Source organism: Nitrospira sp. SG-bin1 (assembly GCA_002083365.1).
Lineage (GTDB): Bacteria > Nitrospirota > Nitrospiria > Nitrospirales > Nitrospiraceae > Nitrospira_D.
In genome coordinates, this window is sequence record LVWS01000022.1 from 57,672 (window position 1) to 171,198 (window position 113,527).

General features: G+C 55.3%; 111 protein-coding genes and 2 tRNA genes (1 of these 113 running past the window's edge). 55 read left to right on the forward strand and 58 right to left on the reverse strand.

Annotated features, from left to right (window positions below; genetic code table 11):
• Window positions 1-745 carry the 5' portion of a Xaa-Pro aminopeptidase gene (locus A4E19_17495; GenBank protein OQW34714.1) on the reverse strand. The gene continues 404 nt to the left of window position 1, outside the view, so 745 of the gene's 1,149 nt are visible here — the first part of the coding sequence; the start codon lies at window positions 743-745; its stop codon lies off the left edge, out of view.
• 123 nt (window positions 746-868) lie between these two features.
• A complete protein-coding gene (locus A4E19_17500) occupies window positions 869-4,228 on the reverse strand; it encodes a hypothetical protein (GenBank protein ID OQW34715.1) in 3,360 nt (1,119 codons plus the stop codon).
• 258 nt (window positions 4,229-4,486) lie between these two features.
• On the opposite strand from A4E19_17500, the gene A4E19_17505 reads away from it, so the two are divergent.
• On the forward strand, window positions 4,487-6,142 hold the full coding sequence (locus A4E19_17505) for a phosphoglucomutase, alpha-D-glucose phosphate-specific (GenBank protein OQW34716.1): 1,656 nt from the start codon (window positions 4,487-4,489) through the stop codon (window positions 6,140-6,142).
• A gap of 761 nt (window positions 6,143-6,903) precedes the next feature.
• Here the strand turns inward: A4E19_17505 and A4E19_17510 are convergent.
• The 5 genes from A4E19_17510 to A4E19_17530 are packed head-to-tail and all read right to left on the reverse strand — an operon-like array spanning window position 6,904 to window position 9,858.
• Window positions 6,904-7,872 carry a lipoyl synthase gene (locus tag A4E19_17510; GenBank protein ID OQW34717.1) on the reverse strand — a complete coding sequence of 323 codons (969 nt, stop codon included), beginning with the start codon at window positions 7,870-7,872 and terminating at the stop codon, window positions 6,904-6,906.
• 6 nt (window positions 7,873-7,878) lie between these two features.
• Window positions 7,879-8,238: a hypothetical protein gene (locus A4E19_17515; protein ID OQW34718.1), complete on the reverse strand. Its 360-nt coding sequence runs from the start codon at window positions 8,236-8,238 to the stop codon at window positions 7,879-7,881.
• 3 nt (window positions 8,239-8,241) lie between these two features.
• Window positions 8,242-8,607: a hypothetical protein gene (locus A4E19_17520; protein OQW34719.1), complete on the reverse strand. Its 366-nt coding sequence runs from the start codon at window positions 8,605-8,607 to the stop codon at window positions 8,242-8,244.
• A gap of 45 nt (window positions 8,608-8,652) precedes the next feature.
• A complete protein-coding gene (locus tag A4E19_17525; protein OQW34720.1) occupies window positions 8,653-8,958 on the reverse strand; it encodes a non-heme iron oxygenase ferredoxin subunit in 306 nt (101 codons plus the stop codon).
• 24 nt (window positions 8,959-8,982) lie between these two features.
• Entirely contained in the window at window positions 8,983-9,858 is an 876-nt protein-coding gene (locus tag A4E19_17530; protein OQW34721.1) for a hypothetical protein, read from the reverse strand.
• Between the two features lie 199 nt (window positions 9,859-10,057).
• On the opposite strand from A4E19_17530, the gene A4E19_17535 reads away from it, so the two are divergent.
• Window positions 10,058-13,009, forward strand: a complete 2,952-nt coding sequence (locus A4E19_17535) for a hypothetical protein (protein ID OQW34722.1) — start codon at window positions 10,058-10,060, stop codon at window positions 13,007-13,009.
• Here the strand turns inward: A4E19_17535 and A4E19_17540 are convergent.
• Complete coding sequence (locus tag A4E19_17540; protein ID OQW34723.1) at window positions 12,902-13,780, reverse strand: hypothetical protein; 879 nt, start codon at window positions 13,778-13,780, stop codon at window positions 12,902-12,904. The two genes, A4E19_17535 and A4E19_17540, sit on opposite strands and share 108 nt — an antisense overlap.
• Window positions 13,781-13,926: 146 nt before the next feature.
• On the opposite strand from A4E19_17540, the gene A4E19_17545 reads away from it, so the two are divergent.
• Complete coding sequence (locus A4E19_17545) at window positions 13,927-14,700, forward strand: hypothetical protein (protein OQW34724.1); 774 nt, start codon at window positions 13,927-13,929, stop codon at window positions 14,698-14,700.
• 43 nt (window positions 14,701-14,743) lie between these two features.
• Window positions 14,744-15,481 (forward strand): hypothetical protein, encoded by a 738-nt coding sequence (locus A4E19_17550; GenBank protein ID OQW34725.1) that lies wholly within the window; start codon window positions 14,744-14,746, stop codon window positions 15,479-15,481.
• Here the strand turns inward: A4E19_17550 and A4E19_17555 are convergent.
• The 3 genes from A4E19_17555 to A4E19_17565 all read right to left on the reverse strand — a co-directional run bounded on the left by A4E19_17555 (window position 15,432) and on the right by A4E19_17565 (window position 17,800).
• Window positions 15,432-16,046 carry a thiamine phosphate synthase gene (locus A4E19_17555; GenBank protein ID OQW34825.1) on the reverse strand — a complete coding sequence of 205 codons (615 nt, stop codon included), beginning with the start codon at window positions 16,044-16,046 and terminating at the stop codon, window positions 15,432-15,434. The two genes, A4E19_17550 and A4E19_17555, sit on opposite strands and share 50 nt — an antisense overlap.
• Window positions 16,047-16,107: 61 nt before the next feature.
• A complete protein-coding gene (locus tag A4E19_17560; protein ID OQW34726.1) occupies window positions 16,108-16,704 on the reverse strand; it encodes a hypothetical protein in 597 nt (198 codons plus the stop codon).
• A complete protein-coding gene (locus A4E19_17565) occupies window positions 16,688-17,800 on the reverse strand; it encodes a hypothetical protein (GenBank protein ID OQW34727.1) in 1,113 nt (370 codons plus the stop codon). The genes A4E19_17560 and A4E19_17565 overlap by 17 nt, the downstream gene beginning before the upstream one ends.
• Before the next feature lie 34 nt (window positions 17,801-17,834).
• Here A4E19_17565 and A4E19_17570 point away from each other — a divergent pair, with 34 nt between their 5' ends.
• From A4E19_17570 to A4E19_17610, 9 genes are all read left to right on the forward strand, one after another.
• Window positions 17,835-18,269, forward strand: coding sequence for a hypothetical protein (locus A4E19_17570; protein OQW34728.1), 435 nt, complete (start codon window positions 17,835-17,837; stop codon window positions 18,267-18,269).
• Window positions 18,270-18,284: 15 nt separating this feature from the next.
• Window positions 18,285-19,292 carry a hypothetical protein gene (locus tag A4E19_17575; protein ID OQW34729.1) on the forward strand — a complete coding sequence of 336 codons (1,008 nt, stop codon included), beginning with the start codon at window positions 18,285-18,287 and terminating at the stop codon, window positions 19,290-19,292.
• A gap of 609 nt (window positions 19,293-19,901) precedes the next feature.
• The gene (locus tag A4E19_17580) at window positions 19,902-20,849 is read left to right on the forward strand and encodes a nitrite reductase (GenBank protein OQW34730.1); all 948 of its coding nucleotides are present in this window, start codon (window positions 19,902-19,904) and stop codon (window positions 20,847-20,849) included.
• A gap of 63 nt (window positions 20,850-20,912) precedes the next feature.
• Window positions 20,913-21,356: a hemin transporter gene (locus A4E19_17585; GenBank protein ID OQW34731.1), complete on the forward strand. Its 444-nt coding sequence runs from the start codon at window positions 20,913-20,915 to the stop codon at window positions 21,354-21,356.
• A gap of 287 nt (window positions 21,357-21,643) precedes the next feature.
• Window positions 21,644-22,075: a hypothetical protein gene (locus A4E19_17590; protein OQW34732.1), complete on the forward strand. Its 432-nt coding sequence runs from the start codon at window positions 21,644-21,646 to the stop codon at window positions 22,073-22,075.
• 271 nt (window positions 22,076-22,346) lie between these two features.
• Entirely contained in the window at window positions 22,347-23,723 is a 1,377-nt protein-coding gene (locus A4E19_17595; protein ID OQW34733.1) for a hypothetical protein, read from the forward strand.
• Window positions 23,724-23,843: 120 nt separating this feature from the next.
• Window positions 23,844-24,248: a hypothetical protein gene (locus tag A4E19_17600; GenBank protein ID OQW34734.1), complete on the forward strand. Its 405-nt coding sequence runs from the start codon at window positions 23,844-23,846 to the stop codon at window positions 24,246-24,248.
• A gap of 255 nt (window positions 24,249-24,503) precedes the next feature.
• On the forward strand, window positions 24,504-25,721 hold the full coding sequence (locus A4E19_17605) for a hypothetical protein (protein ID OQW34735.1): 1,218 nt from the start codon (window positions 24,504-24,506) through the stop codon (window positions 25,719-25,721).
• A 128-nt stretch (window positions 25,722-25,849) separates the two neighbouring features.
• Complete coding sequence (locus A4E19_17610) at window positions 25,850-27,070, forward strand: hypothetical protein (protein OQW34736.1); 1,221 nt, start codon at window positions 25,850-25,852, stop codon at window positions 27,068-27,070.
• A gap of 321 nt (window positions 27,071-27,391) precedes the next feature.
• On the opposite strand, the gene A4E19_17615 is transcribed toward A4E19_17610, so the two are convergent.
• From A4E19_17615 to A4E19_17640, 6 genes are all read right to left on the reverse strand, one after another.
• Entirely contained in the window at window positions 27,392-28,276 is an 885-nt protein-coding gene (locus A4E19_17615) for a hypothetical protein (GenBank protein ID OQW34737.1), read from the reverse strand.
• A gap of 11 nt (window positions 28,277-28,287) precedes the next feature.
• Entirely contained in the window at window positions 28,288-28,755 is a 468-nt protein-coding gene (locus A4E19_17620; protein ID OQW34738.1) for an alkyl hydroperoxide reductase, read from the reverse strand.
• Window positions 28,756-28,796: 41 nt separating this feature from the next.
• Complete coding sequence (locus tag A4E19_17625; GenBank protein OQW34739.1) at window positions 28,797-29,252, reverse strand: hypothetical protein; 456 nt, start codon at window positions 29,250-29,252, stop codon at window positions 28,797-28,799.
• Window positions 29,253-29,273: 21 nt separating this feature from the next.
• On the reverse strand, window positions 29,274-29,549 hold the full coding sequence (locus tag A4E19_17630; protein ID OQW34740.1) for a hypothetical protein: 276 nt from the start codon (window positions 29,547-29,549) through the stop codon (window positions 29,274-29,276).
• A 73-nt stretch (window positions 29,550-29,622) separates the two neighbouring features.
• A complete protein-coding gene (locus A4E19_17635; protein OQW34741.1) occupies window positions 29,623-29,913 on the reverse strand; it encodes a hypothetical protein in 291 nt (96 codons plus the stop codon).
• On the reverse strand, window positions 29,910-30,293 hold the full coding sequence (locus tag A4E19_17640) for a hypothetical protein (protein ID OQW34742.1): 384 nt from the start codon (window positions 30,291-30,293) through the stop codon (window positions 29,910-29,912). The genes A4E19_17635 and A4E19_17640 overlap by 4 nt, the downstream gene beginning before the upstream one ends.
• A gap of 99 nt (window positions 30,294-30,392) precedes the next feature.
• Between A4E19_17640 and A4E19_17645 the strand changes: the two genes are divergently transcribed.
• The 7 genes from A4E19_17645 (at window position 30,393) to A4E19_17675 (ending at window position 41,316) form a co-directional block, all read left to right on the forward strand.
• On the forward strand, window positions 30,393-31,184 hold the full coding sequence (locus A4E19_17645; protein OQW34743.1) for a hypothetical protein: 792 nt from the start codon (window positions 30,393-30,395) through the stop codon (window positions 31,182-31,184).
• Window positions 31,181-31,936, forward strand: a complete 756-nt coding sequence (locus tag A4E19_17650; protein OQW34744.1) for a hypothetical protein — start codon at window positions 31,181-31,183, stop codon at window positions 31,934-31,936. The genes A4E19_17645 and A4E19_17650 overlap by 4 nt, the downstream gene beginning before the upstream one ends.
• An 81-nt stretch (window positions 31,937-32,017) precedes the next feature.
• Window positions 32,018-32,902, forward strand: a complete 885-nt coding sequence (locus tag A4E19_17655; GenBank protein ID OQW34745.1) for a hypothetical protein — start codon at window positions 32,018-32,020, stop codon at window positions 32,900-32,902.
• Window positions 32,903-32,982: 80 nt separating this feature from the next.
• On the forward strand, window positions 32,983-33,987 hold the full coding sequence (locus tag A4E19_17660) for a hypothetical protein (GenBank protein OQW34746.1): 1,005 nt from the start codon (window positions 32,983-32,985) through the stop codon (window positions 33,985-33,987).
• Between the two features lie 305 nt (window positions 33,988-34,292).
• Window positions 34,293-38,492: a hypothetical protein gene (locus A4E19_17665; GenBank protein OQW34747.1), complete on the forward strand. Its 4,200-nt coding sequence runs from the start codon at window positions 34,293-34,295 to the stop codon at window positions 38,490-38,492.
• Between the two features lie 99 nt (window positions 38,493-38,591).
• The gene (locus A4E19_17670) at window positions 38,592-39,869 is read left to right on the forward strand and encodes a hypothetical protein (GenBank protein OQW34748.1); all 1,278 of its coding nucleotides are present in this window, start codon (window positions 38,592-38,594) and stop codon (window positions 39,867-39,869) included.
• Between the two features lie 88 nt (window positions 39,870-39,957).
• Window positions 39,958-41,316, forward strand: a complete 1,359-nt coding sequence (locus A4E19_17675; protein ID OQW34826.1) for a Fis family transcriptional regulator — start codon at window positions 39,958-39,960, stop codon at window positions 41,314-41,316.
• Between the two features lie 30 nt (window positions 41,317-41,346).
• On the opposite strand, the gene A4E19_17680 is transcribed toward A4E19_17675, so the two are convergent.
• Window positions 41,347-41,826: a hypothetical protein gene (locus A4E19_17680; protein OQW34749.1), complete on the reverse strand. Its 480-nt coding sequence runs from the start codon at window positions 41,824-41,826 to the stop codon at window positions 41,347-41,349.
• Between A4E19_17680 and A4E19_17685 the strand changes: the two genes are divergently transcribed.
• Window positions 41,809-42,645 (forward strand): hypothetical protein, encoded by an 837-nt coding sequence (locus A4E19_17685; protein ID OQW34750.1) that lies wholly within the window; start codon window positions 41,809-41,811, stop codon window positions 42,643-42,645. The two genes, A4E19_17680 and A4E19_17685, sit on opposite strands and share 18 nt — an antisense overlap.
• Window position 42,646: 1 nt before the next feature.
• Here the strand turns inward: A4E19_17685 and A4E19_17690 are convergent, their stop codons facing one another.
• The 10 genes from A4E19_17690 to A4E19_17735 all read right to left on the reverse strand — a co-directional run bounded on the left by A4E19_17690 (window position 42,647) and on the right by A4E19_17735 (window position 53,112).
• Window positions 42,647-44,326, reverse strand: coding sequence for a hypothetical protein (locus A4E19_17690; protein ID OQW34751.1), 1,680 nt, complete (start codon window positions 44,324-44,326; stop codon window positions 42,647-42,649).
• A gap of 208 nt (window positions 44,327-44,534) precedes the next feature.
• Window positions 44,535-44,831, reverse strand: a complete 297-nt coding sequence (locus tag A4E19_17695; protein OQW34827.1) for a thiol reductase thioredoxin — start codon at window positions 44,829-44,831, stop codon at window positions 44,535-44,537.
• 137 nt (window positions 44,832-44,968) lie between these two features.
• On the reverse strand, window positions 44,969-47,443 hold the full coding sequence (locus tag A4E19_17700) for a hypothetical protein (GenBank protein OQW34752.1): 2,475 nt from the start codon (window positions 47,441-47,443) through the stop codon (window positions 44,969-44,971).
• Window position 47,444: 1 nt separating this feature from the next.
• Window positions 47,445-48,743, reverse strand: a complete 1,299-nt coding sequence (locus tag A4E19_17705) for a hypothetical protein (GenBank protein ID OQW34753.1) — start codon at window positions 48,741-48,743, stop codon at window positions 47,445-47,447.
• 24 nt (window positions 48,744-48,767) lie between these two features.
• A complete protein-coding gene (locus tag A4E19_17710) occupies window positions 48,768-49,604 on the reverse strand; it encodes an acetyl-CoA carboxylase subunit beta (GenBank protein OQW34754.1) in 837 nt (278 codons plus the stop codon).
• Window positions 49,605-49,722: 118 nt separating this feature from the next.
• A complete protein-coding gene (locus A4E19_17715) occupies window positions 49,723-50,430 on the reverse strand; it encodes a hypothetical protein (GenBank protein ID OQW34755.1) in 708 nt (235 codons plus the stop codon).
• 110 nt (window positions 50,431-50,540) lie between these two features.
• Window positions 50,541-51,578 carry a cyclic pyranopterin phosphate synthase MoaA gene (locus A4E19_17720; protein ID OQW34756.1) on the reverse strand — a complete coding sequence of 346 codons (1,038 nt, stop codon included), beginning with the start codon at window positions 51,576-51,578 and terminating at the stop codon, window positions 50,541-50,543.
• 113 nt (window positions 51,579-51,691) lie between these two features.
• Window positions 51,692-52,159 (reverse strand): molybdopterin biosynthesis protein MoeE, encoded by a 468-nt coding sequence (locus tag A4E19_17725; protein OQW34828.1) that lies wholly within the window; start codon window positions 52,157-52,159, stop codon window positions 51,692-51,694.
• A gap of 252 nt (window positions 52,160-52,411) precedes the next feature.
• On the reverse strand, window positions 52,412-52,906 hold the full coding sequence (moaC, locus tag A4E19_17730) for a cyclic pyranopterin monophosphate synthase accessory protein (GenBank protein ID OQW34757.1): 495 nt from the start codon (window positions 52,904-52,906) through the stop codon (window positions 52,412-52,414).
• A 20-nt stretch (window positions 52,907-52,926) separates the two neighbouring features.
• On the reverse strand, window positions 52,927-53,112 hold the full coding sequence (locus tag A4E19_17735; GenBank protein OQW34758.1) for a hypothetical protein: 186 nt from the start codon (window positions 53,110-53,112) through the stop codon (window positions 52,927-52,929).
• Here A4E19_17735 and A4E19_17740 point away from each other — a divergent pair.
• The 4 genes from A4E19_17740 (at window position 53,102) to A4E19_17755 (ending at window position 56,620) form a co-directional block, all read left to right on the forward strand.
• Entirely contained in the window at window positions 53,102-54,502 is a 1,401-nt protein-coding gene (locus A4E19_17740) for a hypothetical protein (GenBank protein ID OQW34759.1), read from the forward strand. The two genes, A4E19_17735 and A4E19_17740, sit on opposite strands and share 11 nt — an antisense overlap.
• Before the next feature lie 177 nt (window positions 54,503-54,679).
• On the forward strand, window positions 54,680-55,414 hold the full coding sequence (locus A4E19_17745; protein OQW34760.1) for a hypothetical protein: 735 nt from the start codon (window positions 54,680-54,682) through the stop codon (window positions 55,412-55,414).
• 172 nt (window positions 55,415-55,586) lie between these two features.
• Window positions 55,587-55,997, forward strand: coding sequence for a hypothetical protein (locus A4E19_17750; protein OQW34761.1), 411 nt, complete (start codon window positions 55,587-55,589; stop codon window positions 55,995-55,997).
• Between the two features lie 83 nt (window positions 55,998-56,080).
• On the forward strand, window positions 56,081-56,620 hold the full coding sequence (locus A4E19_17755; GenBank protein ID OQW34762.1) for a hypothetical protein: 540 nt from the start codon (window positions 56,081-56,083) through the stop codon (window positions 56,618-56,620).
• A gap of 21 nt (window positions 56,621-56,641) precedes the next feature.
• Here the strand turns inward: A4E19_17755 and A4E19_17760 are convergent, their stop codons facing one another.
• Both A4E19_17760 and A4E19_17765 read right to left on the reverse strand, forming a co-directional pair.
• Complete coding sequence (locus A4E19_17760; GenBank protein OQW34763.1) at window positions 56,642-57,010, reverse strand: sulfurtransferase; 369 nt, start codon at window positions 57,008-57,010, stop codon at window positions 56,642-56,644.
• Window positions 57,011-57,025: 15 nt separating this feature from the next.
• The gene (locus A4E19_17765) at window positions 57,026-58,039 is read right to left on the reverse strand and encodes a radical SAM protein (protein OQW34764.1); all 1,014 of its coding nucleotides are present in this window, start codon (window positions 58,037-58,039) and stop codon (window positions 57,026-57,028) included.
• Window positions 58,040-58,170: 131 nt separating this feature from the next.
• On the opposite strand from A4E19_17765, the gene A4E19_17770 reads away from it, so the two are divergent.
• Window positions 58,171-59,457 carry a serine--tRNA ligase gene (locus A4E19_17770; protein ID OQW34765.1) on the forward strand — a complete coding sequence of 429 codons (1,287 nt, stop codon included), beginning with the start codon at window positions 58,171-58,173 and terminating at the stop codon, window positions 59,455-59,457.
• A 746-nt stretch (window positions 59,458-60,203) separates the two neighbouring features.
• Here A4E19_17770 and A4E19_17775 read toward each other — a convergent pair.
• On the reverse strand, window positions 60,204-60,605 hold the full coding sequence (locus A4E19_17775; GenBank protein ID OQW34766.1) for a hypothetical protein: 402 nt from the start codon (window positions 60,603-60,605) through the stop codon (window positions 60,204-60,206).
• A 783-nt stretch (window positions 60,606-61,388) separates the two neighbouring features.
• Here A4E19_17775 and A4E19_17780 point away from each other — a divergent pair.
• The 3 genes from A4E19_17780 to A4E19_17790 all read left to right on the forward strand — a co-directional run bounded on the left by A4E19_17780 (window position 61,389) and on the right by A4E19_17790 (window position 63,542).
• Window positions 61,389-61,709: a hypothetical protein gene (locus A4E19_17780; protein OQW34767.1), complete on the forward strand. Its 321-nt coding sequence runs from the start codon at window positions 61,389-61,391 to the stop codon at window positions 61,707-61,709.
• A gap of 483 nt (window positions 61,710-62,192) precedes the next feature.
• Window positions 62,193-62,393, forward strand: a complete 201-nt coding sequence (locus A4E19_17785; protein ID OQW34768.1) for a hypothetical protein — start codon at window positions 62,193-62,195, stop codon at window positions 62,391-62,393.
• Window positions 62,394-63,128: 735 nt separating this feature from the next.
• Window positions 63,129-63,542, forward strand: a complete 414-nt coding sequence (locus tag A4E19_17790) for a hypothetical protein (GenBank protein OQW34769.1) — start codon at window positions 63,129-63,131, stop codon at window positions 63,540-63,542.
• Between the two features lie 145 nt (window positions 63,543-63,687).
• Here A4E19_17790 and A4E19_17795 read toward each other — a convergent pair whose 3' ends face one another.
• Window positions 63,688-64,494 carry a hypothetical protein gene (locus A4E19_17795; GenBank protein ID OQW34770.1) on the reverse strand — a complete coding sequence of 269 codons (807 nt, stop codon included), beginning with the start codon at window positions 64,492-64,494 and terminating at the stop codon, window positions 63,688-63,690.
• A gap of 243 nt (window positions 64,495-64,737) precedes the next feature.
• Here A4E19_17795 and A4E19_17800 point away from each other — a divergent pair, with 243 nt between their 5' ends.
• Together A4E19_17800 and A4E19_17805 are read left to right on the forward strand one after the other, a co-directional pair.
• Window positions 64,738-65,013 carry a hypothetical protein gene (locus A4E19_17800; protein OQW34771.1) on the forward strand — a complete coding sequence of 92 codons (276 nt, stop codon included), beginning with the start codon at window positions 64,738-64,740 and terminating at the stop codon, window positions 65,011-65,013.
• Window positions 65,010-65,276, forward strand: a complete 267-nt coding sequence (locus A4E19_17805; protein OQW34772.1) for a hypothetical protein — start codon at window positions 65,010-65,012, stop codon at window positions 65,274-65,276. Before A4E19_17800 ends, A4E19_17805 begins: the two co-directional genes overlap by 4 nt.
• Before the next feature lie 176 nt (window positions 65,277-65,452).
• On the opposite strand, the gene A4E19_17810 is transcribed toward A4E19_17805, so the two are convergent.
• A complete protein-coding gene (locus A4E19_17810) occupies window positions 65,453-65,635 on the reverse strand; it encodes a hypothetical protein (GenBank protein OQW34773.1) in 183 nt (60 codons plus the stop codon).
• Between the two features lie 139 nt (window positions 65,636-65,774).
• A complete protein-coding gene (locus A4E19_17815) occupies window positions 65,775-66,137 on the reverse strand; it encodes a hypothetical protein (GenBank protein OQW34774.1) in 363 nt (120 codons plus the stop codon).
• A gap of 474 nt (window positions 66,138-66,611) precedes the next feature.
• Between A4E19_17815 and A4E19_17820 the strand changes: the two genes are divergently transcribed.
• The 4 genes from A4E19_17820 (at window position 66,612) to A4E19_17835 (ending at window position 71,193) form a co-directional block, all read left to right on the forward strand.
• The gene (locus A4E19_17820) at window positions 66,612-66,806 is read left to right on the forward strand and encodes a hypothetical protein (protein OQW34775.1); all 195 of its coding nucleotides are present in this window, start codon (window positions 66,612-66,614) and stop codon (window positions 66,804-66,806) included.
• A 1,008-nt stretch (window positions 66,807-67,814) separates the two neighbouring features.
• Window positions 67,815-69,254, forward strand: a complete 1,440-nt coding sequence (locus tag A4E19_17825; protein OQW34776.1) for a hypothetical protein — start codon at window positions 67,815-67,817, stop codon at window positions 69,252-69,254.
• Between the two features lie 1,111 nt (window positions 69,255-70,365).
• Complete coding sequence (locus A4E19_17830) at window positions 70,366-70,740, forward strand: hypothetical protein (GenBank protein OQW34777.1); 375 nt, start codon at window positions 70,366-70,368, stop codon at window positions 70,738-70,740.
• A gap of 363 nt (window positions 70,741-71,103) precedes the next feature.
• Window positions 71,104-71,193, forward strand: a tRNA-Ser gene (locus tag A4E19_17835).
• A 4-nt stretch (window positions 71,194-71,197) separates the two neighbouring features.
• Here A4E19_17835 and A4E19_17840 read toward each other — a convergent pair.
• Both A4E19_17840 and A4E19_17845 read right to left on the reverse strand, forming a co-directional pair.
• On the reverse strand, window positions 71,198-71,413 hold the full coding sequence (locus tag A4E19_17840; protein ID OQW34778.1) for a hypothetical protein: 216 nt from the start codon (window positions 71,411-71,413) through the stop codon (window positions 71,198-71,200).
• 94 nt (window positions 71,414-71,507) lie between these two features.
• A complete protein-coding gene (locus A4E19_17845; protein ID OQW34779.1) occupies window positions 71,508-71,792 on the reverse strand; it encodes a hypothetical protein in 285 nt (94 codons plus the stop codon).
• A gap of 412 nt (window positions 71,793-72,204) precedes the next feature.
• Here A4E19_17845 and A4E19_17850 point away from each other — a divergent pair, with 412 nt between their 5' ends.
• The 6 genes from A4E19_17850 (at window position 72,205) to A4E19_17875 (ending at window position 77,029) form a co-directional block, all read left to right on the forward strand.
• Window positions 72,205-73,932, forward strand: coding sequence for a DNA polymerase/3'-5' exonuclease PolX (locus tag A4E19_17850; GenBank protein OQW34780.1), 1,728 nt, complete (start codon window positions 72,205-72,207; stop codon window positions 73,930-73,932).
• Window positions 73,933-74,216: 284 nt separating this feature from the next.
• Window positions 74,217-74,453 carry a hypothetical protein gene (locus A4E19_17855; protein OQW34781.1) on the forward strand — a complete coding sequence of 79 codons (237 nt, stop codon included), beginning with the start codon at window positions 74,217-74,219 and terminating at the stop codon, window positions 74,451-74,453.
• 42 nt (window positions 74,454-74,495) lie between these two features.
• Complete coding sequence (locus tag A4E19_17860; protein OQW34782.1) at window positions 74,496-74,864, forward strand: hypothetical protein; 369 nt, start codon at window positions 74,496-74,498, stop codon at window positions 74,862-74,864.
• Between the two features lie 25 nt (window positions 74,865-74,889).
• Window positions 74,890-75,198, forward strand: coding sequence for a hypothetical protein (locus tag A4E19_17865; GenBank protein OQW34783.1), 309 nt, complete (start codon window positions 74,890-74,892; stop codon window positions 75,196-75,198).
• A 256-nt stretch (window positions 75,199-75,454) separates the two neighbouring features.
• Window positions 75,455-75,670 (forward strand): hypothetical protein, encoded by a 216-nt coding sequence (locus A4E19_17870; protein ID OQW34784.1) that lies wholly within the window; start codon window positions 75,455-75,457, stop codon window positions 75,668-75,670.
• 543 nt (window positions 75,671-76,213) lie between these two features.
• Window positions 76,214-77,029, forward strand: a complete 816-nt coding sequence (locus A4E19_17875) for a hypothetical protein (protein OQW34785.1) — start codon at window positions 76,214-76,216, stop codon at window positions 77,027-77,029.
• Window positions 77,030-77,159: 130 nt separating this feature from the next.
• Here A4E19_17875 and A4E19_17880 read toward each other — a convergent pair whose 3' ends face one another.
• Window positions 77,160-77,393: a hypothetical protein gene (locus tag A4E19_17880; GenBank protein OQW34786.1), complete on the reverse strand. Its 234-nt coding sequence runs from the start codon at window positions 77,391-77,393 to the stop codon at window positions 77,160-77,162.
• A gap of 436 nt (window positions 77,394-77,829) precedes the next feature.
• Here A4E19_17880 and A4E19_17885 point away from each other — a divergent pair, with 436 nt between their 5' ends.
• The 6 genes from A4E19_17885 (at window position 77,830) to A4E19_17910 (ending at window position 82,656) form a co-directional block, all read left to right on the forward strand.
• Entirely contained in the window at window positions 77,830-78,249 is a 420-nt protein-coding gene (locus A4E19_17885) for a hypothetical protein (protein OQW34787.1), read from the forward strand.
• A gap of 111 nt (window positions 78,250-78,360) precedes the next feature.
• Window positions 78,361-78,918, forward strand: a complete 558-nt coding sequence (locus A4E19_17890) for a hypothetical protein (GenBank protein OQW34788.1) — start codon at window positions 78,361-78,363, stop codon at window positions 78,916-78,918.
• Window positions 78,919-79,020: 102 nt separating this feature from the next.
• Window positions 79,021-79,569, forward strand: a complete 549-nt coding sequence (locus A4E19_17895; protein OQW34789.1) for a hypothetical protein — start codon at window positions 79,021-79,023, stop codon at window positions 79,567-79,569.
• 189 nt (window positions 79,570-79,758) lie between these two features.
• Window positions 79,759-80,178 (forward strand): peptide-methionine (R)-S-oxide reductase, encoded by a 420-nt coding sequence (locus tag A4E19_17900; GenBank protein OQW34790.1) that lies wholly within the window; start codon window positions 79,759-79,761, stop codon window positions 80,176-80,178.
• 122 nt (window positions 80,179-80,300) lie between these two features.
• Window positions 80,301-81,590, forward strand: a complete 1,290-nt coding sequence (locus A4E19_17905; GenBank protein ID OQW34791.1) for a hypothetical protein — start codon at window positions 80,301-80,303, stop codon at window positions 81,588-81,590.
• 199 nt (window positions 81,591-81,789) lie between these two features.
• Entirely contained in the window at window positions 81,790-82,656 is an 867-nt protein-coding gene (locus A4E19_17910; protein ID OQW34829.1) for a 2-hydroxy-3-oxopropionate reductase, read from the forward strand.
• 639 nt (window positions 82,657-83,295) lie between these two features.
• On the opposite strand, the gene A4E19_17915 is transcribed toward A4E19_17910, so the two are convergent.
• The gene (locus A4E19_17915; GenBank protein ID OQW34792.1) at window positions 83,296-83,868 is read right to left on the reverse strand and encodes a hypothetical protein; all 573 of its coding nucleotides are present in this window, start codon (window positions 83,866-83,868) and stop codon (window positions 83,296-83,298) included.
• 79 nt (window positions 83,869-83,947) lie between these two features.
• Complete coding sequence (locus tag A4E19_17920) at window positions 83,948-85,885, reverse strand: hypothetical protein (GenBank protein ID OQW34793.1); 1,938 nt, start codon at window positions 85,883-85,885, stop codon at window positions 83,948-83,950.
• A 211-nt stretch (window positions 85,886-86,096) separates the two neighbouring features.
• Between A4E19_17920 and A4E19_17925 the strand changes: the two genes are divergently transcribed.
• Entirely contained in the window at window positions 86,097-86,450 is a 354-nt protein-coding gene (locus tag A4E19_17925) for a hypothetical protein (protein ID OQW34794.1), read from the forward strand.
• 175 nt (window positions 86,451-86,625) lie between these two features.
• Window positions 86,626-88,800 carry a radical SAM protein gene (locus A4E19_17930; GenBank protein OQW34795.1) on the forward strand — a complete coding sequence of 725 codons (2,175 nt, stop codon included), beginning with the start codon at window positions 86,626-86,628 and terminating at the stop codon, window positions 88,798-88,800.
• Window positions 88,801-88,937: 137 nt separating this feature from the next.
• Here the strand turns inward: A4E19_17930 and A4E19_17935 are convergent, their stop codons facing one another.
• Together A4E19_17935 and A4E19_17940 are read right to left on the reverse strand one after the other, a co-directional pair.
• Entirely contained in the window at window positions 88,938-90,206 is a 1,269-nt protein-coding gene (locus A4E19_17935) for a hypothetical protein (protein ID OQW34796.1), read from the reverse strand.
• Between the two features lie 443 nt (window positions 90,207-90,649).
• Window positions 90,650-91,285: a peroxidase gene (locus A4E19_17940; GenBank protein OQW34797.1), complete on the reverse strand. Its 636-nt coding sequence runs from the start codon at window positions 91,283-91,285 to the stop codon at window positions 90,650-90,652.
• A gap of 203 nt (window positions 91,286-91,488) precedes the next feature.
• On the opposite strand from A4E19_17940, the gene A4E19_17945 reads away from it, so the two are divergent.
• Window positions 91,489-91,860 carry a hypothetical protein gene (locus A4E19_17945; protein ID OQW34798.1) on the forward strand — a complete coding sequence of 124 codons (372 nt, stop codon included), beginning with the start codon at window positions 91,489-91,491 and terminating at the stop codon, window positions 91,858-91,860.
• Between the two features lie 52 nt (window positions 91,861-91,912).
• On the opposite strand, the gene A4E19_17950 is transcribed toward A4E19_17945, so the two are convergent.
• From A4E19_17950 to A4E19_18030, 17 genes are all read right to left on the reverse strand, one after another.
• Window positions 91,913-94,876, reverse strand: a complete 2,964-nt coding sequence (locus A4E19_17950; GenBank protein OQW34799.1) for a hypothetical protein — start codon at window positions 94,874-94,876, stop codon at window positions 91,913-91,915.
• Window positions 94,877-95,400: 524 nt separating this feature from the next.
• Window positions 95,401-95,477: transfer RNA gene (locus tag A4E19_17955), tRNA-Arg, on the reverse strand.
• A 6-nt stretch (window positions 95,478-95,483) separates the two neighbouring features.
• Window positions 95,484-96,614 carry a hypothetical protein gene (locus A4E19_17960; protein ID OQW34800.1) on the reverse strand — a complete coding sequence of 377 codons (1,131 nt, stop codon included), beginning with the start codon at window positions 96,612-96,614 and terminating at the stop codon, window positions 95,484-95,486.
• On the reverse strand, window positions 96,595-96,795 hold the full coding sequence (locus A4E19_17965) for a hypothetical protein (protein ID OQW34801.1): 201 nt from the start codon (window positions 96,793-96,795) through the stop codon (window positions 96,595-96,597). The genes A4E19_17960 and A4E19_17965 overlap by 20 nt, the downstream gene beginning before the upstream one ends.
• 107 nt (window positions 96,796-96,902) lie before the next feature.
• Window positions 96,903-97,223, reverse strand: coding sequence for a hypothetical protein (locus A4E19_17970; GenBank protein ID OQW34802.1), 321 nt, complete (start codon window positions 97,221-97,223; stop codon window positions 96,903-96,905).
• 653 nt (window positions 97,224-97,876) lie between these two features.
• Window positions 97,877-99,793 (reverse strand): hypothetical protein, encoded by a 1,917-nt coding sequence (locus tag A4E19_17975; protein ID OQW34803.1) that lies wholly within the window; start codon window positions 99,791-99,793, stop codon window positions 97,877-97,879.
• 269 nt (window positions 99,794-100,062) lie between these two features.
• Window positions 100,063-100,440 carry a hypothetical protein gene (locus A4E19_17980; GenBank protein OQW34804.1) on the reverse strand — a complete coding sequence of 126 codons (378 nt, stop codon included), beginning with the start codon at window positions 100,438-100,440 and terminating at the stop codon, window positions 100,063-100,065.
• Window positions 100,437-100,997 (reverse strand): hypothetical protein, encoded by a 561-nt coding sequence (locus A4E19_17985; protein ID OQW34805.1) that lies wholly within the window; start codon window positions 100,995-100,997, stop codon window positions 100,437-100,439. Before A4E19_17985 ends, A4E19_17980 begins: the two co-directional genes overlap by 4 nt.
• A gap of 39 nt (window positions 100,998-101,036) precedes the next feature.
• Window positions 101,037-101,519, reverse strand: a complete 483-nt coding sequence (locus A4E19_17990; GenBank protein ID OQW34806.1) for a hypothetical protein — start codon at window positions 101,517-101,519, stop codon at window positions 101,037-101,039.
• The gene (locus A4E19_17995; GenBank protein OQW34807.1) at window positions 101,516-101,698 is read right to left on the reverse strand and encodes a hypothetical protein; all 183 of its coding nucleotides are present in this window, start codon (window positions 101,696-101,698) and stop codon (window positions 101,516-101,518) included. The genes A4E19_17990 and A4E19_17995 overlap by 4 nt, the downstream gene beginning before the upstream one ends.
• Before the next feature lie 73 nt (window positions 101,699-101,771).
• Window positions 101,772-103,991 (reverse strand): hypothetical protein, encoded by a 2,220-nt coding sequence (locus tag A4E19_18000; GenBank protein OQW34808.1) that lies wholly within the window; start codon window positions 103,989-103,991, stop codon window positions 101,772-101,774.
• A 75-nt stretch (window positions 103,992-104,066) separates the two neighbouring features.
• Window positions 104,067-104,573, reverse strand: coding sequence for a hypothetical protein (locus A4E19_18005; protein ID OQW34809.1), 507 nt, complete (start codon window positions 104,571-104,573; stop codon window positions 104,067-104,069).
• A gap of 116 nt (window positions 104,574-104,689) precedes the next feature.
• On the reverse strand, window positions 104,690-105,034 hold the full coding sequence (locus A4E19_18010; GenBank protein OQW34810.1) for a hypothetical protein: 345 nt from the start codon (window positions 105,032-105,034) through the stop codon (window positions 104,690-104,692).
• 482 nt (window positions 105,035-105,516) lie between these two features.
• Complete coding sequence (locus A4E19_18015; GenBank protein OQW34811.1) at window positions 105,517-105,780, reverse strand: hypothetical protein; 264 nt, start codon at window positions 105,778-105,780, stop codon at window positions 105,517-105,519.
• A gap of 96 nt (window positions 105,781-105,876) precedes the next feature.
• The gene (locus A4E19_18020; protein OQW34812.1) at window positions 105,877-106,494 is read right to left on the reverse strand and encodes a resolvase; all 618 of its coding nucleotides are present in this window, start codon (window positions 106,492-106,494) and stop codon (window positions 105,877-105,879) included.
• A gap of 141 nt (window positions 106,495-106,635) precedes the next feature.
• Entirely contained in the window at window positions 106,636-106,914 is a 279-nt protein-coding gene (locus A4E19_18025; GenBank protein OQW34813.1) for a hypothetical protein, read from the reverse strand.
• A gap of 219 nt (window positions 106,915-107,133) precedes the next feature.
• The gene (locus tag A4E19_18030; protein OQW34814.1) at window positions 107,134-107,664 is read right to left on the reverse strand and encodes a hypothetical protein; all 531 of its coding nucleotides are present in this window, start codon (window positions 107,662-107,664) and stop codon (window positions 107,134-107,136) included.
• 45 nt (window positions 107,665-107,709) lie between these two features.
• Here A4E19_18030 and A4E19_18035 point away from each other — a divergent pair, with 45 nt between their 5' ends.
• From A4E19_18035 to A4E19_18055, 5 genes are all read left to right on the forward strand, one after another.
• The gene (locus A4E19_18035; GenBank protein ID OQW34815.1) at window positions 107,710-108,360 is read left to right on the forward strand and encodes a hypothetical protein; all 651 of its coding nucleotides are present in this window, start codon (window positions 107,710-107,712) and stop codon (window positions 108,358-108,360) included.
• A gap of 74 nt (window positions 108,361-108,434) precedes the next feature.
• A complete protein-coding gene (locus A4E19_18040; GenBank protein OQW34816.1) occupies window positions 108,435-109,355 on the forward strand; it encodes a hypothetical protein in 921 nt (306 codons plus the stop codon).
• A 1,011-nt stretch (window positions 109,356-110,366) separates the two neighbouring features.
• Entirely contained in the window at window positions 110,367-110,618 is a 252-nt protein-coding gene (locus tag A4E19_18045; protein OQW34817.1) for a hypothetical protein, read from the forward strand.
• Window positions 110,593-111,000, forward strand: coding sequence for a hypothetical protein (locus A4E19_18050; protein OQW34818.1), 408 nt, complete (start codon window positions 110,593-110,595; stop codon window positions 110,998-111,000). Before A4E19_18045 ends, A4E19_18050 begins: the two co-directional genes overlap by 26 nt.
• Before the next feature lie 933 nt (window positions 111,001-111,933).
• Window positions 111,934-113,508 (forward strand): hypothetical protein, encoded by a 1,575-nt coding sequence (locus A4E19_18055; GenBank protein OQW34819.1) that lies wholly within the window; start codon window positions 111,934-111,936, stop codon window positions 113,506-113,508.
• The last annotated feature ends 19 nt before the right edge of the window (window positions 113,509-113,527 follow it).

Sequence of the window (113,527 nt, forward strand, 5' to 3'; positions counted from 1 at the left end):
TCCGCGACATGTCGGCAAAATAGCGGCTCGTCGCGGAGCGAGGGAAGACATCAAAGATGATGCTGCGATGAGCCGGCAACGGCCCACTGCCTTCATTATGGGGATCGCAGGCCTGCTCCCCCCCCGCCACGATCGTATGCTGGGCCACACAGTTCCGCTCCATGAGTTTGACGTTGACCAACTGCTTGACTCGCTCGGATGTCAACACCCCTCCGTCACACCAAAGCTCTCCGTCTTGGATCGACGCTCGACGCAGGAGATCATGAGCCGAGGCTACCGCTTCTTCAGTGGCTCGCTGGGATAGTTCGATCTCTCGAACCTCGTCCGCGGTTTTTACAACACGTTGCTCATAAAAAGGATCGCGCTTCGGTTTAAGGCTGTATCCCAACTCTTGTAATCGCGTCGCATAGATGAAGGGGAAATTGGCGGGGACCAGCAGCCGTCTGACTTTGGATTCTTTCAAGATGATATGCACGATATCGACCGTCGTCGGGTTTTTCATCCCCTGTTTCTTGGCTTTCTGTTCGATTTCCGAGTAGGAGAGCACTCGATCGACCGACGATTGAGCCCTGGCGCGATCCATTTCCAGATCACTCATGACCATCAGCCGCTCACCCTTGATTTCGAGATAGATAAACGGATCCGGTGCCATGAAACGTGTGGCATAGTACAGATTCGAGTCCTGTTCGCTGGCGGCGATGAACAGTGTGGCCGCCTCCGGTTGGGGTATCGTAGTGCGTTTCATGAATGTGCTAGAAGGGCGGCAGAGTTGAATGAAATCCTCGAGATCTCAAGAACATGTAAGAAAGATGCTAGCATGGGGCCTGGGGTCGGTCAAGAATGGTGATTAGTCGAGGACCCAAGATCGCTACGGCACCGCAGGAACCGGAGAGTGAGTCATATCCTTCGGTCGCACGCCGGATTCTTCATCCGGTGTCACCAAATCTATCGGGAGCGTGAGCGTATTGGTCAAGACATCGACCGCGAGTTGGGCCAATCCCGATAGGCCCGATGCAAAGGACTTTACCGGCAGATAGGTCACTTCCGGATCTTCCATCGCGCCTTTCATGGTGAACATCGCCGTGGCAATCCCCTTGCGATCGCCGGCAATAATTCGCCCAAAGAGTGGAATCGTCTTGAGGAATTGCGAGTAAGACCCGAAGGGGCTCACGGCGACGGCAAGATCCAGCTGGTCCGTCGGCAAATCGTAATTTCCGGCCGCGGTAATTTTGAGAATGGGGCTGTCGATGATCAAATTTTCCGTCTGGAACATTCCATCTTGAATGACGACGGTGGCGGAAATCCTGTTGTATGGCAGGCCCTCCTTTTCAAGATCGACCTTCCCTTGCAACACAGCCGGAAGGTTCAACAAACTGATGATCTTCCATACTGCCCGCTCATTTGATTTCAGAATACGACCGTTTTCCAACAACAACTCGACTTTTCCGTTCAGGGAAGGATAGACCCCATGGGGATTGCGCCCATGCCCGCGAAGCACGCCGCTCAATCGAACTTCACCCGATACCCCATGGACTTGCGTCTTGGTCAGTCGCAGCAGATCTTCACATTCGACTCCGGTCGCCCGAAAGGAAAGATCCAGATCCGCCGGCGCCTTTGGAGGAAGGTGCACCACCAGCCGTCCGGCCACTTGCCCATGGGTTGACTCGCCGGAAAGACGATCGACATCCAGGATCCCGTCCTGAATATTGATTCGCGCGGATAGCGAGCTGAACTTCAGATGTTTGTAACGACCACGCGCAACAGCCGCGGCCAGGGTGACGTGGCTGGTCGCGGCCATGGTTTCGAGAAACTCCCGGATAGGAGTCCGTTCTCCTTTGGGAATCACGAGACTCAAATCCAATTGGTTGGATTCGATCTTGCCCGTGATGAGCGGCTTCGTCATCCAATTTCGAACCGTGGCCTCCAAGGCCAGGTCACTGCCTTGAGTCCTGAACGACAACCGTTTGACTTCGACCTCGTTGCGGGACAATTTTACCCGAGCGTAAAGGTCCTGTAGGTGTCCCTCGATCCCTTTCGCCTGCATCAGTCCATTCGTCAACCCCATCCATCCGGTCATTCGCCACGTCCGCCAGTCCCTCTCTCTCCCTTTGACATCGAGCGAGACCTCAAGATTGCCTGCATCGAGTCCGCCTTTCGATATCCAGTCCGGTAGACTGGATACCGACAATGTTCCCGTCGCCACCGCCATATCGATCATGAAGCCATTCCCGAACTGCAGGGCGCCCTTCGCTGGAATGTTCAGTGACGGCAGAACCAGTTCCACTCGCTGTAGCTTGACGTTGGTGGACTCAGGTATCACCCCCTCGAACTCCACAGTGGCACGAGGACCCACGGGTTTTGCAATCGGTCCGAGCGTGACTTTTGCTTCATCCAATACCACAGCGCCCCGTATATGAGGTCTGGCCGCCGACCCAGAAAACGAGACCGTCGAGCTAAGGGTGCCCTCCAACGCATTGTGTTCGAATGCAGAAAAATGAAACAGCCGAACCGCCTGCGCCGCATCACCGCGAGCACGAATAACAAAATCCTGATACTGACTCTGTGATCCACCGGTGACCGTCCCTTGGACCTGCACCGCGATTCCGCCAAGGTGTCCGGACACTTGGTCAAACTCCGTGGCTCCATCGGCCAATACAAATCGCCCCTGCATCCCGGTCACGCGCTCCGGCAAACTGGCATGGGAGAGGCTCACCTGACGAGCCGTAATCTCTCCGCCGGCAAACGTAACCCCTCCTGGTTGGTTCAGCGGTCCAACCAGGCGGAACGTCGATTGCGCCGTACCGGCTGCGTCACGGATGCCGGCCAACAATTGCGTGACGCGCTCCGCTTTCACGGTCTTCGCCAGAAATTCAAGCAGCTGCGACGCTCCGATCTCACCCGTCACTTCCAGTTCCAACCATGGACCTGCATCGAGAAAGGGCACTTCAGCTTTTCCGCCTGTGATCTGCATTGCGCCATACATCCCCGTTATCTTCGTGATGCGGACGCGTCCTGTCTCGACCACCACCACCGCAGCGAGGTCTTTCACGGCGATACGGTCACTGCCGATCAATCCTTGACCGTCGCTCACATGGAACTCTCCGATCGTCGAGAGTTGAGGGCCCGTCGTCGCGGCCCCAGTGAGTGTCGCATTCATCACTTGTACCTTGCCGTCGATCTGACGATCGGCGAGCAGGGCGGGAAGCTGTGGATGGATCCAATCAGGGGGAATGGTTTTAAGGAGCTGGGGCAGGGCCACCACCGAACTGTTGAAGGTCACGGCAAATGTGGGCTGGGGGGTAAGGAGGCCCGATAGATCGGCCTTCCCCTTTAGAGTGATGTTGTTCAAATGTGCCGTCATGTCGGACAACACCATGTCGTACCCCGCGACACCGGGCATGACGCGCACTTTGCTCCGAAGATTCAAGGCCCCTTGAAGGCGTTCAGGCACCGGCCTAGGGCCCAGGAAATCCGCCGCGTCCCGTATCCTGAGAGCGGCCGCATCGATTTGTCCCTCAAACTGAAATCCTCTGGGGGAGCCGGTCGTCTCTTCACCGGACAACGAAACCAACGGTTCTGCTCGTCTGACGATGCCATCCAGCGACACCGCGGATGTGCCCGACTCCCCCCGAGGGGCAGCCGAGACATGCACTTCAGCGAACCCGCGATCAGGATGGACCGTCAACTTGAACTCGACATGTTCCAACATCAGCGATCGAATGCCGTCGGGTCTGGCGACATCGACGACCGTGATCGTGCCGTTGACCAATGTGGCCTCTTTGATCATGAGCGTCCGTGCCATCATGCCTATTGTTTCTTGATCGGCATCTGTTTGCACGCGCGGCTCATCGAAGATATTCCACCGACCACGCTGGTCCCGCCGGAGCGTCAGGGTCGGTTCCTCGATCAACAACCGCTTGCCGACAACTTGTTTTTTTAAGAGCGGTAGAAGACGTAAGACGAGATCGACCCGCTTTGCCGTCAGGGCCACCTGCTCGGACTCTGGATCGTGGATCTTGACATCGGTGAGTTCCACTCGGATACGAGGAAAGACCACAAACTTGACGCGATGCACGTCGATCTTCCTGCCCAGGCTCTCCTCCAGTTGTTCCAGAACAAAGTCCTTAAGATAGTCTTGACCGGTCAAGTCCGTCGAATAGGAAAGGAATACACCGGCCAGCACCGCAAGAGCGAGTAGGATCAGGAGCGCAAGCCGAAGACGGAACACACCACCCCCTTCAGACCTCGTACAGATGCCAGCATCTTACCGGATCAATCCCATGAAATCCATGAACTCAGCGTTCTATAAGGGGTTTCTCCATTCGCTTTCAAAGTTGGAGCGTCACCATCCATCGTGACATTGCGATCCTCCTGTAAGACGCAAAAACGGTCGCGAGGTAACCACAATTTTTGATATCGCGCCAGCGTGGGGCTCTCTTTCACTCCATTGGGCCCGCAGTTGACAGCAGCCGGACGATAGAACTACATGTGTATCATGGCTCTCCATGCTTTCGCCGGCAAACCGGCACCTCCTTCCACACTGGTGGATGTGCCGAGACTGTTATCCGCATACTGGACGGAGAAACCGGATGTCTCGGTTCGAGAACAGCGCGTGTCATTCGGTACATCCGGACATCGTGGCTCTTCCTTCAAATGCAGCTTCAATGAGAACCATATCGTGGCGGTGGCTCAAGCCGTTTGTGAATACCGGGCGACGCAACACGCGACCGGGCCGCTTTACGTTGGAAAGGACACGCATGCCCTCTCGGAGCCGGCCTTCGTGACCGTGCTCGAAGTCCTCGCGGCCAATGGCGTTCACGCTATCATCGATACAGATGAAGGGTTCACGCCTACACCGGTGATCTCGCACGCCATCCTGACTTTCAACCGTGGCCGTACCTCCGGTCTGGCCGACGGGGTGGTCATCACGCCATCCCACAACCCGCCCGAAGACGGCGGGATCAAGTACAATCCACCGCATGGTGGCCCCGCCGACACGCAAACGACCAAGTGGATCGAGGATCGGGCCAACGCTCTTCTCGCCGGTGCTCTCCAAGGAGTACGGCGTCTTCCGATTGAACAGGCTCGACGGGCATCGACTACCCATCGATGCGATTACATTGAAACCTATCTGAGTGACTTAAAAAATGTCATCGACATGGAGGTCATCAAGGCGGCGGGACTCAAGCTGGGGATCGACCCCCTCGGTGGATCCGGTGTGGCCTACTGGCAACCGATCGCCGAACGCTATGGATTGGATATCGAGGTCGTGAATCCGGCTGTCGATCCAACCTTTCGCTTCATGCCCTTGGATTGGGACGGCAAGATCCGGATGGACTGCTCGTCTCCCTATGCCATGGCCAATCTCATTGCACTGAAAGATCGGTTCGACGTGGCATTCGGCAACGATGCCGACAACGATCGGCATGGAATCGTGACGCGTTCGGGTTTGATGAATCCGAACCATTATCTCGCTGCCTCCATCGCCTACCTGTATGCTCACCGTCCCGGCTGGAAATCCGATGCCGGCATCGGCAAGACTTTGGTCAGCAGTAGTTTGATCGATCGCGTGGCAATCAAACTGAAACGGAGGCTCGTCGAAGTGCCGGTTGGGTTCAAGTGGTTTGTGAGCGGCCTGCTCGATGGTTCACTCGGCTTCGGCGGCGAAGAAAGCGCCGGTGCGTCGTTCTTACGACGAGATGGTTCCGTCTGGTCGACCGATAAGGACGGCATCATCATGAGCCTGCTGGCTGCTGAAATGACGGCGAAAACCGGACGCGATCCATCGCAGTCATACCAAGACCTCACGAAAGAATTGGGCGAGCCGGTCTATGAACGGATTGACGCACCGGCTACGCCGGAGCAGAAAGCCATTCTCTCCAAACTTTCGCCTGATCAAGTGAACGCAACAGACCTCGCCGGAGATCGAATTGTGGCGATGCTTACCAAGGCCCCGGGCAATGGCGCAGCTATCGGCGGCTTAAAGGTCGTGACCGAGAACGGCTGGTTCGCCGCCAGACCGTCGGGAACGGAAGATGTGTACAAGCTCTATGCGGAGAGCTTCAGAGGAAAGAATCACCTCAAGCGGATCCAAGTGGAAGCCCAGGCGCTCATCACAAGCGCGTTAGCCTCGCCGAGATGACACTCCTTGCGTCATGAACAAGCACGCTGCGCGCTGGTCCTTGCCGAAGCATGACTATTGGTCCACGCCGTTCGCCGACTCGCTACTGCAGCACCTGGACCTTCGACCAGGCCTGCGCATCCTCGATGTCGCTTCCGGCCACGGCATTCCCGCTTTCTATCTCACCGAGCAAGTCGGCTCGAGAGGACACGTGCTGGCAATCGACATCAGTCCCGGTCAGGTCGCCCGCGCAACAGCCATTCAAGGTTCCCAACTACCATGGCTCCGCTTTGAATGTCTGGACATGCGATCCCTGCCTCCTGATCTCCCGAGCTTTGATCGCATCACGGGCAATCTCTCCGTCATGTTTTTTCGCCCCAATCGGTTCGAAACTGTCGGTGGACTCGTCGATCGACTCAACCCAGGAGGTCAGCTCGTTCTCACTTTTCCGTCCTATGGGACCTTTGATTCACTGTGGCAGCGAGTGGATCACGCGATGATCCGGCAGGGGTTGAGCCAAGAACGAGCGCGTTTCCAAGCCTACCTGAACGAACGACCGTCGGCGCAAGACGGACGAGCTTGGCTCGAATCACTCAAGGTGGACCGCGTCGAGGCTGTGGAGTATCCGCTTGAAGTTGAGACGGGACCCGGCCAGGAGTTTCTCCATCATCCGCTGCTTCGTGGGGGCTTTCTTGACGACGTCTATGAATGTTTCGAGGACCAGCGCCGTGCGGAGGAATTCATGGTGAAACTATCTGAGGACGTCAAAAGCTTCACGCCGCTCATTGCGCAGCGCTGCGTTTTGTCCGGATGGGCAACAATTGGCTTTCATCCGAAGAGACTTGCTGCTCCGCATGATAGGAGCTGCGAACCAGTGGTCCGGATTCCACGTGGCTGAAACCCATCCCAAGCCCTTCTTCTTTGAGAGCAGCGAATTCGGAGGGCTCGTAGAACCGAGCTACCGGAATGTGGCCTCTGGTCGGCTGGAGATACTGGCCGATGGTGATGATGTCGCAATCCACCGCTCGGAGATCACGCATCACCTGACGAGCTTCGCCGAGCGTCTCGCCCATACCGAGGATCAGCCCGGATTTGGTCTTCATTCCATGTCGCTTGGCTCGGGCGAGTAGATCGATCGACCGCTGATATTTCCCTTGGGGTCTGATCGATGGGAAAAGCCTCCGGACGGTTTCAATATTGTGATTCATAATTTCCGGTTTCTCGGCACAGACGGTCGCAAGCGCTTCCTCATTGCCTTCAAAATCAGGAATCAACACCTCGATTGTACAGGTTGGATTCAGCCGTCTGGTCTGCCTAATCGTTTCCGCAAAGACTGCCGCCCCTCCATCCGGTAATTCGTCACGATTCACGGACGTGATAACCGCATGGCGAAGCCCGAGTGCTCGGATTGCTTCTGCAACCCGGCCTGGCTCATCCTGATCTACCGCGTGCGGTCGTCCCGTCTCTACCGAACAATAGTGACAACGTCTGGTACAGATATCACCAAGAATGAGGAACGTCGCCGTCCTGGCATTCCAGCATTCCCACCGATTGGGACAGTGGGCTTCTTCGCAAATCGTGTGGAGCTTGAGCCGTTCCATGGTCTGCTTGACGTCGAGATAATCCGGCCCGGTTTTCGCGGTGACTTTAAACCAGGAAGGAAGGCGACGACGGTCAGATGACGGCTGGGAGCCGGCGGATGATGGCTGATGGCCGGCAGTTCGGAGGTGATCGAGAGGAATAAAGCTCATGGTTCGTTACCCACTTACAGAAGGCTTGAACCAATTCTTTATTCTACCAAGGAGACCAGAGGACTGGGACTCAGCAGGGGGTGGATCCGGATATTCCACCCAGAGCTCCTGGGAACCCAGATAGACACCGTTGCGAAAACTCCGTTGAGTTTTCAACTGTCTGTAACCCTGGACATGCAATGATTGAATCAAAACTGTAAGGGCTTCGTCTTGGGTAGGACGCGTTTCGGTTACGATGCGAACGGTCTCATACCTCAAGATCGCTCGATAACCATCCTCGGCGCGTTCAAATTCGACCGGTCGGCTGAATCCACGTTCTCTATCATCCGACCCGGCAAGCTGATGTTTATCGAATCCTCCGTCCATCGTTCATGCTAAGGCTCGATAGACCGCCACCAAGTCACTCAACGCAATGGTCTTGTTCTTGAGTATGGCCCGTTCGGCCTGAATCGTCTCCCGCGCCTTCGTGTCGGCCGTACCGGCTTTGAGACAAGAAGCCCCCAGCGCCAGAATTCGGTCACATTCCTCGGTAAGTTTTTTCTTCACGACCGGATTGACCGACAAAATCTCCATAAGCTGCCGCCGTGTTTCATTGAGGTGTCCTTGAAGTTCGGAGTCCGGATAGCTCTTGCGAGCCGCTTCATCGAAGCATCGATCAAGATACTGGGCCAGAAAGACGTAGAGACGCACGAGCGCCGCAGCGATATCGGTCTGATCGTTCGGAGAAATGGCCATTCCCGTAGCCTTTCATTCGTTCGTTGATTTCACGTCGAATGTTTTCTAGAGCAATACCTTCACATCCTCCCCTTCGATCGTTACCTGATAGGCTTCCACCTTTGCGGATGGATTGTTCATGCAAGCACCAGTCGTGACATTGAACCGCCATCCGTGCCAGGGACAGGTAACGATAGCGCCTTCCAATTCTCCTTCTCCTAATGGTCCCTCTCGATGGCAGCAGGTATTGCTGATCGCGTGAATGGTCCCGTCCACATTGAATACCGCGACGGCCTTGCCATTCGCTTCGGCTACGATGCCATGCCCTGGCTTGATATCAGCGAGGCCCGCCACACGCACAAACTCCGCCATTCTTTTCCTCCAATGTGATGACTTTCAATTACTGCTGAAAGGTTGCTTGATCTTCTTAAGCAAACTATCGATGGAAGGCCCACTTTTCTCAGTGTCACCCAATTCTCCCATGATCCTCTTGGCAATGTCGCGAAAAGCCGCGGCTTGAGGAGATGCCGGATTGGCCACCACGATAGGATGACCGGTATCCCCTCCATCGCGAATAGCCGGATCGATTGGGATCCGTCCGAGGAACGGCACCCCAAGTTTTCCCGCGGCCCGCTCCCCTCCACCATGAGAAAAAATCTCCGTCCGCTCACCGCAATGCCCACAGACAAAGTAGCTCATGTTTTCGACGATGCCCAGAAGCGGAACATTCACCTTCTGAAACATCGCCATGCCTTTGCGAACGTCGTAGAGCGCGACTTCTTGAGGCGTGGTCACAGTGATCGCCCCAGCTAACGGAACCATCTGCGACAAGGAGAGCTGCACATCGCCGGTGCCGGGCGGTAAATCGATCAGCAGATAGTCCAACTCACCCCAGAGCACGTCTCGGAAAAAAGCTTGCAGGTATTGATGGACCATCGGACCGCGCCAGACGAGCGCGGTTTCCTCCGGCACGAGAAATGCCATGGAAATCAGCTTCACCCCATGATTTTCGACGGGCAAAATCTTGCCCTCTTTCTGCTCCGGTCCGGTGGTACTCCCCATCATCATGGGGATATTGGGACCATAGAGATCGGCATCCAGCAATCCAACCTTTACACCGGTGAGCGCCAATGCACAGGCCAAGTTTGCCGCGACGGTGGACTTGCCGACTCCACCTTTGCCGCTACTCACCGCGATCACATGTTTCACGCCGGGGATCAGATTATCTTTTGCTTGGGGCTGCTGTGCCCCATGACCGTGTTCGTCAGCCATATCGATATCTCCTGCTTGTGATTCCCACTGCGCCAAAGAGAGAACGCGTATCCTTGATCCAGCACGGATCCAGCACGTACGTGCGCTACATCAGCATCATAAGCGATGAGAGACGCGAAATGATATGGGTCGGTCGGGCCATTATCCATGTGGCCTACTGGGGAAGCTCAGTACGAGGTATACTGTGTCAGGAGTATCGATGACTACCGTACCCTCCCCGCTCGAGCCGGCCATCCTTCGTATCGGCGAACAACTTGCCCGGCTCTCCGCCGGTCTCTCACCGTCTATTTTTGATAGCCGATGGTGGTCCCAGTCGGCCATCAATTTGGCGATGAAGGATGCATCGTTTAAGACCAGGTTGTTCCACTTCATCGATGTCCTTCCGGTTATTCAGGACGATGAACGAGTCGTCTCACTCGCCGAAGAATACTTTGGCCGCGAGAGTCATGAATTATTCGGACTTCAATGGGGTTTGAAGGCTCTGACGGCAACGAGCTTCGGGGCGCGCCTGACCGGCAAATCGATCCGGAAGCAAATCGAACAGATGGCGACGACGTTCATTGCCGGAGCCTCGATTGATGAAGCGGTTCCGGCCCTGTCGCAGTTATGGAAAGACGGACGTGCATGGTCTGTCGATCTGTTGGGTGAAGCCACCATCAGCGAACAGGAGGCCGACCACTATCGGGACCAGTGCCTGCACGCGTTGAAGGAACTCGGCCGGGCCGCCGCGACATGGGCTCCCGCTGTCCTGCTCGAACGCGACCACTTGGGACCGATCCCGCGTGTCCAGCTCTCGCTCAAGATCTCGGCGCTCTCATCTCGCCTGGACCCCATCGACCCCGATGGAAGTTACGAATCGGTCGCCGCGCGACTCCGCCCGCTGGTGGACCTGGCCCAGTCGCTGCCGGCCGGATTGATTTTTGACATGGAGGAGGCGGAGACCAAGAACCTGATCCTCCATATTTTCAAGCAGCTCTTTGCAGAACCGGCCTATCGAGCTTATCCCTACGCTGGAATCGCACTGCAGGCCTATCATCGAGAAACTGAACGCGATGTGCAGGACCTGGTGGCGTGGGTACGGGCACGCCATGCGCCCGTCACGATCCGACTGGTCAAGGGTGCGTACTGGGATTCGGACACGGTCCGATATCGGCAAGCGGGCTGGCCGGTTCCCCTGTATGAACACAAAGCCGAAACCGACATTCGGTACGAGCGATTGATTCCAACGCTGTTGAAACACTCCGAGCTTATCCGTCCCGCGTTCGGCACGCACAATCTTCGCACGTTGGCTGCCGTCGAAGCCCATGCCAATGCGCTAGGTCTTCCTCCGGAAGGACGGGAGTATCAAATGATCTTCGGCATGGCCGAGCCGTTCCAGCAAGCCATGGTCAAATTGGGTCGCCGTGTTCGCTTATACAGTCCCGTCGGCCGTCTGCTTCCCGGCATGGCGTATCTGGTCCGGCGGCTTTTGGAAAATACGTCGAACGAATCGTTCCTCAAAAAAGAATACGTCGAGTCGCAGCCGTTGACCCGGCTCCTCGCCCCGCCGACCGTACCGACACCACTTCACCAGGCCGCAAGGGACGGCGTAAAGATTTTTCGCAACGAACCGCACAGCGACTTTTCATGGATGGAGGTACGGCAAGCCATGCAGGCCGGTCTTGAATCGGTTCGGCCTCAGCTGGGCCGACAATGGCACGGTGGTGCATCCGGCATCAGACTCACCGGCCCATGGCTGGAATCCCGGAACCCCTGTAGACCGACCGAACTCGTAGCCAAGGTCCAAAGCGCAGCGATATCCGATCTGGACCACATCATCGAACAGACGCGCAAGCAATGGGACCATTGGCGACGGTACGCTCCAGAGTCACGGGCTGAAGTCCTGCGCAACGCTGCGTCTGAAATGAGCCGTCGCCGCTTCGAAATTGCGGCCTGGGAAATCTTCGAGGTCGGCAAGCCTTGGCGGGAGGCCGACGCCGACGTCGCCGAGGCGATCGACTTCCTCCGGTACTACGCCGATGAAATGGAACGTCTGGCTCGGCCGATGCGATTAGGCCACAGCCCGGGAGAACTCAACCAGCGCACCTATGAACCGCGCGGGGTGACCGTCGTCATCGCACCATGGAACTTCCCGCTCGCCATTCCCACCGGGATGGTGTCGGCGGCACTCGTGACCGGCAATCCGGTCCTCTTCAAACCGTCGGAACGATCCCCCGGTTTGGGAACGTTGATGACGGACATCCTCATACAAGCCGGTGTACCGGCCGGTTGCTTGATCTGCCTCCCCGGTGGACCGGAGATCGGACAAGCACTGGTCGCGCATCCTCATGTCGTGACGATCGCATTTACTGGATCGAAGACCGTGGGGCTTCGCATTTTGGCCGAAGCATCACGGGTGAGTCCGGAACAACAGATGGTCAAACGCGTGATTGCTGAAATGGGAGGAAAGAACGCCATCATCGTCGATGAGACGGCGGATCTTGACGAAGCGATCACCGGCGTTGTCGCGTCATTCGTCGGCTATGCGGGCCAAAAGTGCTCGGCTTGCTCCCGTGTCATCGTGCATCGCGCCGTCTACGACCCATTCGTGTCTCGCCTCCGTGAAGCCGTGCTGAGCGTGGTGGTCGGTGATCCATCACAGCCTGGGACTCACATGGGACCGGTGATCGATGCTCGAGCCCAGACAAGTATCCAGAAGTACATTTCACTCGGTCACGAAGAAGGCCGGCTTCTGGTACAAGGATCCGTGGAGAAGAACGGATATTTCGTCGGTCCGGCGGTGTTTGTCGATATCCAATCGCATCACCGTCTGGCACAGGAGGAGATCTTTGGGCCGGTGTTGTCGGTCATGAAGGCGGACAGTTTTGCCGATGCGATCCGCTTCGCCAACGGAACCGACTATGCGTTGACGGGAGGGGTCTATACCAGGAGTCCCGCCAATCTCGCGATGGCTCGTGAGCAGTTCGACGTCGGAAATTTATACCTAAACCGACCGATTACCGGTGCCCTCGTTTCTCGTCAACCCTTCGGCGGGCATCGGTTCTCAGGGGTAGGATCGAAGGCGGGCGGGGAAGACTATTTGGCTCAATTCATGACCGCCAAAGTCGTGAGTGAGAACACCCTTCGGCGGGGATTCGAATCGACTCAGTGAGGCCTTTGCCGCTTTGATGTCGTATTCTTCGAGTTCTTCTATGATTTCCGTGACCACACCGCGGTCTTCCTTGATGGCGGACAATTCCTGTCGTTCGGCATACTTGACCAGACCGACCCCCTTGGCAAACCAAGCCGTCATCACGTCGATTCCGGAGACCGTGCGGCGGCTTTCGGACAAGTGGATCTTCATGTTCATCCGTGCTTCGACTTTGATGGCATCCTGAAATGTCCCGGCCGGGACGGTGATGGTTTCTCGCCCTATCACTTTGCTCCACCCCTGGGCATCGACCTTTTCATCAATTTGGTCACGATCCATATCGCTGCCGAAATCAACACCCGATCGGTCGAACTGCTGAAAAGTGGACGGGATTCTCAGGGGAAATCGGAAAATCTGATAGGGGGTGATTTGCTTCTCCAACGGCGTCCCTGGTTCCGACCCGTAATAGACGATGCCGACCGCGTCACGTCGATAAAAACTATCCGACGGTCCGTGATTTCCCGGATTCGTGTCATGGAACACCGTTACGGTCACTCCATTCATCCGCTTGGTTCCCGTGACCGTCGATACATTCGCAAAAAACTTCAGGTCGATGGATTGAAGCGGCCCCTCGTTGATCTGGCCGCGGTAGGTCCATCGGCTTCCGACCGTATCGGGGAAATATTCCTCAGACTTTGAAATTGTCACCGGCTCTTCGGCACCGCCGACCACAGACCACAGGGGTAGTCCCAAGAGCACACACACTCCCCCCGTCACGATCATCCGTCGCATATCACATGTAAGCCTTCCCATTGTCCGAACTCCCAATACAACAATTTGACGGTACCATAGGAGTCATGAAACCAGCAAGCCGAGAGGCGCCTGGTTTTGATACGTGCTTGTCATCGCCAGTTTCTCACCGCATAATTCTCTTCGATATGGAATCCTCCTTCTCATCCCGACCTGCCGAGGCTCGACCGACGAAACCGTCCGATCGTCCGGCAGTCCTCATTACCGGGGCCTCCGGAGGCATCGGTCGCGCCATCAGCCAAGGGTTCGGGAGAATCGGATGGTACGTGGGAGTTCATTACTATCGGAACAAATCGGCGGCCGAAGCAACCCTGGACGGCGTTCTAGAGGCAGGTGGGATCGGCGACGTGTATCATGCCGACATTCGGGAAGCTGACTCCGTTCGACGCATGGTCGACCGATTCTCCAACAGCACTTCCGGTCCATTGGCAATGATCTGCAACGCCGGCATCGGGCAGAGCGATCTGCTCGTCCGCCACTCGGACGACATTTGGGATAACGTCATCGCCTCGAATCTCACGGGAACATTTCACTCCCTGCAAGCGATCGCACCTTCCCTGCTTGTTCGTGGAGGAGGTTCCATTCTTATCATCGGTTCCCACACGGGATTTCACGGAGCGACCGGCCAAAGTGCGTATGCGACCTCAAAAGCCGGCCTGATCGGGCTCGTCAGAACGGCCGCACTGGAATGGGGACCGCACAATATTCGGGTGAATCTCCTGCTGCCTGGGTGGCAGAAAACTGACTTGACGGAAGGCATATTTCCCTCGGATAAAGGATGGCTCGATCATGCGCTGCGCCGGCCGCCGGCAATCCAAGAGGTGGTCCGTACCGTCGTGCACATGGCTCAACTCAAGGATGTATCGGGTCAAGTGTGGAACTGCGATAGCAGACACCTTTGAACGACGAACTCAAGTCCATGCGATCAACAGGCGGATCCCCTCCATGACCCACGGAATCTTCATCACCGGCACCGATACGGCTGTTGGAAAAACTTTGGTCTCAGCCGCACTCGCCTTTCATCTCACGAAGCGGGGACTGACCGTCGGCGTGATGAAACCGATCGAAACAGGGATTTCTCCGGCCAAGGAAGCTCAGTCCGATGCCGCACGACTACGATCCATCATTGGGAGTGAAGAGCCATTGGGAGCGATCCGTCCCTACTCGTTTGAACTACCGGTCGCCCCGCTTGCCGCAGCCCAGTCCGAAGGACAGACCATCAATCCAGACACCGTCAAAAAAGTCTATCGTCTCTTAGCCGGCCGGTATGACTGCATGGTCGTGGAAGGAGTCGGTGGGGTACATGTTCCGATCACTGCGAAGATGACTGTAACAGACTTGATCAAGCAATTACGCCTTCCCGTCGTGGTGGTCGGACGATCGGGGTTGGGAGGCATCAATCATGCCTTGCTCACGATTGAGGCCCTTCGCCGAAAACGGATCTCCATCGTCGCCCTGGTCTTGAATCGCACCCACTCGGTTCGATCGGCCCTTTCGCGCATACAGGAACGCACGACCCTCGAGATCCTTCGCAAACAGGCCGGCGTCCCGGTGCTGGGCCCCCTCCCCTATGAGCCAGGCATGCCAGGCCGCTTCCGTCCCTCGGTCATACATGTAGCCCGATCCGCCGCGCTCACGAACCTTGCGAAACTGCTGCTGAGATCCGCGAGACGACGTCACTGACAGCCTGCGAAATGTCCGGAGCATTGAGAATCGTAGAGATCATCGCCACGCCATCGGCTTCCGCACGAATCACGTCTCCAACCGATTCCAGGGTGATCCCACCAATGGCAAAGATCGGCAACGACGTCAGTGATCGGATCGCTCGGAGTCCTTCCAGTCCAACGATCGGATCATGGTCCAACTTTGATCCAGGCGTGAAAATCGGACCAAAGCCAAGGTAATCGGGTCCGCCGGCAGTCGCCGCCAATACCTGTTGAGGATTATGTGTTGAGATTCCGATCAGTTTGTTCGGTCCCATTATCTTGCGAGCAAGGTTGAGTGGCAAATCTCCTTGCCCCAGATGCACTCCATCGGCATCTACCGCGAGCGCTAGATCACAACGGTCATTGACGATGAATGACACACCCCACTCATGGGCGATCTTCCTGAGGGGCAACGCCTTCGCATAGGCCTCCTTCATCGAGGCGGTCTTGTTCCGGTACTGGAAAAGCTTGGCTCCGGCGTTGGCAGACGCTTTCAGCACATCATGAAGCGGGCGTCCCGGATTCACAGAGGGATCGAGGATCACATAGAGACCGGACAATGACGGCAGCGCCGACTTCTGATCTCTTGAGACCGATCCCATGTCAATTCCGTTTGGCACGTTCCAATGCTTTTTGTTTGACGATACGGAAATGGGTGATCAATTCTTGCCGCACGACCATCGCGATCAACCAATCCGGCGCGAGCGAGTTGGGTTCAACGGTCAGCTCAAAATCCGCGCGTGTCTGATCTCCTTCCCCGGCCGGCTGCAGCTTCCACACTCGATGATAGCGCTTGAAGTCACCCGCTTTCAGATCCGTCACCAAACCACCGTTCGGCAATACTCTGGATTCGGTCACCAACCGACGTTCACCGGGCATCACGGGATGGTCGATACGAAGATCGATCGTGGCAACCCCATCCTGGACGTTCATTTCAGCCACTCTCATACGAACCTCGAAGAGGTCGGGCCAATGGGCGTAGTCGGACAAGAGTTCCTGTATGATGTCGGGTTTGGCCGGGAAGAACGGATGCGCCGTCGCGCGAACACCGCCGCCAGATTCCGCCTTCACCTCCAATCCATCCGTATCGGCCGCTGCCGCTCTCCATGATCCCGATACCGCAACACCTGACGGACCCTGCACGGCGAGCAAAAGCAGGACGGCCAGCCGGAATCCCCGCGGTTTACCCGACGATCGCATCCAGCAGCCGCTGGTGAATCTTCCGAACCCGTTCAAGTTGGCCTTTGGCGGGAAAGCGTTCATAGAAACCCTCGGCGCGGAACTCCTTCGCCAGCGTCGCCCAGGGCTTGACGATCTCGGCAAACGGTTGATGCGAGCGTTGCTCGTCCCAGTCGCTGATGAGCTTGCGATCCACAATCAGATCGTCCAGGACGCGAATCAACGCCTTGAGTGTCACATCACGGGTAAACATATAGCGGTCATTCTGCCCCCAGACGTCCCCCATGACGTCCTTGACTCCCTTCAGGTAGTCGCGCACCAACGCATAGCAGCGATCAGCCTTCATGCCCAGATGGGACTCGATCCATCGCTTGTGAGCCGTCACAACTTTCAGCAGCTCATTAAAGACTTCGGACTGCAGGATCCATTTCTCCTGCTTGCTCCGTCCTCCCAGGCGATTGATCTTGTACTGCAACGGAGAGTCCGATTCACCATAGAGAAGATTGACGACCTTCGCGGTGAATTTCTTTTCCGGACTTTCCCACGACACCTTTTCATAGAGGTCAACCAGGTGAGACCGGTTGATCCTCGTATGGGTGGAGTTGATGATGACGAACATCTCGGTGGCAAAGTCGGCGCTCCTTCCGTCGAACAGCAGGCACGGCACCTCGACCTGCGCGCTTTGCTCCGGATGTTTTTCATGGAAAAAGTGCAGTCCCGCAAGTCGATGTTGCCCGTCGATGACCAGGTACTTTCCTTTCGGCTCGCTCAAGTGGCCGATCGAATCCGAGTTGTCGGCCTTTTGGAAGCGCAGTGTTTCATCTGTAAAGAGCAGCACCGTCCCGGGAATCATCGGTTGAGCCACGACGGTCTCATAAAAATTGACGATCTGCTTGATCTTCTGCCGATTCAAGACCCGTTGGAATCCCTTCTCGCTCCGTTCGATTCCCGCGATAAACCGCGCGACTTCATCATGTTCAGAAATCTTGGCCTGCGTGATCTCTTCGCCTTCGAAATAGTAACGGCTGGTGAATCGGACCTTCTGCAAGAGCTCACCGGCCTGGTACGCAATGAAATAGAACGTGCCCTCTTTTTGTGTGATCCGCGTCGCGAGCATGGAGCCTCCATTTGGTGTGAATAGAAGCTGGCGGGTGGATTCTACGCGGCCCGCTCCATGGCCGCAAGACAAAGACTGTGTTACCATCCCGACCATGGGGATTCGACGTAAGGCCGGTGGTTTTTTGATTGTCTTGCTCTGGACCCTGCTCATTCTTCCCTTCGGCACCACGGCGCAGGAAGTGGAGGAGTCCGGAGCCACCACGGAGTTGTCGTGCAGCTTTTCCATGGAAAAAGGTGAAACCGGACGCCCCTGCCACGTTCCGTTTCCACAAGGATGTCTCGTCGCCACCATACCCGGCACCAAGCAACCCTGGACCACGATCTCGAAAGGCGGACGAACCCAATGTCGGTTCGATGAAACGGAGAGCGACTGGAAGTCGAATATCGTCGGGACCTGCGACCGATGCCAATCGGTCCGATGCTCGGCCCACTTCAGTGTCCGCTTTGATTGCTCCGCCCGGCACTGAACGCTGTTGTATCCCATGTCCATCACGGAGGCAATCAAACAAGAAGCCCGTGCGCTGGGATTCGATGCGGTCGGGATTACGCGGATTTCCAGCGATCCTTCTCGGTCGGCCGTCGGTGACCGGGAAAGCAGATCCGCTCCACTTTCCTCAAATACGGCATCTCAAAGCCTCTTCAACCGTCTCACGGAATGGCTCCGACGGGGCTATCACGGCACCATGGCATGGATGGAACGAAACCCGAATAAGCGTGCCGATCCGGGCGAAGTATTGCCAGGCTGTCGCTCGATCATCTCATTGGGAATCAACTATCTTACCGAGCACCGTGCCGACGAACGGCCGGGCTACGGCCGTATAGCCCGGTATGCGTGGGGACGCGACTATCACAAGCTGTTTGATTCCAAACTCAAGCAACTGGAACAGATGATTCACAAGGTCGCCCCCGACGTGAAAACCCGTTCGTACGCCGACACCGGCCCCATCATGGAGAAAGCCTGGGCTGAGCAGGCGGGTTTGGGCTGGATCGGGAAACATTCCAATCTCGTATCAGCCGAGTACGGTTCCTGGCTGCTGTTGGGAGAAATATTGACCACGTTGGAGCTGGAAGCCGACGAGCCAGCGACCGATCTCTGTGGCAGCTGCACCCTTTGTATTCAAGCGTGCCCAACGAAGGCGATCGTTCAACCCTATGTGGTGGATGCCACCCGTTGTATTTCCTATCTGACCATCGAACTGCGCGACGATGAGACCGCCGTTCCACACGAGCTGCAAGCAGGTATGGGAAACAAGATTTTCGGCTGCGATGATTGCCTTGACGTGTGTCCGTTCAATCTCCGCGCCGAACCGACTCGAGAAAGCGCCTTTCAGCCGTCGAGTTGGGCCCTCTCCCCCGACCTCTATCAACTTTCCACGCTGGATGAGGCGACCTTCGCGACCATATTTCAACAAAGCCCGATTCGGCGTGCAAAGCTCCATGGGTTTCACCGGAACGTCGCTATCGCGCAACGCAATCTCAAACGCTCGTAACCCTTCGGACCTTCGCCTTCGAGTATCACTGATCATCCTCCGTAATGAGCCGAACACCTCCTTCCCTCTCCACCTCTGCAAGTCCCACGACCATGCCGGGAAGTTCCTCCGCCAAGAACAACGACATAGCGTCTGATCGAGGAGGCGATCTTATGTCTCGCACTTCGCTCTAGCTCTTGTGCATCACAATGCTACAGGCGCATTCATAGATCGCTTCGGTGTGAATCGGTTTGGATACAGTACGTGTATATTAGCCGCTTGAAACATGAAATAGATATTTTTCCCATCGAACCCTTAGGCCTCAGCAAAGGCTTGAACAGTCTGATAAATCACTTCACTTCGCACTGGAGCGATTGTTTCCATTCTGAACAGCAATATAGGCGGCAGGGGAGGTATGCATTGTGCTTAACACCATGGCAATGACCTCATGCTCGTGCGGCAAGGCCATACGGACCCAGCTGACACGCAATAAAATTTTTTCTTTGTATTTTTTCTACGGAATTTGGTAGATAGTTGACCCGGCGTCTGCTTGATGAGTGGTGGGGGGCATGATTCGCCGTGCTCATCAGTGCAGCGTCTCTTTTCCATACAATCTAAAGGGAGGCTACTATGCAGAGGTTTCGTGTACTCACATTAACCCTCGGACTCGGCGTCCTCTTGGGAGCCAGCGGGTGTATCACGATGCCCGGATCCGCGGGGGCCAAGGTCCACGATGTCACCTTCACGGCGACGGAATCGGAAATCGTCATCGACGGGAACGGGACGAAGTACAAGGCCTGGACCTTTAATGGGCAGATGCCGGGCCCAGTCGTCCGGGTCACCGTAGGGGATACGGTCAACTTCACCCTCGTGAATCCCTCGACGAACGCCTTGGGCCATTCGATGGACTTTCATGCAGCCGAGCTCGATTTCTTGAAGAACTACAGAGAGATCAAGCCAGGCGAGACGATCAAGTATACGTTCGTCGCGAAGAAGCCTGGCGTGTTCTTCTATCACTGCGGAGCACCGCCGATGATTCAGCACGTGGCCCGCGGCATGTTCGGCGCGATCATCGTTGATCCGAAAGACGCGAACGCGTGGCCAAAGGCCGATCGGGAATTTGTCCTGGTGCAATCCGAATTGTGGAAGAACCCCGATAACGTGCAGGCGATGTTCGATCGGAAGTTCGACCACACGATCTTCAATGGCGGCGTCTTCAAGTATCATCCCTTTTTCCCGGGATCGGAACCGTTGGAAGTCAAGGTCGGTGAACGGGTACGAATTTATTTCGTGAACGCCGGGCCGAACGAGTTCTCTGCGCTCCATCCAATCGCCGAAATCTGGGACAATGTCTATGAGAGCGGCAACCCGGCCAACAAATTCACGGGGGTCCAAACCTATGTGGTCGGTCCGGGCAGCGCCGCCACATTCGATATGATCGTTGATGAACCAGGAGCCTATCCGGTCGTGACCCATTCCTTAACGAGCGCCCTCCGAGGTGCGATTGCAGTGGTGATCGCCAACAAGGAACCCAAGAAGTATGACAACTTGATGCCGCTCACCCCCTGGAACCCATAATCACTCAGCGGGAAAAAAGACATCATGCAGTCATATTATTTTACACACAAAGGAGCAGACGAGATGACAATCAGCAAGAAGATCGTGTGTACGGCTGTCGCAGTAGCGGCAGCATGGACATTGAGCAGTGCCCCTTCTTTTGCCGCGGACCGGTCGCTCTATGAGCGGCTTGGCGGACAAGGCGCTATCCAAGCCGTCGTCACCAAGTTCATCGCCAACGTGGGCGCGGACAAGCGCATTAATGGCTTTTTTGCCAATGCTGACCTCAAGAAGCTCAATCGGCTCTTGGTCGAGCAAGTGTGTGCGGCGAGCGGCGGCCCCTGCACCTACACCGGTCGAGACATGAAGACGACCCACAAAGGCATGAAGATCACCACTGCCGCTTTCAACGCGCTCGTGGAGGACCTGGTCAAAGCACTGGATACCTTCAACGTCCCAGAGAAAGAGAAAGGTGAATTGCTCGCCGTCCTCGGGCCGATGAATAAAGACATCGTCGAAGTTCCTTAAGGATTCGCAGTGGTGAACACTGCGGTAGCCTCAAGCTAGTCTCTCCCCGGCCCGGACCTTGGAGGTCCGGGCCGGGGAGGTCCTCATGTTGGTAGACCAGCCTTCACGCCTGCTTCAAATCCGATCACGTTCCACGCCGCATGGGCGCTGCCACTGAGGACAATATCGTGTTATCATATGTACGGAAATTTGTGCCTCCGGACGCGCAGCGAGAGCGGCCATCTGGCAGGGACATCAGTGGTAATCACCAAGGAGGAACCATGAGAGGGAAGCGTGTAGTTAGGACGGTGTGTAGCTTGGTCGCCGTGGCCTTATGGAGTACGGCTGGATGGGCCGCTCCGGAGGCCGATCCGTTGAAGCCGCGTGTCCCGGACGCTGAACGTGGAGAGGCACGAAAGATGAAGATTCCGATGGCCGTGACCCCCGACGTCATCGCCAAGGGCAAGGAACTCTATGAAGGCAAGGGCACCTGCGCGAACTGCCACGGACAGACCGGTGCGGGTGACGGCGCCGGTGGCATGTTGTTGTCTCCCGGCCCCCGAAACTTCACGAACTGCAAGTTCCACAAGAAACGAAATGACGGAGAGCTTTTCTGGGTCGTCAAGAACGGGAGCCCCGGTACCGGTATGCCCGCCCTGGTGAAAGGAGGCGTGCTCACAGAGGAAGAAGCCTGGACCATCATTGCCTACGAACGAACTTTCTGTACCGACAAGGAATAGCGGTTGGGATTTGTCGCCTCACAGCGAGCAGTCGGTCGATACCTTCGACTGACTGCTCGGGTTCCCATCCCCATTGAACCTCAACTCGGCGCCGTACGCTAAGCATTCCCAAGACAGCCCAAACCTATTCGCCAAGAACACTACATCTTGCTCTGATCTTCCCCCACAGGACCAGAAGGAGCCTCAAGATCTTTGACTGTCGGCGAACAGATCTCTGGCTACTTCCCTCTTTCTTCCCCATGGAAAGAGGTGTAAGCTAACCACAGTTTTGATGGTTCCGGAGGAGGCTAAGCCAAGGAGCGCTCCAATGAACCTTCAGACATTTCTCCTGGTCTCCACAGACTCCGACCTCAAGAAGCTCCTCCAAGAAGTCTCGCCGCAGGCCAGCATCCATACCGCACATCGGGTCTCGGAAGCACTCTCACTCTGGTCCGAGATATTCCCAACGCTGGTCGTGGGCGAAGGAAATCAGCACACGCTGGCACCCTTACTGGAGTATGCCCGCCAAACACCCCAGTCCCCGCCCGTACTAGTGATTGGGGATCGTCATTCCATCAAGGATGCGGTCGCGCTCGTGAAGGCCGGTGCCGCCGATTACTTGACAAAGCCGATTCCACGTGAAGATTTACAGATGACCATCACTCGAATACTTCATCAGCCTAGCCCGGTCCTCCCGTCTTCGCCACGACACGATCCCTTTGCATCCATTATTAGTGTCTCGCCGCAAATGAATCTCATGAAGCAGCTCGCCAAAGAAGTGGCTTTGACCGATGCGACGGTCTTGATCACCGGTGAAAGCGGAACCGGCAAAGAACTGTTCGCGGAAGCCATTCACTCCTACAGCCCAAGAGCCACCGGCCCGTTGATCGCACTGAATTGCGCCGGCATCCCTGAAAATCTGTTGGAGTCCGAATTATTCGGCTACGAATCGGGGGCCTTTACCGATGCCAAACGGGCAAAGCCGGGACGATTCCAAATAGCCGAGGGGGGGACGCTCTTTCTTGACGAGATTGGCGAAATGAGTCCGACCGCTCAAGCCAAACTTCTGCGTGTCTTAGAACATCATACCATCGATCCGTTGGGCGATACCCGCAGCCACAAGGTGAACATCCGTATCATCGCCGCGACGAATGAGGATCTGCTCGCGCACATCAAGACCGGCCGTTTCCGTCTGGACCTGTACTATCGGCTGAATGTCTACCAGCTTCGCATTCCGCCCCTTCGTGAACGGTTGGAGGATATCGAACCGATTCTTCTTATTTTTTTGGAGCGGGCCAAACTGGAGCGCGGATGCCGCATCCGGGCCATCGCACCGTCGGCTCTTGCCGTCCTTCGAAACCATGACTGGCCCGGCAACGTCCGTGAACTTCATAACATGGTGGAGTGGTTGACCATCACGTGTAAAGAAGAGGTCATTCAACCGGTTCATTTACCGGCCTCCGTGAAAGTTCCCACCACAATGGACGTTCAGCGGCTGGAGCCCAAGCCATCGTTGCTGGCCTTTGGCCTCTCGTTTCAGGACATGGAAAAGCGCTTGCTGGAAGAAGCCTTGCAAAAGTCTTCGGGCAATGTCTCGGAAGCGAGCCGACTCCTCAAGATGACCAGGAACACGCTGCGCTACCGCATGGCCAAGTACCATCTCCAGTAAGCGAAGAGGCTAGTGTATGAGCGACATCGTGCATGAGAGTCGGCAGGGCTTGGTATCATTGCACGTACAGTTTCGGTCCTTCGTCATCGCAGACCGCTCACTTGACCTTGAGCATGATTCATGAGTCGTATTGGTTTCGCCATCCTCACGAGTCTCCTCACTCTGCCGTGCGCGTGCGCGTCCATCAATCCACCCTTGCCTGCGCCACCGGGCAGCCACGTCATCGCCGCCCGGCACAACGACGACGGCATCGTCCACTATGAGATGGGCCACTGGTCGATCGCCAAGGATCACTTCATGTCTGCGCTCGAGGCTGACCCGAATCTCGCAGAGGCTCACTTCAATCTTGGTCTCGCACTCAACAAACTGAACCTTCAGTCCGAAGCCACCGCTCATTTCAAAAAAGCGGCGGAGCTGGCGCCGGCCAACAACGCCATCGTCCAGTCCGGCGCCTATCGCAGCCACACTACTCCGCCTTCACCATCCAGCTACGGCACGGGCGGGTATGGGGAAATGGGGTATTAGTGCCGGGCAGACAGGTTCAATCATGATCGTGCGTGACCACATGACGCACGATCATCGGCGTAACGCCCGCGCCACCTGTGACCTGACGCTCACGACTGCTTGACATACCAGGCGATCCCGCCACACAGTTGCCGCTTGATCGACATCCCCTTTCATCGTGGATATACACTCGTTCAATGTCCGTCGTGCCTCAAGATTTCTTGAGAACGGTCCGATAGCACTTACCGGAGGATTTCGACTGAGCCTGAGTTCACCATGGAAAAGCGGATCGGAATAGACGAATTGCAGCCGGGGATGCGGATCGAAAAACTTGATCGGTCCTGGCTGAGCACCCCGTTTTTTCTGCACAAGATGACGATCACCTCGCGCCAACAGATCGCGCAATTGAAAGCCAGTGGCGTGCAAACCCTGATCGTGAATTTCGATGTGGAGGAAGTGGAACAGGAGCCGGCATTGCAGCCGCCCGTCGCGGATGAAACGATGTCGACGCCTAACGAAGCGAGATCCATTCCGCCTCTCGTTCCATTCGACGAGGAGCTGCCTGCTGCGAGAGCTGTGTATCAGGCGGCCAAAATGGTCATTCAGGATGCCATGCATGACGCGAGGCTTGGTCGAGCCATCAACGTCGAGGCCGTGAGAATGGTGGTATCCGACATGACTGACAGCGTCTTCCGTAATCCCGATGCCTTGTCCAGCCTCTCGAGACTCAAGCGATTCGACGAATATACCTTTTACCATTCCGTCAACACCGCGCTGCTGGCCATGTCCCTCGGGCGGAGCCTAGGGTTCGACCGGTCGGCGTTGCACTTGGCCGGGGTGGGAACGCTGTTGCATGACATCGGCAAGATGAAAATCCCTCTGGAAGTCCTGAACAAGCCCGGACGCTTCGAGGCCCATGAGATGGAGATCATGAAACAGCACGTGCTCAGGGGCGTCGAAGTCCTGTCGCACACGACCGGCCTGGGAGAGTCGTACATTCAGCCGGCCTTGGAACATCACGAACGGGTGAACGGGGCCGGTTACCCGCACCAGCGCACCCAGCAAGACATCAGTCAGTTCGGCTTGATCACCGCCGTCGTGGATATCTACGACGCCATGACGAGCGATCGGTGCTACCACAAGGGAAAGCCTGCCCATGAAATCCTCCAGCTCCTCTATCGTCTCTCGCTCGAAGGCCATCTCGATTCAACGCTCGTCCAACGATTCATCCAAGTCGTGGGGGTCTATCCGGTCGGGTCTGTCGTGGAATTGAATACGGGGGAGACCGGCATTGTGAAACAAATCAACCATCAGGCCCCGCTGGCGCCGGTGGTGCTCCTCGTAAAAAGCGCCGGCAATACCTTGCTCTCACGTCCGCACGAGCAAGATCTCTCCCAACAGACAGGAGCGCCCCATCGAAGCATCACGACCGTCTTGGCTTCTCAACAAGCAGGCATCGATCCCACCATCTACCTCGACAAACAAGCAGCATGACGTTCCTTGCATCTTCATACCGATCTCCTTGACCTTCTCCTTCCTGCACCTAACGGCTTGAATCTCAAGATTTGTCGCAGCTGGTCCGATATCGCATATGGGAGGACCCGCCCTACCCCGATACCGTCATGAAAAAACGGATCACGATCAACGAATTACAGCCGGGCATGCTGATCGAGAAGCTGGATCGGTCTTGGCTCGATACGCCGTTTTTTCGCCACAAAATGACGATCACCTCAATCGCACAGATCGCCCAGCTCAAAGCCTGTGGCGTTCGGACGCTGGTCGTCAGTATTGATGAAGAGGAAGCGGAGCCGGAACCGGTCTCGGAGCCGGACATCGCCACTGATCCCGTGCTCACGGCAGCGGATGAAGCCGCATCCGCGCCACTGGTGGCCTCATTCGAAGAAGAGTTGCCCTCTGCCAGGCAGGTATATCAGGCGGCCAAAACGATCGTGCAGAACGCCATGCACGACACAAGACTCGGCCGGGCGATCAACATGGATGAGGTGAATCGGGTTGTCGCCGACATGACGGAGAGTGTGTTTAGGAATCCCGATGCCCTTACCAGCCTGACGAGGCTGAAGAAGTTCGATGAATACACCTTTTACCACTCCGTGAACACTTCGATCCTTGCCATGTCCTTGGGACGTCATCTGGAGTTTGACCGATGTGCGTTGCATCAGATCGGGGTAGGTACGCTCCTCCATGACATCGGAAAGACCAAGATTCCGACTGAAATCCTAAACAAACCCGGCCGGTTTGAACCACATGAGATGGAAATCATGAAGCAACATGTCTTGCGAGGCGTGGAGGTGCTCTCCACGACCACCGGATTAGGCAAATCCTACTTGCGACCGGCCCTGGAACATCACGAACGGGTCGACGGCACGGGCTATCCCCATCGAAGAGTCAGAAGCGAACTCAGCCAGTTCGGCCTCATTGCCGCGGTGGTGGACATCTATGATGCGATCACGAGCGACCGCTGTTACCACAAGGGGCGAGTGGCCCATGAAGCCCTTCAGTTCCTCTATGGCCTCTCGCTGAAAGGACATTTGGACACGGGCTTGGTCCAGCGATTCATCCAGGTGGTCGGAGTCTATCCGGTCGGATCAGTCGTGGAGTTGAATACGGGCGAGACCGGGATCGTCAAACAAATCCACCATCATGTGCCCCTGACGCCGGTGGTGCTCCTCGTAAGAAGCGAAGGGAATACACTCCTCTCCAATCCACGCGAGCTGGATCTCGTCGCGCAACTCAAGACACCGCATCGCAAGATCACGGCCATCCTGGATCCAAAGCAAGCCGGGATCAACCCGACCGACTACCTGGACAAAAAAGCGGCATAAATAGGATCTCCATGTCTTTATCTTCGCTATCCCTAAAAATCTTAATGAATGACTGCTGGTCTGATCGAACCAAAATGAGAAGCCGACCATCCAGATGTCGCTCAATGTAAGCGGTAAAAAGAACAGTCTCATCTACAAACTCCACCTCTTCAGTGGATGCAGCAGGCATCGCAAGTAACTCATCCCGATTGAGGTGTTGTAACATTGCTAACGACGCCGGAGTTTTCCTCTTACCTCTATGCTCATCTAAACCATCCATGAGGACAACAATTTGACTTCCTATATTGGAGTTCCGTTAACGAGCAAGTATCGGCCATCAGCTCATAATTTCTTCCTCACCTCCTTCCAATCCTTCGCCACTTTCGCCTTGCGTGGCACGTCGCCCTTCGTCGGTTCAGGGACGATAATGGCGTCGAGACGGCGTTGAAGAAACGCTTCCGCATAAGCCTTGGATCGGCCGATCCCGACCTTGACCGTCTTCCAGCCCGCGGCATGGAACTCATCGATCTTGGTGCCTAACGCCTTGGGGTCCGGCGGAAGTGTCATCACATAACCGGTCGGGAACTTGTGTTTCTTCAGCCAGTCTCTCACCTCACTGCTGGCCTGAAATCCCTCCATCCCCGCCGACGAACTGACAACGTAAATGATCCGGTAATAGAACTGGGTGAGCTTCCCGAGTTCGTCGGCGGCTTCGGACATGGGTTTTCGTTCCGATTCGACCGCCATCCCAACGGGAGGCATGCGACTGGGTACCGGCTCTTCAAACAGGGACGCCAGCTCCACGACGAGGATAGGTTGTCGCTTTTCCCACACCGCCAGATTGGCATGCCCTTCCGTCGGCAGGACTCGTGGACTCTTGCCGACACGAACCTGGACGGAGGTAAGACCAGGGGCCTTCGGAATATAGGTGAAGAACGCCCTGCCGTCCCCGCCGGTCATTGTCGTCGCGGCGACGGTTCCGTTCACAACGAGCTCAAGCGGTTCCCCGCCAAGCGCGGCAATGAGCAAGAGACGTCTCGAGACGAGTTTGGCTTCTATGGTGGCGGATTGGCCGGGAGCCGTCAGCGCGTCTTTGACGAGAATCGTGGCGGAACTTTTCTCCGCCGCATCGAGACGACCCGGATGGAGAGCAAGGAGAGAGAACAACAAAAAGAAGAGAACCAACCGGGGAGTACCTGGGATGGTGGCCGTTACCCGCACAGCCATCACCCCTCCTGCTAGGCTTTCAGTGCTTTGAGCACTTCATCCGCATGACCGTCAACTTTGACCTTTCGAAAGATCGCCTTCAGCTTGCCCTCAGGGCCGATGACGAACGTGCTCCGCTCGATTCCCCAGTACTTTTTCCCGTACATGTTCTTCTCTTTGTACACGCCGTAGACCTTGGAGATGGCGGCATCTTCATCGCTCAAGAGCGGAAACGGCAACCCGAATTTCTTGATGAACTTCTGATGAGACTCCTTTCCGTCCAAACTCACGCCGACGATGGTGCCTCCTGCCCGGAGGATTTGCGACTCGACGTCGCGAAAGTCACAGGACTCTTTCGTGCATCCCGGCGTATCGTCTTTCGGATAGAAGTACAACACGATCTGTTTCCCCTTGAAGCTCTTCAGAGTCACCGTCTTCCCATGCTGATCCGGAATTGAGAGTTCCGGTGCCTGATCGCCGACCGCCAATTCTTTACTCATAGGTCCATCCTTATTCGCAGATTAGTAACCGCATTCGGAAATTAGTAACCGCCGGGCATACCGCTGCCGAACGATGATCGGCGCGGCTGGTAGGGACGTAGTTTGGACTTGTCTTTATTCTCCGGGTTGCCGTACGGCGAAAGCGCCGGTGAATCCCAAATGACCTTGTCGCCTGGCGCTAAGTCGGCCGCCTCGATGAAATGTTTCCGCGCGACTTCCGAATCACCGAGCGCGTTCAATGCCAAGGCATAGTTGTAATGCGCCTGCCCCGATTGCGGAGCCGCCGCGACGGCCTCCTCAAAATACCGCTTGGCTTCCTCGTACTGGTGCGCCTGGTACGCTTGTGTTCCTTGTTCGGTCAACGCCATGGCCTGAGGCCTAACTTCCCCGTCGAGGACAAGCGGGACAAGCGGTTTGCGTTTCTGCGAACAGGCCGCCGTGCCGACCAGCATCAACACGATACCCACGACCGCCAATCGTTGTATGGTCTTTTTCATGGCGACACGACCTCAGTCTTCTCACACCTTCGTTTGTTTGCGCGCCTCTTCCTCGAACGTCTTTCGATACAACACGTCCCACTCGGCGCTGCCTTCGACGATGCCTCGGGAATAAGACGCCAGTTTGGCTTTCACTTTTCGATCAATGTCCTGCTCCTGGACCAATTCATCGGCCAGCACGCGCTTGATCTCTTTCAACACCCGTGCATCTTCGCTCTTGACTCGCACTCCTGCCTGTTGCTTGATCGCCGTGAGAATCACGTGGGACAGATGACTGGTTTTGTCCTCGCTCAACATGCGACGCGCATCGTGTTTGTCCGCGCTTCGTCTTTCGCAGGCGCGTGACGAAATACGCCGGACTTTTCAGAACTCATAAAATGATGCCTCGTTCACGAACCAACTTTTGTTTCACCATCTGGAACATCTTCTGGTAATCCACCTGTCCTTGCTCAATCTGCTGTTCATAGGCCTTCAGCAGTTGCCGCACTTCCGCGTTCACGCGATCCTCGGCGGATAACTCATGCGTGATGACTTGATCCAACGCCTCGACGAAGCCTTTACGCGGCCCGGTCAGTTCGATGTGTCCTTCTTCCAGGAGACGCCCGGCGAGATGCTCCGCCATATGCCGCACACGTTCTTTGGACAGCCGCATCTCGCTCACACCCGTTCGAGGTGAATCGTCGGGACTTCCATCACGTGCCGCAACCGCGTCGCATCCCCCACGATGGTCCCAATGATATTCACCCGATCAGCCGGCACCGGATCGCTCCCCATGCTCATGGGAGTTCTCCCGAAAAAAATCGCCAGGACTTTCCCCGCGCCCCACAAGGCGATGTCGCCGACTTTCACCTGGGTCGTCGCGGTTTCCCGATGGTCCCGGACTCCAGGCATCGGGAAGTAGAACTCTTCACCCCAGGCGTTCTTCGCGGCCGTGACCGGGAGCGCCGCATAGACTTCGTCCGCCGTCTTCGTCTTTCTGAGTTCTGCTTCCAGCCGAACCCCGCCTACGGTAATACGAATTCGTTTCGTCGGTGCGGTCATGTGATTGACGGCCCATCACTCGTTGGCGTCACTGCATGCGTCGTGATGCTGCGAACTCTAGCTTGTCTCCTATGCGAAATCAAGGCTACAATCGCCGAGATGTTGACCTCCAGCTTCATCTTTCTCCCGGGCGTTGGACCAGTCACGGAACGCCGCTGGTGGCAACACGGATTGATCGATTGGCAAAACTTTCTAGCTCGTCCCTCCGTAGCCGGCCTGTCCGAATCCCGCAAGATCTGGTACGATGATGCGCTTCGAGAGGCGCAGTCGCTGACGGAACAGGGGCTCATCCCTATGGTGGGTTCCCGCCTGCCCCGCCGGGAACAGTGGCGGTTGTACGACGTGTGCCGATCTCGTACCGGATATCTCGACATCGAAACGACTGGCGGTTCGCCCGATTCAGGAGACGTGACAATCGTGGGACTTCATCGCGCGGGAAGGACAACGATCCTGGTTCGGGATGAAAACCTGAGCTCGGAGGAGTTGCAGGCGGAGCTTGATCACTGTGATCTCCTCGTGACGTTTTTCGGATCGGTCTTCGACGTACCGTATCTCTATGCAAAGTTTCCCCGTCTCCGGTTTCCGGCATTGCACTTTGACCTCTGTTTTGCCGCCCGCCGGCTCGCGTTACGCGGGGGGTTGAAACACATCGAACAAGAAATGGGGATCGCTCGCGACACGGCGATCAGCGGCCTGGACGGATTGGACGCGGTCCGCCTGTGGTTCCAGTGGCGCGGAGGCGATTCGGTCGCTCGTGAGACCCTCGTGAGCTACAACCGGGCCGATACCGAAAATCTCGTGCTCCTTGCCGACCGCTTCTACGAAAACCTGGTGTCCCGGTTCGGCCCCTCCTCCTTTCAAAGCACCCTTCGGCGGGCTTACTCTCAATGAGCACTTGGACAGGCGTTGGTCGAAGCGAGATTGGACTCGTACGCAAGCTCAACCAGGATGCGTTTGCCGTCCTCAATGAGGTGGGCGTCTGGGCCGTCGCGGATGGCATGGGGGGGCATGTCGGTGGAGAAATCGCCGCTCAGACGGCCATCGCCACCATCCAGGCCGAAGCTGCCGCATCGCGCGCCCAGCTTGGAAACGGTCAGGCCTCTCCTACCGATGTATTGACGGATCTGATCGGCCGAGCGCATGACGCCATCCTCAATCGCGCTCGTTCCAAGTCCAAGCTGAAGGGGATGGGCACGACCATCGTGGTGCTGGCGATCGTCGACGGTGCCGCTCCCATCGCGTACCTCGCCCATGTCGGCGACAGTCGTGCCTATCGATTTCGATCCGGCACATTGACCCTGCTGACCAAAGACCATTCGTTGATCGAAAAATACCTGGAGCGGGGCATCCTGACTCCGGAAACGGCGAAAACTCATCCCGAACGTCATGTGTTGACGCGTGCGTTGGGGGTCGGCTCGACGGTGACTCCTACTATCACGGCCTTTCCCATCCTGCCAGAGGATCTGATAGTCCTCTGCTCGGATGGACTGACCAAAATGTTGGAGGATGAGGATATCCAAGCGGTGTTGGCCGCCGGCGAGTTCGATCCGACTCACGCCTGCAACCGCCTCATCACCGCGGCGCTCGATCGCGGAGGCGAAGACAATGTCACGGTCGTCGTGGTCGCTTCTCGTGCGTCCTGATTTGACTTCGTTGTTGACATGGCCCGTCAGGCCGTGTAGTTTTCCGCTCATTTGAACCTTGTCGCGTGCATGGAGTCCCTTATGCGTCGTCGGGGATCGCTCGTGAGTGCAAGTTTGCTCGTTCTCTTCGGCCTGACGGCCGTTGCAAGTGCCGGCGATCCATCCGATCCTGAAACGGCCATTCGTCAGATGGTGCGTGCCAATGCGGAAAAAGACATGCCGACTCTTTCTCGATTGATGGCCCACGATGCCGACATCGTCAGTTATTCGGTAGGCGGCCGCAAATACGTGGGTTGGCCGGAGTTCGAACGGGAGATGCGCGAAGAATTCATCAATGCACAGAAGATTGAAATTCCGATTAATGAGCTCAAAGTTTGGACGAAAGGCGACCTGGCGTGGTTCACGATGGAGCTCGATTATATCCGCTACGTCGGCCAAGGATCCCAAGGATCCGATGTAAAACGAACCGTGCTCCCCCTGAGGGAAACCGGTGTCCTCGAGCGCCGCGCCGGCCGTTGGCAACTCTTGTCGTGGCACGAGTCATTCCGATCGGCTCAGCTGGGCGGCCCTCTTGCGTCGCCGTCCATGGCATCCGGATCGCAAAAACTCGTCAGTAGCGTGGCTCCCGCCATGCCGGACGTGAGCGGGGAATGGGATATTCTCGAAGTGGAGGATGAAAAACACTACAAAGCCACATTAGACAAGAATGGGAACGGCCCCTACACGCAGCACGGCGGCCGCTTCGTCACCACGAAGATCGCCAATCGACTGTGGGAAGGAACCTGGCACCAACCCGGAAACGACCGGGAAGGCGGCTTTGAAGTTCTTCTCTCGGAGGACGGCACACAAGCCAAAGGAATCTGGTGGTATACCCGAGTCCAAGGACATAAAAATATTCCGCCGAAGGAACACGGCGGCACGTATCACTGGAAGAAAACGACAGCAGCCCCGGCCAGCGCCCAATGAGCCAGTGTGTTTCTTTCCAGCTACACCAGCAAGTCGGAGTCCGGTTCAACATCACCGATATACTTCCTCTGGGAGGTCTTATGCGCAGATTCCTCTTTCTTCCGCTCTCCATGCTTCTCCTGGCTCCATCAGCCTATGCCGACGGGGGTCATGAACATCATGCGGTGCCCACACTGAAAAAGCATGTCGGCTCAACGATCACCTATGGAGAAAATACCGCGACTCTGACCTTCGGCCCCATCGATCTTCCGACCGGACATGGCGAAGGCGATATGGGCGATTCCATGCCTCGTTTCAACTTTCAATTACCCGAAGACAAGTATTTGATCGGCTTCAAGTCGGCGCTTTCCACGGTCGACGGGAAAGAACTGCCGAGAAATTACCTGCATCATATCTTGATGATCAACAACACCAAGCCCAGCGTGTCCTGCCCAGGAGAGCCGCTCTTCTTCGGCGGAGCCGGACTTGAAATGTCTGAGACCCAATTCCCCGAAGGGTACGGGGTCAAACTCGCGAAGAACGACAAGCTCATGACGGTCGTCGCGTTCTATCACGGCGCTCCGCCCACCAAAGACGTCATTGCCACCTTCACGATGTATTTTGCGCCGAAAGCCAAACCGGTCAAAGAAATGGAAATCTATCAGGTCGGCGTCAACATCGTCTGCTTCACCAAATTCGGCGATCGCCCCGCGGATCAAACGGACGAAGGGATTGAAATCGGACCGGGGGTCCAAGTCCGTACGGCACCATTGAAATTTAGTATGGACGGTTGCGTCAAATACGCGTATCCGCACGGCCACGATGAACTGCTTCTTATCGCATTGGAGAATAAGACCAAGAAACAGACCCTCCTCAGGACCGTCCCGGATGTTGAGCGAGATGGAACGCTCCGGGAATTCTTACCCCATCAAGTGTATAAAGACGGCCAGGGATTCCCGATCTCCAAGGCGGATGACTATGAGATGGTGATGGTCTACCACCATTCTCTGCAGAAAACCGAACTCCAGCATGGAATGGGCAATTACTTGCTCTACATGACGCCGGGAGCCTGTCCGGGACAAGCCAATACCGCCTCCGCCTATTAGTTTCCTCTTGCAGGCCTGCCGGCAATGACCGACAGGCCTGCACGCGCTTTGCAACCTTCCACCCGTCCAAAATTGTTCATTCGGATCACTCGTCCCGTTATTCCCCTACGAAAGAATGGGCTCCCAGTCTGGGTTTCTCGCCGTAACTTATGATATCAAGTCACACGGCTTGTGCTGAAGCGTCAGGCAAGCACCCCGTGGCAGATTTGGCTGATTGGATTGAGTGACACGCGGCGGCGATCGATACCGATCCGCTGAATGACCTTCCCAAAAACGGACTTGCCCCGAAACAGGGGAATCATGCCATGCCGCAGAGTGAGCCTGTTACCATTCTCCTCGCCAATGGAATCGCCGAAGAGATCAAGTTAGCCACGCTCCATTTCCGAAGGGTCTTTCCACACTGCCGCGTCGAAGCCGTCTACACCATTGAGGAGGCACTTCAGTGGGGGCCGCGGGCTCCGTGGCAGCTCATCGTAGTCGATGAGAATTTAGTCCCTTATCGTGCTTCACCTGCGCTCTCAGAACTCAAGCGGCTGGCCCCCTTTGCCATCCTCGTGCTGCAAACGGATCATAGCGATTCCTCCACCATTCTAGATGCCCTTCAGAACGGTGCGGATTTCCTCCTTGACAAGAGATCACCCGCATTTCACACCGAACTGGCGTTGTACGCGAAAGGCGCCATTGAAACCCTCGCTGTCCGTACGACGCTCACACAGACACAGGAGCGCCAGGACCGCCTCATCGACATACTCAGCGATGGGTTATACGAACTGGATGTAGAAGGGCGATTCGTGTATTTGAGCACGCTCGCCATGGAACTATTGGGCTATGAGCAAAACGAGCTGATCGGCACTCCTTACTCCGCCGTCGTGCCTCTCGATCAACAGGATCGCGCCCGTTATCATTTCAACGAACGCAGGACCGGGATACGAGCAGCCCGTCGGATAGAAATCGATCTTATCCGCAAGGCCTCATCCGACAAGACAACCCCCGCTCGGGTCAGAGTCGAGATCAGCGCGAGGGGATTGTACGACGTCAATCGACGGCATCTCGGCACGTTGGGTTTACTGCGTGACATATCTCAACACCACCGGCAGACAAAGACTCTCCATCGGCTTGAACATCAACTCCGTGAATCCGATCGCCTGCTCTCCATCGCCCGGCGGTTTTCCACCTTATCGCAAACTTTGCACGTTCCACACAACGCGATTCAAGCCCAATCCCAACGCCTGCTCAAAACCATCCGTGACGCTCGGCTGATCGAACAAGTCGATTCGCTCGCAAGCTACGCCGCTGAAGCCATTCAGCTTGGAAACGAACTCGTGCAGACCACCGCGGAAATTTCCATTCATGGGGACACCGTCAACGACGCGATCGAGACCGTTCTGGCGACGGCTCATCCACCTCTTCCAGACACCGATGGGATTGAGCGAGCCTATGCAACCGATCTTCCGCCCTTCACCGGAAACTTTGGATCTCTGGTGGATCTCCTGCGCATTCTTTTGTCGCACGCCCGACGCTATATGGCCACTGTGGGATCGCCCCATCGGGTACGGATCAGTACCAGGGTAATCCCCCCGGATGAAATTCCCGTCCATCAGGCGACCTCCCTGCCGCCGTACACGAGAGGGGCGGAATTCGAAATTCACATCCAAGAAACCGACAGCATGACCACGGCGGAAACACCGATGTTTCGAACATCCGACGATCTCTTTGAAGCTTATGCATTGATTAAGCAACTCGGGGGTCGTTGGGACTTCCTCGCCCCCGCTGGCGGCTTTCTGTCGATCAAAGTATGGATTCCAGTGGAACAACCTCCCCGGCCGGATAGTTCCACCGTGCCATCCATCCCGCTCGTTTCACCTGAAGGCGGTGCGGTGGAACGGACAACCGAAGCGATGTATCCATCTACGGGGCACAGTGTGCCGCTCGCGTCAGGTCCCTCCGAAGGACCGACAGGACCGTTGCCTGACCGCCGAAGACGGATTCGAATGCCCGTCAACATTCCCATTCGTATTATGATCGGGGATGCGCTGCACCAAGGCGTCATGATTGACATGAACACAAGCGGAGCCTCGTTGGAAGTCCGGGGAGTGCTCCCGTCATTCGAGCATCAACCCGTCTACTTGCTCATTAAGGCGGCGGGCACCATCTTGGAACTGGATGCCACAGCGCGAAATCGAGAGAAAACCCCTGGGCGAGCCGACATCGAGCGGCGCATCTCCCATCTCGCGTTGGAGTTCACCGCACTCGGCGAGAATCAGCAGAAGATCCTCGCATCGCTTATCGAGACGGCACGACGACGTGCAGCCGACATAACAGTCGAAGCGCAGTTTCCACCATTGGACAGGACAGACGATCTTGTATCGGCCTTCATAGAGGCAGGTCCTCGAGGTACTGATCGACGTGAAACCGTGCGAGCTCAAGTTGCCTTGCCGGTCCGTATCGAAACTTCTACGGCTGCGGCCCGCAGTCTGACGGGTACGGTCGTCAACATCAGCCGAGGCGGCGTATGCCTGCAAACAGAGCCGTTTCTCACTCCTCCCGGCGAGATGGTCACGCTTCATTGCTCCCCGAGCGACATCCGTGATCGGCCGAGTTCACCGAAGGCTGAACCATCTGATGTGATTCTGACCGGCCGTATTGTTCATCGTACGCTCAATCCCTCGGTTTTTTCTGGGCTGACCCAGCCGGGGCAACGTATCGGCATCCGCTTTTCGCAACTGGCACCGTTCGCGGAACGGGAAATCAATCGCGTACTTGCACAGCACATCGGCTCCATCGATAGTTCGGACCCCGACAGCCGGCCATTGATCGTCAGCAACGGTTGGGAATGCCGGAATAGGCACCATCGGACGATTGCAGTGACGATCGATCATGCGCGCCATCATATCTCTCCCGCCGCTCCGATCGTAATCATCATCCCGGGCTTTGGGTCGACCCAAACTGACTACATCCCTCTTTCGTTTTACTTGGCGGCCAACGGTTGCCGAGTGCTTCGCTATGACCACTCGAACCATATCGGTCAAAGCGAAGGCAGCACCCTGCAAATCAAGTTGAGCAACATGCAGACCGATCTTCAAGACATCCTGGACTTTGTCCACACAACATGGCCAGGTACTCCGGTGGCTCTTCTCGCCGAAGACATTGCTGCGCGAGTCGCTGTAAGGGCACTGACGGGAAATACATCGGCCCATCCACTTTTCTTGCTGAATCCCGTCCTCAACATAGAAACTGCGCTGTCCGCCATTGGTCGCCCCCATATCGTTGAAACCTACCGGCAAGGCCATCGGCGCGGTGTCGCCAATCTTTGGGGTCTCAATGTCAATTTGGACAAGTTCATCGGCGACGTGATGGCCGGAGGATATGCTGATCCGACTTCGTCCATCGCAGAATTGGCTCAACTGACGCCTCCGCCTGTTATCCTCGTCACTCCCCGAACAAATCGTCCCATTGAACCCGTCTTCGGCCCTCAACATCAGGCTCTCCACTCGATGACGACCGCTCCAACCATCGTTTCGCTCCCGGCCGATCTTTCCGGTGAATTCATCCCCGGGGATGATCGCCGTACCGCAGCCTTCAGGATGATTTGGAAGCGGATCTCAACTTCCTTGATCGGCGATACCCCCTCGACTCAGGTGCAAGAACCAAATCCCCGTGATGTGTATCAGCGACAACAGCTGGAATCCGAGCACACCCGTATTCGCCACCACGTCTCACACGCTGCCCGCAGTGCCTTGTGGGGAGCTCATTTAGCCCATCTTCCTCAACTGGAAAGTATGCCTGACTATTTGAGCTTAACAAATGAACTGTATCGCTGGCTTCTTCCCCTCGAGCTGGGTATGACTGTGCTCGATATCGGCTGCGGCCAAAGAAACTTTGCCCGTGTCATGATGACCAATCAGGCCTATCGTTTGGCGCATCAAGGCCGACGGCCGTTCGGCCGTCTGCGCTATATTGGATTGGACCAGTCGCATGAATCACTACGACTTGCGGAACAGCAGTTCCATGCGTTCGTCAAAGAGCTGCCCGCCACACTCGCGGCTGCCGCGTCCGCCGCCCAATTGGTGGAAACAAGTTGGATGCACTATGACTGGAACGCGCCGCTTCCCTTTGCCGACGGATCGCTCGAGCGCATTCTTTGCCACCTTTCCCTTTCCTTTGCTCCATCTCCCCTTCTGTGCCTCAGACAAATACTCAGAGTCTTGCATCCGGAAGGAACCGCCGTCCTGACTTGTTTTCGAGCACACACCGACCTTTCATCGTTGTTTCGTCGTCATCTGCGCGAAATGGGCCACGACGGATTCAGTCCTCCGGCACAAACCGTCCTTCACTATCTCGGCCGCCTGCATGAAGCCATTCGCCATGGCTTATTGCATTACTATGGACAGGATGAGTTGGCCCGTCTGCTGACTCATGCCGGTGCAGGCTCGATCCAACTTTTCTCCGTCCTCGACCACCAACTTCTCCTCGCCATTGTCCGGAAGACCAAATCCGCTGGATGAAACAGAGCCTCGGGTGTATACTTTCAACCTAGTGATGCTACTTAGTAGCGTTTCATCACCCAAAACCGCACGGACCATAAGAGATCGCATACCACGCTCATGACGGACCTCGCGGCTCCGCAATCGGACTATGGCCAATCAGGCACAGTATCACTGCGGCGACTCACGCAGTTCGCTCGAGATATGGGAAACCCGACGAGCCTCCCCGTCACCACGGATGTTATCCTGTCCGGCCTTTCTGAGGTAGCCCGACATTCTCATGGGGTGCTGTATCTGCTTGATCGCGAACATGAACGTTTCCGTCTTGTGGTTCCACAAACGCAGGTCCCCTCAATCGCAGCGCCTCTTCTCGTTTCCATCAATCATCCCCTTGTTCAACAGTTGGCCCACCGCCAGGATATCCTTGACATCTCCACGTTAACCGAGTCCCTATCCCAGTCTTCGTTCGACCATTCGACAGAGGCTCAGTTCGCGGGTCTTCCCATCAATCTGGCCATCCCATTGTTGAATCGAGGAAGGTTGATCGCTTTCGCTTTATTCCAATCCCAAAACGCTCCCCCTGCCTACTCTACTCATACCAAGGAACTCTTGGGCGCCATGGCACAAAGTGCAGCCAACGCGCTCGACGCTTTCCTGCTGTATGAGGACCTTCGGCAATCTCAGGCCCTCATGCGTCGAACTGATCGATTGCGTTCATTGGAAACCATCGCAGGAGGTTTCGCCCATGAAATCCGAAACCCGTTGACGTCGATTAAGACTTTTATTCAGTTGGCCCCAGAACGTAAGGACGACGGTCACTTTATCGACGAATTCAGCCGAATTGTGCTCGATGATGTCGTTCGGATTGAACGACTGATTCAGGAGATACTCGACTACGCTCGGTACATGGAACCTCAGTTGACCGAGGAGGATCTGAACGAAATCGTCTCGTCCTGCCTATACTTCATCCAGGTGAAGGCCGATAGTCGCGGTATCAAGATCGAAAAAGATTTGGCGCCTGGACTTCCTCATGGCATGTTAGATCGGCAGCAAATTAAACAGGTCCTGTTAAACCTGCTCTTGAATGCGATGGATGCCATCGGCGAAAAACCTGGAACTCTACGAGTACGGACCGCAAGACTCCCGCAAGCGGACGGCAAGCTGTGGTCTCAGATAGAGATCGAAGATACGGGCCACGGTATCTCAGCCGAAAACCTCGACCATATCTTTGACCCGTTTTTCACGACCAAACATGCGAGCACCCTCAACGAAGGAACTGGGTTGGGACTGACCATCGCTCATCAGATCATCCGAGAGCATCGAGGAGAAATACAAGTCCAGAGCACGGAAGGGATTGGAACGACCTTCCGCATCACGCTTCCCTCCCATCGGAGTTAGCACACAAGGAGTGATTGTGGAAAGCTCGGTTGTCCGGAAACGGGTCTTGTTGATCGATGACGATCCCCGGGTCCGAGCCTCGCTCAAGATGGTTCTCGAACCGCTCTATGACATTCTCCAAGCCGGCGACGGACCTGAGGGGCTTGATATGTTCCGAAAGGATGAGCCCGACCTCATCCTTCTCGATGTCATTCTTCCGGGAACCGACGGCCTTGCCGTGCTTCAAGCACTGCGCCTGGAAAACAAGATGATCCCCGTCATCATGCTCACGGGCACCAAGTCCGTCAAGACAGCCGTCGATGCCATGAAGCTAGGGGCGGCGGACTACCTCTCAAAGCCATTTGACGTGGACGAGCTCCGTATCGTCGTTGATCGAGTCCTGAACTCTTCTGAATTGGAGCGAGAGGTTAAGCAGCTACGTGCCCAAGTCGTCCAACGCTATGCCTTCCACAATCTGATCGGCAAGAGCCTGGGCATGCAGGACATCTACTCCAAAATCGAGCAGGTGGCCGACAGCCGCACTACCGTCCTCATCACGGGAGAAAGCGGTACGGGCAAGGAATTGGTTGCGCGAGCCCTGCACTACAACAGTTCCCGTCGAGAACGCCCCTTCATCGCGCTGAACTGCGCGGCCCTGCCTGAAACGCTCATTGAAAGCGAACTTTTCGGCCATGAAAAGGGGTCGTTCACCGACGCCACGGCTCGACGCGTCGGACAATTCGAATTGGCGAATACCGGGACGTTGTTTCTTGACGAAATCGGCGATTTAAGTCCCCTTACCCAGGCAAAACTCCTCCGCGTCATTCAAGAACGCGAGTTCACGAGAATCGGCGGAGTTCAACCGATCAAGGTCGACGTCCGTATCGTGGCGGCGACAAACAAGAATCTTGATGATCTTGTTCGAAAAGGCCAGTTTCGAGAAGACCTCTACTACCGCATCAACGTCATTGCGCTCTTTCTCCCTCCACTCCGTGAACGCAGTGAGGATATTCCGCTTCTTGCGAAACATTTTCTCGAAAAACGGCTGGAAGAGGAGGGACGCGCCCAGATTGAATTCGGAAAAGACGCCCTGGAACTTCTAACCCGCTATTCCTGGCCGGGGAATGTTCGCGAGCTGGAAAACTTCGTCGAGCAAGCGTTCATCTGGTCCCAACATGCCTCACAAATCACTCCGGAGCACCTGCCGACCGTGATCAAGAACGACTCTCGTTCAACATCGCTTCGAGACGATACCCTCGCCGGTCGCATGTCGCTTGAAAAAGCCGTCATGGAGTTCGAACGGGAGATTATCCTCGATGCGTTAAAACGTACGAACTACGTGCAAACCCACGCCGCAAATTTACTCGGAATCAGTCGACGGATGTTGAAATATCGTATGGACTCCCTTGGTATCGGCCGCCCGGACAATTCCCTCACCCAAGAGTCTGACCCTGCCATGCAAGAATGACACACTTACATACAAGAATGTCACACTTCTTCACTTATTTTCCTCCCCATCGATCGTTGGAATCTGTCCGATATCGCCATAGTAAACTACGTATAGTTGCCGACTCTCCAAGCACCACTTTATATTGACAAACATCGGTAACCTATCAAAAAGGAACGAGAATTGCTTGCTGCCACTGCGGATTGGAGTACGCTCACGAGTATGGTCACGGCTTCTTGCCCGACACAAGTACAGCCGACAGTCCTCGTTATTGATGATGAAGCGGGGCCCCGCGATGCCCTTAAAGTGATACTTCGCACCTTCTGCAATGTTCGCTCTGCAGAAAACGCCAAGACCGCCCTCGACATCCTCCGCCAGGCACCCATTGACCTCATCACCCTTGATCAAAAGCTTCCGGATCGCCACGGACTCGATCTCCTCAGAGAAATAAAACGTCACCGCCCTGACGTGGAGGTCATTATCGTCACCGGTTATGGGAGCCTGAAGTCTGCCATGGAAGGCATCCGCCACGGAGCTGCGGGCTATCTGCTAAAGCCTTTCAACGTGAACGAACTGACCACCCTCATTCAACAGACGATGGACAAGAAGCGCCGACTCGACTTTCTCCGCAACTGCTTTCGGACACTACCGGAACTTTGGGGCTCGGAGGAGGAGAGCGCACGCGCATGGGACACGGTGAAGGCGAGATATGCATCGTTCTCCACCAATGCACAGGACGATACCGCTTTTCAGCAAGGCGATATGAACTTGCTTCCGCTCCTGTCGGATATTCTGGAGGCTACAGATCGTCACTTGCTCAATCATTCGAGCCGGGTGAGCTTTTATGCCACATTGATGGCCAGTCGACTTAATCTCACCACCCCCGAACAAAAATCATTGGCCCTGGGAGCCTTTTTACATGATATAGGGAAAACGACCCTCTCATCATATAGGTTTTCAGAAGACCAGGTCCTTCCATCCGGTGAAGCATCTCCCTGCAAGGAACACGTTGACCGGGGCGCCCGGATGATTGCGTCGCTGGGTTTACCGATTGAGGTGAGGCAAATCGTGGCATGCCACCACGAGCGGTGGGATGGACAAGGTTATCCTCATGGTTTTAAAGGCACGGATATCCCCTTACTGGCTCGCATCGTCGCAATCGCTCAAACATTTGATCATTTGACCGCCGACACCCCCGGACGCGTCGTTCTTCCGTTGGAAGCTGCGGTCCGTCAGATCTCGCTTCAGTCTCATACGCAGTTCGATCCGCGGTTGCTGGAACTCTTCATTCAGGTCGTGAAAGACACTCCGGTCTCGCCTCCGGCCATGGACATCGCTCCTGCTGCATGATCTATTCATGCCCCCCGGCAATCAACTCTGCCGCCGCGGATCGAGTCTTTTGAGTGATTCGCTCCCCCCCCAGCATGCGCGCAATTTCCCCTTCACGACTTACCCCGGTCAATGCACGTACCGTCGCCACGGTCCGCCCCTTCACTTCAGACTTTTCCACCGAGAAATGATGTTGAGCTTGAGAAGCAACCTGCGGGAGGTGCGTAACGCACAACACTTGATGGTATCGGCCCAATTCCCTCAGCCGTTTCCCGATCGTGGCCGCGACCGCTCCTCCAACCCCGGTGTCGATTTCATCGAAGATCAAGACCGGCACGTGATCAACATCGGCCAGGGTAGATTTCAACGCCAACATGACCCGTGACAGTTCGCCGCCCGATGCCACACGGGACATCGGCCTCAAGGGTTCACCGGCATTGGCGGACAGCAAAAACTCGACACGATCAGCCCCATCAAGGCCATAGCGTTCGTCAGACCCGCTCGGCGAGACTTGGACGAGAAACCGCACCGAGCCCATTTTCAACTCGCTGAGCTCTTTGCCCACCAGTTTCGTCAATCGCTTGGCTGCTTCAGCACGCTTTTCCGAAAGCGACCGGGCCAGCCTGGAGACATTCTGTTCTTGGGTCCGAATCTGACGATCATATCGATCGAGTTCGATATCCGACTGCCGAAGCCGCTCAAGTTCCTGCGTGACTCGACACTGAGTCTCCAGGACGGCTTCGATGGTTCCCCCATACTTCTTTTTCATCTTCTGGATCACGGCCAGGCGATCTTCGATCGCACCGAGTCTCATGGGGTCGGCGTCCAAATTCTCGGCGTACCCGCGAATGGAGTCGGCGACTTCCTTCAAAAGCACTTTCGCTTCAGAGGTAAATCGAACGGTACCTTCCATCTCAGGGTCGATCTGAGCCAGCTCTCCCAACACTCGCTCCACCGACACCATATTCACCAAGATACCGTGAGCATCACCCTGAATCAGTTCCTGAGCTTCCGATACCAGCTCAGCCAGTCGCCGTGCCCCTCCCAACCGACGCCGTTCAGCTTGCAGCGACTCTTCCTCCCCGATACGGCAGGCGGCTTCATTCAGTTCCTGCTGCTGGAACGTCAACAAATCCTCTTGTTGGGTCCGCTGCTGGAGAGCCGCAGCAAGCCCGGCGCGTTCTTCACGGCAGCGGATCCACTCGCGATGAGCCGATCGATATTGAGACCGCAAGTCCAGTAGACGGCCGAAGGCATCCAGCACCTCGAGCTGAGCGGAGTTGGACAAGAGCGACTGCTGGTCGTGTTGACCATGCATATCGATGAGCGTACCGGCAAACTCGTCCAGCACGTGAACCGGACTTAAGACTCCGTTCAGGTACACACGGTTTCTTCCCGAACGGGCAATGATGCGCCGAATGATGAGCTGAGAATCGTGCGGCCCCAGGATTTCCTGATCCCGCAGGCGCTGAAGAAAGGGATGCGTGAGAGGAATGTCGAACGACGCTTCAAGCAGGGCTTCGTCTTCGCCGAATCGAATCTGGTCGCTTGAGGCCCGTCCACCGACAAGAAGAGCTACGGCGTCGATCAACAGGGACTTACCGGTCCCTGTCTCGCCGGTCAACGCGGTAAACCCTGAGTCCAGGGTCAGGCTCAGGTGCTCGATCACGGCGAAATTGGTGATACGCAGCTCAGTGAGCATAGCTGCAACGGTGGCACGACCAGCGAGCTACCAAAGCCTCATAGGGAGACTCAACATCTTATGTTATGCACGCTGAAAGCCTTGCAGAAACAGCGGGCTTCATGCCGCGATGACCGCTCAGCACAGTCTCATCCATGAAGTGATGGAGATCTACGCTTGCGTACTCCTGAGAAGGAGCAAAGCCGAATGCCCTCTGCCGCATCGTGCGCTAGGCGGTCCCAGCGTGCTGAGCAAGCAGCGAGTCGATCACTTCTTTGAATTGACGTTTCGGTCTGGCACCCACCAATTTCTCCACCGGCTGACCGTTCTTAAAGAACAGAATGGTGGGAATACTCATTACTTGGTAACGGCCCGCCACCTCAGGATTCTCATCGGTGTTCAATTTTCGAACCTTCAGCTTCCCGGAGTACTCTTTTGCCAACTCATCGACGATGGGAGCCACCATTTGGCAAGGGCCGCACCACACGGCCCAAAAATCGACCATGACAAGTTCCGAGGCTTTCATCACTTCGGCATCCCAAGTGGAATCTTCTACTTTCAAGGCGTCACCAGCCACGTCTGCTCCCTCCTTCAGGGTTGAGATCATCTACAGAGGTTACCGTGGCATGGTACCCCACCACTGTTTTTAGTGTCAAACACGGATCACCGTACGGTTTGAATCCCGACAGGTACAGGCGCGGGACCGACCTCGGAAGTAGGCGGAGGAATACCATAGGGTCCTCCAAGGGTCGCCCAAGGCAAACCACGTTCACCCCACAACAGGGGACTCAAGAGCGATCGCATGACAGCCGTTCCGGCACTTTCCGTCCATCCCACCCCGGTGAGGCTCAACATGAAGCTGTATTGTTCACGATCCGGGAATTTCAAGTAATAGAGTCCCACCGACCAACATCGGCAGGGGTTCTGATACAAGGCGACCACGTCCAACTCCGGACTTCTTCCTGTCCTGACGTCATAGTAGGCCTTGGCGCCGAACGTCCAACCCCAAGGCGTGCGGAACGCGCCACCCATGGTTAGAAACTGAATTTCCTTCGTCGGAGCAAACACCTCGTTGAATGAGATCGGGTTCCACACGTCACCTCGCCTGACCCGATTGCCCTCTCTCGTAAACCGCTGTCCCACCTCAAAATACCAGTTGGTCCCTTCTTGGAATCGAAGGTCCGTGTTGAATTGACTCACCCCCGGTTGATAGGGATCGAAGAACGCGTCGATCGTTAGATACCGATTGATCGGCGGCCGGAGGGCCCAGGCTTGCGCGGCGCGTCCGACCACCGGAGTGGCCAACCATGCCGGCGACATCAGCGTCGGCAGATTGTTGCCGATCACGGCCCGCATCCAGATGTCAGAGAACTTCTTACCCTGAATGGACACCGTAGCCGGCTCAAGCGGCTGGGTAACCGACCCTAGGAAAGGGGCGACTCCTGGTGTGAACTCCCGCGCCTGAGTCTGCACGTCGCCGACATGATAGCTCTGGGCCACTGTGAGATCGAGCCAGTTAAAGGCATTTGTCCTGTCTGACTCCAACACACGGCTGCGCAGCATGTAGGTCAGTAGATTCTTCTTCTTCAAATCATCGACTTGATCGATCTTCACCAACCGGGATTGATCGGTCGTCGGAACGTACTCATACGTGATCGTCGGTTCGATCGTATGCAGAAGACTATTCCCATCGGCAAGTCCGAATCGGCGTGACAACTTGGACGTGACATCCACCCCCAACCAAAAGGTTTCTCGATGCTCACCCTCCTCTGATTGAGCTCCCCGGCTGTAATAGGTCTCTCGGAACTTCGCTTGCGGGCGAACTCCGATCATATGCCCAAGATCGATCATATCCGTCGAAATACCTGGAACCACATCAAACCGATTGAGCGTAAACCCTTGATCTCGATAAAAGTTGACGTAGTGTCCTTCCGTCCCGAACAAGACGGGCGAATTGAACAATGAGACGTAGGGAAGACTGTAGCCGGCCTCGGGAAGGCGCTGGAACGTATCCGTGCCTCCAGCTTGCAGCGGTTGCAGATACGAGCCCAAGAGATAGAGGTTGCCGTAAGGCAAGCGTTGAGTGGCCAGGAGGTTTGATTCGGTGCTCGGTAAGGCTCGCAGTATTCCTGAATTGCTCAACTGCTGAAAATAGTTCGGGTCTGTGACCAAATTGGCGTTGGCTCGGAGCAGCAATGTATCGGTGAAATATTGCGTATGGCTTCCGATGAGCGCAGCACGCGCCCTGTTGGATTCTTCTCCGCTGTCGGTGACTCCGGCGACATTGGGAAGCTGCGTCTGTTGGAGATAGCTCACATACCACTTCCCCCGAGATCGTCGGTCCAAGACATATCGATATTCAAGGTCAGACCCAACCCCCAAGTCACTGTAGTATGACGGAGTGACGGTCAAGTCTTGGCTCGGATTGATCGCCCAAAAGAAACTTTGCTTGACGTTAAATCCGAATCGATTGTCATAGCTGGGAGTAGGAATCAGAAATCCGGTTTGTCTTCTGGTCATGGGATAGGAGAAGGTAGGCAAGGGAATCGTGGGAACATCGAGGATGCAGAACCACCCTCCCTTGAACCCCAACGTGTCCCCTATGGTCATATCCAGATCCTTGAACCGGAATCGCCAGGCCGGTACTTCTCCGTTTTGAGCATCACAATTCGTGAAGCTGCCCTCTTTGGCTCGGTAGTGGTATTCGGAGAACCTTTGCATGAGGCGGCCGGATATGGATGAGTTGGTCAGGGGAACGTAGAGCTGTGCGTGCGTCGCGACACCGGCCTCCGTATTGATATTGAGTTCCATCCGCTCGGCCGACACGTCGGCCTGGGGATCCGTCAAATGAACATGGCCGATGGCGGTGAGAATCCCCGGCAAGGCTTGAATCGTCGCGTGGTCAGCCGTCAGCTTGATCGTTCCCTGCTGTATCACGACCGATCCGTTCGCCTCATAGATTTCTTGATCCTGTCGATAGTCGATGCGCTCCGCCGTAATATCGAGGGGCGCCGTTCCGGCGGACGACGTACCGGCACCTGTTCGGTTGTCCGCCGCTGATCCCGGAAATGGGAGGAGAGTGAGGAGGGCGAGGATGAGAATGACCCGCCGGCAGACCCACGCGAGAGGATCCGCCATGCTACCCACGAATCGGTGATAACCCACAGCCACGCACCGCCGCTTTGATATCTCCGAGGAGCATCAGCGATCCGGCGATACAGATCAGGTCGTGAGGCATGGCACGGCTTCTGGCGGTTCTCAGAGCGTCCATGGGGAATATGGCCTCAAGCACCGGCCCGTGCCATTCGCGAACAGTTGCGCGGAGCTCTTGAACGCTGGCAGACCGTGCGAGACTCGCCTGCGTGAGCACAATTTCCGACACGAACGGCAACAGGGGAGCGATGAATCCCCGGTGATCTTTATCACGCATCATGCCCCACACCAGAATGATCCGAGACCCGGGGTGATTGATGGAAAACTCTTCGAGGTATCCCCCGAGGGCATGTGCCGCGGCCGGATTGTGGGCGCCGTCGAGCACGACTCGAGGATCTTCATCGATCGACTCCAAGCGACCTTCCCATGAGACCGTCTGCAGACCGTCACGCACGGCCGACGCTTCTGTGCCGATCCCCGATTGACCCGCCGCTTCAAGGAGCGCCACCGCACAAGCGGCGTTGTCCCACTGATGACGCCCCGTGAGACCGCAGGTGAGCTCCTCATACGCGTGATTCACTCCCCGATACGTCAGTCGATTGGAGCCGGTTCCGTCGATGTGAAAGTCCCGGCCAAGCTGCCATAGGGGGGCCGAACGATCCCGCGCGATCCGGCGGAGCACCTGTTCGGCCTCCCGTCCCATCCGTCCGATCACGACCGGCACGAACGGCTTGATGATTCCGCCTTTTTCAAACGCGATCGCTTCCTCCGTGTGCCCCAAATACTCCTGATGATCCAACCCGATCGTCGTGATCGCGCAGGCCGCTGGTTGCTCCACGACGTTCGTGGCGTCGAAGCGTCCCCCCAACCCGACCTCCAACACGGCGACATCCACCGCCGAGTCCGCGAAGTAGAGGAACGCCAGCGCGGTCGTCATCTCAAAAAACGTCGGTTCGAGATCATCGTGCAGGGCGGCCCGCAATCGCGCCATCAATTCCTCGACGTGAGTCTCCGAAATCATGCCCCCATTGACGCGAATCCGCTCCCGGAAATCGACGAGGTGAGGAGACGTATAGAGCCCCACTCGCCGGCCTGAATGTTGAAGAACCGAGGCAACCATCGCCGCCGTCGAACCTTTGCCGTTGGTGCCTCCGATATGAATCACGGGCAGGGTTCGATGAGGATTGCCGACTCGGCTCAACAGCACCTGCATGGTCTCCAGGCCCAGCTTGATACCGTGCTTCTGGAGCGCATAGAGATACTCGATGACGGAGGAGTAGCTCATCAACAAGCCGGGAGGACGCAGAGGCTAAAAATGACTCACGAGGGTGCCGACCGTCTCCTTCAGACGCTTACGCTCGACGATCATATCGATCATGCCGTGTTCGAGAAGAAACTCCGCCCGTTGGAACTGATCCGGCAACTGTTGCTTGATGGTTTGTTCGATCACACGAGGTCCGGCGAATCCGATCAACGCTTTCGGCTCGGCAATGATGACGTCTCCCAACATCGCCACACTGGCCGTGACGCCGCCGAACGTGGGATCGGAAAGGATCGAGATGAACGGCAGCTTGGCCTCGCCGAGCTTCGCGACCGCGGTCGAGGTCTTGGCCATTTGCATCAGCGACAGGATGCCTTCCTGCATCCGCGCGCCTCCGGAAGCGGTGACCAAGACGACCGGCAGCTTCAGCTCCAATGCCCGATCGATCGCGCGGCAGAGTTTTTCCCCGACCACGGATCCCATGCTCCCGCCCATGAAACTGAAATCGAAGACGCACAGCACGACGCGACGCGCGTTGATCAGACCTTCCCCGATGACGAGGGCATCCTTTCGGCCCGTCTTTTCTTGGTGCGCCCTGACACGATCTCGATAGGGCTTGGTGTCTTGGAACGTTAAGGGGTCTTGAGCTTCCAGCTCGGCATCCCATTCTTTGAAGGTCCCAAGGTCGATCAGTAACCCGATTCGCTCGGTCACCGAGATCGGAAAGTGATATTCACATTTCGGACAAACCTTGCTGTTCCGATCGACTTCCTTCCGATAGACGATCTCCCGGCAATGGTTGCACTTGAGCCACATGCCTTCGCTCCCTTTGGAACGAGGCGGCGGAGCGGATTCCGTCTGTTTGTCTTTCTTGAACCAAGCCATGATTCAGTGTCTCGTCATATGCACGTCGGCAGTCGACCGGCTATACCGTGGCCTGCGGCAGCCTCCTCCGCGCCAAGCCGTTTGGAGCCTTACCGATCTCAACAGCGATGAATGCCGGTCATTGTCCGGCAGCTGACGCCAATCTCGCCAACATCCATACTCCTACCGACACGCTGGCGATGCTGGCCAGACCTTGGACCGCCCCAAAATGCCGCTGACTGATCGAACGCGAATAGATGACCGGCACACTGATCGTCAGCCCGACGACCATCATGCCGATGATCGAACCCAGGCCGAAGACCAAAATGGACAGCAGTCCCGTCTCTATTTCCTTCGTCGTGGAAAGAATCATCAGCATCAGGGCCGCCGACCCGGCGAGTCCGTGTACCATACCGATGCAGAGCGGGCGAATGGATTCGACCATCCAATGTCGATGACCATGATCATGGTGTCGTTGATGACTGTGAAAGTGGACATGCGGGGCACCATCATGCCGGTGACCATGCACATGCCATCGCTCCCGGTACAGCTTGAGCGCCAAGGAGACACCCAGGACAATGAGCAGAATCCCCACACCTGACTCGGCAATGAGTTCAAACTCATCAGGGATATGGAACCCGGAGATGAGGACGATCGATCCGACGACCAACAGGGTCATTGTGTGTCCAAGTCCCCACGAGAGACCAACGGCACCAGACGCAAGAAGCGACGGACGTTCGGCGAGCACCGTCGATACCGCCGCCAGATGGTCGGTATCCAGGGCATGCCGTAACCCCAGCAGAAAACCCACTCCGAGCAAGGACAAGAATTCCGTCTCAAGCACCATAGTTTAAGAAGTACACCCCAACGACTAGCCCTTCTTGCACTGACCACTGAGGCTGGCAATGGCGCCACCGAAGATGGGTGGGCATTCTAGCAGAAATACATAAAACAATCTCATCCTCCACGGGCATGCATCTCTAAATGTGGATCTTCCCGGAGGCGATCAATTTCGATGAGCCCTCCGTCTCGAAGCCCCGCCCGTTCCAAGGCCTTACGTTCCTCCGCTCCACGATTTCGTCGAGCCGCCCACTCCGATCGAATACGATCCCTCATATGCTCCGGATGCTCCTGCATGCGAAGAGGCTTACGCAGGTCCACTCCCACTCCTGCATACAAGCACAGATACCACAACCCGTCGGCGGTGATGCGGCTGCGATCGCACTGCGCACAAAACGGTGTCGTCGTTGACGGAATGATCCCAAAGATAGTGCCGTCCGGCAAGCTAAATCGCTGTGCGGGGGCTGCACCTCGTCCCGCCAGCACGGTGATTCGACCATACCGCCGCGCGAGAGCATCCAGGATCATGTCCTGGGAAAGGACCTTGTCCAGCCTCCATTCGTTCGCTCCGCCGACATCCATATATTCGATGAAACGAACCTCGGCGTGAAAGTGCCTCGCAAACTCGATCAAAGGGCTCAACTCATCCTCATTGAACCCGCGAATCGCGACGGTGTCGAGTTTCAAATTGGTGAAGCCCGTCTTCCCGACTGATTCAATCCCTTCGAGAACTCGTGCGAACTCATCCCGCCCGGTCAGTTGACGGAACCGCTCGGGTCTGAGCGTGTCAAGACTGATCGTCACGCGATCGAGCCCCGCCTCGTACAGTGCCTGAGCATACTCGGCCAACAGAATACCGTTCGTGGTCAACGCCACTTCCGTGATCCGCCGATCCTGCCGCAGCAACCGCACCAATCGCGCCAAGTCTCGGCGCAACAGCGGCTCGCCGCCCGTCAGCCGGACTTTGTCCACACCCAAGTCGGCAAAATAACCCACCAGTGTGGCCATTTCTTCAAAGGTGAGGATATCCTCTCGCGGCAACCAGACATACTCCGGCTCCGGCATGCAATAGTTGCAGCGGAGATTGCAGCGATCCGTCACGGACAGACGCAAGCTCCCCAGCGGCCGACCGAATATATCGGTTACGCGTTCCATAAGACGACCATGAGAAAAGTCTTCTTTAGTCTGCCTCTCGAGTCGTACGTTGTTGGGTACGTCAAGCCTCTGAACGATGCGGGAACGCAGCCGGGCACCATTTTCACCATCCTCTAGGGATGTTCCTCCACCCAGACCTCCCCTTCCGGCGTATGTTCCAACTTCCAGATCGGCGTGATTTGCTTCAGCTCGTCGATCGCCCACTTGCAGGCGCGGAACGCGTCTGCCCGGTGCTCCGCACCCGCGATGATCAAGACAATATTTTCACCGATGGCAATTTCTCCATATCGGTGAATGATGAGCAACTCCAGAATGTCGAAATCGTTCAGCGCCCGTTCCCGGATCTCATGCAGCTTCTTCTGCGCCATCCCTTCGTAGTGCTCGAAAGTAATCCCATCGACATCCCGGCCACGTGACCGATCACGCGCGATACCGAGGAACGTCGCAATCCCGCCGATCCGCTTGGATGTTTTTCGTACCCGATCGAGTTCCTGATCGATCGAGAAATTCTCCCGCTGCACACGAACGAACGGGCTCTCTTCCGTCGCTTCACGCCCCGTACCGCCGGCAAACGGAGGCAACAGCGCCACCTCGTCGCCGTTGTTGATGATCGTCTCATCGTGCGCGATTTCCTGATTGACGGACACAAGCACCTTCTTCTTCTGAATCAGCTCGCCAATCGCTGGATAGCCTCTATCGATTGCATCGATCAAATCCTTCACTGGCCGGCCATCATCTACATTCAACGACAAAGAACCCTGATTCCCCGCCAGCATTTTCATCATCCCGAACAATCGCACCGTGATCATTGTTCCTCTATCTGGACCTGAACGTCAGTCTTTCCTGGCATACGTTCCTGATTTCCCCCCGGATTTCGACAGGAGACAGACCTCGCTGAAACTCATCCCACGATCCACCGCCTTGCACATGTCGTAAATGGTGAGTGCGGCGACCGTCGCAGCCGTCATCGCTTCCATTTCGACTCCCGTCGGTCCTGTGGTCTTGGCTGTCGCCGTAATGATGATGGAACAGCGGCCTTGGGGGTCAGGCTGAGATTCTTCTTTGAAAGCAATGTCCACGCTCGTCAGGAGAATGGGATGACACATAGGAATCAGATCCGGGGTCCTTTTGGCCCCCATTACTCCCGAGACCTGGGCGACGGCCAACACATCACCCTTCGCGATTTTCCCATGTTGAATCTTTTCAAGGGTTTCCGGAAGGAGAAAGACTTTGGCTTGCGCCGTGGCAAGCCGTTCGGTCGAGTCCTTGGCACTGATATCGACCATCCGCGCCCGACCCGATTCATTGAAGTGGGTAAAATCAGACATTGTTGCGTGGAATCAGTACCTTACAGTCGATACACAGCGGAATTATAGGTGCCGCCTGAAACGAAGGTCAAGCCGAAGAAAGACAGCGCTCGTTGGTGCCACAACAGAGGGTAGACATTGGCAGACCGCATGGAACTTTCCCTGCCCTTCGCCCTATACTGAGCAAACTTCGCTTCAGCACCCTCTAGGTGATCGGTGAGAATCATCACGGCAGTCGTGGTTGTAGCACTGATACTCGTAGGGACGGTTCTGCACTATGTGTGGGAACTGATCTCAATCGGGGCCGCCTACAAAGCGAAGAGCTTGTGCTCCGGCGTCTTCGTCTCGATGCGCTCTCCGGAGGATGTGCTGCATAACGACCTTGGAGTCGAGGATCTACCCATACTGCGTTCGATCAACTCAACCATTGACCGCACGACCCAGACCGTGTCAACCACCTTTCTCGGGCTGATCGGACAATCCGCGGAGTATCGTCCTGGTCTCGGTTGCACCTTGAAGTTCAAGCACTACGAGCCACCGAGGCTCATGGATTTCAATCCCACCCTTGACCTCGTCAACACCTTGCCCGGTCACTGGCCGGCGACGGATTCGAGGGCGGAGGTTACGGCGGCGGTCGATCGGGACCTGTTGAATGCGGCTCTGGACTGGGCTTTCGCTGAACCTGCTCAGACACGTCTCCGGCGCACACGCGCAGTGGTCGTGGTGCACCAAGGTCAGATCGTAGGAGAACGGTACGCACCGCCCTTTGACCAACACACGCCCTTGATCGGCTGGTCGATGACCAAGAGCGTGATGCACGCACTGGCGGGTATCTTGATTCAAGAGGGAAAGCTATCGCTCACCGATCCGGTTCAGGCGCCGGAATGGCCGGAGTCGAGCAACGGCAGACGCGCGATTACGGTGGATCATCTCCTGCAGATGACCAGTGGAATAGACTTCGATGAGAACTACACCCACCCGCTGGCCGATGTCACGCATATGCTGCTGCGGACTCCGGATATGGCCAGTTATGCGGCCCGCAAGAAGCTCGTCGCGGAGCCAGGCTCGCAGTGGCGCTATTCGAGCGGCACCACGAACATTCTCAGCCGCGTCATGCGTCGTGCGGTCGGCGACACCGACTATCATTCCTTTCCGCATCGTGCCCTGTTTCAGCCGCTTGGTATGACGGGCGCCGTGCTCGAGCCGGACGCCTCCGGGACGTTTGTCGGTTCTTCCTATACGTACGCCACCGCGCGCGATTGGGCCAAGTTCGGTCTGCTCTATCTCCAGGACGGCATGTGGAACGGGCAGCGCATACTGCCGGCGGGCTGGGTCCGGCATGCGACCACCCCGGCGTCACGTATTCCGGGAAATGCCTTTGGCGCGCACTTCTGGCTACAGATACCGGACGAATACAGGAGCGGGGGAAACGTAAATCTCTTACCCCAAGACACCTTCCACGCCGTAGGACACGGAGGCCAATTCATCACCGTCATTCCCTCACGCGAGCTGGTCGTGGTTCGACTCGGACTGAGCCGCTACGCGTCAGCCTGGCAACATGACATCTTTCTGAGCAAACTGCTTCTAGCGGTCAAAGAGTCACTCGTGCAGAGCTGAGGCGATCACGAAGTCGATGAGTCCCTACAACAACGTCGGGCCCAAGACCAATACCGGATCCAAGTCGGGACCACGATAGCTCAGGCCGGCGATGAGTCTTGCGGCATTTCTCATGCATCTGCTCTCAATAGACTCCTAAAGTAGCCTTGCTATACTCCCAGCAGTGCGGGAAGAACCATGAAGAACCTGCTGCGTGGAATCGCGACACTTGGGTTGATCACCATCGTCGGAGGTCTGTGGTGGATGTACAACTCGCTGGATGCTCAGATCGCGTCCGCGATTCGCCGCTATGGCCCTGACATCACCGGTGTGCCGGTCAGCCTTTCGGATGCCAAGACCGACCTCGTCGACGGCAGAGCGGCATTACACGGCCTGGTGGTCGGCAACCCTGAGGGCTTCAGGACCGCGCATGCCCTGTCGCTCGGCGAAATCAGTATGACGCTCGACATCGGTTCGCTCACGACGGACGTGATCCGGATCAAGGAACTCACCCTCATCAAACCGGAGATCACCTACGAATATGCCGGCGGCGGGAGTAATCTCGACGTCCTCCAACGCAACATTGAGCGTTCGATCGGCCGACAAGACGATAAGAGGAAGAACTCTCGGGAGTCGGAATCGGGCAAGAAACTCGTCATCGAGCATTTATACATCAAGAACGGTACCGCCCGTGTGAGCGTCGAACTTCTCGACGGCGATGCGGTACAAGTGCCGATTCCCGACATGCACCTACGGGATATCGGGAAGAAGTCGAACGGCACGACGGCCGGAGAAGCGACCCGACAAGTTCTCGGTTCGCTCGTCCCGCAGGTCAGCACGGCCGTGGCGTCACTTGGCGTGAATGTCGCCGGCAAGACCATTCAGAAAGGCATGGAAACCGCGACTCAGACCATCAAGGACCTTTTTAAATAGCGAAAATATCTAACTGCGGTCCAATTTCGACCGGTTCGTCCTTACCATCCCCCTCTTTTTGCAGTCTGGAAAAACAACGGCCGTTTCAGTACACTCTTTCGAAGCGCAATCCGCCGTCGCCGATGGAAAAGCCGACACATCAGACTTTCACGATCTTGCAGCGAGGATTTCGATGGGATTTTTAAGCAGACTGCTCGACATGCCCTCGTTCACCGGCGCCACCAATGCACTCTTGGTCGAGTTGGCTCTTCCCGAATTCACCGAATCGCAACGATCCCGATTAAAAGGCCGGGTTGTCGACCTCTACCGAACTCACAAGGCTTCGAATGGGTCGACCGAAGTCATGCTGGCGGAGCTGAACCAAACGCCGCGCTTCTTTCAACTGAACATGTTGGCGCTCGCCATGAAAGACCTGGGTTATCCCCCGCCGTTCAAGAAAGAAAAGCTCCAGAAGGTCAAGGACCCCTTCGATCCAAAGCACGCGGATGAATATGCCATGCGCGCGGTCGCCCGGCGCCTCAAATGGCACTATGGGGTCGAAGTCTGGATCGCCGAGGAATCGATCAGTTTTGACTCCTGGTAGCGAGACCATCGCTTGACAGACCCAGGGTACGCGGTTATTCTGCCCCGGTTCCTTCATTCACGTCGGGAGGCACGAGAGACGATATGCATATTCCTGCTTTGAGGACCCTGTTCCTTGTGGCCCTACTCGCTCCATTCGCGGCGACCTCCATCCAAGCCGCCGAATTTAAGATGGGGGTGGTGGACCCTCAATCCGTCTTGGAAAAATCCAAGGCGGGGAAGCGGGCGCTCGAAGGGCTGAAGGAATACGTCTCGACAAGACAGAAACTCCTGGCGAAAGACGAGGAAGACCTCCGCAATTACGAGAAACAATTGAAGGAACAGGCCCTCAAGTGGACCGACACGGAAAAGAAGGAAAAGGAGGGACAATTTCGGACGAGGGTTCAAGACTTCCAGAAGCGTGCACAGGAGTTCAACATGGAACTCCAGAAAAAGCAGAAGGAGTTGGTCGACGAATACATGAAGAAAATCTCCTCGGCGACACAAACGGTCGCGGAAAAGGGAGGGGTGGCCCTCGTCGTGGACAAAGGCAGCGAACAGACCGTCAAGATCGTGATCTACAATAAAGACACGATCGACCTCACCGACCAGGTGATCAAGGAATTCGATCGGGTGAACAAGTAGCGCTGGAAGAACGAAGCCGCTTCACTTCTCCAACGGATATCCGGCCTCCCGCCACGCGCGAATCCCTCCATCCATCGAAACCACGTTCCCATACCCCATCTGTTGCAAGGCATCCGCCGCCAACGCCGATCGATACCCTCCCCCGCAATAGAGCACAATGGAGTCCTGCTTATTCGGAACCATCGATTCGATATCCCGTTCGATAATCCCTTTGCCAAGATGCCGGGCGCCTCGCGCATGGTCCTGGGCGAATTCATGATCCTCCCGGATATCGATAAAATGGAACTGCTCACCACGGTCAAGACGAGCCTTCACTTCGGTCACGCTGCACTCCTTGACACGTTGTTTCGCCTGTTCGACCAGTCTTAAGAAGCCGGGATTATGTTTCATGCTCCTCCGCTTTCTTCAAAACAGCGATACCTGCTCAACGCCAGGACGTCGAAACGTCTGTGGAATGGCGGTCATGTCATCGTCCGGAAATCCCGCTCTCCGTTTGGCCAGCAGGAATAACTGCTCGATCAGTTTCCAATAGGGCCCCTGCCCCGTCTGCCGCTTGAAGAATCGGCTTTCCGTCAACACCCCGCCCCTGATCTCACGAAGTCGATTGGTGATTTTCCCCAGCCGATCCGGAAAGGCCTCCCCGATCCGGTCCAGAAACACCGGTTCTAGGCTGCCGGCGAGTCTCAACAAGCTGTAGGTCGCGGTACGGGCGCCGGCATCATAGGCCCGCTCCAACAATTCAGGAATATCATCTTCATTCAGCCCGGGAATGACGGGTGCGATCGAAAGACCCGTCGGAATACCGGCATCGGAAAGAGCCTTCATGGTGGAGAACCGCTTGATGATCGACGGCACATGCGGCTCCACCTTGCGGGCCACATCGTCGGAGGAGAAAGGAATGCTGAAATACACGACTACCCAGGCCTCGCGATGCGACCGAACGAGCACATCGAGGTCGCGAACCACCAATGAACCTTTCGTGATGATCGCGACAGGGTTCCGATACTCCGCGCAAACCTCCAAACAGGCGCGGGTCAATCCGTACTCGGCCTCGAGCGGTTGGTAGCAGTCCGTGTTTCCAGAAAAGACAATCAGCTCTCCCTTCCATGACGGCTTTTCAAAAGCCCGCCGAAGCAGCCGCGGTGCCTCTTCCTTCACCACGATCTTGCTCTCGAAATCGGTTCCGGCCCCGAACCCCCAATACTCGTGGGACGGGCGCGCATAACAATAGGCGCACGCATGGAAACAGCCCCGATAGGGATTGACGCTCCACCGAAACGGCAAGTCCGGGCTGTCGTTCCGGCTCAAGATCTCCCGGCTGTCGTCCGCATAGAGCGAGAGCGTGGCTGTGCCGGCCGGTTCGAGCAGGTCCCGATGCCGTGACTCAAAGGGATTGGGGGGATTGGAAATCTGACGCATGAACCTATCCTGTCCTTCAGGCCCAATGGATGTCAATTCCCCACGTTGGTTCGCAAGATCATAATGCAGTGGTTTCGTTGACTCTCCGGAACTCAGATGTTAGATTCCAACCGCTTTTTGAAGAGCGACCTGTGTACGATCTGAAACATCTCCGCGATAACCTCGACCACATCCGTACCGCGCTCGGACGACGCGGGAACGATGTCCCGTGGGCCGATATCCAGAAACTAAGTGAAGAACGTCGAACCGCCACCATGCAGGTCGAGCAGCTTCGCTCCGAACTCAATAAGGGCTCCGAAGAAGTGGCTCGGCTGCGCCGGGCCAAAGCACCGGCCGACGAAGCCATGGCGGCGATGAAACGGCTGGGGGATCGGATTAAGGACATTGAGGGAACCCTGCGAAAGGTCGAAGAAGCGCTCACGGATGTCGCCCTACGCATTCCCAATCTGCCCCATGCCTCGGTTCCGGTGGGGACGGATGCATCAGAAAATGTGGAGGTCCGCCGTTGGGGAGCCATCCCGACTTTTTCGAATCCTCCTAAACCCCATTGGGAGGTCGGAGAGCACCTTGGCATCCTGGATTTCGATCGAGCCGCGAAGATCGCCGGAGCCAGGTTTTCCGTCATGACGGGGGCCGGCGCCGGGTTGGAACGAGCGCTGATCAACTACATGCTGGATCGGCACACCACCCAACATGGCTATCGAGAGGTCATTCCTCCCCTCATGGTCAATCGCGCAACGATGACCGGAACCGGTCAGCTTCCCAAGTTCGAAGACGATCTCTTTCGCCTGAAAGACGAAGACTACTTCCTCATTCCCACCGCCGAAGTGCCCGTGACGAACCTGCATCGTGAGGAAATCCTCAGTGGCGAGCGTTTGCCGCTGCGCTATACGGCCTACACGCCCTGCTTCAGACGAGAAGCCGGGTCCTATGGGAAGGACACGAGAGGTCTGATTCGGCTTCACCAATTCAACAAAGTCGAACTCGTGGCCTTCACGACACCAGATCATTCCTACGAAGAGCTTGAGCGCCTGACGGGGCATGCCGAGTCGATCTTGCAGGATTTGAATCTCCCCTACCGCGTCATTACCCTCTGCACCGGTGATATGGGGTTTTCCGCGGCGAAGACGTATGACCTTGAGGTGTGGCTGCCGTCGCAGCAACAATACCGGGAGATTTCGTCTTGCAGCAATTTCGAATCGTTTCAGGCCAGACGAGCGAACATCAAGTATCGGCCGACCGGAGGAAAAAAAGACGTCAAGACCGACTTTGTCCATACCCTCAATGGCTCCGGTCTTGCCGTGGGACGAACCCTCGTGGCCATCTTGGAAAATTTCCAGCAGCCAGACGGTTCAGTTGAGATTCCTTCCGCCCTGCGGCCCTATATGGGAGGGATGGAACAAATACGGCAAGAATAGAATCCCACCCGTGGTATGATTTCTCGCGCTTATCCCTTAGCCGGGGGAGTCAGCCAAGGTATAAAAGGTATCCGACCCCGTAACTTCAACAACCTTCCACATACGGAATTACTCCCGCTCGCTTGCCGGTATCCGACAAAGCCGGATCTCCTTTGGACTCGCAATGAAACGCCGCAGCGTCCCTCAGTGTAGCTGCCGTGCGCGCAGGTACGCTTTCAGTTCCTCTGAGTAATACTGAACGATTTTTCGCTCTTCTGATGATAACGGCGTGTTGCCGACGAGAACCGGAGAACAAAGGATGGCTTCACAGGAATGGATGAACCCATGGATTTCTTTGCGTAACGGAGAAAATGGGCTGCTAGAAGCCGACATAGGTCATCGCCTTTCTCACAAGGTGTCGGCGGTTAGGCCCTCCGGAACCCGCCGATAATATTGTGGTCCGGTCTCTTGAAGCGAGACCGATCAATACCACGGCACGGAATTCATCGGACGAGACACGTTAGGGCTGCTGACCTTTCTTGTAGACGAAGACAGCCGCAATCACCAACCCAAGAATCACTGCACCAAATGTCAGCCAGTTTGCATCCATGATGTCTCCTTCCGTGTATCACTAAGTCCACCGAGTCACCAAACCACAGCTTTGCAGCCCCCAACCAGGCACTTCATCTTGCAACCTTCGTATCGCCTGCCTCTCTACTATGCGATGAGCGGCGATGGCCGCGTTGGAATATCGATCTACCGGCTAATCAATTGACCCGGTCTTGGCACGGTTCGGCCTGGTCACGAGTGGCAATCACCTCGTTTTCGGTGTGAACCGCATCCCGCTTGGATGGCAGCACTACTTGCAAGTCGTTCTTCACCCATCTGACGCCGCCAATCCCTTTGGCGAGATCCTCCACCGTCTGCTTTGCCTTGTCGGAATCCACTTGGCCTCGGATCATCACCACACCCTGTACACTTTCGACATTGATCTCTCTTCCCCTAACCCGAGCGTCGGTAAACAGAGTCGTCTTGGTCTTTGCCGTCAGCCAGGCATCATTGAGGGTGATCATCTCCTCGGCATTGCCGGGGCCGTTTGCCAATACGGTCAAGAATGACCCACCGATCACCACCGTCGCGCATAACATCAGAACTATCCGTGTCGTCATTGTCGTCTCTCCATACCCGAATAGAACAATCCGATTGTCAGTGCGCTATCCATGAATGTATTCATTCTCAGAGATTCCTCACGACGTCCCCACAAGTGGAGCAGACCGGCGTCCTCTCCACCTCCCATCGGCAGACCTTGGCACCCAAGGCCTGCAGCCGTTCAGAGAACTCTCGCATCGGAGCGGCGGAGACTGAGGAATCGGTCACGCTGAGAAGAACCAGGAAGCGCAAGAGATGGGACAGTCACCGAAGCTTCATACGGGACATTATCACCCTGGGCGCAATGAGGCTCAGAGTCAAGCACTATAATGTAGGTCTGGGCGATGCGGGGCGTTCCTTTTACCGCATTCATCCAATGCCGGGTCATCGTAAGAATCGCCAAACGCCCACTGAACGTACCCTTAATAGCGCTTGACTCCGGTAGCGAATGCGATCAGGGTGATCCTATGTGTTGTGAGCCCGTCAGCTGTCCAGGCTAGCGCGCATTCCGTCCAACACCGGCGCGTCTGATTCCTCGGTCCTCCGCCGTTTCCTCGAAGATCGAGTGTCCTTCAGTTCAACGAGGCAGTGATTTTGAATTCTGAGGGTTGGTGTCCTTGGCGTCTGGGTGCACCACGGCCACTGAACAGGGGCTCACGGCGTGCCTGCCGGAATCCGGAACGAACCGATGATGTCGTCGCGTTGTTCAAGAGAGACCGGCTTGTCGGTGAAAAGACGGTGGCTGAAGCATCGCCCTCATGGAAATGGATGGTACAACGGTGCGCACACAGGAGGATCCAACAATGATTACAATCACCAGAAAGGCCGAAGAGAAGATTCACGAACTGATGCAAGAGGACAAGGAGACCGTCGGTCTACGAGTGTATGTCAAAGGCGGTGGGTGCCATGGCTATCAATATGGGATGTCGCTGGAGTCCTCGATGCAGGAGGATGACACAATCGTTGAACAGGGTGTCGTCAAGGTCATCATGGATTCGCAAAGCGCTCCGTTGCTGGTCGGGACGGAAGTTGATTATGTGGACCGGACAGAGGGTTCGGGTTTTGTGATGAAGAATCCGACCGCCAAGACGACGTGCGGATGCGGCAGTTCGTTCAGCGCGTGACCGAGCCGATCAACACGGGAAGGAACTCATGAACAAGTGGCGTGATTTTCGGCGCGAGATGACAACGGAGCTTTTGCTGCTCGCGTACGTAATAGCGTGGGGGATTGCGCTGCTAGTGACTCACTTGCTGACGAATTAACAGGGCGTCATGCGTCACTACTTTTCGCTGATCCGCTGTGCTCAGTACGGCCCGGGGTGGGGCCGGTGTTTCCCCTTTGTTTTGTCGACATGGAACCATCCTCTCCTTGGGTGACGCCGGTTCCGGTGGATTGAGTAGAATCCAAACTCCAAACCGGTCCTGCTGTTGAAAGACCAAGCGCACCCATTTGGGCTTTGCACCACCAGGAAAAATGAACGTGCTCGCAGGCGCGTCCACATCCGAACTTGGCTCTCCCGCACACTATGCGCTTTCCTAGTATCACATTCACGGGACCTGTATTACCTTAATGACGGTCGTCATGCAGCATAGAGGAAACACTGCTTGTGTGGCTTCTCGTGATCGTCTTGCTGCTGCCTATCGCTGATACCGAACAGGTGATATTGAAAAGCTTTGCGACCTATGAGGAGTGTCAACCGGAGGGAGATCGTGTTCGATTGGAAATGGCGGAGAACTATCCTTCCGATGTCTTTCGCATCATGTGCGCATTTCGAGCCTCCCCCAAGGTATTGGCACACCAACGGTAGATAGATTCCTTGCACCTCGCACGACGAGGTTTGATCTACCGTCCCACCTGCTGCGCCGGACAAACCATCCTAGTTTGCCTACTCCTTCACAGTCGGGTGTGACATCGAAGGGAGCGGTTGATCGTCCGCGTCGGTCTTGGAAACGGTCGAAACCGCACTGTGAAACGCCTCAGCATCTCCTCATACCCCATCTCTATACCAGTGAGCATGGCAAAGATTGGTTCTCGGTGAAATAAGACGACGAACTTCCGCTAGGGTCTTGCTGTTCGAGGGAACTTTACTTTGTGAATCGAGGTGACCTGGTTCTTGATACTGGGGGCTCATGAGTGGTCACACCCTCGCGGCTAAGCCACGGTATACGGCTGGTATCGGGCAGTTGGTGATCGGTGTTCTTGTCGGACCCGCTGAAGCGGACTAACTTCTTGTGGTCTTTCCTTGTGCCACTAGGACCGAGACGAGGCTTGAGATGTTTCTTTGACTGCATGCTTTCATTGTACCAGGGAAACGCGTCGCCGGGCGAAGTGCATTACCCTCGATCTTCCACTGTTTGCGTCGCTACGAAACGACATCGTGCCTGAAAGCCGATATCCTAGGGGACTTACTGGTTTTTGCGATACAGGCTTAGAGATAGCATTTTCTTTATTAGGAACCCTATCGTAAAGAGTGGAGTACTCCGTTGACTGCCTGGAGTCACATCGAAAGACCTCACTCAAACCTATGAAGCAGGAGGGATTTATGATGACTTCACAAGGTGTTCCAGTGTCGACAGGCGGAACTGTATTGTTTCTTGGGCTCTTCACCATGATCCTGATGAGCGATGTGGCCTTTGCAACAAGCGGAATGAAAAGAGCTCTATGTGAAATACCGCCCGGGCAAAATGCTCTGCGGGCCGAACAAGATCACGAGAGGGGCACCCTTATCATTTCCGGTGAGCTGATCAGCACGGACGGCGATTATTATGTCGTAAAGGAGGAAAGTGGGAAAGAAGTGAGCTTGCTTACCGACAAGAGGACGGACAAGCCGGTCATTGAGAAAGGAGACCGCATTACGGCCTATGTCGACGATGACAATTATGCCCTGTGGATTCGATCCAACGACAGTACGGATCGCCGAAGTGAGCATGGTTCGGTGGACTGCAACCCGGGTTGAACCGGACCATCGGCAGCATAAACGGCGGCAAGAACGTCGCCTATGGCGTGACCGTACACTACCGCCATTTACCGTCTTGTACCGTGGTTTCCCGCTTAATCTCTCCGAATTCCCTACCATTCAATTAGGTGGACAGTTTAGTGGGTTAAGATGGCTGCCTATGGCTTTTCGAAAGATGCCCCAAGGCGTCGACATACTCCTCCACCGCTTCTTTCGCCAAGCTGTAGCAGCGGCACGCCTCCCGTTCGAGCCCCTCCTGATCCAGGATGATGACGATGTTTCGCCCTACATCCACGATCCCTTGTTTCTTGAAGTCCATCAGCCACTCTTTCACAATCGCGGAATCCACACCCACTTGAAGAGCAAGGAAGTCACTTGAGAACGGAAACGATTCAATCCCCGTTCGTTGCCAATGGGCTTTGAGCCAACGGGCCAGACGTTGCGCGGGAGAATGGAATTGACTGCATCCCACGGAAATGACGGCAAGGCTCATGATCAGCAAGTTATATCGGGCAAGCGCCGCGTGCAGATAGGGCAGACTTGGAAGTCTGTCCATCACTTCAGCTGCAGCGAGGCGTACGGCCCTGCCCGGGATTTGAACCATGGCCAAACAGGGTGAGCGGTTGTCGCCCAACAGGATGGACGCTCCGCTACAGCCTTCTCTTCCGCTCACGGTCACTTCGACGATGTGTTCCTGGTCCTGCGCATTGGTCAAGCTGATGGCGGAATCGATAGGAAAGTGAAAAAACTGAATGGGGCGACCGGCTTCTTCGATCCCGTCGCCGAGGTGTAATTCGATGATGTCGCAAGAGGGGACAATCGACCGGCGCTCCGCTAGCGGGAGACCTCGCAGCATGCTGTTGTTCTCAAACAGGTCGTCGAGCGCCATACCCTCATCGTAGCCATTGAGAGAGCTATCGCAATAGGAGAACCCCTTGGAATGAATTTGCATGCGGAAGTCAGCCCTCATAGTTTCAACCTATCTTTCCCACGGTCCCCCTCTCACCGGCCGATCACGCCCAAACCGACCCACCCGTGGCGCAAACGGTGGCAGGATCGAGAACAACACCCAGCAGCGGCAGGACCATACAGGCGGACATTTCTAAATTGGGTTGATCCATGCGCAACGGTCCTTGACTTGATTGCAGGGAGACACTACGATGTAACCACACTTGCGACCACAAGGGAGACACTCGTGAGATTCACCAACGTGCGAGGGCTGAAGACCAAGACGTCCGAAATGCTGAGGACCGTCGAACGAGGGAACACCGTCCTCGTCACCACCCATGGGCGCCCGACCGCCATGTTGGTTCCCGTGACGGAAGACGACATCGAGGATGCCTTATTGGCCTATAGCGCAAAGTTGCGGAAGAAGATCGAAGAAGGATTAAAAGACATCCGCGCGGGCCGATCCATGTCCCTATCCGACTACAAAGCTACGCGGAAGAGAAAGAAAGTCCGTACCGCGTGACCTGCCGGGTGTTTCTGTCCGAGAAGGCACAATGCGATCTGGATGCCTTCTCCGACAAGATCACCAATCAAATTCTCGCCGACTGTGCCCGCCTCGCCGACAATCCCATTCCCGACGGCAAACGGATCAAAAAGTTGCAGGGCTTTAAAACACCGTTGTATCGATTGCGAGCAGGTGATTATCGGGTGGTCTTTACGCGATCCGGGGCCCGCATCGACATCGTGCGCGTGCTCAGCAAACCGGATTTTCAGAAGGCTTACTGAGTGGCTAACCACGCAGTAGCGTTATGTGGGCAGACCAGGGATAATGAACGATACACGAGCTATTCCGCGATGATCGGCCCATTTCCATTGTGCGCGACCGGTCCGTGAATCAAGCCGGCATCGACGCGATAAAACGCTCTGAGCAGGCCTCTCAAGACGAACTCGTCACGGAATCCCTACTTCTCGTCCCGGATCGCCGCCTTTACTTTGGCCTGGAGCTCCGGGGTGACCTCTCGGATCCCGTGTTGTTTCGCGTGTTCCGCCGCATTCTTCAGCACCTCTTCCTCGGTTTGGCCCCGTACAACGTGCTTGCATCCGGATGACGGATCAACCTTGGCGCACTCAACGATTTTTCCCATGGTCGTCTCTCCTTGGTAAGCCGGCTATAGAGACCGTGCGTGCTGTCATGCGAAACCCTGTACTCAGTTCAATCCGGGCAACTTCGAGCCACTCTGCGATGGACAACATCAGGGTCAGGGGACATGAGACTCGATGGTCTTACTTGCTCGCCGGTTTGTCCGATACAAAACTTAGGGCATGCTTACTGTGCTCGTCGTACTTCACGATCACCTTATCGCCAACGGCAGGATCCTTATCCGTCGCCTTCCTAGCGGTCGTCTTGTCGAGATGGAGAGGAACCACTTCACCGGTTTGCTCGTTCTCGACTGACACATCCCATTGGTGCGCAGCCACATCGCGGTTCACCACGTTGACGACCTTACCGTGGATCGTTCGTCCCGGTTGTTGTACGTCGGGTTTGTCATAGATCTCCCGCTCTGCCGATAAGGCCACGGTGGCCAGAACCACACCAAACGTCACAGTGAGAAAACTCACGCCGACCGTCGTGAATGACCCGTGCATGCGACACCTCCCTTGCTGGGAACCGGACATCTTTTCCCGAAGCATAGCCCGGTCTAGGGAAAGACCGAAGCTGGAATAATCCCTGGTGTCACCTGTCGGAATGAGGCCGCCACGCGCGTTGCTCAAGTCCTTAAGACTTAGGCAGTCCCTCTTTCCTTCAATCATAGAGACCAGCTTGTTCTGGTGCTCTTGCGAACACGCTAATAACACAAAACACCTGCCCTTAACTCCCCGACTATGATCGGCGGCCCCCCTCTTAGTGCTTTGTATCGCTAAACCGCAAGCAAGGAACCGCCCTAAAGTTCCGAAGCATGCATATCTACGATCTATACGTGTATATGCGCAAGGGACGCTCCCAGTGCAGGTTTATATACCAGTCCCATATGGTGAGCCCCATAGCCTATAGCCTCCTACATAGACACCCGCCTCCTGATGTCGATGAGGGGTTACTTGCGCAGAACGAGGGTCAATTTCATGACGTTACATGACGAAATCCAGGTATCCGTGATCGCCTGTGAGGTCATACTTGATCGCGGCATGAATACGGACGAACTCAATCACCACCTCGAAACACGGGCCCCTTCGGTACTATCGCTTCGAGGTGACGGAACAAATTCCGCAGTCGTGTCCCAGATCGACACTAGCGGCATAAGAGGATATAAGGAGTGACTGCTATGATGCCATGGATCATCGAACCGTTTTTGGTGGGGGCCATTATAGGACTCATGTACATAGTGGTATCGAAATGGCGAAAGAAATGGCGGAAGTGGACTGAGTGACTTATAACGACTCAGCCCGTCAGAGGTTTAGGTCCCATATCGCTCTGCAACACCAGATCAAGGAACGGCTGAGCTCAGTTCTTGATGATCGCACAAGCTAGAATCCTAGGGAACGCCGAAGCGAGCATGGTTCGGTTGACTGCAACCAAGGTTAAACCGGACCATCGGCATCACATGCATGGTCTGGATGACGAGATTTTGAGACAGACCTAAGGAAGTGAACAACGCCGAAACCACGTCCACCCAGGAGCGCTCAGGATCGAATGCGCGTGGTAAAAGTATGGGGCTTACAGGGGTTTAATCCGGAGCCGACGAAGGACACCAAAGGGTTGAGCCAGGCCGGAAATCTCCCGCTTGACATCATCCTCTAAGAGCGAAGTCCTCTCCAACCTTGCTGATGGACAACTCAAGCTGAGTGAAGCCATAGATTCACTTGCTGATGAGATCAGAAGGCAGAATACTCCCCTCAGATTTGTGCTCTTCAATGTACTTTTTACCGTTCTCATAGGCTATTTCATCAACATTACTACTCCCCATGTCAATGAAACCATTCATCGCTCTTTCACAAAGAAGGAAATCATAAAAAAGTTACAAACCGAAGCAACCTCCATAGGGTTACAGCCAAAAGACCTTCAGGAACTTCGTGTGATTGTGGCAAGTGCTCTAAAGGTCAGAGAGACACCAAGCAGAACATCTATGATCATTGGAATTCTTAACCAGGGACGAGTGGTGAAACAAGTGACAAAGGGGCGTGATTGGACTCTTGTTGAGTTTTCGGATGGTGACATCACTCATAGAGGATGGGTTTTCACCAGATACCTAAAACGCTTAGCACCCAGTTCCAGATAAATGCCCATATCTCTAAATAGCGATAGGAACGGCAATAGTTAGTACGTCGATGATTGACAAATGCGAGATCGATCAGAAGTCTGATGAGTTAGGGGTACACCCGTCGAACGTTCAACGCGATTACGTATTTGGATGGTTACTTGCGGGACTGTTTCAGGACAATAACCCTCTCCGTGATCGTTTAATCCTTAAAGGAGGCAATGCATTTCGCAAGGCTTACTTTGAAAATACCCGATTTTCTAATGACCTGGATTTTTCGACTCAGGAAGCATTAAGCGAACAATCGTTCAGGGATGGATTAGATCAAGCGTGTTTATTCGCCAAGACTAATAGTGGAGTAGAGTTTCTAGTGGATCAAAATCGGATAGGAACTCGATCTCTTGCAGATAAGGAAAGCACCATTTATGAGGCTCGGGTGTATTTTAGGAGTTTCTATGGGGAGGAGGACGTAACCCTCAAAGTGAAGCTTGACGTTAATGAGTTCGATCGTATTTATCTTCCGATTCAGAGGCGTAAATTGATTCACGGCTACTCTGATTACATAAAATGCGAAGCGGTGTTACGTTGCCATAAGCTGGAAGAATTGCTGGCCTCAAAACTCAACGCCTTATTGCATCGTCGTCATTCTCCAGATCTCTATGATTTTGTCTATTCGATCCTCTTTCCAAAAACACTCGATGTTTCAAGATATGAAATTATTACGACATTCCTAAAAAAAACTATATATGAATCAACGCCACAAATCGTTTGTAACTTATTGTTTGAGATCCCATTTCAAACCATTCGCGGGTTTTGGAACGACTACCTAGTCTGCCCGAAGGTCTCCCTATTTACCTTTGAAGAAGCAGAAACTACATTCCGTTCCGCTATCACGGAGCTGTTTGGACTGATTGTTCCACAGCCGCAACCTGCCTTTTTGCCTTCCGGAGTGGGTGCGACTGTTAGCTATTATGGAAGCACTTCTCGCAATACGATTATGGAAGCTGGTCGTCTCAAACGCCTTCTGAAGATAATGTACGACGGTTACGAGCGCCTGGTTGAACCCTATGCACTTGCCTACAAGCGACGGAAGGACGGTGTAGCTCAAGAATATTTTTACGCATATGACTTGAGCGGTGGGCGGAGCGGTCCAGGGATCAAGTCGTTCATTTCTGGCAATGTTCAGTCCATAAAACTAACAGAACAGTCGTTCGAACCTCGCTTTCCCATTGAGCTTGGCGGAACCGGTGGATATTTCGGTACCACACCCTTTTCGTCTCAAACCAGCCGTACTTCAGCAGTTGACAGCTCCTCTCGTCGCCGCCAGTCTTCATCCTCTTTTCGTTCTTCTCGAAAAAAGACGGCATCGCCGTTAGGACTCACATATACGGTACAGTGCCCATATTGCAACAAGCGCTTTAAACGAGACAGGATTGATACAAAGCTAAATGAACATAAGGACCACTATGGCAATCGCTGTTACGGACGTATAGGATTCATCGTCTACTAGCGGTACACAATAGATCATCCCTAGCTCTCATTATTTTGGTCTGACTTGTCCTGGCAAAGACATTCCTAGCCACATAGGTTTCTGCACTAATAGCTTTTGTCCATCGACCAGCGTAGAGTTCCGCCCGTCAGTTGTGAGAGCTGACCGTAGGTTCGTGCGGCGGATCTAGCAGACATTAGATCCGAGGTGGCGCTTTCGTCCCTAACACTACAACTTACAATTATTAAATCCCTGACATTCTCACGGGTTTTTAATCTTTTTGTAGGGTGTGGTGTGCGCTATGCCGAAGCGTCGTGCTATCGTTTCCGTCATCGCCAACCCATTCGCCTTCGACCGGCTTTAAGCGGCTCCCCGTCTGGGTGTCGAAGACCGATATTGTCGTCCACTTCAAGCTCAGCCCGACCGATGCCAAAAGGCCACCAGCCTAGGGATTGAGAGTATTGATCTCAGTCGCCATTGAGGTATATTTGATCCGCACAATTCAATGCCATCTCTCCGACGAGACGGGCGGGCCACCGCCGACACCATGTGAGAAGGGAGGGGTGACTCATGGCAGTATCTATTAACCCTCTTCAGAACTTAGTCCAGTTGCTTCACAATCCGCTCGCGAGGACAGCCCTGTTGTACATTGCGGGAATTATTGGCGTTCTCATCTTCAGCTATTTCGCGACACGACAATGGCTGTAGCCTCATAGAGACGACTCAGGTGGAGCTCATAACCGGAGTGTCCGATCCTGATAGAGGTCTCTCCCCATACTTTGAGAATTGGTAAGGGGTGGGGACGCTAAATGGTTGCATATAGGGTGGTTGGCAGGCAAGCGATCTGCTCGCAGCAATCCCCTAGCTGCTAGCTCTCGATCTTTCACCAGCACCCTCTCCACCGTGGACTCTGCAACGGGTTCGACATAGATCCCCTGTTGGCTGTAGGTCTCCGCTTCAAAGCGCCGATTGCACCGCCCCTCTCCAAAGGCCTGGCTGCATGCAACACGAGCTGCATCATAGCTGCAAGGGAGCTGGTGGTCTTGCGTTGGACCGAAGACGGTGAATATGCTGAACGTACGGTCCTGATGGACGCAACCTTCACCACCGAACGTGAGAATGGAGCGAACTCATGGATTCACTGGTCACCTGGACGAAGGTCGTGTACGCCCTCCACGCGTTCAGCCTGCTGACCGGCATTATCGGCACGGCCACGGTGGTCGGGGCATTCCTCACCGGCTGGCCGTCGATCATCGCGGTCATTCTGAACTACATCAAGCGGAGCGAGGCTCGCGGCACCTGGCTCGAATCGCACTTCCGCTGGCAGATCCGAACGTTCTGGTTCGGCCTGCTCTGGATGACCCTCTGCGGGGCCTTCATCATCATGACATTGGGAATAGGCTTCCTCCTCGTGTGGCTGCCGATCGGTGTGGTCGGATTGTGGTTCGTGTATCGCATCATTCGCGGCTGGGTCACTCTTGGCGATGGACGTCCAATGTACGTGTGAACGAGACGGCCTTTATGAGCACACCATTTCCCGTCCGCTTGGGGACTTTGTCTTAGTGATGGTCTCAGTTGCAAGGGAGTGGGACACATCTGCCGACCTGGTTGCACATCTCACTCACTGAAGCCGACATGCTGAAGGTTCCCGAAGAACAGTGGATGGGTGTTTACCAATCCACCGGAACGCCGTATACTGCGCGAGCTGATGCGGGGCGGTAAGAGAGATTTTATCCGGCGACTCCATAACAAGAAAACGATGACTAGTCGTCGGGTCAACCGAAGGTTGGTCTGTAAAAAAAATAAGAGTGGTATTTTATCCCGTCGCCAAGAACAATCAGATTGGCTCCGGGTGGAGCAAGCTTGGTTTGGAGGGGTGACGGAGTGGCCGAACGTGCCGGTCTTGAAAACCGGAGATGGGGTAACCCATCCGCGAGTTCAAATCTCGCCCCCTCCGCCATTTTTCAATGAGTCTGTCTGTCAGTATCGGCAGAAGCTTCGCTCTCAAGTGTAATCTTTTTCTCCTGCATGTACCGATTAAGGCGCTTCGTTGCCTCCCGGAGATTATCCTCGCTCGTGATGTTGTATCGGTCAAAGACCGATCTGGCTGTGTGACCCGCTGATCTCATGGCGACCGTCTCAGGGACGAGGTTGTATCCCCCCGGCCAAGCGCAGGTCACTTCAACTGATCGTCTGGACAATAAGTTTCGGGCCGGCACATTATCATATCGGCGTCTCGCCTACCGGCCCATACAAGAAGAACGATGACCGGTATTAATCAGAAATTAAATCCTGATACTCACTATGCCGCCGGAGCCAACCGGCGGCATAGCCGCATATGGGCACCGCCTTCAGTTTGTCCGCACGCACAACGTCCATTAATTTACTCATGAATTCCCCGGCCGCACCCTTGCCTCGCAATTCCTGCGGTGCGAAAACGTAATCGATATAAAGCCTGTCCTTATCCTTGCGGACATTGGCATACACCACCAGCTTCCCGAACGGCATTTCATAGCGTTTTTCTGTCTCGTTATACGTGACTTGATTGTTTGCAGTCATGCTTCACAACTCCTGTTGTGCATTCATCTATAACATTTTCGAGCCGGTCCCTTTCGGGTCAGCGATCCTGACCTTTATGGGATGTGGTAGCGACGATAGGCGGTTGGAGTACGCCGAGTGTCTGTAATGGGCATCACAATGTATTCATTTATAAAATTCTATTGGTTCTACTTTAACGCACACCTTCCTTCGCTTACATGAGGGAAAGCCCCTGGACGAGCAGAATCCATTGATCTGTCCTACGCTAGGAAGTCGCACTTCGTGCGTCGTTCTATCCCTTTTCCCAGTACCACGCGCCTTGGAGCCCTATTAGGCTTAAACTCAGTTGAAAACAATTCAATCGACCCTGGGAGGCTCAATAAAAAACAGTCCTCGCACCTGGCGGTGCTGATGAACAGCCCGTTGTAACGCCATGCCCCAGCTTACCGCTTCAGAAATCGCCCAGCTTCTCCGCGAGATGGGGGACCGCCTGGCGCTGGAAGGCGGAAACCCTTTCCGCGCCAGGGCCTATCACCGCGCCGCCGAAAACCTCGCCCTCAGCACCCTCCCGCTCGACCAGCTCATTCAAGAAGAGCGCCTCACGGAAATCCCCTGCGTCGGCGAATCGCTCGCCCGGGTCATCACTCAACTCCACGAGACCGGGCATTACTCCAGCCTTGAAACCAAGCGCTCGGAGACGCCGCAGGGCATGCTGGACATGCTCCGCATCCCCGGCCTCAAGCCTGACCGCATCAAGAAGCTCTACGAAGAACTCGGAATCAAATCGCTCGCAGAACTCGAAGAGGCCGCCAAATCGGATCGCCTCACATCCGCCAAAGGATTCGGTCCGGCCTTTCAGGCCAAGGTGCTGCAGGGGATCGAGATGAGCCGCCGCCCGCAGGGGCGCCATCTCCACCGCGCTAGAGCTGCGATCAACTATGCAATGGCCGAACTCGAACGCACGCATCCTTACCTCACGTGCATCACGCCCGCGGGGGAATTCCGCCGCGGCTGCGAGCTCATCAACACAATGGCGCTGGTCGCCATCAATCCGCGGCTCAACCGCGATCACGACACAATCACCGCTGGTGACAGCCTCACCGTCCATGTGACCAGTCCCCAGCGCTACGGCATCACACTCCTTCTCGCGACGGGCTCGGATCAGCACATCGAAGCCCTACGAGCGGTCGCCAAACAGAAAGGCCTCATTCTCGACGGCGACGGTGTCAGAAAAGGCAATCGCCTTCTTGCCAGCAAACGCGAGGAAGACATCTACGACGCGCTGGACCTGCCGTTCATTGCACCCGAGCTGCGCGAATCCGGCAAGGAAGTGGTTCTGGCGCTCAATGGTGAACTGCCCGAACTGGTTACAGACACAGACATTCGCGGCATCCTGCACGCCCATACGACGGAATCGGACGGCGGGGACACCCTCGAAGACATGGCGCAGGCCACCAAAGACCGCGGCTATGCCTATCTCGGGCTGACGGACCATTCGCAGACCGCGCATTATGCGGGAGGCTTAAAGCCCGCCGAAGTACTGACGCAGCAACAGCACATCGACACACTCAACAAACGCTTCGGCAGCAGATTCCGTATCTTCAAAGGCATCGAGTCCGACATTCTGCCGGACGGCTCGCTTGATTACCCCGACGAGATTCTCGACAGCTTCGACATGGTGATTGCCAGCATCCACAGTCAGTTCCGCAAGGACAAGGCCGAACAGACCGAACGCATCCTCAAAGCCATCGCCGACCCACACACCACCATTCTCGGCCACGTGACCGGACGGCAATTGATGAGACGCCCCGGCTACGAAGTAGACATGGAGAAGATTCTGAAAGCCTGCGCCAAACACGGCGTCGCCATCGAAATCAACGCCAACCCGTGGCGGCTCGATCTGGACTGGCGCTGGTGCGCGCGCGGTCTTGAGCTGGGCTGTCTGTTCAGCATCAATCCCGACGCCCATTCAACAGACGAGATCGACAATGTCGGGTGGGGCGTGCTGATGGCACGCAAGGGAGCGGTCCCGAAAGACCGTGTGCTCAATACCCTCAACCTCGATCAATTCGCCGCCCATCTCGCGCAGCGCAATACGACGCTCACAAGCAGCGCTCGAAGCATAGCTGCAAAGCCGGATAGAATGGACGAACACTCTTAGATGCCTTCTGGCAAGCTGCTTTAAATAGTGAGCTAGTTGCCGTCGCCCCTCACTCCCCTCACATCCCACAAAACGCCATGCAAACCGGGCAATATACCTACAACTCGCTCCTGTTGTAGATTTCTGTATCTTTCTGTACATTTGAAAAATACGCGGAGTCTGGCTCTGGTGGTCTTGAAAACCGGAGATGGGGTAACCCATCCGCGAGTTCAAATCTCGCCCCCTCCGCCACATTGCAACAGTGGTGATTCAGTATCTGCAATGCCTTGGAGCGGGAATGAGACATGACCCAATCCGTGACCTACAAAGGCTACACGATTCAACCAGCGCCTCGGCATCTTGTGGATACCGGCCAGTGGGAATTGAACGTCTTCATTTCATGGATTACTGAGGACGGGGAGGACAGTCGCCATTTCGTGAAGACCGGCCGATATGCGACCGAGGAGGAAGCCACGGCCCAGTGCATTGTCTATGGCCGTCAGATCGTGGACGGCCAGGTTCCCGGCTCATCGGTTGGTTAATCCCACCAACCATCCGACCGTCACCCCTCACGGAGGCGCGCCATGCGACTCGCTGTGATTCTCATTCTTACCCTCCTAAGCGGATGTGCCGGCCTCAAACCTGATCAGATTTCGAATCGAACCGGCAGTTTGTCAGCCAACGAACGCGAGGCACTGTATCAGCAGGCCCGTGAGGCAGCGCAGCAATCTCGTGAGCGGTACATCGCCACGGAACGTCCGGCCCTTCAGCGAAAGTTTCGGCAGGAATACCCCGCGATGACCGACGCGGACCGCGAGGTCCTCGTCAATGATGCGTTGGAGAGAGGGTTGCGTTCAGCGACCGGACGCCGACCAGATGGTCCAATCAAGCAGCCCCAAATGGATTGCATGTCTTCCTCATGGAGAAATTCTGTCTTTTCGAATTGCTATTAGCGAACGTCACGTGATGGAGGAATCCATGGATAGTGGGAAAGGTGGGATCAATCCGATACAAATTCAGGCCATACGGGCCTGTTTAGAAAAGCAATTTGCAGACGTGAAGTTCAGCCAGAATATCAGACCGACGTTCGTCTGTCACAACGGCGTCGAGAAGCAGTCTTGGCACCTGGTCTTTAACGAGCAGTTTTTGGCTGGCCACCCGTCCATCGAGGAACTCCGGCATTTCGTAGACACCAAGGTGATCCCCAAGGTGGTCAAGAATCCCGGAAAGCGAATTCAAATTTCGAAGTTGGGAGACATTACCGTCGAAGAAAAAAATCCATCGTAGGTATACAGAGGCCCGGCACAAATGCGCGTACGATCGACAGGCGGCTGCTGCACCGGATGGAGTTGTTCCACGACCTCGACATACGGGAGCAGACCAATACCGTAAGCCCTTGTGACGTCTTACTGTTTTCCTGACTGTAGGCCTCATGAATGATGCACAAACTACCGAATGACATCTGTAGCCGACAGAACATCGACGGCCACACTGACCGTGAAATGCGAATGTTGGCACCGCACCGTCAATTCACGAGGACATCATGGTCAACTATCCGCAACAGGTACCATTCCAACGGTTACTGGTTCGATTTATCTCGACGTCCACGCCGATCGAACGGCATCTGCTGGCCGGCAAGCAGCTCACGGACACCGAACGTGACCTGATCTATAACACGGTACTCATCCTTCACGCGGCGCTGGAAGTGTGGCAGAAAAAGCGCGGCAGATCTCCGCGAAAACCACCTTCTGACCATTAATCATCATGACGCCGGCGGGAGCAACAGGTTTTGTTACCGGCCTTTCGAGATTCATCATCCTCCTCCAATGGCCAGTGCACGATCGATAAGCGTTACAGACGAGAACACTTCCGCTCACATCCGCCCTTCCGGCTCGGCGAGATTCGGATCGCCTGTCTCGCCTGGCTTAAGCGAGGTTCAAGACGCCCCTTTCCCTGTTTCTGCTGTCAGAAGGGATAACGCTGTTCAGGTATCCAGAAGGTGATGAAGGCGCTGACCTAAGAAGGACGCCGGTATCCCCGAATCTTCGGCCACTCGTCCTTTGGGACGCGGTACGGTACTGATGGAGGTTTCCGTACCACGAGACGCTTGATAAGTAGGAACAGTGCGGTGATGGAAAGGGCTTGGAGGATTTTCATCATGATGAGCCTGACCTATGTATAACGATACCGGCTCCAAGCCTCAAGAATAATTTCATGGCTCGTTTTAAAGGAATTATCTTCTTGTGATACTGTGACACAGTGAACACCCTGGACATTTCGCTCTCCCTTTGAGGAGGCCACCGTGAGCCTGACATGGCCGAACACTGTGAGAGGTCTTCCGGCAATCTGCTTACTAAGTGGCCTCGTTGCCTGTGGCAGCCTCGCAAATTGCTTTAATAGTGGGTTCGTTTCCGTCGCCTGTGGCGGCGGGTATGGCAATCGCGACTTCTCTTCACTGTCGCAGCCCGCGGCCACATCGGCTGAAGGTCGCTGGACCGGCGCGACTCGCACCAGTCGCACCGTCGCTGGACTGGTCCTCCATGACGGCACGTATTGGGTGTTCTATACTGCCATCGGCAATCCCAACCTCCTGGCGGGGCTGGTTCAGGGAACCGGCACGTCGCACTCCGGCTCCTTCGGTTCCTCGAACACCAGGGATTTCAATGTGGAAGGCGCTGGCATTCTCGCGGCAACGATGAGTGGCGCCTATGTGCCGAACAAGAGCTTTCACGGGACGATCGTATACTTCAACGGAGATACAGGGACCTTTACGAGTACGTACGATGCCGACTATGAGTCGGCCCCTGACATGAATCTGGTGGTCGGCAACTATTCTGGGCTCCGTGCCGACCATCACACGGTCACGGTGACCGTGGATTCCGCCGGGACGCTTTCCGGCCACGCATCGGATGGCTGCACCGTTGCTGGGACGTTTGCCCCTCATGCAAAGGGAAATGTATTTCATACCTCTATGACATTCGGAGGTGGCGCCTGTCGCCAAGGAACCGAGACGGTCACTGGAGTGGCGTTTTACGATGCCGCCACACACCGGCTGTACAGCGCGGCCCTCAATAGTGCCAGGACCACCAGCTTTATCTTTATCGGCACCAAGCTGTAGGCATCACCGGTCTCATGTTCTGTCTGGGTTTCCCTTTTCGACTGCGTGGCAAAATCGGCACCCCGAAGTCGTATAGAGCGTGGCTCCCTTTGCCTTCGCCATACCATCTCCAGAGGAAAAAGAGGCTACGTCAGAACAGATCGATCAAGGCTTTAGCCTTTTGCACGGCGGCGAGTTCGGCGGCTTCTCGGGATGGAAAGCTGCCGTCGGCATGGCCCGTGCCGGGGTCCGCTTGCGGGTTCCCACCTGCACGGATGACGTATTGACAGACCCATGTGTGATCAGCCTGTTGACGCGATGTCAATACGATCTGGTGTCGTTTATAGTCGAGTGGGGCCGCGGGCTCGGCTGAATTCTCAGTCATACATTCTCTCTTGTATGATGTTGGCCGTCCGTCCCACCCTCTTGTCTCTCATCGCAGGAGAAAGCATAGCGCCACGCAACCACATTGAGAGCTGGGAATAATCCTTGCGGCCTGGTTATGCAGGGGTGTTGAAGATCCGCTCACGGCTCACTCTTGCTTAGTAAGAGAGCCACAGGGCGATTGATGCCTATCTCCAAGGGGGATAAAACACCGGTGTTTGGATACATCGTGGAGGTGGGGCTCGCCGCGCAGAACTTGAGGTGCACCGACAGAACAGAGATCGTGCGGTAAAAAGGCTGGTGAACATCCCCTCCTATTCCTTAAAATCATAGAGCAGTACAACGTAGGGCGATTGATCGCATCCTATCGAGAACGGTCAGGCAAGACGCGATGAGAGCCCGACATATTTATTACCGGCTGATGGAAGGGAGTGTTTATGAAATGCCCAGAATGTCTGACGGAAAATGACGCCTCGGCCACGAAGTGCTCGATGTGCGGGCATTCCTTTGCTCCGCCGCCTGTCAGGCCGGTTGTGTATACCAGCTTTTACGGCGGGTACTTCGCCTTTCGAGAATTGGTCACTCCGCATCTCATTAAAACGATCTATATCGTGGGAGCCTGCTTCATCACCGCAGCGGGGATCTGGGCTATTTTGTCGCCCGAGACTTTGGTCGGGTATGGGGAATATCCGATCCTTAGTCGCTTCGGTGGGATCATGGTGTTATTGGTCGGGAATCTGGTGTGGCGGATGGCGTGCGAGGCTGCCATTCTGCTCTTTAGTCTCCACGAGATCCTGGTCAGTTTGGATAATCGAGCCAGAGCGCTCATGTTGCGGGATCAAGCCCACCACCCATGAGATGAGGAAGTTCTCCGTGGAGAGAGAGCTCCTTTCTGCCATCCCACGGTAAGCGATCGCTCGAGCGTCGGCCTGTGACAAGAGGATCGTGATCATGCACAGGAGTCAGCCATGAAGACAGGTATCGCGAAGTTCTTGAGTGCCTGCGCGCTCATGGTGGCGGGTTGCGTCGGAATAGAATCGAGGCAACCTCTTCACACGGTGGCGTCCGTGGATCTCGCCCGTTACGCCGGGACATGGTACGAGATTGCGCGGCTCCCCATGTGGTTTCAGCGCCATTGCCTCGACTCCAAAGCCGTTTACACGGTTCGTCCTGACGGCAAGATCGGCGTGCACAACGAGTGCGTGACCGACAGCGGGACCCTTGATCAAGCCGACGGGATCGCGACGGTGGTGGATCCCAACACGAACGCCAAACTCGCGGTCACCTTCGACAATTTCTTCGCGCGGCTTGTCGGTCCGTCGAGAGACGGCAACTATTGGATTCTCGATCTCGATCCGGAGTATCAGACGGCGCTTGTCGGCACACCGGACCGTCGCTACCTCTGGGTTCTCTCCCGCAGGCCCCACCTCGACGAGGCGACTTACCAACGCCTGGTCGGCAAGGCTCGGCAACTTGGTTTTCCCATCTCGGATCTTATTCGAGCGAAACGCCATTCATTCCCGTGACCCAGGCGCCTGCATACGGACAGTTGTTGACAGTCGTCTCTGCTCCACGTAGGGTTCCTCCGCTCCGATTGGGAGCATGGATTGCCTAAGGACAGCTTCACCGTGGACTGGTTCTTACTCACCGCATTCTTGCTTGTTCTCCTGATCATCGGTGTCGCGGGCATCTTCGCATGGTCTAGACTCGTGACCGAAACCAAGCAGGAGTTCCACCAGCATCAACCGGCTCTCCGCGTTACGAACCTGTCCGCTATGGATACAGGAGAGGTGCTCACGCTCACGCCGGAGGTGGAAAACGTAGGCCGTGGAGTCGCCCTGGATTGTGTCGTCCAACTGGCAGGCTGGGAGGGACGGTTTGAAGCCCGACGCATTTATCCGCAAGGTCCTCGCTATCGACGCCACGCTGTTCCCATCGTCCTGGACCAAGATGCACCGATCCGCACGAGACTGATGAGCCGATGTTATCTGCGGCTGGCCTATCGCGACCGGTGGGAGCAACGGTATGAATGCTGGTACCCGGTCACTCAGATCAAGAACGTGAAGACCTCTTTTTATGACATTGATGTCGACCTCACCCACCCGGAACTAACCGAGCCCCATCCATCCTTCAGGACCATGTGGCAGCTGGTTCGCAGCACTCCCGCGAATGACTGACAAGGCCTATGGGTGGACGATGCCGAGCCGAGCATCAAGGCGGCATCGCGATGCCCTTGCATTCCAAGTTTCCGAGTCGTACCATTTTTATGGTCCTGTCACTGAGCGAAGGTGTGCTTCTTCAGAAGTCCTGTAAGATGTTGGTGTGCTGTTCGACTGACACACATCACCGATGAAGGAGGGAACCCCATGCCGCCGACGATTCAGATCGATCCTATCGTGAAAATCACGAAGACCGATGAAGAATGGAAGAAACAACTGCCCCCCGCCGCCTATCGTGTCCTGCGGCATGAGGATACGGAGAGACCCTTCGTCAATCCGCTGCACGAGAACCATCAATCCGGGATCTATTATTGCGCCGGTTGCGACCTACCGCTCTTTTCATCCGAGCACAAATTCGACAGCCGTACCGGTTGGCCCAGCTTTTGGCAGCCGATCGATCCGCGCGTGATCGAGACTCGAACTGATTTCAAACTTTTCGTGCCAAGAACGGAAGTGCATTGTGCGCGATGTGAAGGCCACCAAGGCCATGTGTTTAAGGATGGGCCGAGACCGACCGGTCTCCGTTATTGCATCAACGGTGTGGCATTGAAATTCGTGGCGGGCTGAGTGTGACGGGTCGTTACGCTTCTCCCGATCTACATGAAACCGGCACATCGCGACACGGCTGGCACTCTTCAGCTTATTCACGGTAGAATCCGCCTCCACGGATCCTGGAGGCACCGGTACCAATGTTCTCCCGCATACGACCGTACCTATTTCTCGGGCTGACGCTCTTGCTTCTTTCATGCAGCGAATCCTCGGGCCTCTTCGGCTCCAAACCATCACCGTGCTCCCTCATCACCGTGGCAGACGCAGAACAGGCGCTCGGAGAGCCGGTTCAGGAAGGCGCCTTGACCGAACCGACCATCTGTCTCTTCAAAGCTCGCCGTAATGAGGGGAATACCGTCACGGTTCAGCTTGATGACGCGCCGAGTAAGGACCGGCGGACATGGTTCAACAAAGAGCGTCTACGTCGTGACAGCCAGCTCATTCCCGGGCTGGGTGATGGAGCGGTGAGAATTGATTCGTCTCCGACCCTGTCCCGATTGACCTTCATGCATGACGACACGTTTGTGACGGTGATCGTCTCTTCAGCACGTCAGAAACAGCTTGGCGAATCCGTCACCCACCTGGCCAGAGCCGTGGCCGGCCGTTACGGCGCCTCCCTGACAGCGACTCTCTCTTCATCCCCTTTCGCCTCCACCTCTCCATCAGGTCGGGGAACGCAGGCTGAGGCCGTTACGGTGCCGACGGAACCTGTGACGCTCACCCAAACGTTTCCCGCTCCTTCGGGTCCCCAAGTCGGATCTAAGAAAGTAACGTCGCTCGATCCAGCCAACCTCGTCGGAACCTGGCACACGCATTTCACTCAAGGCACGACTCAGCATGACATGCTGCTCGTCATTCAGCCGAATCTGAAATGGTCGCTCTCATCGATGATGCAGTTTGACGGCATCTTGAATGCTGAAGCCGGTCTGTGGTCACTCGAGCGCGCCAACACGTTCAAGGGCCTTGGATGGAAGGGAACCTACCGGAAGACGGCGCCGAACACGTTCGCCAGCACCGGCAGCGTGCAGGCAACCTGGACGAAACTCTCCATCGACCAACATCCAAGTCGCATTCCGGCCGAACTATGGAAACTCCGACGTGAAGCCACCAGTGTCCCGGTCTTTCAACTCAAGACGGTCGATCCTGATTTGGTCGGCCAATGGGAAGGATCCGGCACCTATGCCGGAGGTGCCGCCGCCTTCGTCTGGGGGATCAAATCCTCGGCCGCGACCGACTTGCTGATCGTCAATACCCTTCGCGGGAGCGTGCAAAACAAAGACGGTCTGCCACAACTTCGACCGGTTCAAAAGCAACAACAACGCGTCAGTGTCATCGCCTTCCATGACCGTGGCTTTACCACCACTGATGGGAAGACGAATCTTCGATGGACCAAATTTCAATCTGAACCGACCGATGACCGCCAGCTCTAGCTCACATTGCCACCCGCCGATACGCCGCTGCGACGGGCCTGGACCGCGGTTTGTCCGGCAGCCGAGCGGGCCGACGGTTTCGTCACGCACTCTCATGAACAATGTGAGCTCTCGACTCTCTTTGGGGGTCTGAATCCGGAAAGGACGCTGTCTCATGGTAACCACAGAAGCTCGCATCGGGTTCGTCGGCGTCGGTCGTATGGGAGCCAATATGGCCAGGCGACTAAAAGAACGAGGATACCGGATCGCGGCCGTATACGATCGTCATACCGGAGCGGCGGAATCACTGGCATCCGAGCTAGGTTCCGAAACGGCCGCGTCACCGGCGGATGTCGCTCAGGCATCGGATATTGTCATTACCGCCGTGTCCGATGACGCGGCGATGCTGAGGATTTATGCGGAACAGGACCCCACGAGTCTACTAGCCCATGCGAAGAGCCGGCTCTTCATAAACTGCGCGACCGTCACGCCGGTGATTCACATCGACATCGAACGGGCTGTTGAACGGCACGGTGGGGCAGCTCTCGAAGCCTGCATGGCAAGCAGCATCACTCAGGCACGCCAGGGTACGCTCTATCTCATGTGCGGGGGCAAGCGCGACGCGTTCGACCGGGCTCGTCCTATCCTTGAGACTCTCGGCACGACGGTACGATATCTCGGCGCTGCCGGAGAGGCGGCGAAGGTCAAAGCCCTCGTGAACATGGTCATGAACAGCAATACCGCTGCATTGGCCGAAGGGTTAGGGCTGGGAGCGGCGCTGGGGATCGATCTGACTCTCCTGCGTGAGGTGTTCAGCCAAACCGGTGCTGCTTCGAGGGTATTGGAAACGGATGGAGAAGATATGCAGCTCCGTGCCCACGACTGTTACTTTTCGGCTACTCACGCCGCGAAGGACTCGGCTATCGCGCTCGACTTGGCTGAACAAGCCGGTCTCTCGCTTCCACTCGCACAGGCGGCGCTGAGCCAATATCGACGATTGATTGAATTGGGAAAGGGCGACTTGGATAAATCGGCGGTGGCCGAATTGACGTTCGCTGACCGCCACTCAACGTCCAAGTCGCAATAGCTCATGTCAACCAATCTTCCTGTGTAACAAGCACAACAGGTGCTCTCAAAACCATACGCTCCAGGTGGATCCGTATAACTTCCAAATATTCATAAGTTTTTTCATTGTCGCTCAATAGTAGCCTAATACTACGTTCTATTGCACCTTCGCTCGGCAGGAAGTCCTTGGCGCTCCGTCTTTATAAGTTCATGATTTGTCTAGGCAGGCGTCGTTGCAGTTGTTCGGTATGAATGATGCTCGCTCTGCCAACCGTTACCCACTCGAGCCTTCAGCTTGGAGAGCAATATGACCTATATCGTGGGGCTGTTATCTTTCATGCTGCTGTTTGTTCTGGGAGTGGGAGTGGCCTTCATCGCGACCGGTCTTTGATCGGATGACCGGACGCAACAGCACCGTCTCTCAGAAATCGCCCGATAGGAGTGTCGCCAGCAGCTCAGTCAGTTCTACGTTTGATGGCTATCGGGAACACCAAACGGACGACGGTTTTTTCGCTGTCCCTAGATTTGCTCCGTCAAGAAATGGAGCCACCAAGAAACGTACTGAAGAAACCATGGAAGAGCATCGATGGTCTGACGGACACCGATGAAGATCCTTGGCGAGAACCTTCCATGGTTCGCTGATTTGCATGCAACGACATGATCACGAAAAGAATTGCCGAACCTGTTCCTGAGGCACACACCCGACGAGCAGGTCCCCATCCGACGACACCAGGAGGGGGACTCCGTTTTGACCAGTCGCGTGCCAAGCGGTTTCCCATTTTTGTGCAATAAGCCGATTCTGCCCATCACCGTCTTCAGTGAAATGTTCACCCGCCAACTGCTTTAAAACCGACGGATCAGAAATATCTTGCCCTTCGCACCAAAACGCGCGATAGGCTCGTTGAACAAAGTCCATCCCAAGTCGTCGATCCTTTCGTAAGAGCGCGACGGCCTGGGCTATCGCCGGGAGCGTATTCGGTTTCCCGGGTGGCAATGTAATCGGCAATCCCGGTGCCAACCGCTGCACCATCGTGACTTCATGCCGCAATTCCGCTTCCAACGAACCGCTCCACGGCTTCATGGGGCGGGGCAACTGCGGCGCATGTTGGACTCCACGCCACTCGCACCGGTCGATCAGACCCAAGTCGTGCAGCCGTTCGTGCAGCGCATAACAGAAGGGACAGTTAAAATCGCTATAGAGAAAAACTCGATCAGAGGCGTGGGTGAGATCCATGGCGCCACTTTACAGAAGTGACTCGACAGAGTCTACCCCGGCGCCAGAAGGAAAAAAGACAAGAGAGAGGTTGAATGTATCAGGAGTCGGCTTTGTGTAACAGTTCCTGAAGATTCCTTCGGAGGACGGTCAACGTGACCGGCTTCGTCACGATCCTATCCATGCCGGCCTGGCGACACTTTTGAGCTTCTTCGTCGGACGTATGACCGGTCAGGGCTATGATAGGCAAGTGGTTCAGCGTCCCTTCCTCGCGTCGACGTACTTCCCGGGTCGCTTCATATCCATCCATCTCAGGCATCTCACAATCCATCAACACGACATCATACGACGTTCGAGTGATGGCCTCCACCGCTTCCGATCCTGTGCGGGCAACTTCAACCAGACAGCCGAGCTTCTGCAAAAACTTGCAGGCCACGACTTGATTGATCTCATTATCGTCCGCAACTAACACTCGTAGAGGCCCTACCTGGTCTCCTTCTCCACCATGGTTTGCTCCCGATGGCGACATGACTGCCTCTCGATGGATCGCTGGAAGGAGCTTGGTGGTATAGATGAAGGTGCTGCCTTGACCGAACTGGCTATTGACCGTGATCGTTCCTCCCATCAGCTCAACAAGCTGGCGACAGATCATGAGACCAAGACCCGTTCCCCCAAATCGCCTGGCCACGGAGGCATCGGCTTGCGCATAGGCTTTGAAGAGATGGGCCTCCTGATCTGGAGTCATCCCGATCCCCGTATCTTGCACGCTCCACTGCAGAACCACTACGTCGGACTCGTCCGACGTGTCTCGCTTTAGAGATGAGATGGCGATCGTCACTCCTCCTTGTTTTGTGAACTTAATCGCATTTCCGACGAGATTGAAGAGGATCTGTCGCAGCCTGATCGGATCGCCTCGGAACTCCTCGGGAACATCGGCATCAATGTTAACCGCAACTGCAAGACCCTTTTGTGAGGCTAAACCCTCCGCCAAGGTTGTCACATCGCCGATCAGTGCCCGTAGATTGACATTGGCCACCTCCAGCATCATCTTGCCGGCCTCTATCTTCGAAAAATCGAGAATGTCGTTGACCAGCGTGAGAAGCGCCTCTGCCGAGCGATGCATGGTCTCTATCAGCTGCCGCTGTTGATGGGTCAGGGATGTATCCTTGAGAAGTTGCGTGCATCCCAGTACTCCGTTCATCGGAGTTCGAAGTTCATGGCTCATCGTAGCCAGAAAGATTCCCTTCGCCCTTGCCGATTCCTCAGCAACTTCCTTCGCTCGGCGTAACGCCACATCCGACGTGATATCGAGTCCATACGCGCGGACCAGGTCCAGTTCTCTCAAAGGAAAGAACGACCAGGCGATTATTCGATCCGCCACGACATGTTCGGTCCGAGGGAGCGCGGCATCGGTCCTAAGGCACTCCTGTAGCATGGCCGATAGGGTGGCCGGAAACATCGCCTCGATTCCAGCCTCCAGCAATCCGCATTGTCCCATCATATTCAGCATGCCGGTGTTGGCATAGAGCATGGCACCCGTCGCATCAAATTCCACAATGGGATTTGGGGCGTCTTCAGCCAGCCGAGCGGCGCGCTGGACATCACGCTGAATCTCCATCGCGTCGGTCAGATCGCGAACCACCACCAAGCCACCGACTTTTGTTCCTTGTTGCCTTCTCGGCCAGAACGAGAGGGACAACTCGAATTGAGTACCATCCTCACGACTCCAAAAATGAGACGGGATGACGACCAACTCACCGGTGCTTGCCATTCGAGTGAAGGGACACTGAGCCGCCTCACCCTCATTCGACGTAAGACATCCGATAAGGTCGTGGAACCCCACCCCGATCACGTCGCGTGTTTGCCCGACCAGCTGCTGCGCGGCGGGGTTGAGAAGAAGGATACGAGTGTCGTGATCCAGGAAAAAGACGGCCTCCGGAACCGCTTCGAGGATCAGGCTCGCATCAGCTCCTATCGGCAAACGGGATTGCTGAATCCTGGATCGCTGGTCAGAGGCCGAGGTATTAAAGGCGGACATAATGTGCAGTTCGGATTTATACGGGTCTCCAGACCTATCGGTCAAAGAGGGGTCGGCCTGTAGCATCAATATGTGCGATTCCTGAAGTACGGTACGGGATAGAATCAATTGATGTCCGTTGATGTATGAACCGCTCCGCGGCTTAAGTTCTTCCTGTACGAACCGATAAGATACCCGATGGGGCATACTAGAGCGCCCAACGGAGGTGTCTATGATATCCGCCATACACACCGCACTCTCGGGATTGACGGCCTTCGGCAAACAGATCGAGGTTGTTGCCCACAATGTCGCCAACGTCAATACCGACGGGTTCAAGAAATCCAGAACGGAATTCGTCGAAGTTCCCAGCAGCGGGGTGCTCCCCGTTGTGGAAAAGGACGATTCATCAGGCCCGACCATTCTCCGCGATACAGGCGGCAATCCAACCATGGTCGAACTTTCGAACGTCGATCTTGGTGAGGAAACCGTGCAGCAAATCGTGGCTCAACGCAGCTTTGAAGCGAATCTCCAGACCTTACGAACGGCGGATGCCTTACTCGGCAGTATTCTGGACATACGAAAATAGCTTTCTTCGTTTTTCCTCGAATGCCCCATGTCATTCACTTCTGTCCATAGAAATCCCACCTGTCGTTTCAATTCACTGGATGTCTCGTTCCAGGCTCTGCCCCGTTAGACTCGGCCGCTCGCGAGCTTTCTCTAAGACATAGATTTCCCGCCGATCCGTATGCTATGTCGAGCCCATGGCTCACCCTCGCGTCCTGTTGGTCCTTCCTCCTTTGACTCAGCTGAACACTCCTTACCCCTCGACCGCCTATCTGACAGGGTTTCTTCAGTCCCGTGGAATCGAAGCACAGCAAGCCGATTTGGGCATCGAGATGGTGTTGCGTCTGTTCAGTCAGGAAGGACTCCGGCACATATTTCAACAGCTTCGTCGGAAAAATTCTGGGCTGCCGAAGGAAGCGATCCGCATGTTGAGGATGGAACAGGATTATGTAGCGATGATCGAACCTGTCGTCGCCTTTTTACAGGGCAAACATCCCGACGCTGCAGCTCATTTGATTCATCCGGGGGTGCTTCCGCAAGGACCTCGTTTTCGAAATCGCAGACGATTCCCGCAATCTGTACCTGTCGCGGACAGGGCCAAACTGTGGGCCACGTTCTTTCTTGAAGATCTCGCTGACCTGGTGCAAGTCACCATCACACCACACTTCGCCTTAAGCCGATATGCCGAGCATATCGGGCGCAGCGCCTCATCGTTTGATGGAATCGCCGCAGCACTGGCAGAACCTCTCAGTCCGACCGATGAATGGTTACTGAATTCATTTTGGGATCACTTCAATCGAGCCGACCCGTCACTCGTCGGCCTCTCCATACCGTTTCCTGGTAACCTCTATGGCGCATTCCTCATTGCAAAGACGCTCAAATCGCGCCACCCTGACCTACCTGTAGCCATCGGAGGCGGCTATGTGAATACGGAATTACGTCGCGTTGCCGACCCTCGGGTGTTTGATTATGTCGACTTCATTACATTCGACAACGGTGAACGGCCGCTCCTCTCCTTGATCGAACATCTGTCAGACACACGGCCCCGTGAATCTCTGTGCCGCACGATGTATCGGGAGAAAGATCGCATACGATATGCCGATGATCCGTCCTTACGCGACTTCAGGTTGACCGATGTCGGATGTCCGACCTATCGAGGCTTGGCACTGGATCGCTATCTCACCATTCTCGACAGCACCAATCCGATGCATCGTCTCTGGTCCGAAGGTCATTGGAATAAGCTCACCGTGGCACACGGTTGCTATTGGAAACAATGCACCTTCTGCGACATCGGGCTCCCCTACATCAGTCGGTACGAAATGAATCCGACCGCGCGGCTCATTCGGCAGATTGAACAACTGATCGCTGAGACTGGCCGACGCGGCTTTCATTTCGTCGACGAAGCCGCGCCTCCCGCCGCCCTGAAATCGCTCGCCCTTGCCTTGTTGGAGCGAAACCTCGATATCGCATGGTGGGGCAATATCCGTTTTGAAGAGGCGTTTACCCCGGATCTTTGCCGCCTTCTCGCCGCTTCCGGGTGTATCGCGGTGACGGCCGGTCTCGAAGCGGCATCCGACCGCCTTTTAAACAAAATGATGAAAGGCATCACCGTCGATCAGACCGCGTTGGTCGCCGCGGCGTTCAGAGAGGCAGGCATTCTGGTCCACGCGTATTTGATGTACGGATTTCCTTCCGAGACGGTCCAGGAAACCATCGACTCTTTGGAACGGGTTCGGCAACTGATGGCGGCGGACATGATTCAATCGGCCTTCTGGCATCGTTTCACCGTCACGGCTCACAGTCCGGTAGGCTTGAGTCCTACGACCCATGGCGTGCGCATTCTCGGACCTGAATTTCGAGGATTCGCGGAGAATGATCTGCTCCATCACGATAACGGAGGAGCAACACCAATCTGGCTCGGGGAAGGATTACGACGATCGCTCCTGAACTATCTTGAACGACGAGGACTCGACCTCGATGTCCGTGAGTGGTTCGACTATGAAGTCCCTACTCCTCACGTATCAGCCACATGGCTCGGACACTTGCTCAAGAAGCGCAGGGTAGATGACCATGGAGACTTAGAACGGCGTTTGGTCTGGCTGGGTAGAGCAGTGACTCGTAATCCGATCGGAAAGCAATCACAACTCACAGTTGTCGGCTCTCACAAGAATCATGTCGTCACGCTTCCGGAATCAGAAGCGAGATGGCTGGAGCAATTGATCAGAGACGCCATTCCAAGGGAGGCATTCCAGACCTATCCACATATGCGTGAGGCTTGTGAACAGTTTCCCGGCAAGAAGTTGGCGTTTAACGCCTTCCTGGCCACTGCTTCGTGGAAGAAGATCCGTGAGACTGGCCTCGTGCTCGTATAGCTCTCTCGTATTTTTCGATACCTTTGTGTTCCCGGCATCAAGCGGCGCCGCAGGGAGAACAAAAACAAAAGGCCGGAACCCACGATATGGGTTCCGGCCCTTGTCGACGAAGAGACGGTCTACTTCACGTGAGTTGCTTAATATTGCAGCTGCAACGCGACGTGGAACGAATCGACCTTGTTACCGACAGCGCCCGGGCCAAAGTTGTTGAAGAACCCTTTGGTCTCGAGATCGCCGTACCGGCCGTACGCGGAAATGCGCGCATTGTGGCCCGAAATGATGTAGTTCACCCCATATTCAAACTCCTGCCGCAGGGCGCTGTACCGCGGATCGATGCTCACGAACCGCACATAGGGTTGGAACCGCCCGATCCCCACCTCCTGCGGAATCAGGTACAAGCCGTACACGGTCCACGAATGGCCATTGAACGTGCAGAAACAGTTCGCGGCGGCCGTGGCGCCGGCCCCATAGTTCGCCCAATGCCGCTTGAATTCGCCGTTGAACGTAAAGACGCCCATGTTATTCGGCAGCACCTTTTCAAACAACACGTCCACCGAGGCCCCCGTGAAATCACTGGTCCCCGCCGTGACCGATCCCGCCCCATCCTTCTGGTGCTGCACGCTGCCGGCGATCGCCAAAACATCGCCCGCCGTCCCATAGTACGTCCCGGAGGTGTAGTAGCCGGGATTCGGCTCATCGTTCAACAGATTCCACTGCAACCGGCCCGTGTACATCAAGCTGTTGCCCGTGTTCGGGCCGTTCCGCTGCCCCTGCGACACACTGACCACATACAACAGGTGCGTCCCGCCGGGATGCACCTTGCCCCAGAAGGTGGCCGCATTATCCCGGCCATAGAGTCCGGCGCCTCCCCCGGTCGCCGCCGCGCCGTTGAAATTGGCGCTGAGGTCCGCGGGAAAGAACGGCGTCCGGAAGCCGTCGAAGGTCGCATGATAGAAGGGCCCGTTCAACTCGCCCCGTTCGCTCGGGAGCAACATGCGCCCGACCCAGAGGTTGGCCATCTCATGGAATTCAAACTTCCCGATCGCATCGAGCAACCCGATCGTGGAGTTGCCGCCAAAAAAGCTCCCGCCGCCCTGCACCGCGCAGTTGAAACACTCCGTGTTGAACTCAAACTTCACGTATTTATGGATCTGCCCATTGACGTAGATGCGCGCGTTGTTGATCGTGAACTCGTTGCTGTAGTGACTCCCGTTCGCCGCGCCATTTTCTTGGGCATTGAAACTGGTCCGAATCCCCATGCCGATCGAGATCCACTTGTCCTCATCGGCCTTGATCGTGCCACCAGCATAGGCACTCGGCAGCGGGGATCCCATTCCAGCCACCAGCGCCGTCATGGCCCCAGCAACTACAACTTGTTTCCACCGCCTCGCAACATGTCCCTTCATACTGATGCCCTCCCTTGTGAGTAAGAAAAAACCGCTGCCCACCTACCTCCCCTGGTCACCACAGTTCGAGCCAAGAATTCCGGTGCGGAGTATGCCTAAGTACTCGAAACATAGCAAGAAATTTTTTCTAATTGCCTCCTAGATCACAACTATACATATGTATTTCTGCTTGTCCAGGTAAATACTGAAATCGATCAAGCTCGATACTGATGTGACGTTCCACTGACTCGTTTCTTCTTTCTCCAACACGAGCGCTCTCACTGGGAATCAACCCTTAGTTACCCATACCATGTCATGACACACGACGACATCTACCGTCTGAGAGAAATAGTGACGGGCAGATGCGAGATTTATGCCTACCCTGTGGAAATATTGGAAGAGATAAAAAGAGCCAGGCAAAGGAGATTCATCACCCTCTGCCTGGCTCTCGAAAATACGCAGGTCTATTTGTTCGGCTGGGGAGTGTAGCGGAGATATGGTTTCACTGTCGTGAAGCCTTTTGGAAACAGTTGTTTCGCTTCCGCATCACCCACTGCGGGGGTAATGATGCAATCTTCACCATCTTTCCAGTTCGCCGGAGTGGCTACCTTATATTTTGACGTGAGTTGCAGTGAATCGATGACCCGCAACAGTTCATCGAAGTTCCGTCCACAGGAGGCCGGATAGGTCAGCGTCAGTTTGACCTTCTTGTCCGGACCGATGATAAAGACCGAACGCACCGTCATATTGTCGATCGCGTTCGGATGGATCATGTCGTACAACGTTGCGACTTTCTTATCCGGATCGGCGATGATGGGGTAATTCATCGTCGTCTTTTGTGTTTCATTGATATCGTTGATCCATCCCTTGTGAGAATCCATCGGATCCACGCTGACCGCAATCACCTTGACCCCCCGCTTCTTGAACTCCGGCGTGATTTTGGCCACGGTTCCCAATTCAGTCGTACACACAGGAGTGTAGTCTTTGGGGTGTGAAAAGAGAATCCCCCAACTGTTTCCCAGCCACTCGTGAAAATTAATCGTGCCCTCTGTCGTTTCTGCCGTAAAGTTCGGAGCATCATCGCCCAGTCGTATTGCCATGGCATACCTCCTTGTCTTGTATCGCAATCGCTGTCATACAGTTCAATTATTCTCGTACAATACTGTGCCCTCGCCAAGGAGTTCAAGGGGGAGCAGGAATGCAGTGAGCCGCCAGATTCCTATCACGTCAAAGAACAACGGATGGCTCAAGTTTCTCCATAGCCTGCCGATAACGCTCCCGACATCCTTCAACGGAGCAACATATGGACAAGACGGATCCGGAGCGCACAAAACTCCATATTTCCAAGGACCCCATGTACGTCATGCTCCGGGAAGGTTGCATCAAGGAGTTCAACGCCAAGAAAGCCTCCGGTGACAAGTGCGAACTCCGGGGTTGCGACCTGCGCGGTCTCGACCTTCGAGGGTTAGATGCCGACGGGTTGGATTTCAGCGACTGCTATTTCCGGCAATCCGATCTGCGCGGCCTCGACTTGAGCAAGGCGAAATTGGACGGAGCCAGTATCAATGCGTGCAAGATCTCCGGCGTGCTTTTCCCTTCGGAGCTGAGCCCCTCCGAAATCGAGCTGTCTCTTCTCCACGGGACACGGATGCGGTACGGCGTAAAGAACGGATAAGACTTTACTCGCCGTTTCCAGTCATCGAGGGCAAAGCAGGCCGCCAGAAGCTTTATGGCGTCTCAGAACCGGACGCAGGTTGATCCGGCAACCCGGCGGAGAGGGACAACTGCGTCCGCACCTTCTCATGACCAGACTCGGCTGTGTTCGTATCGAGTAGAGCCACTCGTTCCTCTGTGAGTTTTCCTCCCTCCAAAAAATGTCGGCGAATCGCCTCGGCGCGTCGGTGGGCCAGCGCGTCTAATTCTTTGGCGGAAATGGGAATGGCGGCCGCGAGTTTTCGCTTCATATCTTCCACGGTCGGCTGTGTCTGTTCGGCCGACGTGGCCGAAGGTTCAGGCGGAGGGAGCTTGGCAAACAGTTTCTCCACCAGCCGCTGTTCCTCCTTCGGCGACAGCGCCGCTCGCTCAAAGTTTCCTCCTCCGCTCATCTCGAACAGTTGATCTCGAAGTTTTATCGCTTGAAGCACCGGCACATCAAGCGCCGCATCGGTTGTTCCCTTGATATCGAGCCTCAGCCCGGCTCGCTCATCCAGCGCCTTCTCCAATGCCTCGAGTTTGTGTATCTCATTCTCTGGCAGATCAGCGCTGCCAGGTTGAAACTCGATGAATTGCAGATCTTCCTCGTTACCGCCGCCCGGCACAAGTTTTCCCATTAATGCAAATGGCGACGCGACGACCTTTCCGAGCAGATTGAGCAGCGTCGAGATGACGACCTTCCCATACTTGAAATCCGGATCGTTGAGATCTCCGCGAATCGGCATATCGATTTCGATGAGGCCTTTACGATCCTTCAGGAGCGCCACGATCAACGGAACGGGGAGCGACGTGGCGTCCGGACTATTCGTCTTCTCACCGAACGTCAGTTGATCGACATGCACGAGATTTTCGGCTTCCAATACTTTCTGGGACACCTTGTACTTCAAATCCAGAGACAGCTTGCCTTTTGACAATCCATAGCCCACATACTTGCCGCTGTAGGGACCGGCCGGTGTCAAATCCATTCCGCCCAGGGTTATGATCAGATCGGTGAACGCCTCTTCGCTCAGCGGGTTGATCTTCCCCGCGACTTTAAGGGGGGCGGCTCTCCCAACTTTGCCCTTCAGGTTGACATCGGCTTTTTTCAGCTGTTTCGACGACAGGCCTTTGATGGTCCCGCCGAAATCCGTGAGGCTCGTTCTGACCTTTGGTTCAACGGATAAATCCTGAAACGTCGCGGCTAAATTAATCAGCTTGACTTGGCCGATGGTCACGGGCACGGGCTCCGTCGGTTTACTCTGCGACTTCTCAGGTCCAGCTTCTTTTGGAACCGCCGCCTGACCATCAGGCGAGGCCGCCAGGCGCGAAAGATTCAGTTGTCCGTCGGAATCCACGATCACGTGGGCCGATGGTTCTTGCCAGACAATTTCCGCGATCTTCACGCTGGTCGGCTCGACACTCAGTGCGAGCTGATTCACGTTCAACGCTTTCCACGTCACCACATCGTTGAGTTCCTTGCGATCCGCGATCGCGAGCTGATGGACTCCGAGATTGCCCTGAAATTGCAACATGGGTTCGTTCGCGTGTTCCTTGACAAAGCGCGCCGTTCCATCTAGATCGATCGCGCCGTCCAGCACATCGGCGTTGAGAAACCGGTCCAGATACGGTTGAAACGGCCTGATGTCGATGTGCCTCAATTTGAGTTCCGTGTCGGCCGCCAACGGTTCGACCGCCACGTTTCCCTTCACGTCGATCGAGCCGGTCTCGTTCAGTTTCATCGACACGTCGATCGGAAGCGGTTTCCTGAAGGGAATCTGGACGTTCTTCACGGTGACGTTCATCGCGTCCACATCCACATGACCGGGTCTCGCAGGCGTCCGATCCTCAAAGGCCGCTCGGTAGTTTCGCAGCGCGACCTCGTCCACCGTAATCAACCATGGCTTCGCAGGCCTAGAGGGCTCGTGTGTCGCCGAAACGGACTTGGTCGTCGTGCCTCCTCCGGCGACCGGTGTGAACAGCGGCTGATAATTGAGGGTCCCGTCCTGGTCCATCCAGGCCTCGAACCGGGCATCGGCGGAATGGACTTTCGCCACATCGATGGTCTGTTTTTGCAAATCAAACCGAATCCCGTCCAGGCCGAAACTGGGAATATCCACGACCGGATCGATGCCACCCCGTTCCATGAGCGCCAAGTTCTGGATCGTCATCGTCCCGTTCTGGACCGTGGCCTGGGGAGCCTGACCGCGAAGGTCGAAGTGATACGACGCAGATAAACCCAGGACACCCTGCTGGATATCAAACTGAAACATGTCGTGCACGGCTTGGTACAACGTTTTGAGTTTGATCCCAAACAAATTCACCTTCCCGTCGGATTCCACCGGCTCCAGAAAGATGGTCCCCTCCCACGATATCTGTTCACCCTTTCCGATTTCAGCCGTGAACGCATGGGCATTCTCGCCTCCCTCGGCCTGCACCGTATTGAAGTTCCGCAGCACGATTTCAAACGGCACCACATCGATGATCACCGGCCTCGCCTTCGAATCATCCCGATATTCGACAATGCCCTTCTCAATCTCCAGGAGATCGATTTGGACCGGCATCATCTTCCGTGGCTCGCCCACCGGCTGGGGCGGAGATTGGCTCGCCTGATCCGCAGGCGGAACCAGCGACATCAGATTCAGCTTTCCCTCGGGGCTTACCTTGGCCGCGACGAACGGCATGATGAGACGGATCTCGTCGAACGCAACCTTTTGGAAGAACAACGTGCCGGCGCGGAGATCGACAAACAACTCTTCGAATCCCAGCATGGCGGTCTGGTCTTGGTCCCGCACTTCCAGGCCGTTGAGGCGAAGAGCCAAGGTGAACGGATTGAACGCCGCCTCTCGCAAAACGACTGGATGGCTGAGTTGCTCTGCGGCGGCAGGGACACCATACGCCTTGATGAGATAGGGCAGCAGGACGAACCCGACGAGCGAATACAGAACAATGAGTCCCAGAAGAACACCGATCACGACTCGGAGACGAAACAGCCGACGCATACCCGACTGAACCCTTTGGGAGGTGGAAAGAGTAGAAAACTATAGGTGACGCGACCTGTGAATGTCTACTAGGGAAGATCCCTCGTTCGCAGGGTATCGTCACGATAGGGATATGGCTGTAGCAGAACGCGCGATCCAAGAGCCCCAGAATACCGATAGGGTTCTATCCCGTCGTCTTGCTGAAAGACTCCGCTTTGGGTCGAGCAAGCGTCGGGGTGTAACTCCCTAAATGACTGGGGGACAGTATCCGCATGCGGCACATGTGAGCATACTTGAGGAGCAGACACACTGGGTAGGGGTCTCTCCGCCGGTATTAATAACGAGACAGTGATAAGGAACCGGTACCTCGGGCAAGCATCGTTGAGCCAAAGAGAATCACTGGTGGATCTATCCAGTTGTCTCAATGGAGACGTAGGCTCCGGGTTGCGCCAGACAACAAATAGGCAACACTGGAAGTGTTTATCCGCCGGCGATAATTAAGAAACGCTCCGCCTGGTGAGCCGGCGGAACGAGCAAGCTGGGTTTGGTGCGCCCGGCTGGAATCGAACCAGCGACCCTCAGCTTAGAAGGCTGATGCTCTATCCGACTGAGCTACGGGCGCACACTTCTATTTCAACGAGTTAGGGTCAGACAATTTCTCGGCCACTTCGGGCAGTGTTCCCGGCGTGTTCTCGTTGAGGTACTTATGCACCTTCAGGGCGGCCTCATGCAAGTCTCTTTCCTCGATTGCATTGTACCGCTTCCACATCTTTTCTGACTTGTGGCCGACGATCTTCATCGCGGTAGCAGTGTCCACCCCTGCCCTTCTCAGGTTGGTTGAGGCACAGTGCCGGAGGTCATGAAACCTGAAGTCGGTAATCTTGGCATCCTTCAAGGCTGTTCGGAAAGACCGGCTGATACGTTGTAGAGGGTTTCCCTTATAGGTAAAGACATGTTTGTCGGTGATGCTACGAACCTTCGCCAGTCGTTGGAACGTCAGTCGAACATCCGGCGTCATGGGGATACGTCGGCCTGTTTTGGTTTTGGTATCAATCGCCCGTAGTGTGATGAACCCTCTCTTGAGGTCAACACGGTCCCACGTCAAGGAGACAATCTCCCGGAACCTCTGGCCGAGTTGATAGGCCGTCAACAGCACCGGCTTCAGGTGTGGTTTTGCGGCCTGGTGTAACCGGCCCCATTCTTCTTCAGTAAGTACTCTATCCCTTTCATTGTTGGGGTTAGGTAGAGGGACTTTCGAGGCTGGGTTAGTCTGGAGTAAGCCCCGCTTCATGGCCTGGTTGAGGCAGTGCTTCAAGGCAATGTGGTCATGGTTGATCGTCTGGATACTTGCCGGGGTGCCGTCTGGTTTCTTTCGTTGGCTGCGGAAGGCCTCTACGTCATGGGGCTTGATCTCGGAGAGGATCTTTTCGCCGAAGAACGGTACAAGGTGGGTGGTCACACTATAGGACCGACCAACAAAGGATCGGAGCGTCTTAACTGTCTCCAACTCCAAGTACACCTTCGCCCACTCCTTGAACAATACGGGTTTGGCCTGCTCGGTCTTTTCCTGTCCCAAGAGCAAGCGGGTCTTGATCGCCGCTTCCATCTCTCGGGCTACGGTCTTGTTGAGACAGCCGACCTTCCATCTCTTCTTACGAGCACCGGGGACACCCGAGGCCAACACCAGGGACTTCCCGTCTTCTGATTCAATCACTCTGAATTCTACGTAGTAGCTGTCCTTACGCTTTGTTAGTCCCATGGGCTCCCCTAGCCTTGATGGTGTGCTTGTCTATCCATCTATCCAACTGTTCCCGTTTAAATCGAAGTAACCGACCGACCTTCACATACTCAATCCGGCGTTGAGACACCCAGTCATAGATGGTCAGTTTTGAGACTCCTAGGTATTCCGCCGTCTGCTCGATTGTCAATAAGGTATTCATGCTTATTACGTATTGTTCCTTGGTGTGGAAATAGAAAGGGCCTGTCCTCCCGCGTGATGGAAGAAACAGGCCCTCTCGGTGTTGTGTGTGTGTGTGTGTGTGTCTGATTACTTCCTGTCAGTCCTGATGGTGCCTGACACCAACTCAACAGTCCGTTTCGTCTCATCCTGCGAGACCACCTTCCCCACTTCCTGAGGTACGTCGTGCATGTACGCCGTGAGGTCCACCGGTGGCCGTCTCTCAGAGCTTTCGGCGCACAGCGTCTCTGGGCCGTTCTTGAGATCAGTTCTGATCGTGCCGCTCGTTTTGTTTTCGTAGACCACTTCGTCTGACGTGTCCTTAGTCTTCTCCACGATCTGGGGCCTAGCGTCTTGCTCGGCCAGCTCCAGCTCTCTCTTCAGGTCGTGAATGTGCATTTGATTGAACATGTAAGTAGTTCTCCTATTCTGGTTTGGTAAGTGATTAATGACTGACTGAGGGCGATCTATGCGGAGTATCCGGCGATAGCCCGTATAGCCGTCGCCGGGAACCTTCGTCCGCCGGGTTTGCCCGCATGGTGGCCTCGGGCGCTAGCCTTCGGCGTTGCCCTTGTTGATAGACACAAAGCTCCGCTAGGAAGCTCGCAAGAAGATCTTCTTCCCCAAATGGTCACCAAGGGAGCGCAGCGACACAAAGACAACCCTGTATAGAGACCCCATGAGGGTTGCCCTGTGGTAGCCTCAATAGGCAATGCCTAGGGGACACTCACAGGGTTTGTCTCATGGCAGGCTTTAAGGGTGTTGCCTTGGCCGCTTTCGCGGGTGGTGGGTGGCGTAGCGTCCTCGCTGCGCTCGGGGTTGGGAAGGGTGTTGACTTCGAAGTGTCCGCCCTCGCCTCGAACCTGTGGATAACCTATCTAACTGATTGATAATTAAGACCGGATTAAAACAGGACCAAGCACCCTATACAATGTCCTTCTTTATAGGGGTACCTGGCTTGTTTGGTTAGGCGGCATCCTTCGCTAGGAACCGTCCGTGATGGATGAAGGCTTCCCGACAATTTAACCGTACGACTTCTCTATAGGGATTTCTTTATAGAGGACCTATACGGCTATCTTTGGGAAGACCTCTTCAACGAACACAAGGGACCGGCCTTCCCTCAGCCATCGGCCATTGAGTTCAAGCGCCTTGGCTATCACAGCCGTGAACGTATCCGGCTGCAACTTGGCGCACTCACTGACGGCCTTTCGGATTGCCTTGCTGGAGGTCCTTGTCTTCCTGATTGCGACCAGCTTGTCGAGGTAGTCACTGACGGCCTGTGCTGCCGTGGCAATAATACCCTTCTCCCTCCCTTCGGGGATCTCATCGTACTTGGTCTCCCACTTCTTCCAGACAGCCCCGTGCATGACCGGCTGTAGCTTCTCCCGTAGTCTGTTGTTCGAATGGATCAGCCAGACGTTCACCGGAAGGGCTACCCCATTGACCACGGTTCGGCACTGTATCCGGCCAATCGCTTGAAAGGCATCGTGGGCAACCTCGGACAGTTGAAGGTCCTTGAGTCTCTGCCAGGTGCACTCTCTGGAGAGGTCTCCTTTGTGGCCGACTACCACCCCAAGCAAGTCAAAGGGGTCTCGGTGGATGATGCCCACCATGATTAGGCTCTTACAATGCTTGTATTTGTTCGTCCCTTTGTGAAGTCCCCATGTGGTGATAGACACCCTCGGTTTGTCACCGGCCATCTCCACAGAGTCTTGATTCTTCATCGTGACCACCTTCGAAGCATTGATGTCAGCTTCAAGGATGTTCACAAAGCTAACCGGCCCCGTCTGTTCGTAGACCGGCTTGAAGGCGATGATCAAGGTAGACTCATCCTTCGGAATCCGGGTGAGGACTTCGATTACTTCCTTGCAGATTCGGCGTTGGTGAGAATGGATCTGTTTGAAGGACTTCAGCACAGAGGATTTCCCACCACCGGCCTTCATTTGGTAGACAGTTGTTCCGTCATACCGTTTGAGGCTGGCCAGAGGGACACCTACGGCTTTCACTTTGGGTAGGTGTTCTTCGGCGTCCAAGACGCTGGTATCGTCACGTACAAGGTCCCTGATTGGGTGGCTTGCATCTAGGATGATGATGTTCTTTAGTTCAGACGGCACAGTGACTTGGTAACTGACAACTCCCTTGTTGTTAAAGTTGGCAACCTTCACCGGAGAAGGGCAGAGCTGGATCAGGTTCAGGATGGTCTCATTCTTCTTGAGAGCCTGTGAGGTCAGTTCGGTGAAGGTGTCCAGCGTCTCTTGAGAACGGTGTGGTAGGCGCATCACTGATTGCGTCACGCCAAGGTCCTTCAGTCTATTCAGTTCGGATGCGATGGCGTCGGAGACTTCAGCTAACCAGGTACTCAGCTCTCCAAGCTCCTCCCGGTCGTCTGCGTTCCGTTGACAACGGCTTTCGACAGCCCCGGCAATTTCATAGAGGGTCTGCGCTCCACAGGTACAGGATGCAGTTGTGACGAGGCTCTCATCATAGATCAACAAGTCCCGCATCTCCCCACGGTACTTGAACTGATCTAGAAACCGGTCTTTCACCCTGGCGTGACAGAGGAGAAGGATCGGCTTATCCGTCGCGTTGAGTGTCGCGGGGTATCGTGCAGAGGATTTGCGATGAAGCAACCCTACTTGATCTTTATCAACACCAAGATCTCTCAAGGCGTCAAACGTCTCACAGAGAGACTCTACATCTTGGGCGGCGATCACAGCGGACACATCCCCAGCTAATCCCAGTCGTGATAGAGCCGTGGCCCATGACATGGCGCAAGTCGTCTTCCCTAGTCCTGTCTGAAGACCGAATGCCCAACGTCCCTTGAGGCTCCCCTGAGCCATGCAGGTCATGGCGTCAAGGATGGCGTGTAGGGCTTTCCGCTGGTTCTCGTGTGGCTGGTTCCCGGTGTCCTTCAAGAGCTGCATGGCAATTCCGAAGGCGGTCTCGGTCAGAAGCTTTGCTGTGTCGTTGGAGAATTTCATTGATGAATCCCTTTCAAGGATGGAGGGCAGTGATGTTGAAAGCAGGGTCATCCCCTGTCCCCATCGTCGCCGGTAGGGGCATCACTGCCTAGCTATGCTGTTGTTGGTGAACTGCCTACTTAGGGTTAGCTAGAAACAAGGCCTCGTCTGAACATTGATGCCCCCAGACCTTACCGTGTGGAACGATCTTGGAAACCATACAGGCCTGGCACTGTTCGACTCTGAAGAACTGCGGTCCACTGAACGGACTGCAACGCTGATATTGCTGGTTATGCATTGTCTTTAACCCTCTCGAGATGCTGATTCCACGCTACCAAGATTTTCGCCGTGTTGGTCGATTGCACCATCCAATCGCACCACGAACAGCGGGCACAGTCGCGGGTGTCATTCCACCTGATTTCGTGGAGGGTCACCGCGTGTTCTCCCCGCTGTTGCACCGCGTCGGCTGCTTTCTTCCGTTCGAACTCCCAGTGGACCTTATGAAGCTCGTACACTTCCAACCGGCCATGCCTTGACCAGATCTCAAGACCACAGGAACAGAGTCCGTGATCGGTCGTGTGCGTTGCGACCGTGTGACCTTCGACACAACGAACGATCTTCGGCGCGAATCTCAGCTGATGTTCTAACTCGATGCTCATCGCATTCACGAGAAGGGTTCTTTGACCGGTGTGGCTGGCTTCACTGGGGCCTGTGAGTCGTCCGCCTTCGCAGCCAGCTCCACTCTTTGAAATTTCCTGACTTGGAGATCGGCCCCATGAAAGGGACTTGTTGAAACTCCCAGCGACACCGACCGGTTGGGCGTCTTGAGATCCTGTGCAGTGATTCCCGTATTGTCGGATGCTGTCAGTGAAGCAATCTTCTGGGAGATCTCGAGGCGATACAGTGGATCGGTCTTGTACTTGGAATTTCTCATCATGGCCGCTACCGTTTCGCGTTTTGCCAACACTTCGTCCCCGGTCTGGGCTTGCTCCTGTGGTCTTCCATCGAACCGCGTAGGGGCCTGTGTAGACAGGTCACTCTTGGCAATCGAAGCCGCGACTAATGCGCGGACTAAGGAAGACTCGCGGTACTCTCTCGTTTTCATAATTTCACGGCAGTCTTCTTTCGTCATCGCGGGGACGGTGGCTAGTTCTTCGGCTGTAGGCTTCCTATCGTAGTTCTCGTTGGCCCCACCGAATAATTCAACGCGGGTTGTTCCTGACATGATTGTGTTTCTTTCTGCCATATTAGGCATAGAGGGTTACTACTTAGCTTGCTTCTTGCACTTGAACGGCTTTGTCTGATCGGGGATCAATCGGCGGATCTCTTCAAGAGTGAAGACACCCCTCAGGATCATCTTCCTGACGAGGTGATACGCCCATACTGCGGAGAAGGGCTGTCCTGGTGTCTTGCGGTCATACTCTGATCTGACAAAGTGTCGGCCTAGCGTCTCGTAATTCGGGCAGTGACCCCCACGGATTAGCTCAACGGCCCTTCGCCAGTGCTGCTCTTGAGTCGGTGTCCGCTGCCGTTCCTTCGAGGCGATTGCAGATTCTTGGGCGGACTGCTCACGCCTACGTAGTTCTTCTAGAGATGGGTTCAAGATCGGATGATGGGGCGTACTGGGATCAACGCCCACTTGGGGCGGCTCAAGTGCCCTTCGTCGTTCCCGTTCTTCCTGCTCTCGGAGGAATTCTTGTTCAGCGTCCTCCAGCCACTTAGGTGTACCTCTCGGCATGGTCTTCACGCATGGCCGTAGATGGCTCGTCCGTTGCGGTCGGCGAGTACCCAGTAGCCGAGTCTGCCAACGACTACCCCGCCGACTTGCCGGTAGAGATCTCGTTGAGGTTCGCGTGAGAAATCGTTGTGGAGGATCTTGTCTGCTTCGTGGTTGATGTAGCCTTCGAGTAGTTCTTCGTCAGTCATGGTTCCTCATAAGGTCAAACCTCTCCCACCCAGTCTTTACCGGACCAAACAGGAGAGGGTTGAATGTTGATTGTTACTTCTTCGACTGTTGGCCGTACTCCTGGCCGAGTCGATTGGACTTCTCGCGGGCTGCGATCTCGGCATCGCTGATGCTCCACCAACGCCGGGGCTTCTTCCCAGTGTCGGGGTCTACGCCCTTGTTCCGTCGCATGATCTCGATGGCCTCTTCGTCGGAGTACTTCTTCCCACCGAAGATCGTCGGAATGTTGGTGACCCCGCCGTTATTGATCTCGGGGACACCATGGATCGTGATAGTCTGCTCCGAGGCGATGGCCCCCGTCGGGGAAACCAGAATGTCCCTACCGTCGCTGGTCTTCTTCCCCGAGGGCTTGAAGTTCTGATTGAAGATCTCCCGCTGTTGCTTAAGCTGCGCCTCGCGTTCTTGCTTCTTCCGCTCTACCTCAGCGGCCTGGGCTTGCTTGGCGTCCCGTTCGGCTATCGCGGCCTTCGTCTTGTCAACGATCATCTTACCCTTGTCCGCCTGCTGCTTCCGTTCGGCGTCCTGTTGGATACCGTACTCACGGTTTGCCAGCTCAATCACCGGGGCCACCTGTGCCCGCATGTGCTCACGGAAAGCGGAAATGTTCCCCTGTGGGTGGGTGGTAATCCAATCTTGCGCCCTGTCCCTGAAGCTCGCCGTTGCATTGGCTACCCGAAGCTGCCCTTGTGCGGAGAATTCATCTTCAGGGGATTGCATCGCGCCCCGTTGGACCTGATGCAGCATCTCAGAGAATTCAGTCTGACGTAAGTACGGGTGGTCTGCATGGGCTACCGCCCGGTCAAGATCATCATAGAGACCCATGACGGTTAGTCGTTTGGCCTCTCTGTTCTTGAGTAGCGCCGTAATATCGGCAGGCTTGACCGACAGAGGGTCAATGCTGATCTTGGCCCTCAACTTCGCAATGGCTAGGTCATCCTCAGGGAAGTCCACCTTGTGTTTCGTGAACTGATCCACGAGGTCGCGCAACTGTTCGGCCTTCTCGGGGAGCATCGTCTCGGCTGACCTGATGGCTTCGTTGATGATCGACACCCCGGCCTTGCTGTCTGATCGCCTCAAGCCTTCGTACACACGACGAGTCAGCGAGCGTAAAATCTCGTGTTCTGCCCGGCCTGCGTCCTGTAGTTCCCACGAGGCCCGCTCCCTCAGCCAGCGCTCATCTTGTTTCTTCCAGTCTTCTTCTTGCCGCTGCTTTGATGCCACTTCATGCGGGCGGTCTTCCAGTGACCACCTATGGCGCTCCTGTTGCATCTGGATCTGCGTAATGTGCTCCTCGGCCTGGAGTCTCTTGGCTTGGGCATACTGCGTCTTCCCCACCGATGCCCCGTTGCCAGCCGGAACATGGTCCAGGACATCCAGGAAAGACCGATCACCGGTCTTCATCGCTTTCGCTGTGATGGTGTCCACGATCAACTGATTCCCTTTTGAGGGTGCAAACCCGTTCTTCACCAAGCCGGTATCGAAGTTGTAGAAGACATCGTTGATTTTCGCTCCGGCTTCCCGGTACGCCTTGCTTCTCTCTTCGTCGTCGTCCGTAGCTTGCAGCTCCCCTAGGTGCTGCTCTAACAAGGTCTCGATGGTCGCCCCGGCGAGGTCTACGTATTGTTGCTGATTCTCCTGGACGCGGTAGGTTGCATGAGTGGACAAGAGGGACTTACTCGCCTGCTCGATGGCCGGATGGAAGATCTCTTGGAGGTCCAAGGCAGAATACAAGGAGCGGTCACCCGCCCGAAGGTTCTCCTGGGAGTACTGCTGAATCACCTTGTCAGCGAATGATTGAACAACTCTCGGATCATTGCTTGCCCTGGCCTCTGCTCCGGCTTCCCCGAGGAAGTCTTGATGCAGTTGTGCCGCCAAGAGTTGCCCATGTTGCTTCAGGGAAGCTCTTTGTAATCCCCGCTGCCAATACGGAGAGGCACCGGCTGGGAATTCCCCGGAGCGAATCATCTCGTTGGCCTTTTCGCGGTTCTCCCAGAATGATTTTTCCGCGTCTGCGTACTCCTTCGCGGTGTACTGCTGGGCGGCCTGCGCGGTCATGGGCTGAAGAAGATCCTTGTTCAGGACCGACAACGCATCGGCGAGCTTCTGGTAGGGATTGTTGGCGTTCGATGGGCGCTCGATATCCGGTGCTCCCGGCCTGACGTAGCTGTCCTGAGTTCTCGGGTCGGCCTGGGGAACAAGCGGGTTCAGGGAGCCGATGTCGGCGACTTGCTTTCGTGGTTTCTGCGTGGACATGGTTTGATGATTTCCTTTCGTGCGTCTCTATATTGCTTCTCTCGAAGTCGTTGCTCTGGGCTACTCGCTCTTGCTTCACGGCGCTTGGTGTTGAGGCGGTCTCTGTTCAGGCTCCACCAATTCCTTTTGTAGGCCGCCTTGGCTATTTTCTTGGAAGGCTGGTGTAGTTCTTTGATCCAGTCCATTTGGTGGGACATACAGAGCGTCTACCTCCCGTTGAATCTCGATCTTGCGCTGTCGGGCTTTCTCCAAGGCCATGAGCTGCTCAGGGGTAGCTTCTCTCTTCAAAGCTGGTCCGCTTCCCCACCAGATGGGCTGAGAGGCTGCAATACTCCAGAGCCGGTTCTCGATGCTCTGGCGAATCTCCGAGGGAGACATGAAGACGAAGGCCGGATGGGTGAGGGCCTGTCTTACGAACTTCTCTCCAAGGGCTTTGAGGCGGTCGGGGAAGGTAAGACTCCAGGGATCTCGCCGGGCTGTCTGTTTGGCTTGTTTGGTTTGGCGTCTGGCTCTCTCTTGTGCTCCCAAGCGCCAGGAGCCACGGCGTCTCAGACGATCAAGGAGTAACGGGGTCTCGGTCATAGTTCAAATTCCTAAGGGTGGTCTCGAAGTGGTTGATTCTACTGCTGAAATACTGATGCTTTCGGAGGGGCTACAGAGGACGTGAGGAAACGGATCTGAGCTGGCTTTGGTGGCACCTAGGCGTTCCCGGTAGGTACGGCTACCTTTGGCTTCCTTCTCCGTCCCGGCAACTGCGAGCACTCCCTGACGGCTTGCCTCTCCAAGGCCAAGGTGGCCGGATCAAGCCTTAGGCGGTCTACGTGCGCTGAATACAACCGAAGGGCACGACGTACGGCCATACTGACGGAGCAGAGGTCTTGGAAGTTCGAGGGGTCTTTTAACTCGCGCCGAATAAACTCCAAGGCGCGGTCTGACTTGGCATCAAGCCGGACCGGGCGGACAATTTGCGTACGGGTGACAAAGCGCCTGGCCCGCCCGTTTGTCTCGGGGTTCAATCGTGGTTGATTCTCTGCAATATGCATGACTCCTTTCCTTTCGGATAGTTAGAGGGGGTAGTCGAATCGCGGAAACAAAAGATTTCATGGGATGAGAAACAGAGAACGGACTATTTGTTGACTGACCTAGTCGACAAGGGCAGGCGTCCGCCAAAATGGTTTGTCTGTGCTGAGCCTGTTACCTATTGAAACGATGTTGCAGCTACTCGAGGAGAAATGTTTGTCTGTGCTGAAGGTGTCACCTACTGAAACGATGTTGCAGCGACAAACCCCGCAGCATGTCCTGTTTGTTCCCACTCGTGGAGAGATGAAACCAAACGGAATCCCCTGCGAATCCCGTTGAATTAGCTGGATGCTTTGGGAAGATTGCACATGTGGAAGCAGTTCGATAGGGATTTTAAATCCGCTGTGTCGCCTTGTCCCAAATGAAGCAACGCGAACTCGCTACACTGCTCCTGGCTCGCAGAGCCTCGCGGGCAGTCGCACTCGCCGCTCCAGCATCCCGGCTATTACTGCTTGTCCCCAGTCCACCTGGTCAACTCCCTGTCTGCTCGTTCACGCCACTCCTGCCTTCTTCGCTCAATAGTCCTCGGGCTATCCCAATAAATCCAGCGGTCACACAACTTGATAATCCTTTCTTCGTCCCCTACCGGCTCGTCTTTGCTAATGCAAATTTCCCCGATAGCAGGCCCGTTGATGGAGAATAAGACGAAGCCGTTGTTGTCGGATAACCGGGTGGTCTCGAACTCGAAGCGGCCGATCTGAATGTGCATGATGGAACCTCCTTGCTGCGCTGTAGCAGCTTGCCCATGGTTGATGAATGACGCGATAGGCACACGATACCATTCACCAAGCGTACTGTCAATACCCTAGATGATTCCACTAGTGGAGCCATCCCTGAGTACTCTCTGTACTGTACAATTGCCTACACCCAACCGTCTGGCAATTGCCCGCATACCAAGCAGCTGGGTCTTCCTCAGGGTGAGAATCTGAGCTTCAACAGCGGGGGCTATGCGTGGTCTGCCCAGCACCTTCCCCTGCGCCTTGGCCCTCTTCAGACCGGCCTTCACTCGTTCGACAATCATTGACCGTTCGAACTCTGAGAACACTCCGAGCATCTGGAACAGCATCTTCCCCGCTGGAGTTCCCGTATCCAAGCCCTGTTTATGGAGGTACAGATTCACCTTCTTGCTTTGCAACTCATTGAGGAAGGCCACCAGGTCTTGCAGGCTTCGGCCTAACCGGTCCACCGACCAAGCCGCCACCAAGTCAAACTCGCTACGAACGACGCCCTTGCACAGCCGATCAAAAGCGGGGCGTCCCTCTCGGCCTTTCGCACCGGAGATACCCTTGTCCACGAACCGTTCAACGATCTCCCAGCCTTCCCGAATAGCAACGGCTTCCAAGTCCTGTAGCTGGTTCTCTACGGTCTGGCCGTCCGTGCTGACTCGTGCGTACAGTGCAACCCTTTTCCTCGTGTGACTCATGTTTTCCCTCCCTGCTAGGAAGAAGGTAGCATGGGTCTGTCCTATAATCAAATGTATTTAGATCACTCGAAAGCGGGGTATCGAACGGGCGGATTTGCTGGGTTTTGGGGAAGTGTTTTCCGTGGGGTTTATAGGACAGCCTTACCAACGTGGCTTGGTGTCCCTGTACAAGTCCCGTAGTTGTTCTTGCCGTTGTCTCTCACTGTCTCTGCGGTATTCTTCCCGGCGTCGTTCTTCCCTGCGCTGCTGCTCAAGGGTCTCCGGTAGCGGTCCGTTCCTATACGTATCGTAGCCATGTTTGCGGTAGGTCTCGCGCTGTTGCTCCCAAGAGCTTTTGTACGGGTCATCGTAGGTAGTAGCTTGCGCGGGCATCACTGCTGCCATTAGGAGTAGACCAAGGAGAAGCAAGGCGTGTAGCATGGTGAATACCTCCTGTGTGTGTGTGTGCCTTACTGTAATGCTGGTATTAGTCGGCGTCAATCCCACCTAATGGCGGCATTCGTGAAGACAAGGGAGGACTAGGCTTATAGCAAGGAATGGACCAGATCGGTATTAAGTAGTGGCCCCATACGGGGGGTAAAGCGGGGATGTTCCTACCGCTATAGGCTAACAGAGTTTTTGCTGAAAACATCGGGTCAACTACTTACCCACGTAGTCACCCTCGCCATTAAACAACCGCAGTTGACAGCATTGTGCTTCTCTTATCCAAGCGGGTAACCTAGGTGACTTCTTCCATCTCCCACTGTACTTGTTGAACCACTCTTTCGCCTCCTGCAAAGTGATTATCTCGAAGTGTCGCAGGTCTTCTTCATAGAGATCCTCACTCCAATACAGAGCGCCTTTTCGGTTCATACCAGCCTGAAGCAGGTAGCGCACCTGAAAGAACCACCTCCCCGGGGTGCCCTCTTCAACGCCCACTCGGCAGACCATCCCGACGTGATCCACCGGGCCGACCTTCGCGGGTAGTCCTTTCAGGGCGAAGTTCTTTGATCGTTGCCGCAGGAAAATGCCGGTGGTGATGTCGTCGGGCGTCAGCATGGCGTTGTAGCCAATGGTAACGAGGTAACTACTTATGGTCAAGGTAGTGGAAATGAGGAAGGGTAAGGCCGGTGCTTCGTTGCTGTCGCTGAAGACAGCTCCGAGAAACTCGCGGTGTCCTTGCGCCCACATTCACAGGCACTTAAAATGGCGGCCATTTACAAACGGAGGTATCGAATGAGACTTGATCCGCTCATATCGAAGCGCTTCGAGGAGCTTGCAGCCAAAGCAGAGATGGTCTCTAAGTCCAGAAAACCTGATGGATTTGGAGGAACTCAATTCAGCGTATCATCCTCACTCTATAAGGAATGGGCTACGAATACCCTGAGTCTCTTAGAGAAATCTTTCGGGCGGGAAAGCATACATTTCACGCACCTGTTGAAGCATTACAATCAATTTATAGGATGGGAAAATCAATTCGAAGACAGTCGTTCAATCTTCAAGGCTGCTCGTGAAGACTATGAAGGAGGGTATTTGTTCAGCGTGCATGCCAAGATCAAAGCAGAGGTGTTGTCAGATGCATTTGAACAAGCCAGGGATCTACTCAAGAGGGGCTACAAAGATCTTGCCTGCATCCTCTGCCGTGTTTCTCTGGAGGTTACTCTAAAGGCCCTATGCGAAAGGAACGGCATCACTCCCGGAAAGCTCGAACGTATGAACGAAGCTCTTTGCAAGGCCAGCGTGTACAACATGGCGAAGCAAAAACAGGTCACTGCCTGGGCAGATATTGGTAACAAAGCGGCTCATGGTCAGTGGGACGAGTACACTAAGAATGATGCTCAATCGATGTTAGACGGCGTTGAAGCTCTCGTTGCCGATATTCTCTGAGCGCCGTTGGTCGGCTTAGTACTCATCCTATCGCTTCATTGGAAGGGACATGGGAACGCACTAGGAGGGCATCTATGGACATCTCTCCGGAAGCCTGGACAGAAGACGATCTATTGTCCTTGATAAGAAATAAAGTTGAGGAGCGCTCTGATCTGGAATACAAGGCATGTGGCGCGCTTCATCCCCGTGATGATAAAAAGAAGTCAGAAATAAGCAAAGACGTGTCCGCGCTTGCAAACTCTGACGGTGGTACCATCGTCTATGGGATGATTGAAGAGAAGCACCTTCCGAAAGAAGTAGAGGGCTTTGATCCAAGTGTCATAACTAAAGAGTGGTTGGAGCAAGTAATTCTTGGAAATATTCGCCCGAGGCTTCAGGGTGTCAAAATCAATCCAGTCCACTTAAGTACTCGTGCGCATGGAAAGTATGCATATGTGGTTCACGTCCCCCAAGCCAGTACTGCACATCAAGCATCAGATAAGAAGTATTACAAGCGGTTTAACTTCCAGAACGAACCGATGGAGGATTATGAGATTCGAGACATCATGAACCGAAGGACGCATCCTATTCTAATTCCACAGTTCGAGATTGGCCCCATAGTAACGCGTACAGGTAATGTCGAAGAGCGTAAGTTATACGTCACACTCAGAAATGAAGGTAACGTGAGAGCACAGCACGTGAAGCTGATCTTTGATACGCCAAGAGACCTAACAGGACCAGGCCGCGCCTTTTTACGGGGAACTGGCGATCAGGTTGAAGGACTGTTTGGCAAGGTGTGGAGCCGTCACATCTTTCAGAAACCCGATTACGTCTTATTTCCACACGACGAGCTGAACCTAAGAGACCATGCTTATTGGGCCGAAATTCGATTGAACACAGATAAGTTTGACAGGAATGATAAAACAGCTGTCTTTCTATACTGGAAGGTATATGCGGACGATATGCCTCCCCGGGCGGGCGAACTGTCCCTTGGAGATATACCTAAAGCACAATAGCAATACTGGATACTTAGCCCACATGTGTTCCCGGCGTGTTCCCCACACGGCAAAACCAGCCGAAATCCGCCTGAATTGCCCTGAAGAGAACCGGCTGGTCAAACTGGTGCAAAGCCGCTCCTGAAGCGCGTTTCCACTAGTTCGACAAGCAGTTATGAAAATGCACGTGAAAGGCTTAGAAGGCTGATGCTCTATCCGACTGAGCTACGGGCGCGCTTTTCTTCAAAGTTCTTAGCGCTGCGTCCTGAGTGTTGGGTTTGAAGCTCCAAAAACTAAGCACACAGCGCTAGCACCGCCTGGATGAGCGGAGTAGTCTGAATCTTTATGCAACTCCGCGTCAAGGCGTCAAATCCTCGGCAAGGACGATGAACCCTCCACAGCGTCCGATGGAGAGCAATCGTTGGTCGAGACTCACAAACTCTCGGTGCGATGGATCACCTTGCACGCAACACAATCTGCGCCTGCCCTTCTTCATCAAAGGTTAAGAGCCTCCTCCCTCTCAGCGCCTCCTCAGTGGCTTTGACCTTCGCCAAACAAGCGCCCAGAGTGACCTTCAGCGCGGAAACTGCCGCGCGTTTCATGCATGACTCCTTCGGACGTTTGGAGATGATCACTATAGTCTATTAGATGAATACCCGCCAAGCACGGCAAACCTTGGATGCCGTTACAAATAGCTGACAACCCCGCAGAGTTTTCGCCATTTCGGGGAAGGAAGGAGCGAGGACATGACGCAGTGGTCCCCCGACAATGTCAGCGGGCCTTTATCGTCGGCCAAGTGGCGAGTTCTTAGCTCCAGGATGCTCCCACAGGTCTCTCCCTCGGATGCAACGTCTCTTAAGGGAACCAGGTTTTTTTGACGCAGCACCCGCCTCCAACCCTCAACAAACGTTGACGAGACGTACTAAAAACTTCAACCGCAATACACCGTTGAGGCAGTGAATATCACGAAACGAATACATTGTCCTATTCCGGCATTTTGGTATACTGAGCAAAAAACGGAGGACATTTACCATGCCTGTATCCCAAATTACATCAAAGGGGCAGATTTTGATCCCTCGGCAACTTCGGCGCAAGCTTGGGTTCAAGGCCGGCAGCAAAGTGCAATTATTCGAAGAAGACGGACGCTTGGTCGTGGCCGCGGCTGCCGACGATCCCATCGCGGCCGCGACAGGCTTCCTCACCGGCAAGTTCTCCTTGACCGACGACCTCCGCCGCGAGCATCGAGAGGAGGCCCGTCGTGAGCAAAAAACTCGTCCTCGATAGCTTTGCCCTGGTCAGTCTTTTTCATAAGGAGCCCGGCTGGGAAAAGGTGCGTGCCGCCCTTTATGAGCAGCAGAAATCCGGAACCAAAGCTTTCCTAAACTGGATCAACTGGGGTGAGTTCTACTACATCGTCAAGCGCAAAGTTGGTGCAGCACGAGCCGCTGAAGCCCTCCATCTCCTGGAACAACTCCCCATCGAACTGGTACCAGTGGACCACACATTGGTACGAGAAGCGGCGGAGATCAAAAGCGAGCATGCGGTCTCCTACGCCGATGCATTTTGCATCGCCACGGCTCGCCGCCTCTCTGGAACAGTGCTGACGAGCGATCCCGAATTTCACGCCGTGGAGCATCTCATCACCATCCGGTGGCTGTCGAGATGACTCCACGTTGTCTACCCGCCATCTATCCCGTTGTGTGCGAAACTCAGCAGCATGAGGTGAATCGGATTAGATGCGATGTGAATCTGTTTTGATTCACTACCCTGCCCTTCTTGGAAACCCTCAGATAGAAATCCCGCCTATAGGTGAGGCGATAACAGCGCCCCTGCGTACGTATTTCCATCATGCCGTGATACCGTCTCACTTCAGCTAGTGAATGGCTTGTACCTTGCTAGAGCCACTTGGCCATAGGGTCGATGCGAGAGGAAAGGAAGGCGCCTGATGGATTGTGACCTGTGAATATCCAAAATACCGATGACCGATTTGTTTCCACAAAGCCGCGATTGCTCCACCAACGCACACATTGGAAATAGATTCGGGGTTGGGCCATATGGCCTTATACGAATGTTGGGAGCTCGATATTGGACCCCGAGCACTAAACTACAAGATGTATGGCGGACAAACATTCGTTTGGGGATTATTGTCCCGACCTGAAGGACAAAGGAATCACCGGAAAGAGGGATTGTGCGAAATACGTAATAGGAATAGGTAGGCGCCCAGAAGCATGTGTGAAGGCCCCGCATGGCCAATATGGCAGCGATCCAGTAAGGTTACTAGCCCTACTCACGTGAACCTGGCCAAGCGGGTGGAAGAGAGTTCGAGAAACCCAGGGGAAACGCACAAAACAAAGACCAGAGGTTTATGCGCCCATTCGGAGGACAGTCGCGATGACGCAGCTAATCAGTGAGCAAATTCGCCCCTCCATTCTTATTCAGCCAGTATGTGGTGAGTCACCCGGGCAATATCACGAAAAAGGCTGTACACATCTTCGAATCGTCAAGATTGAGAAACGGTTGGAGACATCATGAGATGGGCCGTCACGTTCCACGATTCTTATACAAAGACAGCTTCAAACACCTACTGCTCTTAAGCCTTATGCTGACAGCCATTGAATATCCGGAGATTGCGACATCGCAGCCGCCTCCAGACAAACTTCAACCATCTGACGCAACCTCTGCGGCACGATCACCATCTTCGTCTTCCTTGTCCACCGGTGAAGTAAAGAGCGACATTTTTGAGATCTTGAATGAGGAGAGAGAAAGCATTTCCAGAGGCACAGGACAAGAACAGCCCATTTCGGAAGCACCCGCCAACGTGTACGTCATTACTGATGAGGACATTCGCCACTCCGGCGCCACCGACATTCCCACCGTTTTACGGCGCATTCCCGGGATGGAAGTCATGCAAATGACTGGTGCGGATTTCAACGTAAGCGTGCGCGGTAATAATCAGACAGCCGCCAATCACCTACTTGTATTGGTGGATGGGCGCCCGATCTATGAATATGCTTTTGGAAGTGTGTTCTGGACGCTCTTGCCAGTGACTCTTCCGGAAATTAAAAAAATTGAAGTCATGAAGGGACCATCCGCGGCGATCTATGGATTCAACGCCTTTGATGGTGTAGTGAACATCATCACAAAGTCACCGCAAGAAATGAAAGGCAATACAAACGGAACATTCGCCCAATTTGGAGGGGGAGAATTTGGAACTATTAGATCAGCACTCATCCAGGCAGGCACTCATGGGAACTTTGGATACCGACTCTCATTCGGGCATGATCAAAATCAAAAATGGGAAAACCAGGATTCCTTAGCTTTGCGTTCTAATAAAGTGAATCTGCAAACGGAATACGCCTTCAAGGATAGTTCGAAAATTGTGCTTTCAGGCGGCCTGTTAGATTCCAACCGCTATGATGGCCAGGTCTTCGACGTCTTCCGTGAAGAAACGAAGCTCACAAACGGCTATATTCATGCCGCCTACGAACGGCCCAACTTTTTTATCCGCACGAGTTGGACAAGATGGGATAGAAGCAGTCTGGAGCTTCTGACACCCTCCCTTCTTAATCAGTTCTTTTTCTCTACCGGCTTTGACGGAAGCAATAACCAGCGCTTTCGGAATGATGTGTATACAACGTGGGCACAACATGCGCTGGATTTGACGCCCACCAATCGATTCATCTATGGAGTGAACTATTTTCACAATGCAGTGTCTAAACAGAACATATTCGAAGGCTCTCTTACGGAAGACCGGCTTGGTTTATATCTGCAAGACGAATGGCGTGCAACCTCGACATTGACATTCATCGCTGGCATTCGATGGGACTTTCTTACTGGATTAAATCCTACGTATAGTCCAAGGCTGGCTTTGATCTTCAAGCCACATAATGATCATACGTTTCGCATTTCTGGATCTGTTGCCTATCGTCCGCCGAGTTTCCTTGAATCACGCCTGTTGACCTTTTCATCAGACGCGTTTGGTGGTCCCGTTTTCTCTGGAGTTGGCTCACGAAATCTCAACCCGGAACAGATTGTGTCCTATGAAGCAGGATATCAAGGCTGGTATTTCAGGCATCGACTGCGGGTCAGGACGGACTTCTTTTACAACCATCTATCCAATTTTATCCAAGGTGGAGCCGCGACTCCTAATCCGCTCGTATTAAGGAAGGTCTGATTTATTCTCCGCGCGGAAT

Bases quoted from the DNA above. Each gene is read 5' to 3' on its own strand.
- A4E19_17655 (OQW34745.1), top strand. From the start codon at position 32,018: ATGCGTCGTCGGGGATCGCTCGTGAGTGCAAGTTTGCTCGTTCTCTTC.
- A4E19_17905 (OQW34791.1), top strand. From the start codon at position 80,301: ATGTTCTCCCGCATACGACCGTACCTATTTCTCGGGCTGACGCTCTTG.
- A4E19_17620 (OQW34738.1), bottom strand. From the start codon at position 28,755: ATGAGTAAAGAATTGGCGGTCGGCGATCAGGCACCGGAACTCTCAATT.
- A4E19_17910 (OQW34829.1), top strand. From the start codon at position 81,790: ATGGGAGCCAATATGGCCAGGCGACTAAAAGAACGAGGATACCGGATC.
- A4E19_17900 (OQW34790.1), top strand. From the start codon at position 79,759: ATGCCGCCGACGATTCAGATCGATCCTATCGTGAAAATCACGAAGACC.
- A4E19_17880 (OQW34786.1), bottom strand. From the start codon at position 77,393: ATGACTGAGAATTCAGCCGAGCCCGCGGCCCCACTCGACTATAAACGA.
- A4E19_17510 (OQW34717.1), bottom strand. From the start codon at position 7,872: ATGAGCTTTATTCCTCTCGATCACCTCCGAACTGCCGGCCATCAGCCA.
- A4E19_17545 (OQW34724.1), top strand. From the start codon at position 13,927: ATGGAATCCTCCTTCTCATCCCGACCTGCCGAGGCTCGACCGACGAAA.
- A4E19_17565 (OQW34727.1), bottom strand. From the start codon at position 17,800: ATGCTCGCGACGCGGATCACACAAAAAGAGGGCACGTTCTATTTCATT.
- A4E19_18015 (OQW34811.1), bottom strand. From the start codon at position 105,780: ATGCACATTCAGATCGGCCGCTTCGAGTTCGAGACCACCCGGTTATCC.
- A4E19_17745 (OQW34760.1), top strand. From the start codon at position 54,680: ATGAAGAACCTGCTGCGTGGAATCGCGACACTTGGGTTGATCACCATC.
- A4E19_17525 (OQW34720.1), bottom strand. From the start codon at position 8,958: ATGGCGGAGTTTGTGCGTGTGGCGGGCCTCGCTGATATCAAGCCAGGG.
- A4E19_17685 (OQW34750.1), top strand. From the start codon at position 41,809: ATGGAAGGCATCCGCCACGGAGCTGCGGGCTATCTGCTAAAGCCTTTC.
- A4E19_17735 (OQW34758.1), bottom strand. From the start codon at position 53,112: ATGATTCTCACCGATCACCTAGAGGGTGCTGAAGCGAAGTTTGCTCAG.
- A4E19_17820 (OQW34775.1), top strand. From the start codon at position 66,612: ATGACGTTACATGACGAAATCCAGGTATCCGTGATCGCCTGTGAGGTC.
- A4E19_17960 (OQW34800.1), bottom strand. From the start codon at position 96,614: ATGGGACTAACAAAGCGTAAGGACAGCTACTACGTAGAATTCAGAGTG.
- A4E19_18010 (OQW34810.1), bottom strand. From the start codon at position 105,034: ATGCATATTGCAGAGAATCAACCACGATTGAACCCCGAGACAAACGGG.
- A4E19_18040 (OQW34816.1), top strand. From the start codon at position 108,435: ATGGACATCTCTCCGGAAGCCTGGACAGAAGACGATCTATTGTCCTTG.
- A4E19_17645 (OQW34743.1), top strand. From the start codon at position 30,393: ATGTTGACCTCCAGCTTCATCTTTCTCCCGGGCGTTGGACCAGTCACG.
- A4E19_18045 (OQW34817.1), top strand. From the start codon at position 110,367: ATGCCTGTATCCCAAATTACATCAAAGGGGCAGATTTTGATCCCTCGG.
- A4E19_17860 (OQW34782.1), top strand. From the start codon at position 74,496: ATGCGACTCGCTGTGATTCTCATTCTTACCCTCCTAAGCGGATGTGCC.
- A4E19_17550 (OQW34725.1), top strand. From the start codon at position 14,744: ATGACCCACGGAATCTTCATCACCGGCACCGATACGGCTGTTGGAAAA.
- A4E19_17950 (OQW34799.1), bottom strand. From the start codon at position 94,876: ATGCGTCGGCTGTTTCGTCTCCGAGTCGTGATCGGTGTTCTTCTGGGA.
- A4E19_17535 (OQW34722.1), top strand. From the start codon at position 10,058: ATGACTACCGTACCCTCCCCGCTCGAGCCGGCCATCCTTCGTATCGGC.
- A4E19_17815 (OQW34774.1), bottom strand. From the start codon at position 66,137: ATGCACGGGTCATTCACGACGGTCGGCGTGAGTTTTCTCACTGTGACG.
- A4E19_18055 (OQW34819.1), top strand. From the start codon at position 111,934: ATGCTGACAGCCATTGAATATCCGGAGATTGCGACATCGCAGCCGCCT.
- A4E19_17845 (OQW34779.1), bottom strand. From the start codon at position 71,792: ATGACTGCAAACAATCAAGTCACGTATAACGAGACAGAAAAACGCTAT.
- A4E19_17625 (OQW34739.1), bottom strand. From the start codon at position 29,252: ATGAAAAAGACCATACAACGATTGGCGGTCGTGGGTATCGTGTTGATG.
- A4E19_17790 (OQW34769.1), top strand. From the start codon at position 63,129: ATGATGACTTCACAAGGTGTTCCAGTGTCGACAGGCGGAACTGTATTG.
- A4E19_17610 (OQW34736.1), top strand. From the start codon at position 25,850: ATGAAAAAACGGATCACGATCAACGAATTACAGCCGGGCATGCTGATC.
- A4E19_18000 (OQW34808.1), bottom strand. From the start codon at position 103,991: ATGTCCACGCAGAAACCACGAAAGCAAGTCGCCGACATCGGCTCCCTG.
- A4E19_17515 (OQW34718.1), bottom strand. From the start codon at position 8,238: ATGGACGGAGGATTCGATAAACATCAGCTTGCCGGGTCGGATGATAGA.
- A4E19_18005 (OQW34809.1), bottom strand. From the start codon at position 104,573: ATGACCGAGACCCCGTTACTCCTTGATCGTCTGAGACGCCGTGGCTCC.
- A4E19_17855 (OQW34781.1), top strand. From the start codon at position 74,217: ATGACCCAATCCGTGACCTACAAAGGCTACACGATTCAACCAGCGCCT.
- A4E19_17700 (OQW34752.1), bottom strand. From the start codon at position 47,443: ATGGCGGATCCTCTCGCGTGGGTCTGCCGGCGGGTCATTCTCATCCTC.
- A4E19_17870 (OQW34784.1), top strand. From the start codon at position 75,455: ATGGTCAACTATCCGCAACAGGTACCATTCCAACGGTTACTGGTTCGA.
- A4E19_17920 (OQW34793.1), bottom strand. From the start codon at position 85,885: ATGTCCGCCTTTAATACCTCGGCCTCTGACCAGCGATCCAGGATTCAG.
- A4E19_17935 (OQW34796.1), bottom strand. From the start codon at position 90,206: ATGAAGGGACATGTTGCGAGGCGGTGGAAACAAGTTGTAGTTGCTGGG.
- A4E19_17580 (OQW34730.1), top strand. From the start codon at position 19,902: ATGCAGAGGTTTCGTGTACTCACATTAACCCTCGGACTCGGCGTCCTC.
- A4E19_17705 (OQW34753.1), bottom strand. From the start codon at position 48,743: ATGAGCTACTCCTCCGTCATCGAGTATCTCTATGCGCTCCAGAAGCAC.
- A4E19_17505 (OQW34716.1), top strand. From the start codon at position 4,487: ATGTGTATCATGGCTCTCCATGCTTTCGCCGGCAAACCGGCACCTCCT.
- A4E19_17540 (OQW34723.1), bottom strand. From the start codon at position 13,780: ATGCGACGGATGATCGTGACGGGGGGAGTGTGTGTGCTCTTGGGACTA.
- A4E19_17765 (OQW34764.1), bottom strand. From the start codon at position 58,039: ATGCGTCAGATTTCCAATCCCCCCAATCCCTTTGAGTCACGGCATCGG.
- A4E19_17710 (OQW34754.1), bottom strand. From the start codon at position 49,604: ATGGCTTGGTTCAAGAAAGACAAACAGACGGAATCCGCTCCGCCGCCT.
- A4E19_18025 (OQW34813.1), bottom strand. From the start codon at position 106,914: ATGCTACACGCCTTGCTTCTCCTTGGTCTACTCCTAATGGCAGCAGTG.
- A4E19_17995 (OQW34807.1), bottom strand. From the start codon at position 101,698: ATGACTGACGAAGAACTACTCGAAGGCTACATCAACCACGAAGCAGAC.
- A4E19_17670 (OQW34748.1), top strand. From the start codon at position 38,592: ATGACGGACCTCGCGGCTCCGCAATCGGACTATGGCCAATCAGGCACA.
- A4E19_17975 (OQW34803.1), bottom strand. From the start codon at position 99,793: ATGAAATTCTCCAACGACACAGCAAAGCTTCTGACCGAGACCGCCTTC.
- A4E19_17885 (OQW34787.1), top strand. From the start codon at position 77,830: ATGAAATGCCCAGAATGTCTGACGGAAAATGACGCCTCGGCCACGAAG.
- A4E19_17775 (OQW34766.1), bottom strand. From the start codon at position 60,605: ATGACGACACGGATAGTTCTGATGTTATGCGCGACGGTGGTGATCGGT.
- A4E19_17530 (OQW34721.1), bottom strand. From the start codon at position 9,858: ATGGCTGACGAACACGGTCATGGGGCACAGCAGCCCCAAGCAAAAGAT.
- A4E19_17715 (OQW34755.1), bottom strand. From the start codon at position 50,430: ATGGTGCTTGAGACGGAATTCTTGTCCTTGCTCGGAGTGGGTTTTCTG.
- A4E19_17690 (OQW34751.1), bottom strand. From the start codon at position 44,326: ATGCTCACTGAGCTGCGTATCACCAATTTCGCCGTGATCGAGCACCTG.
- A4E19_18030 (OQW34814.1), bottom strand. From the start codon at position 107,664: ATGTGGGCGCAAGGACACCGCGAGTTTCTCGGAGCTGTCTTCAGCGAC.
- A4E19_17825 (OQW34776.1), top strand. From the start codon at position 67,815: ATGATTGACAAATGCGAGATCGATCAGAAGTCTGATGAGTTAGGGGTA.
- A4E19_17575 (OQW34729.1), top strand. From the start codon at position 18,285: ATGTCCATCACGGAGGCAATCAAACAAGAAGCCCGTGCGCTGGGATTC.
- A4E19_17660 (OQW34746.1), top strand. From the start codon at position 32,983: ATGCGCAGATTCCTCTTTCTTCCGCTCTCCATGCTTCTCCTGGCTCCA.
- A4E19_17930 (OQW34795.1), top strand. From the start codon at position 86,626: ATGGCTCACCCTCGCGTCCTGTTGGTCCTTCCTCCTTTGACTCAGCTG.
- A4E19_17970 (OQW34802.1), bottom strand. From the start codon at position 97,223: ATGTTCAATCAAATGCACATTCACGACCTGAAGAGAGAGCTGGAGCTG.
- A4E19_17630 (OQW34740.1), bottom strand. From the start codon at position 29,549: ATGTTGAGCGAGGACAAAACCAGTCATCTGTCCCACGTGATTCTCACG.
- A4E19_17985 (OQW34805.1), bottom strand. From the start codon at position 100,997: ATGTCAGGAACAACCCGCGTTGAATTATTCGGTGGGGCCAACGAGAAC.
- A4E19_17915 (OQW34792.1), bottom strand. From the start codon at position 83,868: ATGGATCTCACCCACGCCTCTGATCGAGTTTTTCTCTATAGCGATTTT.
- A4E19_17600 (OQW34734.1), top strand. From the start codon at position 23,844: ATGAGTCGTATTGGTTTCGCCATCCTCACGAGTCTCCTCACTCTGCCG.
- A4E19_17675 (OQW34826.1), top strand. From the start codon at position 39,958: ATGGTTCTCGAACCGCTCTATGACATTCTCCAAGCCGGCGACGGACCT.
- A4E19_17720 (OQW34756.1), bottom strand. From the start codon at position 51,578: ATGGAACGCGTAACCGATATATTCGGTCGGCCGCTGGGGAGCTTGCGT.
- A4E19_17615 (OQW34737.1), bottom strand. From the start codon at position 28,276: ATGGCTGTGCGGGTAACGGCCACCATCCCAGGTACTCCCCGGTTGGTT.
- A4E19_17750 (OQW34761.1), top strand. From the start codon at position 55,587: ATGGGATTTTTAAGCAGACTGCTCGACATGCCCTCGTTCACCGGCGCC.
- A4E19_17965 (OQW34801.1), bottom strand. From the start codon at position 96,795: ATGAATACCTTATTGACAATCGAGCAGACGGCGGAATACCTAGGAGTC.
- A4E19_17755 (OQW34762.1), top strand. From the start codon at position 56,081: ATGCATATTCCTGCTTTGAGGACCCTGTTCCTTGTGGCCCTACTCGCT.
- A4E19_18035 (OQW34815.1), top strand. From the start codon at position 107,710: ATGAGACTTGATCCGCTCATATCGAAGCGCTTCGAGGAGCTTGCAGCC.
- A4E19_17665 (OQW34747.1), top strand. From the start codon at position 34,293: ATGCCGCAGAGTGAGCCTGTTACCATTCTCCTCGCCAATGGAATCGCC.
- A4E19_17585 (OQW34731.1), top strand. From the start codon at position 20,913: ATGACAATCAGCAAGAAGATCGTGTGTACGGCTGTCGCAGTAGCGGCA.
- A4E19_17830 (OQW34777.1), top strand. From the start codon at position 70,366: ATGGATTCACTGGTCACCTGGACGAAGGTCGTGTACGCCCTCCACGCG.
- A4E19_17850 (OQW34780.1), top strand. From the start codon at position 72,205: ATGCCCCAGCTTACCGCTTCAGAAATCGCCCAGCTTCTCCGCGAGATG.
- A4E19_17760 (OQW34763.1), bottom strand. From the start codon at position 57,010: ATGAAACATAATCCCGGCTTCTTAAGACTGGTCGAACAGGCGAAACAA.
- A4E19_17595 (OQW34733.1), top strand. From the start codon at position 22,347: ATGGTTCCGGAGGAGGCTAAGCCAAGGAGCGCTCCAATGAACCTTCAG.
- A4E19_17890 (OQW34788.1), top strand. From the start codon at position 78,361: ATGAAGACAGGTATCGCGAAGTTCTTGAGTGCCTGCGCGCTCATGGTG.
- A4E19_18020 (OQW34812.1), bottom strand. From the start codon at position 106,494: ATGAGTCACACGAGGAAAAGGGTTGCACTGTACGCACGAGTCAGCACG.
- A4E19_17940 (OQW34797.1), bottom strand. From the start codon at position 91,285: ATGGCAATACGACTGGGCGATGATGCTCCGAACTTTACGGCAGAAACG.
- A4E19_17695 (OQW34827.1), bottom strand. From the start codon at position 44,831: ATGAAAGCCTCGGAACTTGTCATGGTCGATTTTTGGGCCGTGTGGTGC.
- A4E19_17650 (OQW34744.1), top strand. From the start codon at position 31,181: ATGAGCACTTGGACAGGCGTTGGTCGAAGCGAGATTGGACTCGTACGC.
- A4E19_17640 (OQW34742.1), bottom strand. From the start codon at position 30,293: ATGACCGCACCGACGAAACGAATTCGTATTACCGTAGGCGGGGTTCGG.
- A4E19_17795 (OQW34770.1), bottom strand. From the start codon at position 64,494: ATGCAAATTCATTCCAAGGGGTTCTCCTATTGCGATAGCTCTCTCAAT.
- A4E19_17520 (OQW34719.1), bottom strand. From the start codon at position 8,607: ATGGCCATTTCTCCGAACGATCAGACCGATATCGCTGCGGCGCTCGTG.
- A4E19_17925 (OQW34794.1), top strand. From the start codon at position 86,097: ATGATATCCGCCATACACACCGCACTCTCGGGATTGACGGCCTTCGGC.
- A4E19_17560 (OQW34726.1), bottom strand. From the start codon at position 16,704: ATGCGATCGTCGGGTAAACCGCGGGGATTCCGGCTGGCCGTCCTGCTT.
- A4E19_17945 (OQW34798.1), top strand. From the start codon at position 91,489: ATGGACAAGACGGATCCGGAGCGCACAAAACTCCATATTTCCAAGGAC.
- A4E19_17605 (OQW34735.1), top strand. From the start codon at position 24,504: ATGGAAAAGCGGATCGGAATAGACGAATTGCAGCCGGGGATGCGGATC.
- moaC (OQW34757.1), bottom strand. From the start codon at position 52,906: ATGTCTGATTTTACCCACTTCAATGAATCGGGTCGGGCGCGGATGGTC.
- A4E19_17780 (OQW34767.1), top strand. From the start codon at position 61,389: ATGATTACAATCACCAGAAAGGCCGAAGAGAAGATTCACGAACTGATG.
- A4E19_17865 (OQW34783.1), top strand. From the start codon at position 74,890: ATGGATAGTGGGAAAGGTGGGATCAATCCGATACAAATTCAGGCCATA.
- A4E19_17810 (OQW34773.1), bottom strand. From the start codon at position 65,635: ATGGGAAAAATCGTTGAGTGCGCCAAGGTTGATCCGTCATCCGGATGC.